We start from the raw sequence: 115343 nt of genomic DNA, 5'->3' as shown, positions 1-115343 counted from the left end.
ACGCGGCGCGCTGGGTGTCGCTTCGGCCCGTGGCGGCCCCGGCGAAACGGCCGAGGGCCGTCGCGGCGGGCGCCGCCGCGGTGCCGAAGGCGGTGTCCTCCAGCACGGAGGTGACGCCCAGGGCCACCTCCGGGTTCATGACGCGCCGTGACGCCGGTGGCGTGAACCCGGCGACGGGGTCGTCCCCGCGGAGCACCCTGGTGACGGAGTAGGGCTCGTGCCGCACGCCGTCGCTCGCGAAGGTCGCGTACGAGCCCGCCACCCGGATCGCACTGGGCGAGGAGGTGCCCAGCGGAAACTCCCCGGTGCGGGGCGCCATGCTGCTGCGGAGCATGCCGGCGCCCACGGCCATGTCCTCGACCCTGGACAGCCCGGTGGCCGAACCCAGGCGCTCGAAGGGGGCGTTGAAGCCGTCGGCCATCGCCCTGCGCAGGGTGAGGGAGCCGCGGGTGCCGGCGAGCGGGGACACGAAGACGCCGTCCTGCCGAACCGGCGGGAGGCCGGTGGTCAGCCGGCCGGACTCGTCGAAGGTGCTCTCGGTGGACACCGCCCGCACGGAGCCGTCGTCGGCCACGACGCCGTGCTGGAGGGCGGCGGCGAGGACGAACGGCTTGAAGACCGAGCCCGCGGGCACCCCGGAGGTGTCGGCGTTGTTGGTGAAGTGCGTGGTGGCGTCGGGCCCGCCGTAGACGGCGACGATCGCGCCGTCGTCGGGCCGCACGGAGGCGGCGCCCACCTGGACGTGGCGGTCCGCCGCCCGGGTCTTCGGGTCGATGTGCCGCGTGAGGACCTCACGGACCGAGCGGTCGAGTTGCTGGACGGCCGCACGGTCGAACGTGGTGTGGATCCGGTAGCCGCCCCGGTCGAGGTCGGCGTCGGTGAGGTCCGTCCGCTTCTTGACGTAACGCTTGGCGATGTCCACGAGATACCCGGTCTGGCCGCTCAGGTTGGTGGACTTGGACTGGGCGCGGGGTGCCGGGAAGACCGTGTACCGGGCCCGCTCCTCCGCGCTCATCAGGCCCAGTTCGACCTGGCGGTCCAGGATCCACGACCATCGCTCCTGCGCGCGCCGGCGATGGCCCGCACCGAGCGCCGGGTCGTAGTCGTTGCCTCCCTTCAGCAGCGCCGCCATGAAGGCTCCCTGACTGGGGTTCAGCTTCTCGGCGGCGATGCCGTAGTAGGCGTCGGCGGCGGCCTGGATCCCATAGGCGCCGCGGCCGAACCAGCTGGTGTTCAGGTACCCCTGGAGGATGTCGTCCTTGGTCGTGCGGCTGTCGAGCTTGAGCGCGATGCAGAACTCCTGCACCTTGCGGGACAGTGTCTGCTCCTGCGAGAGGTAGGTGTTCTTCACGTACTGCTGGGTGATGGTGGAGCCGCCCTGGGTCTCCCGGCCCCTGGCCATGTTCGCGGCGGCCCGCGCGAGACCGGAGACGGATACGCCGGAGTCCTCGTAGAATCCGGCGTTCTCGGCCGCGATGGCGGCGTTGCGCACGGAGACCGGGATGCGCGACAGCGGCACGTTCTGCCGGTTCACCGCGCCCACACTCACCATCTGGGTGCCGTCGGCCCAGTAGTACACGTTGGCCTCCTGGCGAGCCGCCGCGTTCTCGCTCGGAATGTCGACATAGGCGTAAACGGCGGCGAAGAGCGCCAGGAGTGCGGCGACGGCGGTCGAGAGGGCGCCCAGCAGCAGCTTCCAGGAGGGAAGCCAGCGGCGCAGACCCTGTCTCCCCCGGCGCGGGTAGTCGATCAGGCGGCCGCGCGGCGGCGCGCTCCACCGGAGGCGCGAGCGGGGCGGCTGGGTCTCTACGCTCATGGGCGGCTGCTCCTCGGTCGGGCCCCGCGCGCACGCACCCGCGGCACGCGGATCTCACCGATCAATACGGCCTCCGCCGCCCCAGCGTTGCCCGGCGGCGCTGTGAAGGACAGCACGCCATGGGGCGGGAACCCCGGCGCCGGTTTCGGCCTCGCCCCGTTACCGGCGGGTCGGGTCCGGGAGGGCACCACCCCCGGCGCACTCGCGTCCGCGCCCTTGGCGGCCGCGAGGACAGCCGAGGCCACAGAGGCCACAGAGGCGGAGGCGGCGGAGGCACGGGAGTGCGAGCGGCAGCGGCGAAGGTCACGGGGGCAGCGGAGGCCACGGGGGCAGCCGAGGTCACCGGGGGCCGGTGGGGGCGGGGTGTCCCGGGCGTCCCCGGGACCACGCACGACCGGAACCCTGACAAGACGGGATGAACCAGGCGTACGCTGGTCAGAACGTCGCAGTGCAGTGCTAGCGGACGACGGAGACGGCGCATGACCGACCCACGCGGCTTCCTCAGCATCCCCCGGCGGCCCGTCCCGCCGCGCCCGGTCGAGGAGCGCCTGGGCGACTGGCAGGAGGTCTACGCGGGGCAGGCGCTGCTCCCGCTCGTGTCCGAGCAGGCCAGACGCTGCATGGACTGCGGCATCCCGTTCTGCCACAGCGGCTGCCCACTGGGCAATCTCATCCCGGAGTGGAACGCGTACGCCTCGCGCGGCGACTGGCGCGCCGCGGCGGAACGGCTGCACGCGACCAACAACTTCCCCGAGTTCACCGGAAGGCTCTGCCCGGCGCCCTGCGAGGACGCGTGCGTCCTGGCGATCAACGCGGACCCGGTGACGATCAAGAACGTCGAGCAGACCATCGCCGACGAGGCGTGGGAGCGGGGGTACGCACCGCCGCAGCCGCCGCAGCGCCTGAGCGGCAAGACCGTCGCCGTCATCGGGTCCGGTCCCGCGGGACTGGCGGCGGCGCAGCAGCTGACCCGTACGGGCCACACCGTGGTCGTCTACGAGCGCGAGGACCGGCCGGGCGGGCTACTCCGCTACGGCATACCCGAGTTCAAGATGGAGAAGCGCCATCTCGACCGCCGCATCGAGCAGATGCGGGAGGAGGGCACCAAGTTCCGGACGGGTGTGGACGTCGGCGGCGAGCTGGACGCGGCCGAGCTCAGGCGGCGCCATGACGCGTTGATCGTCGCCGTGGGCGCGACCGAGCAGCGCGAGCTGCCGGTGCCGGGCCGCGAGCTGGACGGGATCCACCAGGCCATGGACTACCTGACGTACGCGAACCGGGTGCAGGAGGGCGACTACGCCGCTCCCCCGGTGAGCGCCGAGGGCAGGCACGCCGTGATCGTGGGAGGCGGGGACACCGCCTCCGACTGCCTCGGCACCGTCCTGCGTCAGGGCGCGCTCTCCGCGGTGCAGTTGGACATCAATCCGGAGCCCGCGGAGACCCGGCCGGATGCCCAGCCGTGGCCCGTGACACATCCGAAGGTGTACCGGATCTCCCATGCCCATGCGGAAGCACGGGGACGCGAGGGAATGGATCCCAGGCTGTTCTCGTCGGCGACCCTGCAGTTCGAAGGCGATGCCTCCGGGCGCGTACGGGCACTGTGCCTCACGGAGGTGGAACCGGCTGCGAGGAGCCCGCTGCCGGGAACGGAGCGGGTGCTGCCGGCGGACCTGGTACTGATCGCCCTGGGCTTCTCGGGCCCCGAGCAGGGCTCCGGCCTGATGGAGCAGCTGGGGCTGACCGTGGACGAGCGGGGGAACTTCGCCCGCGACGGCGCCTTCGCCGCCCTCCCGGCCCGGCCGCCCCGGAGGTCCCGGAAGTCCCGGCCGTCCGGCCGGGACGCGTCCGCAAAACGGGGCTCCCCGACGGGTGGGGAGTACGACCGGGCGGGAGGACTGGGGCGCGCGACCGGGCAGACGCCGGCGGACGGCGTGTTCATCGCCGGCGACGCGGGGCGCGGGCAGTCCCTGGTGGTCTGGGCCATCGCGGAGGGACGGGCGGCCGCCGCGGCGGCGGACCGCTACCTCACCGGTGCCACCGTGCTGCCGGCGCCCATCGCACCCCGGGACCGGCCCCTGGTCGCCTGAGGAGCGGCCGATCCGGAGTTCCGGACCGGCACGGAGTCCGACGCGGAGACGGCGGGGGGTCCACGGACCGACACGGAGACGGCGGGCATCCACGGACCGACGCGGAGACGACGAGGGCCCACGATCGACGCGGAGCCGGCGGGGGCCCGTGGACCGCTCGGCGAAGGAGGCGCGAGTCGGGCGGCACCCGCTCGCGCGACCGGCGGCCGCGATCGCCCGGCGGACCCGCACGAGGGCATCGGGTGAGCGGGGCGCGGACGACGAACCCCCGCCACGCCTTGCAGAACCCATAAGCCTGACTTATGAGGTCATAAATTAGGGCCCCCTTACCTGACCAGGTCATCCGGGTGAGAGAGTGTCCACGAAACCACCGTTGCCGTTCGAAGGGAATCGTCATGCCTCGCCCCCTGCGGGTAGCTGTCGTAGGAGCCGGACCCGCGGGGATCTACGCCGCCGACGCCCTGCTGAAGTCCGAGGCCGCCATCGACCCGGGCGTGTCCATCGACCTCTTCGAGCGGCTGCCCGCCCCCTTCGGGCTGATCCGGTACGGCGTGGCGCCGGACCACCCGAGGATCAAGGGCATCATCACCGCCCTGCACCAGGTCCTCGACAAGCCGCAGATCCGGGTGTTCGGCAACGTCGACTACCCCGGCGACATCGGTCTCGACGACCTGCGCGCCTTCTACGACGCCGTCGTCTTCTCCACGGGAGCCAACGCCGACCGGGCGCTCGGGATACCCGGCATCGACCTCGACGGCTCGTACGGCGCGGCCGACTTCGTGTCCTGGTACGACGGCAACCCGGACGTGGCCCGCACCTGGCCGCTGGAGGCGGAGAAGGTGGCGGTGCTCGGCGTCGGCAACGTCGCGCTCGATGTGGCGCGCATCCTCGCCAAGACCGCCGACGAGCTGCTGCCCACGGAGATCCCGGCGAACGTATACGACGGGCTGGCCGCGAACAGGGCGCGCGAGGTGCACGTGTTCGGGCGCCGCGGTCCCGCGCAGGCGAAGTTCAGCCCCATGGAGCTGCGCGAACTGGACCACTCGCCCAGCATCGAGGTCATCGTCAACCCCGAGGACATCGACTACGACGAAGGGTCCATCGCCACGCGCCGCGCCAACAAGCAGGCGGACATGGTCGCCAAGACGCTGGAGAACTGGGCGATCCGCGACGTCGGCGACCGGCCGCACAAGCTGTTCCTCCACTTCTTCGAGTCCCCGGTCGAGGTCGTGGGCGAGGACGGCAGGGTGACGGGGCTGCGCACCGAGCGGACGGCCCTCGACGGCAGCGGGAACGTCACCGGTACGGGCGAGTTCCGCGACTGGGACGTGCAGGCGGTGTACCGGGCGGTCGGCTATCTCTCCGAGGAGATCGCCAAGCTGCCCTTCGACCTCGGCAGCGGCACGGTGCCGCACGAGGCGGGCCGCGTCGTCGAGGCCGGGCGGCATCTGCAGTCGACCTACGTCACCGGCTGGATCAAGCGCGGCCCCGTCGGCCTCATCGGCCACACCAAGGGCGACGCCAACGAGACGGTCGCGAGCCTCCTCGACGACCACGCCAACGACCGCCTGCACACGCCGTCGGCGCCGGACCCCGAGGCGGTCGTCGCCTTCCTCGAGGACCGGAACGTGCGCTACACCACGTGGGACGGCTGGTACCGGCTCGACGCGGCCGAGCGCGCGCTGGGCGAGCCCGAGGGCCGCGAGCGGGTGAAGATCGTGGACCGCGAAGGCATGCTCCGCGCGAGCGGCGCCTGACGGACGGATTCCGCGCCTCAGGCCGGGCTTGTCGCGCACGGTCCGTAAGAGCGGCGCCTGACTGACGGCCCGGGCAGGCGGACCGGCGGCCCGGCGGCTTCCCGGCCACCGGTCCGCCTGCCGCTGCCGCCTGCCGTCGACCGAGCGCCCGGGCTCGGGTTCAGGCTCGGGCTCGGACGACCGGCCCACGGACCGGCCACGTGCTTCCTCTCGGCGCGGGACGGCAGGCGCTTCGACAGTCGCTTCGACAGCCCCTCGATGGGTGGCCGGCCGGGCGGCAGCGGCGGGGCCGAAGCCGGGGACCGGGCGCGGGGCGCTGCCGCCGGGACTCGCCCCGCACGGGCGGAGGCGGAATGCAGGCACCGGGATCCTGTGCCCGGGGCCCACGGGCGACCTACCGATGCACCCCGACGGGGGACGGGCTACACAGCCCCGCCGGGAAAGGGCCCGAAATCGGCAATTGCACCGCAACCATATGGTTTTCCGAAGTGTCTTCCCTGGTGACACCGCCGTCCCGTGCTCAGGAAAGTCAGGGGGACGCCCATGTACCGCCGTCCACGCCTTGCGGCTGTCGCCGCCGGTGTTCTGCTCACCGCCGGGGTCGGGTCCACCGTCCCGGCCTCCGCCGCCCCGCCGCGCACCACGGCCACGGAGGCGGCTCCCGCCACGACTCTGGTGACCAACGCGCGCTGGGGCGGGCACGGTTCCTTCGACCGCTTCGTCATCGACCTCCGGGGCGCCCAGCCGCACGCATCGGTGCGACCGGTGAAGGCCCTGCGGTACGACGGCACGGGACACAAGGTCCCGCTCGCCGGGAAGCACTTCCTGGAGGTCAGACTCTCCCCCGCCGCCGCGCACGACGACGCGGGCCGCTCCGTCTACCGCGGGCCGAAACTGCTCAAGATCCACCTGCCCACGCTCAAGGGGCTCGCCATGACAGGGGACTTCGAGGGCTACGTCACGTTCGGGGCGGCCTTCGACTCCAAGCCGGTCTACAAGACCACGCGCCTCCACGCGCCCGAGCGAATCGTGATCGACGTGAGGCGTGCCCCCGCAGGGTGCGGCGCCTGACCGGACGGACGGAGCCGGTGGCCGCGGACGCGTCCCGCACCGCGGCCATCAGGCCCCGGCCCTCCGCTGCCGGCTCTCGGCCGCACCGTGCGGCCGGATTCCATGACGTTTCCGGTCCCGGCCCCGGTCCCGGTGACGCGGCGCCGCTTGCACCGCGCACGGGACTGAGACAGCGGCCCGGTTCGATGTCGGCCGCGACGCCACGAGGCATCGAACAGGACATCCTGGAGTCACGCCTCACGAGGCATCAGGAGTAACAGGGAATGATGTTATGGCTGGTCGGACACACCGTGAGCCATTGACATATGCCAGGTGCACCACCGTATCGAGTGTTGCCAAATCCCTTACACACCCCCGTTACCTGTGCAACAGTCGTAACCGGTCTTTTACCGAGACCTGGCCATGCCGCGCCTGCATCGGAGTACGACATGCCGTCCCATCTGTTCGCGGACCGTCCCGCCCCGCAGCCTCCCCGGCGCGACTCGGTGGACGAGCTGATCTCGCAGACCCGGCGACTGCGCGGAGACGTGGACGCGGTGCGGCGGGACGCCGTGGTGGACGACGACGACCCCCAGGGACGCTGGGAGCGGGCCCTGTGCGACCTGGCAGTCCACCAACTCGACGATCTCCGTACGCACTTGGGTCAGCTCAAGGAGGGACTCCCCGCCCTGCCGGAGCCTGGCGGCCCGGCCGAAGAAGCGGATGAGCAGGCCCGGTACGAGAACCCGCCGCTGCATCCGGACTCGCTGCTCAGCCGGGTGGGCAGCGCCGAGTGGAACCTGCTGACGGACGAGGTCAGTTGGTCCGAGGAACTGCACCAGATCTTCGGACGTCCCACCGCCGCCGACCCGATGACGCTGGACGAGTTGCCCTCCGTGGTGTTCGCCGAGGACCAGGGGTTACTCACGGAGATGGTGACGGACTGCCTGGTCGACGGAAAGCCGATCGACGGGGAGTTCCGCATCGTCCGCAGCGACGGACGGGTCCGCACACTCCATATGATGGGCGAACCGGTCCTCGACGCCGACGGCTGCACCGCCGCGATGTGGGCGGTCCTCCGCGACGTCAGCGAACTGCGCAGATCCCAGCGCGCGGTGCGCGAATCCCAGGACACCCTCACCCGGCGGCAGCACATCGACCGCACCGAGCGCCGTGTGGCGACGGAGATGCACGAAGCGGTCCTTCCGCCGTGGCGCGGAGGGCGCAGCCTCCCCGGAAACGGCCCGGCGGCACTGGACCTGGCGGGCCACCACTTCCCGTCGCCCAGCGGGGCACTCATGGCCAGCCAGTGGTTCGACGCCCTGGAACTGCCCGGCGGACGAGCGCTGCTGAGCGTGGGCGACCTGACCGGTCACGGGGCCGCCACGACCTCCACCATGGCGATGCTGATGGGTGCACTTCGGGCTCTCGCCGTGGCCGGCATCCCTCCCGGCCCGCTGATGGGCCATCTCAACGTGCTGCTCGACTCCTCGGCACAGCCCACGCTCGGCAGCACCGTGTGCTGCCACTACGACCCCGCCACCCGGGTGCTCTCCTGGGCACAGGCGGGACACCCTGCCCCACTGCTGTTCCGCGGCGGGACGGGACACCCCCTGCCCCAGCCGGACGGCGTCCTGCTCGGCGCGACGGCCGGAGGGGCCTACGAGCAGGACGAGATCGGCCTGCTGCCCGGCGATGTGCTGGTTCTGCACACGGACGGACTGACGCGAGGAACGGGAGCCGCCCACGACGGCACCGGACACGACCGCCTGCTCGCCCTCGCCCCCGGCCTCACCGTCGCCCGGAGCGCACAGGACTGCGTGCGGCTGATCGTCGAGGAGTTCGACAGGGGCGAGCGTCAGCACGACGCCTCCCTGATGGTGGTCAGGGTCGCCCGATAGGTGTGGGACAGGTGCCCTGTGAGCCGGTTCGGCCGCCAGTGTGCGCGTGCTGTGTGCGTCTTCGCCGCTTACGTTCCTCCATCGTTCCTCCCACGGCACGGCCCGTCCCTCACGGCCCACACCGGCGGTCATGCAGGGATCGTGTAAACAATCGGGGGTATGACAGTTTTCGTCAGTTGTCAGTTGTCAGTTGTCAGCTGTCAGTTGCCATCTGTCATCTGCCGTCAGTCAGCGGCCCGTTGCCATCTACCAGCAGTCAGCAGTCAGCAGTCAGCAGAAGCCTGCCGGCTACCGGGCACGGCTCAGATCCTGACACTGCGCGCGCTCCTGGAGGGACTGCTGGGCAGTGCGTCCTGGATCTCCTCGCGCAGATCCTCGATCTTCGCATAGCCGGCGAACTGGCCGGTCAGACGGTACATCTCCCGTAGCCGGTCCCAGGTGCGGTGCGACGAGGTCTCCCCCATGGACACCAGCGCCAACCGGGCGTACCTGTCCGCCTGTTCCGGGTCGTCGGCGATGAAGCACGCCGACGCCATGGAGATGTAGTCGAAGATCTTGGACCGCTGACGGCCGCCCTCCCTGAGCTCCAGCGCCTGCTTGGCATGGCGTTGGGCGATACCGGCGGCGGCCGGATCGTGCTCGGCGAGGGTGCGGTAGGCGAGCGCCTGCATGCCGTGCATGTCCGCCTCGTCGAACATCTGCATCCAGCTCGGCGGCGGCACGTCCCCCTTGTCGGAGACGAACAGCTCCTCCGCCTCGCCGAGGGTCCGGCGCATCGCCTGCGCCCGCCCCATGGAGGCCTGCGCCCAGGCTTCGATCGTGTGCAGCATCGCCCGGGTGCGGGGCAGTGTCGCCTCGCCGGAACCGGACTTGGCGAGCTTCATCAGGTCGAGAGCGTCGTCCGGACGGCCCAGATGCACCATCTGGCGCGCGGCCCGGGAGAGGGCCTCGCCGGCGCGCGGCCGGTCGCCGCCCTCGCGTGCCGCGTGGGCGGCGATGACGAAGTACTTCTGGGCGGTGGGTTCGAGGCCGACGTCGTGGGACATCCAGCCGGCGAGTACGGCGAGGTTGGCGGCGACGCCCCACAGGCGGCGCTGGAGGTGGTCGGGGTGCCGGTAGGCGAGCATGCCGCCCACCTCGTTGAGCTGGCCCACCACGGCCTTGCGCTGGAGCCCGCCGCCGCGGGAGGCGTCCCAGGCGCGGAAGACCTCGACGGAGCGCTCGAGGGCGTCGATCTCCTGCGACCCGATGGGGGCGGCTTCGTAGCGGTCGAACCCGGCGGGGTCGGCGCCCAGGGGGTCGTGGACACGAGGGGCGTGGGTGGCGAGAGCGGGGTCGGTGTGCAGCCAGTCGTGCATGGCGCTGCTGAGTGCGGAGCCTGCGGCGAGCGCGGCGCCCGCGCCCACCAAGCCGCGTCGGTTGAGCATGAGGTCCATTCCCGTGAATTCGGTGAGGACCGCCGCCGTACGTCCGGGTGCCCAGGGCAGTCCGTCGGGGTGGCCGGCACTGCCGGCCTCCCTTCGCTTGCGCGTGCGCCCGTGCCGTACGAACCCGAGGTCCTCGATGGTCACGACACGGCCGAGTCGCTCGGTGAACAGAGCCGCCAGCACCTTCGGCACGGGATCGCGGGGGGACTCCCCCATGTCGATCCAGCGCCGCACCCGCGAGGTGTCGGTCGCCAGCTGCGGATGGCCCATGGCCGCCGCCTGCCGGTTCACGAGCCGCGCGAGCTCGCCCTTGGACCAGCCGGCGAGGCCGAACAGGTCCGCGAGACGGGTGTTGGGTTCTCCGGTCACGTCAAGCCCCCAGGTTCTCGGCTGAGTTGACAGTAACCCCCTGTCAGATGCGTCGCGACTATTCGCCAGGGTTCGCCAGGGTCCGCCACATGGTGTGCCACCCGCGGCCGGGTGTCAGGTAGGAAAGCGCCACCCCGCCCCGGGAGCGAGACCGCATTCCCCAGGGTGCCGAAGGCTTCCGGGGCAGGGCCGCGCACGCGAGTTGTCGGCACACGAAGGGATCTGTATCGCCCATGTACACAGCACAGTCCTCCGTGTCCGCCCCGCCCCGCCCGCGCACCCTTCAGGCAGCCGGCGGGCCGTTGCTCGAACCCTCCACGACCGGCAGGACCCGGCGGTGGCCGGGGGCGGTCGGTCAACCGCTCAGCGGGAGAATCGACTTGTCCGGCCCGCAGGGCGCGCAGCTGCGCATGGCGATCGCCTCGGTGCACCGCATCTGCCCGGAGTTCAACCCGGTGCAGGTGCTGCGCAGGAGCGGTCGCTCGGTGCTGCTCGTCGGCACGACGGGGAGGATGACGGCCGTCGCCAAGTGCTTACTGGACCAGTCGCCGGCGTGGTCGGAGCGGTTCCGGCACGAGATAGCGGCATACCGTGCGTTCGTCCGGCACCGGCCGCCGGTGCGCGTGCCCCGGCTCATCGCCGCGGACCCGGAGAACTGCACGCTGATCGTCGAGCGGATGCCGGGGCGCCCCGCCGCCCTCGCCCGGCACCCCTCAGAGGCTCCGCCGCGCGCCGACATCCGGGCCGCGCTCGGGGCCGTCGCCCGGCTGAACTCATGGCGGCCGCCGGCCGGGACGTTCGACGCGCCGCTCGACTACGCGTCACGGTTCGCCCGGTACCACGAGCTCGGGCTCTTCACGGACCGTGATCTGGGTGATCTGCAGAAGCTGCTGCACGGGCTGGCGCACCACGGCGGGCGCCACGGCGGACTGGGCCAGTTCTGCCACGGCGACGCGCTGCTGTCGAACATCCTCCTCGCGCCGACGGGCCCGGTGCTCGTCGACTGGGAGCACGCGGGCTGGTATCTGCCGGGGTACGACCTGGCGACGCTCTGGGCGGTGCTGGGGGACGCCCCGGTGGCACGGCGCCAGGTCAGCCAGCTGGCCCAGCAGTCGGGCCCGGCGGCGCGCGACGCCTTCCTGGTGAACCTGATGCTGGTGCTGACGCGGGAGATCAGGACCTACGAGACGGCGGTGCAGCGGACGATGCGGGAGGCACCGCCGGCCGGCTCCGTTCCGCCGCCGCACACCGGGCTCTCCTCGGGTGAGGAGCAGCGGCTGCTGCTGCGGCGGCTGCACGATGACTGCGCGCTGGCACGGCGGGCCGTGCGCGCGGCGGTCGGCACCCGCTGACCGCGACGAGGGGGAAGAGCGCTGTGCGCCCAGTGCCGACACACTGGACGCACAGCGCTCTGTCGTGTGCCGGGGTCGCGCCGCCCCGGGGTGTACGGCGGCTCCGGCAGCCGGTCGCGCCCGGCGTCCGTTGCCCCCGGCGTCCGCTGCGCCCGGCGTCCGTTGCGCGCGGCGTCTGTTGCCCCCGGCTTCCGTACCCCGCCGGACCGAGGCGGAGATCGCCCGTCACCCGCCCCGCTGACCGGCCGCGCCGCCCTGCCCGGGGGACGGACCGCGGTGGACGGGGGCGAGTCCGGCGCGGGGAACTGGTGACGGGCCGCGGCCGGTTCGGGCGGCAGGGGTGGCCGGGGCCGGCCGGTCCGCCCGTGTAGGGTCGTGATCGGCTGGACCGATTCGCACAGGGCGGCCCGCGCGGTCGAGCCCGGACCCCGGACGGAGGCACCACCCCCCATGGCCCGACCCATCACCGCAGGAGTGGACGGATCGCCGGAGAGCCGGGCGGCGGTGTACTGGGCGGCCCGCGAGGCGGCGCGCCGAGGGCTTCCGCTCCGCCTGGTGCACGCATGGCTGTGGCAGCCGCTCGATGTGCCGATCGTTCAGGACCGGGAGGCGCAGGCACGGGCGGCCGAGGGTCTGCTGCGTGAGGCGGAGTCGGAGATCGGCAGGCGGTTCCCGGACGTGCCGGTGTCCGCCGAGGTGGTTGCGGACACGGCGGTGGCGGCGCTTCTCGAAGAGGCCGAGCGCGCGACGATGCTGGTGCTGGGCTCCCGCGGGCACGGCGCGGTCGTCGGGTTCCTCGTCGGCTCCTACGGCCAGCAGGTGATCGCCGCCGCGGCCTGCCCCGTCGTCGCCGTACGGGCACCCGGGGAGGATCAGGCCGCGGTCCCCGAGCCCGGCGGGGGCGACGAGGTCGTGGTCGGGCAGCAGGGCTCGCCGGAGGACTGCGACGCCGTCCTCGGTTTCGCTTTCGGGACCGCTGCCGCACACGGGGTGGGAGTGCGCGCGGTGCGTGCGTGGAGCCTGCCGACCCTGTACACCTACAGCCCCTCCTCGATGAGGCTCGCGGACGAGGCCGGGGGCCTGGAGCCGTTCGAGAGGAAGGCGCTGGCGGAGGCGCTGAAGCCCTGGCGGGAGCGCTACCCCGGGGTGCCGGTGACGGAGCACGTCGAGATCGGCAGCGCGGGGCAGGTGCTGCTGTCCGCCACCGCCCGGGCGCGGCTGCTGGTGGTCGGACGGCGCGCGCACCGCTCCCCCGTCGGTTCGCGGATCGGATCCGTCGCCCATGCCGCGTTGCACCACGCGCCCTGCCCCGTGGCGGTCGTGCCGCCGAACTGAGCCCGGTGTCGTCGGTGGGGAGCCGGACGCCCCGGTCGCGGTGGCCGGCGCGACATCGCGGCCCCCGGCGGCAGCGCCGCCTCCCGCACGTGCCGTCGCCCCCGGCTCCCGGCAGTGCGGGGGTCACGACGCCCCCGGGGGCGGGAACCGGCGCCGGCGGGCCGGACACGACGGCCCGTCACCGATGATCATTGGTCCACTCCACTGACGCGCCGCAGGCCGCGGGCTCGCCGTCACCGGCGTGGACGGACGTGGACTTCCGTGTCGCTGAGCCTCATTGACGGATCGTCCGGGAGCCGCTACCCCTGTACGGGTCCCTCGCGCACCATCCGTCGCTGGAGGCTGCATTGCAGGCGCCCGTCCTCGTACGACCGAGACATGCTCGCAGGCGGGGGGCGGTGTTCGCGGCGCTGCTGCTGACCCTGGCGTCCGCCGCCCCGTCCGCCACCGCGGAGCAGGCCGCGCCGTCCGGCGGGCTCCAGCGCGCCTTCGCGGACGCCGCCGCGGAGTACCGGGTGCCGCAGAGTGTGCTGCTCGGTGTCTCCTATCTGCAGTCACGCTGGGACGGGCACGGCGGTGCCCCGAGCGTCACCGGCGGCTACGGGCCGATGCATCTGACGGACGCCGCGACGGCCCTGGCCGAGGCTCCCCACCACTCGCACGGTGCCGAGGACCCCCGCGGCGACACGGCCCGGGCTCCCCGGACGGGCCAGGGCGACCCGCCCGAGGAGCGTGCCGCGCTTCCGGCCCGGTTGCGGACCCTGGAGCGTGCGGCGGACCTCACCGGCATCCCCGCCGAGCGGTTGCGCACCGACCCGGCCGCGAACATCCGGGGCGGCGCGGCGCTGCTCGCCGACGCCCAGCGGCGGTTGGGCCGGGCCGCGGGCGGCGGCGCGGCGGACTGGTACGGGGCGGTCGCCCGGTTCTCGGGCGCCGATGACACGGCGACCGCGGCGGCGTACGCGGACGACGTGTTCGACGTCATCCGCACGGGTCAGAGCCGGACCACGGACGGCGGTCAGCGGGTGTCGCTGCGGGCCGACGCGGGTGTGCGGCCCGACAGGTCGGCCGTGGCCCGGCTGGGTCTGCGCACCGCCGACCGCACGCTCACGGAGTGTCCGGTGACCGTGGCCTGCGAGTGGATCCCCGCCCCGTACGAGCAGTTCGGTGCGGGCGACTACGGCAACCACGACAAGGCGGACAGGCCCGCGTCGCAGTCGGTCGAGTACATCGTCATCCATGACACCGAGGCGACCTGGGACACCACCCTCAGGCTGGTCCAGGACCCGGAGTATGTGTCCTGGCACTACTCGCTGCGGTCCTCGGACGGGCATGTCGCCCAGCATCTGAGGCTGAAGGACGTCGGCTGGCACGCCGGCAACTGGTTCGTCAACGCCAAGTCGATCGGGCTGGAGCACGAGGGCTTCCTCGTCAGTCCCGACGCCTGGTACACGGAGGCGATGTACCGCAGTTCCGCCCGGCTGGTGCGCCATCTCGCCGGGCGGTACGGCGTCCCGCTGGACCGGCAGCACATCATCGGCCACGACAACGTCCCGGGTACGCTGCCGTCGACCATCCCCGGCATGCACACCGACCCGGGTCCGTTCTGGGACTGGGCGCACTACTTCACGCTGCTGGGGCGGCCGTTCGTCGCCACCGCCGGACCCGGCGCGGCCGCGGTGACGATCCGTCCCGACTACGACCGGCACCGGCCGGTGTACACGGGCTGTGTCAAGCCCGGCGACAGCTGCCCGCCGCACGGTTCGGGCGCGGTCCGGCTGCACACCGCCCCGGACGCGTCGGCGCCGCTGGTCAAGGACATCGGGCTGCGCCCGGGCGGCGGCGACTCGACGACGGGCGTCAACGACACCGGCGCGCGGGCCTCCACGGGGCAGCGGTACGCCGTCGCGGAGCGCCGCGGAGACTGGACGGCCGTGTGGTACCTGGGCCAGAAGGCCTGGTTCCACAATCCGCGTACCCGGCCGACCGCGGTGGGCACGCGGGCCGTGCTCGTCACCCCGCGCGAGGGGCTGGCGGAGGTTCCGGTGTACGGACGCGCCTATCCGGAGGCGTCGGCGTACCCGCCGGGTGTTCCGGTGCAGGCCGTGACGCCGCTGCCGTACAGGCTGCCCGCGGGGCAGAGGTATGTGACCGCCGGCAGCACGCCCGGCGAGTACTACCGGGCGACGACGTTCGACACGTCGCAGCACACGGTGGTGCGCGGCGAGGAGCGGTACTACGAGATCCAGTTCGGCCACCGGGTCGCCTTCGTGAAGGCGTCCGACGTGCGGGTGGCGGAGCGGTAGGAGCCGTGACGGCCGGGGTGGCGGCGCGCCCCCGGTTCATCCGGACGGGTGATCACCGGGGCCGCGTGGCCCGCAGCGGCGACGGGTAGGGCTGGCCCGTACGCCGACCGGTCCGCGCGGCTCGCGCGCGGACGCTCACCGAAAGGCCGGGCACGTATGGCACAGCCCTTCGAACTGCCGGATTTCTACGTACCTCATCCGGCGCGCCTCAATCCCCATGTCGACACGGCTCGGGAGCACACCCGGGGATGGGCGCGCCGGATGGGGATGCTGGAGGGCTCGGGGGTCTGGGAGCTCGAGGATCTCGAGGCGCACGACTACGCCCTGCTGTGCGCCTACACCCATCCCGACTGCTCGGCGGAGACGCTCTCGCTGGTGACGGACTGGTACGTGTGGGTGTTCTTCTTCGACGACCATTTCCTGGAGGTCTACAAGCGCCCGCGTGACATCGCGGGAGGCAGTGCCTATCTCGACCGGTTGCCCGCGTTCATGCCGCCGGACCCGGGGCAGGGGGTGCCCGAACCGACCAACCAGGTGGAGGCGGGTCTCGCCGACCTGTGGGCGCGGACGGCACCCGGCATGTCCGCGGCCTGGCGTGCCCGTTTCGCCGAGGCCACGGAGCATCTGCTCAACGAGTCGCTGTGGGAGCTGCGCAACATCGACCGGGGCCGGATCGCCAACCCGGTCGAGTACATCGAGATGCGCCGCAAGGTCGGCGGGGCGCCGTGGTCGGCGGGGCTGGTGGAGTTCGCGGCGGGTGCGGAGGTCCCGGCGCGGGTCGCCGGTTCCCGGCCGATGCGGGTGCTGAGGGACGCGTTCTCCGACGCGGTGCATCTGCGCAACGACCTGTTCTCGTACGAGCGGGAGGTCGGCGACGAGGGCGAGAACAGCAACGGTGTGCTGGTGCTGGAGAAGTTCCTCGGCTGCTCCACCCAGGAGGCGGCGGATGCGGTCAACGACCTGCTGACGTCGCGGCTGCAGCAGTTCGAGAACACCGCGCTCACGGAGGTCCCGGCGCTCTGTGCGGAGCGCGGGCTGGATCCGGCGGAGTGCGCGGCGGTGGCCGCGTACGCCAAGGGCCTGCAGGACTGGCAGTCCGGCGGTCACGAGTGGCATCTGCGTTCCAGCCGCTATATGAACGAGGGCGCGCTGGCGGGGCCGTCGATGTTCGAGGGAGTGCTCGGGACGTCGGCCCTGGATGTGCGGACGCTGTTCGGCCGGCCGGCGGCGGCCCGCCTGCGGTCCCTGACGCATGTCCCGCACCGGGAGACGGGGCCGTCGCTGCTGCCCGAGTTCGACTGCCCGTTCCCGCTGACGCTCAGCCCGCACCACGAGGAGGTGCGGAGCCTGTCGATCGCCTGGGCGGAGCGGATGGGGTTGCTCGGGGACGTCTGGGACGAGGCGCTCCTCACCGGCTTCGACTTCGCGCTCTGCTCGGCGGGCATCGACCCGGACGCCACCGCCGAGGAGCTGGAGCTGAGCGCGGAGTGGCTGACGTGGGGCACCTACGGGGACGACTACTACCCGCTGGTGTTCGGCCGCCGCCGCGATCTCGTCGGCGCGAAGGCGTGTACGGAACGGCTGATGGCCTGTATGCCGCTCGACGACCCGGCGTCGGGTGCGGCGGTCGCGGTGAGTCCCATGGAGCGGTCGCTCGCGGACCTCTGGGCGCGGACGGCCGGGCCGATGGGACCCGGAGCGCGGGCGGGGCTGCGGCGTGCGATGGACGTGATGCTGGAGAGCTGGCTGTGGGAGCTGCACAACCAGGCCCAGCACCGGGTGCCCGACCCCGTGGACTATCTGGAGATGCGGCGCTGCACGTTCGGTTCGGACCTCACCATGATGCTGAGCCGGCTGCGGCACGAAGGGGAGCTGCCGCCGGAGATCCACGAGACGGGGGCGATGCGGAGCCTGGAGAACTCCGCTGCGGACTACGCGTGTCTGATGAACGACTTCTTCTCCTACCAGAAGGAGATCGAGGTCGAGGGGGAGGTGCACAACGGGCTGCTGGTGGTCCAGAGCTTCTTCGGTTGCGACTACCGTGCCGCCGTCGCGATCGTCGACGATCTGATGCGGTCGCGGTTGAGCCAGTTCCTCCATGTGAAGGAGCATGAACTGCCGCTGCTGCACGAGCAGTTCTCGCTGGACTCGCGGGGCAGGGCGGCACTGGACGCCTTTGTGCGGGAACTGGAGGACTGGCTCGCGGGCATCCTCAACTGGCACCTGAAGGCGCGCCGTTACGGCGCGGAGGACGTGTGGTCGGGCGCGGGATCGGCGCTGCGCGTCGACGGGCCCCTGGCGCTGGGGATGTCGGCGGCGAAGCTTGCCGGTCTGCTCCGGTCCCGTGGGGGAACGGGTGCCGGGGGACCACTCCCCGCCGTGGGCGCGGCGGCGGGCACCGTGCGGTTCTGAACCGCGCGCCGGGGTGTCCGGGCGGGGCCGGGCCGGGGCCGTAACGCGGTGTCCCGGCCCGGGCGGGCATGCGGTGCCCGGTGACCGGGCCTGGGTCCGGGTCCGGGTCTGGGTCTGTCCGGCCGGGACGGGACACGGGGTGCGGCGGGACTCCTCCCCCGCCCGGGCTCACCGGGCGGGGCGGGTCAGCCCTGCTGGAAGAGTTCCGCGGGCAGAGGCTTCAGCAGCGCGTACAGATCGTCGGTGATCGGCCGGTCCCAGCTCGCGATCGTGACGAGGACGTTGTCGCTGCGGTCGAACTGCACGCAGGAGATCCGGTCCTGGGAGAGTTTGACCCTGCGGACGATCAGCAGGTTGTCGCCCTGCATGACGGGGACGTCCTCGGTGCCGACGACCGTGACCTCCTCGTCGTCATCCAGAGCCGCGAGCAGCTGGGCGACCTCGAAGGGGGCCTCCCCCTCGGCGACGTCACGGGCGGGCGAGCCCTCCGGCAGATTGCCGATGATCATCGCGGGACCCCGGCCGCCGAACAGGTCGTAGCGAAGGAAGACGCCCTGGCAGCTGCCGTCGGGCGCGGGAAGCAGCCCGGCGCCCAGATTGCCGGGCCAGTCTCCCGGGTCCATGGCCAGGACGTCGAAGTCCGGGCCCGCGGGGGTGGAGGCGCTGCGGCGGCGGAGGAAGGACATGCCGACATGGTACGTGCCCGGGGGCCGGTGCCGCCGACCGGGCGCACGCCCGCGCGACCCGCCGGAGCACCGTGACCTCGGCCCATACGACACGCCGGAGCGGGCCGGCCGGGCGGGCGCGCCGGGCCGTGACCTCAGCCGGTGCGCTCCGCCAGCTCCCGCAGGAGGGTGACGGCCTCCTCCGCGCGTTCGTACGGAACGAACAGATGGTCGTGGTGGTGACCGGCGACGACGTTGCAGCTGATGCCCGCGCCGGCCAGGGCGGTGGCGACCGCGGCGGTGAGCCCGACGGCGGCGAGTGCGGAGTGCACGCGCAGGGTGATCCAGCCGGCGACGTAGTCGTAGGCCAGCCCGGCGCCGTCGGCCTCCTCCCTGCGTACGACGAGGGTCAGGCCCTCGTCCTCGGTGACGGTGACCACGGGGGCGAGGCCGGGTGGTACCGCTGCGGGGACGGTGGTGAAGACGTAGCGGCCGGGGTGGAGTTCGGGCCGCATGCCGCTCAGAAGACGGCCGAGATCGTGCTCTGGAGTCATGATCCGCAGCCTAGGGCTGTCCGGTCCCCCGGCGGGGTGACCCCTCGCCGGGGGGATGAGGACCTGGGAACCAGGGAGGCTCTCGCGGTCTGCGCCTTCTCTTCGAAGGCCGGCGTCCGGGCTGTGGGCCCATCCGGCGCCTCTCACGGGCCGCCGCCGGGGTGCGGATCAGGTGAGGTCGAACTCACCGTGCCGGGCGTTCATGACGAAGGCCCGCCATTCCGCCGGGCTGAAGATCAGTGACGGGCTTTCGGGGCGGCCGCCGTTCCTCATCGCGATGAAGCCCTCGACGAAGGCGATCTGCACGTCACCCGCTCCCTGGGACCCCGACTGCCAGTCCGCCTGGCTGAGGTCGAGGTCCGGCTTGTCCCAACCCGAAAGCGGCTGCTCTGTGGTGATGATGTCGGCCACGTCCCTGCTCCTCCCGGTTCTTCGTCCGGGGTCAGCGTAGCGATCGGGGCCGGGCGCGCACAGGCCGCCGCGGCGGGAGTCGCCGCCGGAAGGACCGGGCGGGCGCCTTGCCGGGTTGGGCACCTCGACGGACCGGACACCTCGGCGGACCGCTGCGCGCCGCTCCCGGGTCCCCGCGTTCAGGTCGCCGGCGGCTCGGCACCGACCAGCCACATGGAGAAGAACTGCGAGCCGCCGCCGTACGCGTGGCCGAGGGCCTTCCGGGCCCCTGCCACCTGGTGGGCGCCGGCCCGGCCGCGCACCTGGAGGGCCGCCTCGGCGAACCGGATCATCCCGGAGGCGCCGATGGGGTTGGTGGAGAGCACCCCGCCGGACGGGTTCACCGGCAGGTCTCCGTCGAGTTCGGTCACGCCGGACTCGGTGAGCTTCCACCCCTCGCCCTCGGCCGCGAAGCCCAGGTTCTCCAGCCACATCGGCTCGTACCAGGAGAAGGGCACGTACATCTCGACGGCGTCGATCTCGCGCCGCGGGTCGGTGATGCCCGCCTGCCGGTAGACGTCGGCCGCGCAGTCCTTGCCGGCCTGCGGCGACACGCAGTCCTTGCCCGCGAACAGCGTCGGTTCGCTGCGCATCGCGCCGCCGTGCACCCAGGCCGGGGGGTGCGGCGCGCGGGCGGCCCCGGCCCGGTCGGCGAGGACCATCGCGCAGGCGCCGTCGGAGGACGGGCAGGTCTCCGAGTACCGGATCGGGTCCCACAGCATCGGCGAGGACTGCACCTTCTCCAGGGTGATGCCGTGCTCGTGGAGATGTGCGTACGGGTTCCTCAGCGCGTTGCGGCGGTCCTTGTACGCGACCAGGGAGCCGACGGTACCCGGTGCGCCGCTGCGGCGGATGTAGGCGCGCACGTGTGGGGCGAAGAACCCGCCCGCACCCGCGAGGAGCGGCTGCTGGAAAGGGACGGGCAGCGACAGCCCCCACATCGCGTTCGATTCGGACTGCTTCTCGAAGGCGACGGTCAGCACCGTCCGGTGGACCCGGGCCGCCACGAGACCGGCGGCGACCAGTGCCGTGGAACCGCCGACCGACCCCGCCGTGTGCACCCGCAGCAGCGGCTTGCCGACCGCGCCGAGGGCGTCGGCGAGGTACAGCTCCGGCATCATCACGCCCTCGAAGAAGTCGGGTGCCTTGCCGATGACGACGGCGTCGACGTCGGCCCAGCCGAGTCCGGCGTCGTCCAGGGCGCGGCGCGCGGCCTCGCGGACGAGCCCGGCGATCGACACGTCCCGCCGGGCCGCGACGTGCTTGGTCTGGCCGACGCCGACGACGGCCACCGGCTCCTTAGCGGACATGCGGCTCTCCTTCGAGGACGGCGACCAGGTTCTGCTGCAGACAGGGGCCGGAGGTGGCGTGGGCGAGGGCACGGTCGGAGGCGCCGCGGTGGACGGCGGCGGCGGCCTCGCCGACGCGGATGAGGCCCGCCGCCATGACGGGGTTGGCGGCGAGTGGGCCTCCCGAGGGATTGACCGTCACGGAGCCGCCGAGGCGCAGCGCCTTGCGCAGCACCACCTCCTGGGAGGTGAACGGGGCGTGCAGTTCGGCGGTGTCCACGGGCCGTGCGAAGGCTCCGGCGCGTTCGGCGGCGAGGCGGGTCGACGGCGAGTCGGTGAGATCGCGTACGCCGAGGGCGTGCGGTTCGACGCGGTGGTCCATGCCGCGGATCCAGGCGGGCCGCGGGCACAGTTCCCGGGCCCGGTCCCCGGCGGCGAGGACCACCGCGGCCGCGCCGTCGCCGACGGGCGGGCAGTCGCCGGTGCGCAGCGGCCGTACGACGTACCCGCCCTGCGGGCGGGGCCCGCGGAGCTGGGCGTGCGGGTTGCCCTCGGCGGCGGTCCTGCTGCGTGCCGCGATCGCGGCCAGGGCCGGCTCGTCCGTCTCCCCCGCGTCGATGAGCGCCTGGGCCTGCAGGGCGGCGAGGGCGACGGAGTCGGGCCACAGCGGCGCGAGGTAGTACGGGTCCAGCTGGCGGGTCAGCACATCCCGCACGGAACCGGGCGAGGACTTGCCGTAGGCGTAGACGAGGGCCGTGTCCGCCTCGCCGGTGAGGAGTTTGACCCATGCCTCGTAGAGGGCCCAGGCGCCGTCCATCTCCACGTGCGACTCCGGGATGGGCGGCCAGGCGCCCACTCCGTCGAGGGCCATCGTGAAGGAGAACGCCCGGCCCGCCAGGTAGTCGCAGGAGCCGGAGCAGGTGAAGCCGATGTCCCCGGTGCGCAGCCCGGTCCGTTCGAGGACGTCGTGGAGTACGGGCATGAGCATCTCGACTTCGGAGACCTCCTCGCTGCGGCGTACGTGGTCGGTCTGGGAGAAGGCGACGATCGCGACGTCTCGCATGGCTACAGCAGCTCCCGGTAGGTGTCGTAGTCCGCGTCGGGCTCGCCGGTGGGGCGGTAGTGGTCGGGGTGCCGGCCGCCTTGCGTCCACACCGGTTCGACGCGCAGGCCCATGCGCACGCGGTCGTACGGGATGCCGGCGATGCGGCCGTGGAGCGGCAGGTCGGCGCCGTCGAGCGCGATGTGGGCGTACACGTACGGCACGTCGATGTCGAGGTTCTTCGCCTTGATGTTGACGATGCAGAACGTGGTGACGGTGCCCCGGGGCCCGACCTCGACCTGCTCCGAGGTGGCGATGCCGCAGGTCGGGCAGGCGCCGCGGGGCGGCACGTACACCTTGCGGCAGGAGGGGCAGCGCTCGCCGGTGGTCCGGCGTCCGGCGAGGGCGTTGATGAAGCGGGTCTGGGCGCGGCCGGGTGTGTAGGTGTAGTCGAGCCGGGCCGGCGCGACGACTCCGGTCACGGGGTCGTCGAACGCGCCGCTGTGGGGCCGTGGTCCGGCTGCCGTGCCCCTCTCGGCGGCGCCCGGCGTCACGGGCTCCGCTCGCCTCTCGGCGCGGCCCGCGTCACTCCTCGCGTCGGCCACCTCGTCGCGGCACGGGTCGGCCCCCTCGCCGCGGCACGGGTCGGCCCCCTCGCCGCGGCCCGCGTCGCCGTCTGCGTACGGCTCGAAGCAGGCGATGTCCGTGATGGATCCGCCGCGCTCCGCGGCCCAGCGGACGCGGACGCGCATTCCGGTGCGCACGGCCTCGGGGCCGGGGGCGTCGAGGGCGTGGAGGAGGCCCGTGTCGGCGCCGTCGAGTCTCACCAGCACCCAGGCGAAGGGCGTTTCCAGCGGCTGGCCCCGGCGCGGTTCCGGGTTCCAGGCCCAGGTGGTGACGGTTCCCGCGGTGCCGACCTCGACCAGCTCGCCGATCTCCTCGGAGGTGTCGGGGTCGTACTCGACGGGCGGTACGAGGACCCGGCCGCCGGTGGTCCTGACGCCGAGCACGGTGCGTTCGCGCAGGCCGGTGAGGAAGGCGGACTGCACGGGGCCGACGGAGCGGGTGAAGGGGAACTCGACGACGAGCGGGGCGCGCAGCACTTCCGGTGCCGAGGGCGCCCCGGAGGCGGGGGTGGCGGACATGGGACTCCTCCTGCCGCTTGTGGTGCCGCTGGTTGCGCCGTGGTGAGCCGCTTGTGGTGCCGCTCGTGGTGGCGTTGCCGTGCCGCCGGCTCGGCCGCTGGTTCCGTTGTGCGGCTCGGCCCGGCGGCCCGAACGGTCAGGCCCGGCGGTACTCCGGGTCGCGCTTCTCGGCGAAGGCGCGGGCGCCCTCCTTCGCGTCGGCGGTGTCGAAGATCGGCCAGCCGCGGCTCAGTTCGGCCGCCAGCCCCTCGCTCTCGGTCATCTCGGCCGTCTCGTACACGGACGCCTTCACCGCCTCCACGGCGAGCGGCCCGCAGGCGTTGATCCTCCCCGCGATGTCGAGGGCCCGCTCCAGAGCGGTGCCGTCGGGGACGACACTGCCGACGAGGCCGATGCGCTGCGCCTCGGACGCCGTGTAGGGGCGGCCGGTGAGCAGCATCTCGAGGGCGTGGGTACGCGGGATCTGGCGCTGGAGCCGCACGGTGGAACCGCCGATGGGGAACAGGCCCCGGCGGACCTCGAACAGCCCGAACACGGCGCTCTCCCCGGCGACCCGGATGTCCGTGCCCTGGAGGATCTCGGTGCCGCCTGCGACGCAGGGGCCCTCCACCGCGGCGACGACCGGCTTGCGGGGGCGGTGGTGGCGGAGCATGGCCTTCCAGTGCAGGTCCGGGTCGGCCTTGAGCCGGTCCCGGTACCCCCCTGCCTCCATTCCCGCCCCGGCGAGGGCCTTGAGGTCCATCCCGGCGCAGAACGAGCCGCCCGCGCCGGTCAGGACCACGGAGCGGACGCCGTCGTCCGCGTCGGCCTCCAGCCATGCGTCGTACAGCCCCACCAGCATGGGCAGGGACAGCGCGTTCCTGGACTCCGGTCTGTTCAGCGTGAGCACCAGAGTGGCGCCTTCTCGCCGTACGGTGAGGTGTTCCGTACCCGCCATGCCCGTCCTCCCGTCCTCGCGTCCTCGCGTCGCCGGACGTGGAACAGGTTGCAGGAGCCCGCGACCCAGTTCAATAGTTTTCTGACAGCCAGTCAGATTTCCTCGTCGGTACCCCTTCCCAGTTGCGGGCGGCGGCGCTCTAATGACCGCTCCGGGAACGACCGCCGCGAGGCGGACACTCCGTGCGGCCGGGGTCAGGAGGAACGGTGGAGTACAACCTTGCCGACCTTTTCGAGTCGGTCGTCGACGTGGTGCCCGACCGCGAGGCGCTCCTCTACGTCGACCATCCCGGAACCGGCGCGCGGCGCAGGCTCAGCTACGCGCAACTCGACGCGGCGGCGAACCGGATCGCGCACCATCTCACCGGCGCGGGGCTCAAGCCGGGGGACCATCTGGGGCTGCACCTCTACAACGGCGTCGAGTACCTGCAGACGCTCCTCGGCTGCCTCAAGGCACGCGTCGTCCCCGTCAACGTGAACTACCGCTATGTGGCGGAGGAACTGGTCTACCTCTTCCGCGACGCCGACCTCGCGGCCCTCGTCTTCGACGCCGAGTTCACCGGCCGGGTGGCGGCCGCACTGCCGCGGACGGAGAAGCTGCGGCACCTCCTGCGCGTCGGTGAGCCGGAGCGGGACGCGCCGGCGCTGGACTGCACGGCGTTCACCGCCGCAGAGGCGTCCGGCTCGCCGGAGCGCGGCTTCGGCGAGCGGTCGGCGGACGACCGGTTCATCATCTACACGGGCGGCACGACCGGGATGCCCAAGGGCGTGGTGTGGCGCCAGGAGGACCTCTTCTTCGCCGGGCTCGGCGGTGGCGCGCCCACCGGTGAGCCGGTGCGGCGGCCCGAGGAGCTGGCGGAGCGGGTCGCCGCGGGCGGCGACGGCATCACCTTCTTCCCCACTCCCCCGCTGATGCACGGTACCTCGACGCTCACCGCGTTCATCGCCTTCGGCTTCGGCCAGCGGGTGGTGCTGCACCGCAAGTACGTACCCGAGGAGGTGCTGCGCACCATCGAGCGGGAGCGGGTGACGTCCGTGTCGCTGGTGGGCGACGCGATGCTGCGCCCGCTGATCGACGCGCTCAACGGCCCGCTGAAGGGCACGGACCTGTCGTCGCTGTTCAGCGTGTCCTCCTCCGGTGCGATCATGTCCGAGTCCGTGCGGGAGCAGTTCAGGGCGCTGGCGCCGCAGGTGATGCTCCTGGACAACTTCGGCTCGTCGGAGTCCGGCTTCAACGGCACGGCCACGGAGGACTCCGGTCCGGGCAAGGGGTTCCGGCTGCGGGTCAACCACCGCACACAGGTGGTCGACCCGGTCACGCACGAGCCGGTCGTGCCCGGCGAGCCGGGCCGTATCGCCCAGCGCGGCCATGTGCCGCTCGGCTACTACAACGACCCGGTCAAGACCGGCGAGACCTTCTTCCGCAGGGGCGGCGAGCGCTGGGTGCTGCTCGGCGACATGGCCACGGTGGACGAGGAGGGGGTCGTCACGGTGCTCGGGCGGGGCTCCCAGTGCATCAACACCGGTGGGGAGAAGGTGTATCCGGAAGAGGTCGAGCAGGCCCTGAAGGCCCATCCGGACGTCTACGACGCACTGGTCGCCGGAGTGCCGGACGCGACCTGGGGCAACCGCGTGGCCGCGGTCGTGCAGTTGCGCCCGGGGGCGGCGGCGCTGGACCTCGAGTCCGTCCGGGCGCACTGCCGCGGCCGGCTGGCGGGGTACAAGCTCCCGCGGCAGCTCGTCCTCGCGCCGGTCATCCAGCGCTCCCCGAGCGGCAAGGCGGACTACCGCTGGGCACGGGAGGTCGCCTCGGCCGACGGCGGCCCCGGGGCCGGGGCCGGGTGAGCCGAGCGGGCACCGCGGGCGGCCTTCCGCTCCGAGGCCCGGCCGCCGCGGGCACCGCACGGCCCACTCCCGTTGAGCACGGTCGGGCAGCCGTACGTAATCCCCGGCAGGGAGCACCAAGCCACCTCCGGAGGACCCCCATGGCCGATGCCGGCAGCAACGTCACCGAGCTCTTCCGCGCGTCCACGGCACACAGCCCGTCGTACGCCGCGCTGAGCCGGGCCACCGGCGACCAGCAGCCGATCACCGACTTCTGCATCCCCTGCAACCCGTACTTCCCCCCACCGGAGATGTTCGACGAACTGGGCGACCGGCTGCGCGAGATCCTCACCTACTACCCCAGCAGCGCGGACACCATCACCGCGGAGCTGTGCTCCGTGCTCGGCCTCAACCCGCAGACCGTGGCCATGGGCAACGGCTCGACCGAGCTGATCACCTGGATCGACCATCTGCTGGTGCGCGAGTCGCTGGCCGTGCCGGTGCCGACCTTCGGCCGGTGGACCGACCAGCCGATGGAGACGGGCAAGCGCGTCGACATGTTCCCGCTCCCCGAGTCCGGCGGATTCGCGCTCGACCCGGCGTCGTTCGCCGACTTCGTCCGCGCGCGCGGCTCCCGTACCGCCGTCATCTGCAATCCGAACAACCCGGACGGCGGTCTGCTGCCGCGGCACGGCGTCCTCGCCCTGCTCGACCAGCTCCAGGACCTCGACCTGGTGGTCGTGGACGAGTCGTTCCTGGAGTTCGCCGACGCCGAGGCGGACTCCAGCGTCGTCGCCGACGCGGTGCTGCGGCCCAACACGATCGTGCTGAGGAGCCTGGGCAAGAACTTCGGGCTGCACGGGGTGCGCTTCGGCTACCTCGTCGCCAACCCGGGCCTCGCCGGCCGGGTGCGGGCGGCGCTGCCCAAGTGGAACCTCAACTCCTTCGCCGAGACGGTGGTGTTCATGCTGAAGGAGTACCGGCTGGAGTACGGGCACAGCCTGCGGCTGGTGCAGCGCGACCGCCAGGAGATGATCCGGCACCTGAGCCGGCTGCCCGGGCTCACCGTGTACCCGTCCCAGGGCAACTTCGTGTACGTCCGGCTCCCGGAGGGGGCCGACGGCGCGCTGCTGCGGAACCGGATGCTGGAGGAGCACGGGGTGCTGGTGCGGGAGTGCGGAAACAAGATCGGCAGCTCCAGCAGTTTCCTGCGGCTCGTGGTGCGGCCGAAGCCGGACGTCCAGCGGCTGGTCGCCGGACTGGAGCGGACGCTGTACGCGACGCCCGGGACATCCAGAATGTCCGACATATCCGGTCCGGCGCTGCCTCCCGGCCGGGACCTGGTGCCCGCCGTTCAGGCTCCCGGGCCGATGCCCATGCACGTGCAGGTGCCCGCCCGTCCCGCACCGGCGCACGCGCTGCCGTACGGCTCCGGCACGGCGGCGGTGGACCGGCTGGTGCAGGGCGCCTGAGTCCGCCGCGGCCGGCGGTCACCGCTCCTCCGCACCCCGGTGCGTCCCGGTCGCGGCGACGGCCCCTCCCGGCACGACCTCGTCTCGGCGACGGCCACCTCCGGCACAATCCCGCTGCCGCGGCGGCCCCCTGGTGCTGCACTGACCGGATGGAGCGGCACAAGGAGCAGCACGGCGAGGTACTCGCGCGGTACGACCGGCAGATGCGGCGGGGCGCGGCGGCGGACGGGCCGGGCGCGCGCATCGAGCGGGTGGGCGGGGTCGTCCGGCAGACCGCGGGGCACCGGGGCGGGTGGAACGGGGTCGTCTGGTCGGACCTGGACGCGGCGACGGCGGACCGGGCCGTCGCCGAGCAGGTGCGCCACTTCGGCTCCCTGGGCCGGGAGTTCGAGTGGGAGCTCTACGGGCACGACCGGCCGGGCGACCTGGCGGACCGGCTGCGCGCGGCCGGATTCGTGCCGGCGCCCCCGCGGGTCCGGCGACCGGCAGCCTGCGTCCCCGCGGATCCGACGCCCGGCAGCCGGCGTCCGCGCGTCGGTCAGCCGGTGGAGAGACCCGCCGCCGCCCCGGACAGGGCCTCCAGGACGGGGCTGAGCAGCGGATGGCCCTCGGCCCCGCGCCGGACCGCCGCGAAGACGCGCCGGGTCGCGGCGGGACCCGCGACCGGGAGGACCACCGTGTCCTTCAGTTCCATGCCGCGCAGCGCCGAGCGGGGTACCAGGGCCACTCCGGCGCCCGCCCCGGCCAGGGCCACCACGGCCCGGAAGTCGTCGGAGGAATGCGTGAGGCGCGGCTGGAATCCGGCGAGTTCGCAGGCCAGGAGCATGACCTCGTGGCAGGGGTTGCCGGGGTAGGGGCCGATCCAGTCGCTGTCGGCGAGGGCCGCGAGCTCCACCCCGCCGCCGTCCGCGAGGGGGTGGCCGCAGTGCAGCACCGCGTCGAACGGCTCCGCGTACAGCGGGACCCGGGCCAGGCGGAGGTCGTCCTCCCGCGGGGCGCCCCGGTACTCCACGGCCAGGGCCAGGTCGGCCTCCCCGTCGAGGACCATCGGCAGGCTCTCGTCGCCCTCCGCGTCCCGGACGCGCACCCGGATACCGGGGTGGTCGCGGGCGAGCCGGCCGAGGGCCGGGGCGAGGACCTCCGCGATCCCGGTGGCGAAGGAGGCCACCGTGACCTCGCCGGCCGCGCCGCCCGCGTAGGCGGCGAGCTCCGCCTCCGCCCGTTCCAGCTGGGAGAGGACCGCGTGGGCGTGACCGAGCAGGATCTCACCGGCCGCCGTCGGCGTCACGCCCCGGCCGCTGCGGATGAGCAGGGTGTGGCCCGTCTCCTGCTCCAGCGCGGCGAGCTGCTGGGAGACGGCCGAAGGGGTCAGATACAGCGCCGCGGCCGCGGCGGTCACCGTACGGTGGTCCGCCACGGCGCGCAGAATGCGGAGCCTGCGAGGGTCGATCACCCTGCCATTGTCGCCCGGGCGTCCACGAACGCCGCCACGGCCCGCTCCACGTCCTCGGTGGAGTGCGCGGCGGACAGCTGGACCCGGATGCGGGCCTGGCCCATGGGGACGACCGGGTACGAGAAGCCGATCACATAGACGCCGCGCTCCAGCAGCAGCTCGGCCATGCGGCCCGCCTCGGCGGCGTCGCCGATCATGACGGGGGCGATCGCGTGGTCGCCGGGGAGGATCTCGAAGCCCTCCTCGGTCATCCGGCGGCGGAAGAGCGCGGTGTTCGCGGAGAGCTTCTCGCGCAGGTCGCCGGCGGACTCCAGCAGGTCGAGGACCGTGAGGGAGGCGGCGGCGATCACCGGGGCGAGCGAGTTGGAGAACAGGTAGGGGCGGGAGCGCTGGCGCAGCAGCTCGACGATCTCGGCGCGGGCCGCGACATAGCCGCCGGAGGCACCGCCGAGCGCCTTGCCGAGGGTGCCGGTGATGATGTCGACGCGGTCCATGACGCCGTGCAGCTCGGGGGTGCCGCGGCCGCCGGGGCCGACGAAGCCGACGGCGTGCGAGTCGTCGACCATGACCATGGCGTCGTAGCGGTCGGCCAGGTCGCAGATCTCGGTCAGCGGCGCGACATAGCCGTCCATGGAGAACACGCCGTCGGTGACGATCAGCTTGCGGCGGGCGCCGCCCTCGGTGGCCTCCTTGAGGCGGGCCTCCAGCTCGGCCATGTCGCGGTTGGCGTAGCGGAAGCGGGCGGCCTTGGACAGGCGGATGCCGTCGATGATGCTGGCGTGGTTGAGGGCGTCGGAGATCACCGCGTCCTCGGGGCCGAGGAGGGTCTCGAAGACCCCGCCGTTGGCGTCGAAGCAGGAGGAGTAGAGGATCGTGTCCTCCTGGCCGAGGAACGCGGACAGGCGCCGCTCGAGCTCCTTGTGGACCTCCTGGGTGCCGCAGATGAAGCGGACGGAGGCCATGCCGTAGCCCCAGCGGTCGAGGGCCTCCTTGCCGGCGGCGACGACCTCGGGGTGGTCGGCGAGGCCGAGGTAGTTGTTGGCGCAGAAGTTCAGCACCTCGCCGGGGGCGCCACCGGTGGTGACGGCCACCGACGCCGACTGGGGGGTGCCGATGACCCGCTCGGGCTTGTGGAGGCCGGCGGCGCGGATCTCGTCGAGGGTGGCGCGGAGGTCGTCGCGCACGGAGGCGTACATGCGGGGTGCTCCCTTGGGTGTGGCTGCGGGCGAGTGGCGGAGGGTGCTGCGGGGGCCCGGCGTGCTGCCGGGTCGAGCAGGTCAGGCGGTCCAGTCGAGGATGATCTTGCCGCTGCGGGCGGTGGCGGCCTCGTCGAAGGCGGCGTCGAAGTCCCGGTAGCCGTAGCTGCCGGTGATCACGGGGCTGAGGTCGAGCCCGCCCTCCAGGAGTACCGTCATCGCGTACCAGGTCTCGAACATCTCGCGGCCGTAGATGCCCTTGATCGTGATCATCGAGGTGACGATCTTCGACCAGTCGACGGCGAACTCCTCCGCGGGCAGGCCCAGCATCGCGATCCGGCCGCCGTGCGTCATGTTGTCGATCATGTCGCGCACGGCCTCGGGGCGGCCGGACATCTCCAGACCGACGTCGAAGCCCTCCTTGAGACCGAGCGTGCGCTGCGCCTCGGCGATACCGGACTCGGCGACGTTGACGGCGAGGGTGGCGCCGACCTTGCGGGCCAGCTCCAGCCGCGGCTCGCTCACGTCGGTGACCACGACGTTGCGGGCACCCGCGTGGCGGGCGACGGCCGCCGCCATCACGCCGATCGGGCCCGCTCCGGTGATCAGGACGTCCTCGCCGACGAGCGGGAACGACAGCGCGGTGTGCACCGCGTTGCCGAAGGGATCGAAGATCGCGGCGACGTCCAGGTCGACCCGGGTGCGGTGCACCCAGACGTTCGACGCGGGCAGACACACGTACTCGGCGAACGCGCCGTCGCGGCCCACGCCCAGCCCGACCGTGCTGCGGCACAGATGGCGGCGGCCGGCGAGGCAGTTGCGGCACTTCCCGCACACGAGGTGGCCCTCGCCGCTCACCAGGTCGCCCACGGCGATGTCCGCGACGTCGCTACCGACGGCGGCGACCTCGCCGACGAACTCGTGGCCGGCCACGAGCGGTGTGGAGATCGTCTGCTGCGCCCAGCCGTCCCAGGAACGGATGTGGAGGTCGGTCCCGCAGATGCCGGTGCGCAGCACCTTGATCAGCACGTCGCCGGGGCCGTACTCGGGCTCGGGGACGTCCATGAGCCACAGCCCGGGCTCGGCGTGCTGCTTGACGAGTGCCTTCATGAGTGCGGCTCCAGGCGGGACGAGGGGGTGACCAGGCATGACGTCCCGGCCGGCGGTGATGCGCACCAATCTGCCGAGCGTCGGGCGTTCAGTCCATCGAGATCTTCTTAAGCGGGTCGACAGCGGAGCTTCACGGCGGGCGCCCGCCGGTCTCCAGGAAGCCGGCCACGGTGCGGCGGAAGGCGCCGGGGTCGTCCAGCCACGGGTAGTGGCCGGCGCCGGGCCGCACGGCCACCGTGCCGTGCGGGAACACGGCGGCGATCTCACCGGCGCGGGCGGGGGTGGGAGCGCCGTCGTACTCGCCCGCGATCACGAGGACGGGCGCCTCCAGTGCGGCGAGCGCCTCGCGCGTGGCACCCGGGTCGAACGCGCCCTCGGCGTAGTAGCCGGCGCGCGCGTGCGGGTCGCTCTGGTGTGCGTCGTCCGCGGCGTGCTTCCGGGCGGCGGCGTCCCAGCGTCCGTACATGAAGGGCACGATGTCCGGCCAGAGGTCGTCGAGCTCCGCCCCGCCGAGGAACGCCTCCCAGGCGGCACGGCCGGCCTCGTACCAGGGCTCGCCCCGGCGCAGTGCGACCGCGCCGCGCCAGTCCTCCTCGGTGGCCGTGATGCCGAGGGCGCGGGCGCCGGGGGTGACCAGGACCAGGGAGCTCACCCGTCCGGGGCACGCCGCCGCGTACAGCAGGGCGAGGTTGGCGCCCGCCGAATGGGCGAGGACGTCGGCGCGGTCGAGCCCGCAGTGCTCGCGCAGCGCCTCGACGTCGTCGGCGAGCCGGTCGCAGCGGTACGTCGCGTCGTCGTCGGGGACCGCGGAGTCGCCGGTGCCGCGCAGGTCCAGCCGTACCAGCCGGCGGTCCGCGGTCAGCCCGCCGAGATCGCCGAGGTACGCCGAGGCGCGCATGGGACCGCCGGGCAGGCAGACCAGCGGCTCGCCCTCGCCCTCGGCGTGGTAGGCGAGCACCGTGCCGTCGTACGCGCGGAAGGTCGGCATACGGTGATCCTCACCGGGCGGCGGCGATCCCGCCAACGGATCGGGCGCCCCGCCGGGGGCCTTGCGACCGAGGCCCCGCGCTTGTGGAGCCCACCGGTCGCGTGCCGGTGTCCTGGCACCCGGCCGGGTGACGGGACCGGTGAATCCCGGACCCCCGACCGCACGATCCGCCGCCCGGAGCGCCGCCCCCGGACCGGTGGCCGCCCCGGTCGCGCGGACGCGGGGCACGCGATGCGTGAGACGGACGAGCCCCGGCCGGCCCCCGCGTACTGGACGGGGAGGCCGGCCGGGGCGGAGCGTCACCTGCCTCGCCTGCCTGCACCGGCCGAACCGGCTGCGAGAACGCTGTGCAGCGGACCCAGGTTCGCGGCGTCGCCGCAGTTCTCGCACGAGACGAGGACCCTGCCGAAGGCGATCAGCGCGTCCGTCTCCCTGCTGCGGCAGGCCCGGCACGGTGTTCGCGCGAGGCGCTGCCGTACCGCCGCGAACGCGGTGCTCACCTGCTGGGCGTCCATCGTCAGGCGGTCACCGCGGCGGCCTGCCGCATCTCCTCGTCGGTGGCCATCAGGTCGTCGAACTCTCCGGCCTTGACGCCCTCGATGAACTTCCGGATCTCGGCTCGGGTGAAGTACAGCACCGGGCCTGCGGGGTCCTTGTCGTCGGAGAGCGCCACCATGCGGGTGCCGTCCGGGACATGGGGGTGCGGGTGGTCCTCGGCGTCCGGCGCCGCGGCGAGGATGACGCAGTCCTTCAGGATCGGGTCGAGGTCGGTGCGGCCGGCCTTCCGCCAGTCCAGACCGGGCGCGTTCGGGTTCTCGTAGGCCTTCGTGGTCCTGCCGTTGCTGATGGTTCCCACAGCTGTGCCTCTCTGGTATTGGTGCGGTTGTGGAACCCGCCCCCGCGCGCTCGACCTGTCACCGTTGGGGTTGCGGAGGCGGGCGTTCGGCACCCCGCCCCGCCGGCGTCTTCCGGACCACCGGCGGGGCAGGCGTTCACGGACTGCTGCGCTCGGCCTGACGCCGCCGCCCCGGGATGGGGGCCGCCGACGCCGCGGCCGTCGGCCGCAGGTTCTCGTAGTGGTCGCAGAGGGAGAGCACCGACAGGGCGAGCCTGCGCGCCCGGCGATGCGCCGCGCCGGGGCCGAGGCCCGGCGTGGTGTGCAGCCGGCGCCATGCCTCGTCAACGCCCACCCGCGCGACCATCGCGGGCCGGTCGCCGGAGGGCCGCGCGGCGATGAGCGTGCGGAGTGCCGGGACGAGGAGCCGGACGAAGCCGCGCATCGCGGCACTGAGGCCGTCGAGGTCGGAACCCGGCTCGTGCGCGACCATGACCTGACGGGCGGTCTCCCTCATCGCGGCGAGATCCATCGGTCCGGGACCGCTCTCCCCGGCATCGCTGTCGGTATCGCCGTCGGTATCGCCCTGCCCGGCAGCGGACTCGTCCGGGACGGTACGGTCAATCATGTCGATGCTCCTCGCGGCGTGGGCCGTGCCCCGTGGCCGGTAGCGCGGTTGCCGGGGTCTGGTGCTCAACTCTTGCGAAATGTCACGGCGGTTGCTTCCCTCCCGCCGGTATACCCATCATGGGTAGGCTCGTTGAGTCACCGTGATACACACTCGCCCGAGCAGGTACACACGGCCACGATGAACGACTTCACACCGCCCACCGCGCTCCCCGCTCACGTGCTTGAATGCACCGAGATGCGCACCGCTCTCGCGGCTCACGACTTCGGCACCGTCTTCCGGCTCGCGCACGACATGGCCGGGATCAGCTACTCGAAGATCGCCGCTGGGTGCGGCATCAAACCGGAGCGCGTGGGCACCCTCGCCCGCGGCCGCGGCCGCATCACCAGCTTCGACAAGGCCGTGGCCGTCTCCGACGCGTTGCGCGTCCCGGGGCACATGCTGGGACTCGCCCACCGCCCATGGGAGATGGGCGAGGGTGCGTCCCCCGGGCCGGCTGCCCGCACGACCACCGCACAGAGAGACCGAGCAGTGCGACGCAGAGAGTTCCTCCACGCGGCCACCGGTGCCGGCCTCACCGTCGGCATCACCGACCTGGCCAGACCCGCGGCAGGGAAGCGTATCGGCGCGGACTTCCCCGATCTGCTCCGCCTCCGTGCCGCGCGCCTGCGCCGCCTCGACACCGTGCTCGGTGGCGGCGACACCTACCGGGTGTACCTCGGCGAGTACCAGGCCACCAAGGCTCTGCTACGCGACGCGTCGTACACGGAGGCCACCGGCCGGGCCCTGCTGTCGGTGCTGGCCGAGCAGGCGCAGCAGGCCGGGTGGGCGGCGTTCGACGGCGGCCGCGAGGCCGACGCCACGGCGCTCTACAAGGAGAGCCACACCGCCGCCACCGGCGCCGGTGACACGAGCCTCGCCGGGAACGCGCTCGCCTTCCTCGCCTACCAGACGGTGAACGGTGACCGGACAGCAGGAGTCGAGATCGCGGCCCGCTCGTGCACCGCGCTCGGCCCCGACGCCCCGGCCGGTGTTCGCGCGCTCCTCCATGAACGTCGAGCGTGGGCATGCGCCATGGCCGGCCTCGCCACCGACACGGAGCACGCGCTCGCCGAGGCAGGGAGCGCGCTCGCCGACGCGCACGCCGCGCCCCAGCCGGACTGGGTCTCGTGGGTGGACCGCACCGAGTTGCAGATCATGACCGGCCGGTGCTGGGCCGAACTGGGCCGGCCGTTGCGCGCCGTGCCCGTGCTCGAGGAGGCGCTCGGCGGGTACGACGACTGCCAGGCGCGGGACAAGGCCTTGTACCTGTCGTGGCTCGCGGCCGCGTATCTGATGGCGGGCGAGGTCGAGCAGGCGGCGAGGACGACGAGCCGTGCGCTGGCGCTCGCCGACGGAGTCGCCTCGGTCCGGCCCCGCCGCCGACTGGACATCCTGCTCGGGCGTCTGGTGCGCCACCGCGGCGTCGCCGACGTCGACGAGGCCCTGGACAGGGCAGCGCTCTGATCTATGTCTCCGGCTGGGTGTTCTCGGACACCCAGCGCATGCACGCCTCCGCGCCCGCGATGATCGGCACGGCCGCGATCTCCGGGTTCTCCCAGGGGTGGTGACGGATGAGGTGCTGCTCAAGCTCCGGATACCGCTTGGTTCGGGTCTTCAGCAGGAGTTGCCATTCCTCTCCGGTGCCGAACTCTCCGAGATGCCAGAACACCGACGTCACCGGGCCGATGATCTGCGCGCCCGCAGCCAGGCGCTCCTTCACCACGGACTGCGCGAGCCGGACTGCCTGCTCCTTTGTCGGCGTCGCCGTGGACACCTGCACGTAGTCAGCCATGCGCCCGACCATAGCGACGGCGCCGGGGCACGGACACGGTCCGGCTCTCCCCGCTGCGCGGTGGGAGGGGCCGGGTCGTTCAGGCACTTGAGGCGGCGCCGTGGATGGAGGGCCGGGCGATGCCGGTGTCTTGACGTCCGGCCGGGTGCCTGGATTACTGATCCCGGACAGCTCGACCGAATGATCGGTCGCCCGGTTTGCGAGTGGCAGGGGAGTCTTCCGTATGGCGGATCGGACGGACCGGACGGACCTGAAGGACCTGACCGGCCCGGCGGACCTGCTGGACGCCGGCGAGCGCCTCGGCCGTGAAGAACTGCGGGCCCTGCAACTGGAGCGGCTGCGTACCACCCTGCGTCACGCCTACGACCACGTCGGCTTCTACCGGAAGTCGTTCGACGAGGCCGGGCTGCGGCCCGAGGACTGCCGCTCCCTGGAGGACCTGGCCCGCTTCCCCTTCACGGCCAAGGCGGATCTGCGCGACCACTACCCGTTCGGGATGTTCGCCGTGGAGCAGTCGCGGGTGCGCCGCATCCACGCCTCCAGCGGCACGACCGGGCGGCCCACGGTGGTCGGCTACACCGACCGGGACCTGGACACCTGGGCGGACGTGGTGGCCCGCTCGATCCGCGCGGCCGGGGGCCGGCCGGGGCACACGGTGCATGTGGCGTACGGCTACGGCCTGTTCACGGGCGGGCTCGGCGCGCACTACGGCGCGGAGCGGCTCGGCTGCACGGTCGTCCCGGCGTCCGGCGGGATGACGGCCCGGCAGGTGCAGCTGATCCAGGACTTCCGGCCCGAGATCGTCATGGTGACGCCGTCGTACATGCTGACCCTGCTGGACGAGTTCGAGCGGCAGGGCGTCGATCCGCGGTCCACCTCGCTGAAGGTGGGGATCTTCGGCGCGGAGCCGTGGACCGAGGAGATGCGGCGGGAGATCGAGGAGCGGTTCGCGATCGACGCGGTCGACATCTACGGCCTGTCCGAGGTGATGGGGCCGGGCGTGGCCCAGGAGTGCGTGGAGACCAAGGACGGTCTGCACATCTGGGAGGACCACTTCTATCCGGAGGTCGTGGACCCCGTCACGGGTGAGGTGCTGCCGGACGGCGAGGAGGGCGAGCTGGTCTTCACCTCGCTCACCAAGGAGGCGATGCCGGTGATCCGGTACCGGACACGGGACCTGACCCGGCTGCTGCCGGGGACCGCGCGGGTGTTCCGGCGGATGGAGAAGGTCACGGGGCGCAGCGACGACATGATCATCCTGCGTGGGGTGAACCTCTTCCCGACCCAGATCGAGGAGATCGTGCTGCGCACGCCCGGGCTCGCCCCGCACTTCCAGCTGCGTCTGACGCGGGAGGGCCGGATGGACGCGCTCACCGTCCGGGTCGAGGCACGTGAGGGCCTGTCGCCGGAGCAGCGGGAGGCCGCGGCTATGGAGGTCGCGGCGGCGGTCAAGGACGGGGTCGGGGTGTCCGTCGGTGTCGAGGTGGTCGACCCGGAGACGCTGGAGCGGTCGGTCGGCAAGATCAAGCGGATCGTCGACCTGCGCTGAGCACGGGGCCGCCCGCGGGAGGCGGGGGCGTGAGCGCCGGATGCCCCGGGCGGTGCACAGCCGGACGGTGGCGACCCGCGCCGGTGCGGGCCGGGCGCCGGGCCGCCACGGCGCCGCAATCGCCGGCCCCGTCGGGGCCGTGGTAACGCCCGTCGAGGCTGAGAGCCAGGTTTGCGGTCACCCTGCGGTCGCCGGCTGAGTGGGTCACTGCGCGCTCCTTGTGTCGGTGCTGTCGGTGCTGTCGGTGCTGTCGGTGCCATGCGGGTCTGCGGCGAGGGCCGCCACGAGTTTGTCGAGGCTCTGGCCGAAGCCGATCTCGATGCCCGCGATGAAGTCGGCGGAGTCGACCGTGCTGTCGGCGATCCGCCAGTGGACGGGCCCGGGTGCGCGCCGCGCCGCCGGGCCTGCGAACCGGGACGGGGCCGCGGCCGGCCGCCTCGATGAGCTCGGCGGCGGTGGCCGCCGTCTCCCGCATCAGCGCGTCGAGCTCCGCCAACGCGGGGAAACGGTCCGCCGGGTGTTCGGCACCGGGGCCGGTGGTCTGCGCCCGCCGCCCGCCGCCGCGGGCGAGCGGGGACCCCACGGCGCCCCCGGTGGGGGTGTGTTCCGCCGTACCGGCGGCGGGTCCAACCACGGCGGGTGCTACTGCGGCGGGTGCTACTGCGGCGGGTGCTGCTGCGGCCGGTCCCACTGCGGCGGCCGCCGGTACCGAAGGCGGGTTCGTGGCCGCCCCCGCCGCGACGTCCCCGCGCCCGGACCGCAGCGACAGCCGCAGCCCGGAGAGCACACCCGGATCCAGCGAGACCAGCCCGCCGCTCAGGTCGAGGCGTACCGGCAGCCGTGGCGGGACGGCGCCGCCCACCCCGTCCGGCGCGGGCCCGGTGGCCGCCCCGACGACGGCATCGGCGCGGGGGGCGGAGGGGCGGCGGTCCGGCGCCCCGTCAGGCGCGGGGCCACGGCGGTCGATCGCACCGGCGCCGATCACGTCGCGGTCGATCGCAACGGGGCCGATCGCACCGGAGTCCATCGCAACGGGGTCGATCACGTCGCGGTCGACGTCGCGGTCGACGTCGATGACGCCGGGGTCGACCGCCGCGCCCACCGTCCACAGCGCCACCGCGACACGTCTGAGCTGGGCCAGGCCCGGCCGATGCGGGGAGTTGGCGGCGACGGCGAGATGGTCCCGGCCCGCCAGCGTGTCCCCGATGAGCGACCCCAGGCCTCCCGTACCGACCTGGACGAAGGCCCGGAACCCCGCCGCGTACAGCGACTCCGTCAACTGGCGGAAGCGCACGGGCTCCAGCAGATGGCGGACGAACAGCTCCCGGACGGCCGCCTCGTCACCGGGGAAGGGGGCCGCCGTCGTGCCCGACCAGACCGGCACCGTGGGCGGGTGCAGCGCGAAGCGCTCGGCCGCGGCGCGGAACGGTCCCAGCGAGGGCTCCAGCATGGGCGTGTGGAATCCCGAGCGGAACGGCAGCACACGGCACAGCACGCCCCGCGCGCGGAAGGCGCGGACGAACTCCCCGACCGCGTCCGGCGGTCCGCAGACCATCGACTGGCTCGGCGCGTTGTCGTGGGACAGGGTCACCGGCAGCCGAAGGGCAGCCAGCCCCGCCATGACGCGGTCCGCCGACGCGCCCACCGCGGCGAAGGCGAGGTCGGGCACCGTCACCGCGTCGGGGTCGAGCGACGCCATGAAGTCGTCGACCGCGCGCTCGGAGTAGAGGCCCGCGACCGCCATCGCCGTCCACTCGCCGATGCTGTGCCCGGCCACCGCCTCCGGTACGACGCCCATCCGGCGCAGCGCCGCGTCCAGCAGCCTGCCCACCGCGACCACGCCCAGCCCGTGCCGGCCGACGTCCCCGACCCGCGCCGCCGCCACTCCGCTCCGCGGCCCCGGCCCGGCGGGACCGAAGCGCTCGGCGACGTCGTCGACGCGCGGCTCGAACTCGCCCTCCAGCCCGGGGAAGACGAACGCGATCCGGCCCGGCCGGTCGCCGCCGAGCAGCGGGTACGGGGCGAACCACACGTCGCTGCGGCCGTGCCACGCCCGGCCCTTGGCGGCCACCCGGCGGGCGAGCGCCAGCCGTTTCGGCGTGGGGCCGACGATCCCGAGACGGGTCCGCCCGGTGGGGCGGCCGGCGGGGGCGGGCCCCGGCGCCAGCACGGTGGAGTCGTCGGCGTCCAGCCGGGCGGCGAGGTCCTCCGGTGTGCCCGCCGCGAGCAGCAGTACGCGCTCCGGCTCGGTCACCGCGGTGACCGCCCGTGTCCGGCCCGGACGGCCCGGCGCCCCTTCGGCGGCCGCCGGGAACGCGGCCCGCCCTCCCGGCGTGGCCGTGAACGGCCGTGCCTGCGGCGCCTGTTCGAGGACGACATGGGCGTTGACCCCGCCGAACCCGAAGGCGTTCACCGCGGCCCGGCGCGGAGTGCCGCCGGGGCCCGGCTCCCAGGGCGCCGCCGCTGCGAGCGGACGGAAACGCGTGCCGGCGAGCGCGGGGTGCGGATCGTCGCAGTGCAGGGTCGGCAGCAGTGTCGCGTGGTGCACGGCGAGAGCCGCCTTGACCAGGCCCGCGACCCCCGCCGCCGGCATCGCATGGCCGATCATCGACTTCACCGAGCCGATCACGGCCGTTCGGCCGTCACCGCCGTGGCCGCCGTCACCGCCGTGGGCGTTCCGCCCGTCCGGCGGCCCGAACACCTCCCTCAGCGTGCGCAGTTCGGCCGCGTCACCGGCAGGGGTGGCAGTGCCGTGCGCCTCCAGCAGACCGACCGACCCCGGCTCGGCCGGGTCCAGCCCGGCCGCCTCCCACGCCTGCCGCACGGCGCGGACCTGGCCGCGCGGATCGGGGCTGGCCAGTCCCGCCGTACGCCCGTCGCTGCCGACCGCGGTGCCCCGGACGACCGCGTAGATCCGGTCCCCGTCCCGTTCGGCGTCCGCCAGCCGCTTCAGCACCACCACGCCCGTGCCCTCGCCGATGAGGATGCCGTCCGCGTCCCGGTGGAAGGGGCGGATGCGCTGACTCGGGGACAGGGCGCGCAGTTGCGAGAAGACGCTCCACAGCGTGATGTCGTGGCAGTGGTGCACCCCGCCGGCGAGCACCAGGTCGCACCGGCCGGACGCCAGCTCGCCGACCGCCTGGTCCACGGCGACGAGCGAGGAGGCGCACGCGGCGTCCACGGTGTAGGCGGGCCCGCGCAGGTCGAGCCGGTTGGCCAGCCGGGAGGCCGCCAGATTGGGGACCAGCCCGATGGCGTTCTCCGGCCGGTCGGGACCCAGACGTTCGGTGAACGCCTCCCGTACCCGGGCGAGCTGCTCGGCTCCGAGGCCCGGCAGCAACTCCCCGAGCGTGCGCACCAGCTGGGCCGCGGTGCGCACCCGCTGGTCGAGGCGGACCAGCCCCGGCGTCAGATAGCCGCCCCGGCCGAGCACGACGCCGATCCGCTCCCGAGCCGGCAGCCGGTCCTCGCCGCCCGCGTCGGCGATGGCGGACGCGGCCACCTGGAGCGCGATCAGCTGGTCGGGTTCGGTCCCGGACACCGAACTGGGCATGATGCCGAAGCGGGCCACGTCCACGTCAGCCAGCGCGTCCACGAAACCGCCGCGCCGGCAGTACACCCGGTCCGCCGCGGCCGGTTCGCCCGCCGCTCCGGGGCGGTAGTACGCGGCGTCCCAGCGGCCCTCGGGCACCTCGCCGATGGCGTCGGCCCCGGCGGCCAGATTGCGCCAGTACGCCGTCAGATCGCGGGCTCCCGGCAGCAGTACGGCCATTCCCGTGATGGCGACGGGCACCGCGCGACGGCCATGGCCGGGTCCTCCGCACCCGCCGCCCGCGGTCCGGGCCGTGCCGGCACGCGCACCTCCGGCGGCCATGTCACCACTCCGAGGCGGTGTGGACGACCGCCCCGGCCGTCAGGCCGCCCCAGGCGAGTTCCCGCAGCAGTGCCGGCGGCCCCTCCTCGGGGTCGATCAGGGTGATCCCCCGTCTGGCGTACGCCCGGGCGAGCTCCGGTCGGACCATGCCGGTGTGCAGGCCGCCGGGGGCCCAGGGGCCCCAGTGGACCGTCAGCGCCCGCCGTCCGGTACGGGCTCCCCACTGCTCGCCCAGGGTCTCCAGGGCGTCGTTGGCCGCCGCGTAGTCCGCCTGGCCCCGGTTGCCGAGCACCGCGGAGACGCTGCCGAACAGCACCACGAACGACGGTCCGGCGTCGGGGAGTTCGTCGAGGGCCGAGAGCAGGGCGGCGGCCCCGCCGACCTTGGTGCCGTACACCCGCTCGAAGGACTCGGCGGACTTCTCCGCGATGAGCCGGTCGTCGATGACCCCCGCCGCATGGACCACGCCGTCGAGGCGCCCGTGGTCCGCGTGGATCTCCTTCACCGCCTGGAGCACGGCCGCGGCGTCGCGGCAGTCGGCGCTGCGGTAGTGGACCCGGCTCCCGGCGGCCTCGACCGCCGCCAGGGTCGCGGATATCTCCCGCTGGGCGAGGAGCAGCCGGGCCGCCCGGTCGACGTCGGCGGGGGAGCCGTACCCGCCGCGTGCGGCGAGTATCCGGCGCAAGGCCGACCGGTCCCGGGCCGCCGCCGTCACCGGGTCCTCCGGACCGGCCGGAGCGGGTGTCCTGCCGAGCAGTTCGACGCGGCACCGGGAGGCGCGTGCGAGCGCGACGGCGCAGGCGGCCGTGATGCCCCGGGCCCCGCCGGTGAGCAGGACGACGGCGTCCTGGCCGAGTCCGAGCGCCGCCGCTTCGGCCGCCCCGTCCCCGGCCGGTCCCGCGCCGGTCAGCGCCGTCAGCCCGAAGGGCGCCTCGACCAGCTCCCACCCGTGGCGGCCGCCGGCGTCGCGCACGACGACCGGTGGGCCGCCGGCCGCCTTCAGTTCCTCGACGACCGCGGCGGCGACGCCGTCCGGGGTGCGCAGCCGGCCCGCCCCGCCGCCCGGGTCGAGGTCGAGCACGGTCGCCTCGGTGTCCGGGCACTCCCGGGCGATGGTGCGGAAGAGCCCGCGCAGCCCCGCCGAACGCCCGGCCGCCCGGCCCTCCTCGGCGAGCCGTACGGCGACGAGCCGTGCGGGGCGGCAGGCCAGTGCGGCCTTGACGGTCTGGAAGGCGGCGGGCAGCACCGGCGGTCCGGACGTCGCCAGCGGGTCCAGGAGGACGACGCCGCCGAGCGGCCCATGGTCCTCCCACGGCGGCGGTTCCTGCCCGGCGCCGAGGACGACGGGTACGGCACCGTGCCGCTCCAGCTCCGCAGCGAGCGCACCCGTGACCCCGGCGAGCGCACCGTCCCCGTCGCCGAGCAGCGCGAACCGCCGCCCCCGGAGGGCCGCGGGCGCCGCGGCACCGGCGCCGCCGGTCAGGGGCACCTTCCGCGACCGGAGGCGTCTCGGCGCCGCGACCGGAGGCGCTGCTGCCACCGGAGGAACCGCCGCGACCAGGGGCGCTTGCTCCGCTCCTGAAGCCCCGGCGTCCCCGGCGTCCCCGGCGTCCCCGAAAGCCCCGCCCTCGCCGGTACCGGCGGCGTCCCGGGCGTCCCCGGCGTCCCGGGTATCCGAGGCGTCCGAGGTGTCCGAGGTGTCCGCGGGGTGCGCGGGGTGCGACCGCTCGCCCGGCCTCGCCGGGGCCGGGGGTGCACCGGAGGCCGGGCCCGCTCCGTCGGCGTACGCGCCCGGGGCGGAGGCCGTTCACGCTCGTCGCCGCCCTCGACGGTGCGGACGACCGGCTGGGGCACCACCCCGAGCGTGCTCTCCGGCCGGATCGCCTACCAGCTCGGCCTGGTCGGCCCGGCCGTCACCGTCGACACCGCCTGCTCCTCCTCCCTGGTCGCCCTGCACCTGGCCGTCCGCTCGCTGCGCTCGGGCGAGACCACCCTGGCCATCGTGGGCGGCGCGACCGTGATGTCCTCGCCCGGCATGTTCGTGGAGTTCTCCCGCCAGCGCGGTCTGGCCCCCGACGGCCGGATCAAGTCCTTCGCCGCCGCCGCCGACGGCACCTCCTGGTCGGCCGGGGCCCGCCCGGTCCGGCCCCCCTCCGGGCCCGGTGCGGACGGCCCCCCGGCCGCACACCCGGCCGGCCCGGCCCCGCACGCTGACGTGCACCCGGACGTGCACCCGGACGTGTACCCGGACGGGACGGCCCCCGCGGTGCCAGGCGCCCGCTCGGAGTACCCGGTGCGGGTGGGCACCGCCGCGATGCCCTACCTGCTCGACCACTGCTTCTTCCGGCAGCGGGCGGACTGGCCGGAGGTGGCCGACCGCTGGCCGGTCGTCCCGGCCACGACGATCGTCCACCACCTGATGGAGGCGGCCGAGCGCAGTGCGCCGGGCAGGCGCGCGGTCGCCGTGCACGACGCCCGGTTCGACCGGTGGCTGACCGCCGCCGAGCCCGCGGACGTGACGGTCGGCGCCGCCCCCGCGGGCCATGGGCGGGTGGCCGTGTCCTTCGGGCCGCACGCCCGCGCCGTCGTGGAGGTCGCCGCGCGGTACCCCGCGCCCCCGCCGCCCTGGGATCCGGCGGGATGCGGCGACGAACGCGCGCCGGACCACTCGGCCGCCCAGCTGTACGACGAGCGCTGGATGTTCCACGGCCCCGCGTACCAGGGGGTCACCGCGCTGCGGGGCATCGGCCGGCGGCACGTCCGTGCGCTGCTGACCACGCCACCGGCGCCGGGCGCGCTGCTGGACAACGTCGGGCAGGTCCTCGGCTACTGGATCATGGCGACCGGCACCGAGCGGACGGTCGTGTTCCCGGTGCGGATGCGGCAGATGCGGTTCTTCGGTCCGGCGCCGCGGCCCGGCACCGAGCTGGAGTGCCTGGTCCGCGTCACCTCGCTCACCGGGGACCTGCTGGAGGCGGATGCCCAGCTGACCTCCGGCGGCCGTGTCTGGGCGGAGCTGATTGGCTGGCAGGACCGCCGGTTCGACAACGACCCGCACACGCGCCCGGTCGAGCGCTTCCCGGAGCGCCACACGCTGTCGGAGGCCCGTCCCGGCGGCTGGGCGTTGGTCCACGAGCGCTGGCCGGACCTGGCGTCCCGCGATCTGATCATGCGCAATATGCTCGGCAGCGCAGAACGCGCCGCGTACGAACGGCACTCGCCACGCGGCCGCCGGCAGTGGCTGCTCGGCCGGATCGCCGCCAAGGACGCCGTACGGCAGTGGCTGTGGCAGCGGGGTGAGGGCCCGGTCTTCCCCGCCGAGCTGAGCGTGCACAACGACGCGCGGGGACGCCCCCGGGTGACCGGGACGCACGGGCGGACCCTCCCGCCGCTGGCCGTCTCCCTCGCCCACCGGGCCGAGGCGGCCGTGGCGATCGTGCGCCCGGGCCGGCCGGACCCGGACGGAGGCGCGGTCACCGGTCCGGGCATCGACATCGAGGAGATCGCCGAGCCGTCCGGGGCCACGCTGGCCGCGGCCCTGACGCCCGGTGAGCGCGAGCTGCTGACGGTCTGCCGCGCCCGGACCGGCACGGGCACGGGCACAGGCCCGGACACAGGCACAGGCACAGGCCCGGACACAGGCACAGGCACGGGCACGGACACGGGCACGGGCACCACCGGCACCGGCGTGTCGGCGGGCGCTTCGGCGGCGCTGTGGTTCACCCGCTTCTGGGCGGCGAAGGAGGCGGCGGCCAAGGCTGAGGGAACCGGCTTCGACGGCCGTCCCAAGGACTTCGCCGTGGTGGCGGCGTCCGGGGACCGGCTGACGGTCGAGGTCCGCGGCGCCCCGGGCACACCGGTCCGGGCGTACCGGATCAGGTGCGAACAGGTGGCCAATCCCCCGGGACTTCCCCCGCGCTCGTACGTCGTGGCATGGACCGAGGGACCGGAACGGCACCGGAACGGACACGAGGAGGAGGACAGGACGTGACCACGACTCATCCGGCGGGTCCGCCGGGGGCGGACGAGGACGCGATACTCGCCGACATCACGGCCATGATCGCGCAGGTTCTCGAGGACGACGGCCTCGACGGCACCGAGGTCGGGACGCAGACCCGGTTCGGCAGGGACCTGGAGTTCGAGAGCATCGACCTGGTCACCCTGGCCGGGCACCTGGAGGCCCGGTACGGGCGCGACGTCAACTTCGCCGAGTTCGTGGCCTCGATGGAACTCGACGACATCATCGAGCTCACCGTCGGCCGGCTGGTCGAGCACGTGGCGGGCTGCCTCAAGAGCGCGGAAGCGGCCTGACCGGTGGCGATCATCGACACCACCGGTGTGCCCCTGCACGTCCAGCGGCTCCGCCCCGCCGGCGAACGGGCCGGCCGGGAGACCGTCGTCCTGCTGCACGGGCTGCTCACCGACAGCCTCGCCAGCTACTACTTCACCGTGGCCCCCGCGTTCGCCGCGGCCGGGCTGGACGTCGTCATGTACGACCACCGGGGGCACGGCCGCAGCGGGCGACCGGCCAGCGGCTACGGTCTCGGACGGTTCACGGACGACCTCGGCGCGCTGCTGGACCGGCTGGAGATCCCCGGCCCGGTCCATCTGGTCGGCAACTCGTTCGGCGGCACGGTGTCCTTCGGCTACGCCCTGCGCCGCCCGGACCGGGTCGCCAGCATCTCGGTCGTCGAGTCCGAGCCGGCCACGGCGTCCTGGGCGCGCAAGATCGCCGGGCTGCTGGACCGGGTACGGCACGAGATGACCGTCAACGAGAGCGAGGCGCTCGACTGGATCGCCGCGCACCGCGGCCGCCGCACGGCCCGGCTGGCGAGGTCCGCGGGCAGGCTGGTGCGGGACACCGCGATCGCCGCGGAGCTCACCGTCTGCGAGCCGGTCACCGAGGACGCGCTGCGCCTGCTGGACTGCCCGGTGCTCGCCGTGTACGGGGCCGACTCCGACCTGTGCGAACAGGCCCCGTGGCTGCGGTCGTTGCTGCCGCGCAGCCGGACGGTGCTGGTGCCGGGCCATGAGCACTCGGTGCTGGTGGAGGCGCCGGGCCGGGTACGCGACGAGGTCCTCGGGTGGATCGCGGAGCACGCCGCGCCCGGCGGCCCCGGCGGGGCGCGGCTCGGGGAGGGAGGCCGGGCGGCGGCCGCGCGGGCGGAGGTGAACGCCCCGTGAGCCGCTTCCTGTTCGTCGTTCCTCCGCTCGTGGGGCACGTCAATCCGCTGGTGGGCGTCGCCGCCGAGCTTGCCTCCCGCGGCCATCCGGTGGCCTGGGCGGGGGTGCCCGAGCTGGTGTGCCGTCTGGCCGGGCCGGACGCGCACGTCTTCCCTTCGCCGGTGTCCTGGGCCGAGGCGGACCGCCCCGTGCGGCCGGCGGACATCCGGGGGCCGGAGGCCCTGCGGTTCCTCTGGGAGCGGTTCCTGGTGCCGCTCGCGGACGCGATGGCCGACGGCGTACGGGAGGCCGTGCTGGCGTTTCGGCCCGATGTGGTCGTGGCGGACCAGCAGGCGCCGGCGGGGGCACTGGTGGCGGAGCGGCTCGGGGTGCCGTGGGCGACGTCGGCGACGACACCGGCCGAGTTCACGGACGCCCTGGCGGCCATGCCGAAGGCCGCCGCGTGGATCGACGCGCTGCTGCGGGACCTCCGGCAGCGCATCGGGGACCCGGAGGGCACGGCGGATCCGCGGTTCTCGCCCCGCCTGGTGCTGGCCTTCACCGCGCCGGAGCTGGCCGGGCCGCCCGCCCGGGGCGGCGACGCGATCCGCTGGGTGGGCCCTTCGCTGACCGCCCGTCCCTCCCCCGCGGACTTCCCCTGGGAATGGCTGGACCCCGGGCGGGCGACGGTCCTGGTCACCCTCGGCACCGCGAACACCGGTGCCGGCGAGCGCTTCCTCACCGCGTGCGCCGAGGCCCTGCGGGCGCGCGCGGACCGACTGCAGGCGGTCGTCGTCGACCCGCAGGGCGCCCTCGGCGCCCGGCCCGGCGCCGGGCCGAACGGTGCCTTCCCCGGGACTGGGACGGGGACGGAGAGGGGGACGGGGACGGGGACGGGTGGCGTCCGGGTGGACGGGGACCTGCTCGCCCTGCCCGAGGTGCCGCAACTCGCGTTGCTCCGGCGCGTCGACGCCGTCGTCTGCCATGCCGGTCACAACACGGTGGTCGAGGCGCTGTGGCACGGCGTCCCCCTCGTCGTGGCGCCGATCCGGGACGACCAGCCGGTGGTCGCCGCGCAGGTGTGCGACGCGGGGGCCGGGGTCCGTGTCCGGTTCGGCCGGGCCACCGCCGCCCGTATCGGGGACGCCGTGGACGCCGTGCTGTACGGCCCCGGCCACCGGGCGGCCGCCCGTGCCGTCGGATCGGCACTGCGCGCGGCGGGCGGAGCCGCGGCGGCGGCGGACCACCTGGAACGGATGCCGGAGGTCCCAGGGGACCACGAGGACGTTGAAGCCTCCGAGGACTCCGAGGCATGCGAGGTATACGAGGACGCCGAGGAACACGGGGGCCCCGGGAAACCCGGGAAGCCCGGGAAGCCCGAGCAGCACGAGGAGCCCGGGAAGCCCGGGAACCGCAGGAACCCCGGGAAGCCTGGGAAGCCCGGGAAGCCCGGGACCGCCGAGGACAGGGAGGCCGGATGACGCCCAGGGAGAAGCCCGCCCGAAGACGCCGGGCCAGGAGGGAGACCGTGGCCGTGCTGCGCGCGGAGTACGGCGCCGAACTCGCCGACGGACCGCGGGCGTTCTTCGAACCGCTGCGCCACGGCTGCCCTTGGTGCGGCTCGGTCCTGATCGGCGGGCATCTGCTGACCCGGGATCTGATCCAGCACAAGCCCGGACGGTTCCGGATCGACCGCTGCCGCTCCTGCGGTCATCTCTTCCAGAACCCGCGGCTGAACGCCCGGGGGCTCGACTTCTACTACCGCGACTTCTACGACCGGCTCGGCGAGCAGCAGCTGGACGCGATGTTCGGCGGGCGCACCCGGTCCTACCGGCGGCGCGCGGAGTCCGTGCGGCCCCATCTCGGCGGGGTGAAGCGGTGGCTCGACGTGGGGACCGGGCACGGGCACTTCTGCGAGGCGGCCCGTACGGTCCTGCCCGACGTGGTGTTCGACGGCCTCGACCGGTCCGAGGGGGTCGAGACGGCCGAGCGCCTGGGGCGGGTGGAGCGGGGCTTCCGGGGCGGCTTCACGGAGCTGGCGGGGGAGCTCGCCGGGGAGTACGACGCGGTGAGCCTGTTCCACTATCTGGAGCACTGCCCGGAACCCCTGCGGGAGCTGGAGGCGGCCCGTACGTCGCTGCGCCCGGGCGGGCATCTGGTCGTGGAGGTGCCGGACCCGGAGAGCCGGTACGCGCGCCTGCTCGGCCGCTGGTGGCTGCCCTGGCTCCAGCCCCAGCACCTCCATCTCATGCCGGTGGGCAACCTCCGCGGCGCGCTGTCGGACCTGGGGTTCACGGTGGTGGCGGAGCAGCACCGGTCGGCGCACGAGCGGGTGGATCTGGTGGCCGCCGTGTGGCTGGCGCTGGAGGGCGCCGCGCCGCGCGACGACCTTCCGTGGCTTCCGCCCGTCGGCCCGGTGCACCGTGCGCTGCGGGGCGCGGCGCTGCTGGCGGGCGTCCCGGCGCTGGCGGCGGCGGCCCTGCTGGATCAGGCGGTGGCGCCCTTCGCCGGCCGGCTCGGGCTGTGCAACGCGTACCGCCTGGTGGCCCGGAAGGACTGACGAGACGGCCGGCCAGGCCACACGGGCGGGTGGCCGTGAACGACGCGGGCGCATGCCGCAGCCGGTGGACCGTACCGCGCGGGCCCGTCCCCGGTTCGTGACCGGGTGCGACCGGGTGGAGCCGGACGGGACCGGGTGGAGCCTCGTGCGACCGGGTGGAGCCGGGTGCGGCCACGGCCGTCTGCTCGTCCGTTCACATCGACCAGACCTCAATGCACCTTTTGCCCGGATATGATGCATTTTGTGATCATGTCCGGTCGGCGACGGCGCCCTCGTCCTCTCTACGGAGCCCGGTGGAAGGCTGCCCTGCTGTCGCCGGCGGTCCTGACCGTCGTCATCACCTCCCTGGCGTTCTCCACGCCGCGGGAGATCGCCTTCAGCAGGCTGCTCCCCGCCGCACCCGCGCTCGCCGCCGCGATGTGGCCGGTGCTCCCCACGATCCTGCTGGGGACGTTCTGCCTGGCGGTCATGATCAGCCTCAGCTTCTTCTACACCGATCTGGGGACGCCGTACACCGGGGCCGCGATCATCCTGGTGACCCTGGCGGCCGCGTACGCGAGCCATGTCAGGATCCAGCGGGAGGAGGCGCTGTTCCATGTACGGCTCGTCGCCGACGCCGCCCAGAAGGTCCTGCTGCGCCCGCTGCCCAGCCGCATCAACGACGTCGAGATCGAGTCGCTGTACCTGGCGGCCCAGGAGCAGGCCCGGATCGGAGGCGACTTCTACGAGGTGGCCGACACCCCGTACGGCGTACGGCTGCTCATCGGCGACGTGCGGGGCAAGGGCCTGTCGGCGGTGGGCGCCGCATCGGCGGTGATCAACTGCTTCCGGGAGAACGCGTACGACCAGCCCGACCTCAGGGGCATCACCCGGCGGCTGGAGACCAGCATCACCCGCTACACCGCGGCGTTCCCCACCCAGGACCTGCCCGAGCGCTTCGCCACCGCCCTGCTCGTCGAGATCCCGCACTACGGCGGAGCCATCCGGATCCTCAACTGCGGCCATCCCCCGCCGATGCTCGTCCACCGTGGTGAGATCCGCGTCCTGGAGCCGTCCACCCCGTCGCCGCCGCTGAATCTGGCGACGCTCATCGGAGACCACTACTACGTCGACACCGTTCCCTTCGATCCGGGCGACCACCTGCTGCTCTACACGGACGGCGTGACGGAGACCCGGGACCGCACCGGCGAGTTCTTCCCGCTGCCGGACTGGATGCGGGACAACGGCCCGGCCGCGCCGCGGGATCTGCTCGACCGGCTCCACCACGACCTGCTCCGCTACAGCGGTGGACGGCTCGACGACGACATCGCCGCACTCGCCGTGCGGTGCCCCAACAGCCGGGGGCCGGGGGCGACGGCGTAGCCGCCCGCGGTCCGTGGCCGGCTTCCACCGCGCCGGGCTCCGGGGCGGCCGGCACCGGCGGGTGCACCGTCTTCGGTGCCGCGGGGGCCCGGCTGGGGCCATGAGGTCCGGACGGCGTCCGCGTTGGTGTTCCGCGGCGCCCAGGATCATGCTGGTGACGAGAGCCCTGGCCGTGAGGTCCCCGCCGGCAGCGGGAGCCACGCCACTAGCAAAGGGGCGAGATCAGCGGCGATGGAACGTCTTCCCACCTCACCGGGCGAGCATCCCGGCACCGCGCAGCCATCTCCCGTACCGGCCGACGGCCGGCCCGACCCCGCGCACCCGTCCGGCACGGCCCCCGGCGACCGGCCCGGCACCGCCGGGCCCGGCCCCGGGCGTCCGCTCCCGCCCGCCGCCACAGCGGTCATCAGCGAGCAGGGGGTCGTCACGGGATGGAGCGAGGGCGCCCGCCGACTGCTCGGCTACGCGCCCGCCGACGTCATGGGACGGCCCGCGACCGGCCTCCTGGCCCAGGGTGCGGCTCCCGTCGCGCCCGCTGCCGCCGCGTCGCCCCAGGACCTCAGCGGCACGCTGGCCCTGCGCCACCGGGACGGCCACGACCTCGCCCTCCCGCTGACCGCCACCCGGCGGACCACCACCAGCGGCATCACCGAATGGCTCGTGACCACCGCTTCCGGGGATGCGGCGGCGTCCGAAGATGCGGGAGCGACCGAAGCGGCGGAAGCGTCCGGGGAGGCAGAAGCGAACGAAGCGGCTGCAGCGTCCGGGGAGGCGGAAGCGGCGGCAGTGCCGGGGGATGCGGCGGCATACGAGGAGGCGGCGCCGGCCGCCGCCACTCCCCCGCAGGACGGGGCGCCCGGCGCCCCGGCTCCGGACGGCCCGGCCCCGGCCGTGGCCGCGGCGGCGGCGGGAGACGACGGAACGCCGGCCGCCGGACCATCGGACCGCGGCGCCCCGCCCGGGGGTCCAGCGGGCGGGGGTCCAGCGGGCGGGGATCCAGCGGACGGGGGTCCACCGGGCGTGGCCCCGGGTGCCGCCCAGCGGGCTCCGGAACACCCGGCGGGAGCAGAAGCGGCCGGTGGGCATCCAGCAGGTGGGGAAGCGGCCGGTGGGGACGCGGCCGGTGCGGCACCGTACGCCGGTCCGCCCACGGACGGACCACCGGCCGCGGGCACCGCTGCGGCCGCACCGTCGCACCCCGGCCCCCGGGCCGGTGGGGCGCCGCCCATCGGCTCCGCCACCGACGAGGCACTCGCCGCACGGGCGTTCGCCCAGTCCCCGTGCATGTTCGCGGTCTTCGACGCCGACCTCCGGCTGCTGCGGGCGAACGCCGCGATGGAGCACGTGCTGTCGCTGCCCGAGGCCCGGATGCGCGGACTGCGGCTCACGGAGTTCCTTCCCGACCCGGTGAGCGAGGAGACCGAGCGCACCATGAGCCTGGTGCTGCGGACCGGGCGGCCGCAGCAGGCGCCCACCGCCCTGCGGCCCACGGGCGGCAGTGCCGAGGCCGGCCGCCCCGCCACCGTCACTCCGCTCCGGGACGACGACGGCGGCATCCGGGCCGTGTGCCTGGCCGCCCACGCCCGCACCGAGGAGCCCGAGCACCACCTCACCCGGCAGCGGATGCTGCTGGAGGACCCGGGCGCCGGGATCGGCACCACCCTCGACCTGGAGCGCACCGCGCAGGAGCTCACCGACGCCGCCGTTCCCCGGCTCGCGGACTCCGCGGCCGTCGATCTGTGCGAGACGCCTCGTCACAGCCGCCCGACCGGCCCCCTCCCGCTGCGGCGCACCGCCTACCGCTCGCATCCGCCGGGTACCGGGCCGCCCGCCGGACCGGACCCGGTCACCCACCCCGCCCACTCCCCGCTGACCCTTTGCCTGACCACGGGCCGCAGTGCCGTGTACCGGATGGACGACCCGTCCCTCGCCCAGTGGAGGGCCGGCGATCCCGCGGCGGCGCGGCTGGACCGGGCCGGCACGCACACCCTCATGGCCGTCCCCCTGCTCATGGCGGGCTCCACTCTCGGAGTGGCGCTGTTCACCCGCGACCGCAACCCGCACCCGTTCACACCGGACGACCTGCAACTCGCCGAGCAGCTCACCCACCGCGCCGCCACCGGCATCCACAACGCGCGCCGCTTCACCCGCGAGCGGACGACCACGATGACCCTGCAGCGCAGCCTGCTCCCGCACACGCTGCCGGAGCAGCCCGCCCTCGACATCGCCACGCGCTATCTGCCCGCCGGCAGCGAAGCGGGCGTGGGAGGGGACTGGTTCGACGTCATCCCGCTGTCCGGCGCACGCGTCGCCCTCGTCGTCGGCGACGTCGTCGGTCACGGCATCAGGGCGTCCGCGACCATGGGCCGGCTGCGCACCGCGGTCCGCACCCTCGCCGATGTCGACCTCCCGCCGGACGAGTTGCTCACCCGGCTCGACGACCTCGTGCTCCATCTGTCCACCGACGAGTCCTCCACGTCCGCCGACGCCACGACCGGAATCGGCACCACCTGCCTCTACGCGATCTACGACCCGATCTCCCGCGAGCTGACGCACGCCCGCGCCGGGCACCCGCCACCGGCTGCCGCCACCCCGGACGGCGGCGTCTACTTCCTCGACACCCCCGCCGGCCCGCCGCTGGGCCTCGGCGGCCTCCCCTTCGAGACCAGCACCACCACACTCGCCGAGGGGACGCTGCTCGCCTTCTACACCAACGGCCTGCTCAACCCGCGCGAGACCGACATCGACCAGACCCTGGACACCCTCTTCACGGCGCTGGCCCACCCCTCGTCGGGCCTGGAGGCCACCTGCGACCGCATCCTCACGACCCTGCTCACCCACCCGCCCACCGACGACATCGCCCTGCTCATCGCCCGTACCAGGACGCTCCACCCCCATCACGTGGCGACGTGGGCGCTCCCGCACGACCCCGCGGTCGTCACCGAGGCCCGCCGCCGCACGACCGAGCAGCTCACCGGCTGGGGCCTGGCCGAAGCCGCGTTCATCACGGAGCTGATCGTCAGCGAGCTGGTCACCAACGCCATCCGCTACGGCAAGCCCCCCATCCGGCTTCGCCTCATCCACACCGACACCACCCTCACCACCGAAGTCACCGACCACAGCAGTACGAGTCCGCATCTGCGGCAGGCCCACACCTACGACGAGAACGGCCGCGGCCTCTATCTGATCGCCCAGCTCACGCAGCGCTGGGGCACCCGCCACACCCCGACCAGCAAGACCATCTGGACCGAGCAGACGCTGCTGTGAGCGCACCGGCACGTACGGGGAGCCGCGGAAACTCCGTTGCGGTCCGGGCGCGGGGCGACCGACAGTTGGCCCCATGACCACGCTCCCCACCCCGCCGCCCGGTATCACCGTGCGTCCGGCGACGCTCGACGACGCGGACGCGGTGTGCGCCCTCCTCAACGAGATCGACCTGCTGGAGATCGGCCGTGCCGACACCTCGCTGACGGAGGTCGAGGCCGATCTGAGGCATCCGGAGGTGGATCTGGAACGCGACTCGTGGCTGCTCCTCGACGGCGGCCGGCTGGTCGGTTACGGGCTGCTCTGGGACGACTCGGGCCACGAGCGGATCGACATGGACCAGTACACGCTCCCCGACCGGCAGCAGGTCTTCGGCCACCTGTTCGACCTGATGGAGGCCCGGGCCGTGCAGCGGGCGGCGCTGAACGGCGCACCGCGGGCGGTGGTGCACATGCACCTCACCACCAAGCCGACGACGGACGTGGACGCCCTGCGCGGACGCGGCTGGCGCCCGGTCCGCCGCTACAACGTGCTGACCCGCCCGCTGTCACCCGCCGCCGACCCGGTGCCCTCCCCACCCCCCGGCGTCACGCTGCGCCCGTGCGCGGCGGAGGAGGACCGCAGGAGCGCCCACGCGGTGCTGCAGGCGTCGTTCGCCGACCACTTCGACTTCCAGCCGCGCACCTACGAGCAGTGGCTGCACGACGTCGACGCCGACCGGGCCGACTGGTCGCTCGTCTGGATCGCGCACGTCGACGGCATCGGGGACGCGGCCGCGGTGCGCACGCACGACAACCGTGCCTCCTCGGGCTGGATCAGCAATCTCGGCGTCCTCCGGGAGGCGCGGGGCCGGGGCCTCGGGGGCCATCTGCTCCGCCACGCCTTCGGGCACTACGCGGCGATGGGCCGGGACCGGATGGGCCTCGGCGTCGACACCGACAACAGCAGCGGAGCCCTCGCCCTGTACGAGGGCCACGGCATGACGCTCGACTTCGCCGTCGACACCTGGGAGTTGACCCGGCCCGCCGGTTCCTGAGGAACGGCTCCACGACGGGCGCCCGGCCCGCCGGGGCGGGCACCATCGGGGCGGGCGCCCCCGGCTATCGCCGGTGCGGGAAGTCGGGGTCCTCCTCGGCGCTCGGCAGATCGCGGTGCCCGTCGTTCCAGGGGTTCGTCCACCCGCACACCCCGCACGCGTAGCGGCCGTTGATGCCGGACAGGCGGGTGCCGCAGCGTTCGCAGTCGGTCGCGGTGATCTGCAGCGCTCCGTCGTGGGCCGGATAGGCGGGGGGCGGAAGTTCCACGACCTGCGGGGGCCATGCACGACGACGGGGACGGCTGCTCATGCAGGGGAGGGTACCTGCTGAGCAACCGTCCGCCACGGGCCGCGTCGGCCAGGGGGCGCTCACCGGGGTGCGGCCCGCAGGCGCTCACCGGGGTGCGGCCGTGCCCGCCTCCCGGGGAGGCGGGCACGGCGGCGGGTGCTCGCGGAGCCGCCTCGGCCGAACGCCCGGACCGGGCCCGATACTCATCCCGCCAGGCTGTGTTCACCACCCGCCGCGATCAGGGTGATCTTCCCGCGGGCGGTGGTCACACCCACGGGCACACTGCTGTCGGCGGTGGATTCGTTGCCGAGTTGCCCGTCGCCGTTCTCGCCCCAGGCGTGGACGGCGCTCCCGGAGCCGGCCGGTGCGTCGCCGGGACCGGACGGCCCGATCCCGGGGAGCCCGTCCGGTCCGCCGCCGCAGCGGCAGGACGGCCGGACGGGCGGGCCTGCGCCGCGGCAGTCGCAGGATGACGTCACGGCGAGGTTGTGCTCCTCGGCGGTGGCGATGGCGGTCACGCCGCGCAGGCCCCGTACCCGCACCGGGACGGTGCTGTCGGTCGTGGTGCCGTCGCCGAGTCGCCCCGAGGCGTTGTCGCCCCAGGCCCACACGGTGCCGTCGCCCGCCAGGGCGAGGCTGTGGCCGAGCCCTGCCCCGACCGCCTCGACGCCGGTGAGTGCCTGTACCTCCACCGGGGTCGTGCTGTCGATGTTGGTGCCGTTGCCCAGCTGCCCCGAGAAGTTGTCGCCCCAGGCCCGCACCTGGCCGTCCCGCACGACCGCGAGGCTGTGGTTGCCGCCGGCGGCCACAGCCCCGGCCCGGGTGAGGCCCTGCACCCGGACCGGGATGGTGCTGTCGGTGAGTCTGCCGTTGCCCAGCTGGCCGTGGTCGTTGTCACCCCATGCCCGCACGGTGCCGTCCCGCAGCAGCGCGACGGCGTGGTTGTCGCCGCCGGCGACGGCCTTCACCCCGGAGAGGCCGTGCACCTGCACGGGCAGGGAACTGTCGGCGAGCGTGCCGTCGCCCAGCTGGCCGTTGTCGTTGTCACCCCACGCCCGCACCGTGCCGTCCCGCAGCAGCGCCAGGCTGAAGTCGTCGCCCGCGGCGACGGCCTTCACGCCGGTGAGGCCCAGGACCCGGACCGGGGTGCCGCTGTCGGTCTCGGTGCCGTCGCCCAGCTGGCCGTGGTCGTTGTCACCCCACGCCCACACGGTGCCGTCCCGCAACAGCGCCAGGCTGTGCTCGTAGCCTGCCGCGAGGCCCCTGATCCCGGTCAGGCCGGGAACGGTGACGGGCACGGCGCTGCCGGCGCCGCCGCCGGTGCCGAGCTGACCGTCATCGTTGTCTCCCCAGGCCTGTGTGAACGGCACGGCGCCGCCGTCGCCGCCCGGGCCGGCCGCGTGGGCGCCCGGCGTCCAGGCCAGCGCCGCCACCAGCACGGCGGCCAGCACCCCGCCGGTACGGCCGGCGGTGCTGCGGACCGGCCGGTTCGGCTCATCCATGGCGCATTCCCCTCTCGTCCGGTCCCGCCCCACCGCCTCCCGGCAGTACGGGATCCGCGGAAGCCGGTCACAGGCATACCAGTCGCCCCCGCACGGCCCCGCACGACACGTGCGGGACCCGCCCCACTGCGCCCGGGCGGGTCCTTCGCCGACGGCGCCGCGGCCGAACACCGCCGCCCGGCTCCCGTCGGGGCGCGGGGGCGGACGCGGTTGCGGGCGCTGGCGCGGGGTGTTCGGCCCGCGGCTCCCCGGGACGCGTACGGAAGCGGCGGGCGACGGCCGGGCGGGGGTGCGAGCGGGACCGCCACCGTGGTGGGGCCGGGCGGGTGGTGCGTGTAGACCCGTCGGCCGTGCGCTCGTCCGTGTCGCCGGGTCCGGGAGCCCTCTCTCGCTACCTTCCGGGCAACACCCCCGGAGCTCGAAGGGCACAACCATGGCCACGTGCGAAGTCTGCGGCAACGACTACGAGATGTCGTTCGAGGTGCACGCCGCGGGGGCGGTGCACACGTTCGACAGCATCGAGTGCGCGGCCCAGCGCATGGCACCGATGTGCGAGAACTGCGGGTGCCGGATCCTCGGTCACGGGCTGCAGGCCGACGGGCAGTTCTTCTGCTGCGCGCACTGTGCCCGCCGCAAGGGCGTCTCGGAACTCACCGACCACGCCTGACCTGCGCCGGGCGGCTCTGCCGGGAGCGTTCCGCCGGCCGCGAAAAGATCCTTTCCGCCGCGCCGGCTCGTCTACTGTGCTCCATGTCACCCCAGGGGGGCCGAGGGCACGCGATGACCTTTCGCGCTTCGCGCCGTCTCTCCTCCCGTAGTCCACCGGAGCAGAGTGAGGAGCCACTCCCATGCGCGTCGTCATCACCGAGTTCATCAGCCTGGACGGAGTCGTACAGGCCCCGGGTGGTCCCGATGAGGACACCGAGGGCGGCTTCGCCCATGGCGGCTGGTCACACCCGTTCTTCGACCCGGAGACGGTGGGCGCTTCGTTCGACGAGGTGCTGAGGAGCGCGGAGGGGCTGCTGTTCGGGCGCCGCACCTGGCAGACGATGGCGGGCGCGTGGCCGGAGCGGGCCGGGGACCCCTTCGCCGACCGGATGAACGCGCTCCCGAAGTACGTCGTGTCGCAGACGCTGGGCGAGGACAAGCTGACGTGGCACAACACCAGGCGCATCCCCGGGGACGAGGCCGTCACCCGGATCCGGGAGCTGCGGGGTACCGAGGGAGGCGACCTGGTCGTCATGGGCAGCCCGACCCTGGCGCGCACCCTCATCAGTGAGGGGCTGGTCGACGAACTCCGGTTGATGATCATGCCGGTGCTCCTCGGCGGCGGGAAGAGCGTCTTCCCCGACGACGGCGGCAAGCACACGCTGGAGCTGGTCTCCACGGTCACCAGCGGCACCGGTGTGCACGTGTGCGTCTACCGGCCCGCCGCGGAGTAGCAGCCGTGCCGGCGGGAACGCCTCGCGTCGCGGGACGCGGAACCGGCGGCACCGCGGGCCGGGGCCCGGCGGTGTGCGCCGGGCGTGGCCGTCGGGGCCTCCCGGGTGACGCCCCCACCCGTTCGGACGGGCCCGTTGGTCCGACTGCCCCGCCGGCGTGGTGGCGGCACCGCGGCGGGCCCAGCGTGGCAGGACGGGACGGAGACATCCGGAGATCCGTCCACGTTCTGCGACGGGGCCAGGCATGGAACCTTCGGACGTGCTGCCCGGCCACCGGGACGGTGTGCCGGGCGGAGGCGGACACACGAGCGGCGGGGCGTCCGGCCGGGCCGACCGGCTTCGGGCGCGTGCCCGACGCTGGCCCTGGCCCCCGCTGGCCGTCGCCGCGGTCTTCACCCTCGTGCAGCTGGTCCTCTCGGTACCGGGTGTGGGACTCGGCTGGGACGAGACGGTGTACGTCAGCCAGGTGAGCACCGAGGCGCCGGCGGCGTTCTTCAGCGCACCGCGCGCCCGGGGCATCACGTACCTCGTCGCGCCCTTCACCGCCGTCACGCCCTCCGTGGCGGCCCTGCGCGTGTGCCTGGCGGTGCTGTCCGGCTGCGCGCTGTTCGTGGCGCTGCGGGCATGGCGGGGACTGCTGCCCACCGTCGTGGCCGCCACCGGCGGAGCCCTGTTCGCGGGACTCTGGGTCACCGTCTTCTACGGGCCCCAGGTGATGCCGAACCTCTGGGTCGCCTTCGGTGCGCTCGCCGCCGTGGGCTGCTTCCTGCGGGCGGCCCGGGACTCCCGAAACGGCGGGGCGCTCACCGGCCTGGGTGCCGCGGTGGCCTTCACGGCGCTGATGCGGCCGGCCGACGCGGTATGGCTGGTCCTGCCGCTCGCCGCCGCGGCGCTGGTGCTGCGGGTACGCCACCGGATCCCCCTGATCGCCGCGCCGGCGGCCGGTGCCGCCCTGGGCTGGGCCGGGTGGATCGCCGAGGCGTATCTGCGGTACGGGGGACTCGGCGCACGGCTGCGGCGCGCGAGTGAGATCCAGGGCCATCTGGGCCTGCACTTCGCCGTCGACGACCATGTGCGCGCCCTGGGCGGCCGTACGCTGTGCCGCCCCTGCGACGTGGCCTGGCAGCATCCGGCGGCGTCCCTCTGGTTCCTCGCGCTGCCCGTGATCGTGGCCGCCGGAGTCCTCGCCGCCCGGCGGACGGCCTACCGCACGGAGATCGCGGTCGCGACGGCGGCGGGGGTGTCGATGGCCGTGCCGTACCTCTTCACCGTCGACTACGCGGCCCCGCGCTTCCTCCTGCCCGCCTACGCGCTGCTGGCACTCCCGGCGGCCGTGGCGCTGGTGGCGGCCTGCCGTGCGAGGCCACGCGGGCGGGCGGTCTTCGTCTGTGTGCTCGCCGCGGCCGTCGCGGGCCATCTCTGGATCCAGTACCGGCTGCTCGACGGGGTCACGAACCGGGTGCGCTCGGACACGGTCGCCTTCGGCCGGGTCGCCGCTGAGCTGCGTGCCCAGGGTGTATGGCCGCCGTGCGTCGTCGCCGGCGAGGAGGCAGTGCGCGTCGCGTTCCGCACCGGATGCGCCTCCCGCCAGCCTTCCGGCCACGACGAGAGCATCACGCCCGCCGCCCTGGCCCGCGCGGCGATGGAGCGGCCGGTCGTGGTGCTCGTCTCCGGCGGGAAGCCCCCTCCGGCGTTCGCCCGCGGCTGGCGCGAGCACCGCCTCCCCGACCTGCGCTCCCGGGCCGGCCACCGGGCGTACCTCTCCCCCGCCGCGGATCCCGGGCGGCCCTCGCGGTGACCGCGCGACGGGGGCCGCACGGGAGTCGCCGTTCGAGGGCGCGTGCCGCGGCGCCGGGCTCCGGTCGGTGCCCGTTCCGAAGCGACGTACGGGGCAAGGGATCCGAAACGGCGTACGGCGCAAGGGAATCGGACGGCGCCGAGGACGGGCCGCGGACATGACGGGATGACATAAACTCGGCGGTGGAGACCGAGCACGGGCGGTGCTGAGCCGAGAAGGCGGGGAAGGGCAACGGTGGCCTTGTCGACATCCTGGCCGCAATGGCGCCTGGACTCACCGGAGTTGTCCTCCGAGGGACATTCCTTCCTGCTCGTCACTCTGCGGATGACGGTCCCCAGCGGCAGGAAGTGGCAGCAGTACCGCTTCATCGAGAACCACGACCTGCGTTCCCGGCTCGTTCCCCTGCTCGGCACCCTGCCCCTGAGCCACTCGCTGCTGCAGGAGCCGCACGGCGGGCAGCCCTGCCGGTTCAGCGATCCGGCCGTACGGCTCTGGCAGGACGACGACTCCGACCGCTGGCCCAACACGCTGTACCGGTCCTTCGCCGAGGCGGACGGGCCACGCCGGGGCCTCGGCGAGGTGACGGTGACCCTGCGGTTGCACAGCCGGGGCGGCTCCGTTCGGGAGGTCTCCCGCACCGTCAACGAGTGCAACGTCCGGGCGGACGGGCAGCTGCTGCGCACCCAGGTGCCGGACGTGCTGCCGCTCGACGGCTGACGCGGCGGTGCGGCGGGGACGGGCCCCGGCGCGGGCGCTCGGATCACGCGTGCAGCACCGCGGGTGGTCGCGGGCCCGTCGCGGACGGTCTCACCGCGGCCGGTACCGCAGGAGTCCCGAGGGCCGGAACGCTCCCGGGCCGTGGCCCAGCCGCCGGGAGACCAGCAGCACGGCGGTCACCCACACGGCGACGGCGGCCAGCCCGATCTCCGACGACCGGGTGGCGGCCGCCCACAGGAACAGCACCCCGGCCAGCGTCGCCGTCGCCACCGCCGCCACGAGCAGCACCTCGCGCCCGGCGGGGCCCCGCCGAACGGGTGGCTCCGCGCGCAGACCGGCCTCGATCTGGTCCAGTATCGCGATCTCGCGCACCGACAGTTCCCGCTCCTTCGGCACTCCGCCCCCAGCCCCTGTCGTCCCCGTCCCGGCTTCCCGTGCGAACGCCCGGGCACGGGGGCGTCCAGCGCTCCGGGTGCCCGCTCTCGGCTCCCGTACTCGGAGAATCACTCACGTACTGGGGGCAGCGGGGCGATCCGCCGGTGCACGGGGTGCGGCATACCGTTTTCTCCCGCTCCGCGGGTCCGGGCGAGGGCCGTCACACTCCTCACCCGGACACTTTCGAGCGTACGGCGCACGGGGCAGTCGGTGGGGCCGTGCCGTGCCGCCCGTTTCGCCCGGCGGGCGGCGGGTGCGGGGCGCGGGGCGCCGGGCTGGCCCGGCAAGCCCGCGGCCCTCGGCCCTCGGCCCTCGGCCCATGGCCCATGGCGGTCCGGCAGGCGGGCCGCGGGCCGCTTGCCGGACCGCCGAGGGGACACAGCGGGGCGGCGAGAGGTCAGCGGCCCAGAGCCCGGCGCAGTTCGTCCTTGTTCATCGAGGAGCGGCCCTCGATGTTCTTCCTCTTGGCCTCTTCGTAGAGCTGGTCCCGGGTCGGTCCCTGCGCTCCCCGGTGGGACCGCTCGCCACCGCGCTGGGAGGCGGACTTGGGGTCCTCGGTGGAGGTCCTGCTCGCGGTCCTGGACTCGCCGGCGCGGGCCCGTTCCTTGTTGACCGTCCGGGCGGCGATCTCCTTCGCACGCGAGGGCGAGGCGCCCCGCTTCCGCGCACTGTCCTTGATGTGCTCGTACTGGCGTTCGCGCTTGGCGCTGGATCCGGCAGGCATGGCGTGCTCCTTCGGCGGTGACGGTCGTGCACGGAGGCGGATGGGTTGCCCCGCTCTGGACGGGTTCCCCCGATGCGGGCTTCGACCCACGCGCCCCGCCAGCCGGGGCGCTCGTACGGTGGCCGCGGCCGTCAGACGCCGCCCTCGGTCGGCGGGCACTGGCACGCGACTTCCCTCCAGAACGCGTCGACCCGGGCGTTGAACTTCTCGGGCGACTCCTGGAACGGCTGGTGGGCCTCCCCGAACAGCATCTCGAAGTCCGCACCCGGAATGGCGTCGGCCACGGCCCGCCCGAACCGGGGAGGCGCCGCGAGGTCGCACTCGCCCGACAGTACGAGGGCCGGCGCGGTGATCTCCGGCAGCCGGTCGAGGGTCTCGTGCTCCGCGAAGGCCTCGACCTGGCGCTGGAACGCGTCGGCGGACTGGGGGTGCGGGAAGGCCAGCGTCTCGTCGATGATCCGGTCCACCATGCCACTCTCATGGGCGCGGGGGGTGTAGACCCACAGCAGGAACGCCTCGAGCATGGCGCGTTCTCCGGGCGCCTTCGCGACGAGCCAGTGCCAGAACCGGGCCATCGACCGGAAGTAGGCGTCGGGACGGGCCCAGGCGGACACGAGGACGAGGCTGCGTACCCGCTCCGGGTGGCGGAGTGCCAGTTCCTGGGCGATCAGGCTGCCGCCGGAGAAGCCGGCTACATGGGCGCGTTCCACGCCGAGGGCCGAGAGCAGAGCCGCGGCGTCCTCGGCCATCATCGGGACCGTGAGAGGACCGTCGGGAAGCGGCGTCCGCCCGGCTCCCCGGTTGTCGAAAGCGGTGACCCGGTAGCGGTCGGAGAGTCCGTCGAGCTGCGCCTGCCAGGCCTCGGCGGGATCACTCAGACCCGCCAGCAGCAGGACGTCGGGACCCTCGCCCCGCCGCTCCACCCAGAACCGCGCCCCGTTGGCCTCGACGTGTTCACCCATGAGCGGCACCTCCTCCTCCATGGTCGGGGCAGCGGGTGCCCGGCGCCATGGCGGCGGCCGCTCCGGGCCGCGGCCGGTACCCGTCCGGGTGTGTCCGGATGCGTCCCGACCGGTCCGGATGGACCCTGGGATCATGGGCACCAATCCGCCTGTGATCGTTCATCCGATCGAGCCGAGCGGGGGCAGACCGGTGACGATCCGAGGAGAGCCGGTCGGCACCGCGCACGACCTGTTCGACGTGCTGGAGTTCCTCCGCCGCGCGAACCTCCCGGAGACCGACACCGCGGTCGACGACCCGGCGCTGATCGAGTGGCGGGGCGGCGGCCCGCAGTCGTGGGCCGAGTCCCCGCCGTGACGGCACGGGGTGCCTGTCCGGTGCCCGCGTACCTCGTCTCGCAAAGTCTCCCTGACGTCTCGCAAGTCTCCCTGGCGGCGCCTCGGGGCGCGCACGGCCCGAGCGAGCCGCCTCCGCGCCGCCCCATGCCCGGCGTCCGCGCCACCTCGCCTCCCTGCTCGCGCCTCGTCACCTGCCCGGCGCCGCGCCGTCCCGGCAGTCCCCCTCGATCGGGTAGTCGATCGGGGTAGCCACGCGACTGCCGCTCCGGGAACGCGCCTCGCGGCCGACGACGGCACCGCGCCAGGCCGCCACCCCGCACCGGTCGCCGGGCAGGCGGTGCGGGCGGTGCGGGGCGGGAGCGGCGCCGGGGACGGCCGCGGCCAGGGCCGGTTCAGCGGTTCCGGCACGGTCGGCGGATCTCCGCGGGTAGCCGGTCCGTGCCAGGGGCCGCGGCGCCGGACGGGGAGCGGGCGCCGGCCGGGCGGGACGGGCGCCAACGGCACGTCAGCCGCCCGGGGCGTCAGGCCCGGAGGGCGAGTTCGGCACGACCGAACAGCAGCCCGTATCCCGAGGGCAGATCCGCGAGAATGCGGTCGAGCAGTCGTGGACCGGCGAGACCGGCGACGACATGGAGCACGGAGCCGGTGTCCCAGCGGGCCGTGGCGGGGGTGCCTCCGGTACGGGCGGCGAGGTCCTTGACGAACTCCCACCCGCTGAGGGGTTCGGCGTCGGGGATCTGTGAGGTGAACACGAGAGCGCCCTCGACGGGGAGGCGGGCGGCGAGTTCGACGCGCCGCTCCCCCGTGAGCTGTCTGCCGAGCGCGGCCAGCACGGCCCGTACGGCCTCCTCCGCCCGTTCGCGGGTCGGATAGGCGCCCTCGTAACGGACTCTTTCCAGCATGTGATGGAACGTCATACCCGGTGCGGTCGGTACCGTTTCAGGCTGGGGAACCATCGGTGGCGTGACTGCCTTTCTCGTCATGGACCTGGGGAACACACGCTGATCGCCGCCATGGGGGCGGGCGCTGCCGCGTCGGCGCCACGACGCCGGCGGACACGGAGGACGGGCTGCCGCCGGAGCGGCGCACCCGTCCTCCGCGCCGGGCGCGGACCGGGGCCCAGGCGCCGGGGACCGGGGATCAGGTGCTGATCTGCTTGCGGCCGGACCCCTCGCCGATGGCGATCTTGCGGGGCTTGGCGCGCTCGGCGATCGGAATGCGCAGGGTCAGGACACCCGCGTCGTAGTCGGCGCTGATGCGCTCGGTGTCGAGGGTGTCGGCCAGCACGAGCTGGCGGGAGAAGACACCGAGGGGGCGTTCGGACAGCTCCATCTGCACGGTGTCGGTGTTCACCAGCGGCCGGCGTTCGGCCTTCACGGTGAGCATGTTCCGCTCGACGTCGATGTCGATCGCGTCCGGGGAGACACCCGGCAGATCGAGGGCGATCACATACTCGTCGCCGTCGCGGTACGCGTCCATCGGCACCGCGGAGGGACGGGACCAGGTACCCGTCGTGCCGAGGAGCTGCTGCGTCAGCCGGTCGAACTCCCGGAACGGGTCAGTGCGCATCAACATCGTGAAACACCTCCAGTTGGTCGGGCAGTGACTGCCAATGCGCTGCAACCTGCTTCCGTTGTACCATGTCATCCAAACGATGACAACAATCGATGTCGTCGAGAGGATGACGGACTGGCACCACGTCGAAAGGACCCTCATGAACGCCGAAAGACCCGGTGGCAACGGCCTGCCGCCGGCCTCCTTCCACGCCGCGGCGGCGGCCCTCGACACGATCCGGGAGGCCCTGCACACGGTCCGCAGCGCACCCTCCGGGCGGACCGCCGGACCCCCGGCGACGGGCGCCGAGGACGCACTGGCCGCGTTGCTCCTGCTGCGGCAGTTGCGCGACGAACTCGCGGGCTGGGAGCCGGGGCTGATCGAGGCGGCGCGTGAAGCGGGAGCCAGCTGGGCGGACCTGGCCCATCCGCTCGGCGTCGCGAGCCGCCAGGCGGCCGAACGCCGCTATCTGCGCGTGCGCCCGGGGGCGCCGGGCTCCACCGGCGAGCAGCGCGTCCAGGCCACCCGCGACCGGCGCGCGGCCAACCGCACCGTGACGGCCTGGGCCCGCGGCAACTCCGGGGACCTGCGCCGGCTGGCGGGGCAGATCACCGCGCTCACCGACCTTCCGGCCGAGGCCGCCGCCCCGGTGGCCCGCCTCGCCGGCGCCCTCGCCGACGACGACGCCTCCGCCCTGATCGCGCCCCTCGCCGGGACGCAGCCACACCTCCGGGCCGACCACCCCGACCTCGCGGCCCGCGTCGACACCATCACCCGCCACACGGAACGCCTGCGCGGCGAACCGGGCGAGCGGCACGGGGGCGGCTGAGCCGGCGGCCCGCGGCACGGCGGCGACGTGCGGCGGGCACGGGAGGCCCGGCGGGCGCGAGGGATACGGCGGGCACGGGACGTGCGGCGGTCCGGTCCCGGGAGGGGCGCGTCGCCCGTCCGCCCCGCCCGCCCGCGCTTCGGCGCCCCGCGCCCGGTGCCCTGAGCCCGGCCGCCGGGCGGTCGGCGCGCCCGTACCTGCCGCCCCTACTGCTCCGCCGCCCGGACGAACACGGGGCGCGCCCAATCGGGCGGGTCCGGTGGCGGACCCGCCCGATTGGGCGCGGGGCCCAGGTCCTCGGGCAGCCCGGCGAGGCCGGGGACCACCTGCGTCGGGGTCGGCACGGCCCGGGCCGCGCCGGGCGCGGGAGCCGGGGCCGTCGTGGCCTCGCGAAGGGCCGCGACGAACTCGAGGCAGGAGTCGTAGCGGTCGTCGGGCACCTTGGCCAGGGCCTTGGCCAGTACCTCGTCCGCGCCCGGCGGGAGGTCCGGCCGGTGCTCGGTGAGCGGAGGGGGCTGGTCGTACTGGTGCGCCCACAGCAGGGCCATGTCCTCGTCCCGCTGGAAGGGCGGGCCGCCGGCGAGGGACTCGTAGACGACGCAGGCGAGGCTGTAGAGATCGCACCTGCCGTCGACCGGCCGCCCGGAGATCTGCTCCGGTGCCACGTAGTCGAGAGTGCCGACGAACTCGCCCACGGTGGTGAACCCGGTGAGCGAGAGCGACTTCTTGGTCAGACCGAAGTCCGTCAGATAGACGTGCTCGGGGTGGTCGATGTCGGTGCCCTTGGCGACCAGGACGTTGCCGGGCTTGACGTCCCGGTGCACCAGATCGTGCTCGTGGGCCGCGTCGAGAGCCGAGGCCACCTGTGCGGCGATGCGCACGGCGGTCGCGGCGGGCAGCGGACCGTCCCGGTCCAGCAGGGCCCGCAGGTCCAGCCCCGCGACGAAGCGCATGGCGATGTACAGGACACCCTCGGTCTCGCCCGCCTCGAAGATCGGCACGATGTGCGGGTGGTCGATGGCCGCGGCGACCCGGGACTCGTGGGTGAAGCGGCGGCGGAAGGTGTCGTTGCGGGCGAGTTCCGGTGCGAGCAGTTTGAGCGCGACCGTGCGGTCCAGGCGCAGGTCCTTGGCGCAGTAGACGACGGCCATGCCGCCTCTGCCGATCTCCCGCTCCACCCGGTAGCCCGCGATCTGGGCGCCGATCAGACCGGACGGCCGGCCCGGGTACGGGTTCCTGTCGTCCGACGCCGGGGTCACGGCGGACCACCGCCGTACGGCGTCCCGCGCCGGGCCCCCCGGCCGGTCGGCCAGAGCACCATGCCCCGATTCTACCGAGCGGCCCTCCGCCCCGCCCTGCCCCTGTCCCCCCGGATCGCCCCGCTTCCCGGCTGGTCGCGGTCGGCCACGACGCGCCACGGACCCGCCGCGACGTGCCGCGACGCGCCATGAAGTGCCGCGCCGACGGCGTACCGGCCGGAGGGCCCGTCGCCCGGGCCGGTCGTGGTGGCCCGAACGGGGAGGCCGGCGGCCCGCTCAAGGCGGACCGCCGGCCGGTGTGACCGATGGGGCGAGGAGATCAGAAGACGCTCACGCCGTAGGCGCTCAGCGCCTCGGTGACCGGCTGGAAGAACGTGGTGCCGCCGGACGAGCAGTTGCCGCTGCCGCCCGAGGTCAGGCCGAGGGCCGTCGAGCCCGCGAACAGGGGGCCGCCGCTGTCACCGGGCTCGGCGCAGACATTGGTCTGGATCATGCCGTAGACGACGTCGCCGCCGCCGTAGTTGACGGTGGCGTTGAGTGCGGTGACCGTGCCGCTGCGCAGGCCGGTGGTGCTGCCGCTGCGCTGGACGGACTGGCCGACGTACGCGTTGCCGGCGGTCGTGATGTCGCGGTAGGAGCCGTTGTACAGGTACACACGGCCGTCCGCGGCAGAGGCGTTGGAGTGGCGGATGATGCCGTAGTCGTTGACGGGGAAGCTCGATCCGGTGCGGGTGCCGAGCAGGGTGGTCTGGGAGGAGTTGGTGTACCAGGTTCCGGCGATGTTGGTGCAGTGACCGGCCGTCAGGGCGGAGTAGGTGCTGCCGCTGCGGACGTTGAAGCCGAGGGAGCAGCGGCTGCCGCCGCCGTAGATGGCCTGCCCGCCCGCGATGAGCTTGCTGAAGGTGCCCGGGGTGCGCTTGATCTCCAGGGCCGAGGCGCGGCTGCCGGCGGCCTCCTTGATCTCCGCCAGTTCGGCGGCGGAGACGGTTGAGTCCGCGGTGAGGACCAGCTTCCCGGACTTGGCGTCCGTGTACCAGGCCGTGCCGGGGATGTCGGACTTCAGTACGGCGTCGCTGACCTGGGCGAGGGTGGCGGCGGTCGCCCGCGGCGCGGGGGCGGTGTCGGCTGCCGCGCTCGGAGCCGCAAGCGCGACTGCCGCCAGCAGGGCGGAGGCGACGGCGGTCAGCCGCGCACCTCTTGCGAAGCGGCCGTGGGGGGTGAAGCGCTTGATGTTCACTACATCCTCCAGTGGGGGTTGCCGAGGGCCCGTTGGGTGGACGGGCCCCGGCATCGACAGGTGGGACGGACCGGGAACTCCGTCATGCCCCTGTCAATGCCGTTGGCTACGGATCCTGGCTTCCGCTTGCACCCCTGGACAAGATCGCCTTTCGGTCGCTCTACGCGCGTCCAACGGGCCGGCCAACGAGCCGGTCGTTTGCCGGACTTGACCTCGATGCGGTTCCGCTCGCGGAAACGGCCGGTTCTCGCGCGCCGCCCGGACGGGAGCGGAACCACGGGTCCGTTTGCTCTCCGGGAACTGCCGGGAAGCGGGCACCCCAGGAGCACCGGCGTGTGCGCCGGTCCGCATCCGGCCCGGAGCCGGAGAACGGCCGGGGCTCGGGCCGCCATCAAGGCAGTTCAGAGTTCAACCGTGCCGGTGCCGGAAGGCGCCGGCGGGCGGGGGCGGGGCCGCGGAGGCCGCACACGTCCGTTCCGCCGCGAGGGGCAGGCCGCCATGGCTTCCGCAACGCCGGGCACCGGGCCCGGCGAGGGCGCCCACCGCCCACGAGTGGATCATGGCTGAATCCATGCCATGCAAAGAGGAGCCGCGCCCGGGCCGGTCCCCCGCACTCCCCGCCCCGTTATGTACGCCTCGGCCCCTTTCGGCGGGCGCCTGCCGCTGGCCGGAATCCATCGCGCTGAGGACTCGAGGAGGTATCACGGATCGCGGATCGCGGAACACGGGCCGCATCGCGGATCGCGCATCGCGGATGAGGCTCGCGGATCGCGGCCCGATCGCATCGCGCCCGTCACGGCACGCCGGTAACCGGACGTTCGGACGGCACCAACCGCGGGCCGCGGGCCGATTCACTCCTCGCACGGAAGAAGACGCCGCAGAAGGCGCCCAGGTTGCCCTCCCCACGGGAACTCCGCGCCCGGACCGCCGGGCCGGCCCCACGTGCCTCCGTGCAACGGCCGTACCCGACGGGCGCGGTACGGGCTCCGCCGCCGCCGGGGCCGCGCCCCGGGCGGTTCGGCGGCCGCGCGGAGGCGGCCCCCGTCGGCGCACTGACGAGGCCGGTGCACCGGCTGGAGCCGGCGCCCCGCGAATCGTTCGCACGGGGGGATGCGCGGACGCCGCCGCAACCCGGGTACGGGCGCATCGGGATGTGGTTCCGCTCCGCGGACGCCGCGCCGCACGGGGCCCGTTCAGTACGGGACCCGTTCAATGCGGGAGCCGTTCAGTGCGGGAGCCGTTCAGTGCGGGTGCGCGCTGTGGACGATCGCCACGGGGCAGGCGGCGGTGTGCAGGACTTCGGAACTCACCGAGCCCAGCAGCAGCCTGCGGAGCCCCGAGCGGCCGTGCGAGCCGACGACCAGCAGAGCGGCTCCCCGTGAGGACTCCGCCAGGAGGGTCGCCGCGCGGAGCCGCTCCGCGTGCAGCCTCACCGGCACGCCGGGATAGCGGTCACGGCGCTTGTCCGCCTCCTCGCGGAGGGCCGCCCGGACCGCCTCGTCGAGGATCTGGAAGTCGGGCGCGGTCATGCCCGGGCCGGTCGGCGTCTCGCCGAGATGGAAGCTGCCGTGGACGAGTTCGAGGCTCGCCCCGCGAAGCGCGGCCTCCACGAAGGCGGCGTCCAGGGCCCGCGACGAGATGGGGGAGGTGTCGGCGACGTCGACGCCGGCCACCACGCGCCGCTCCGGGTCCGGAGGGGTGTCACCGGGCCGGACCACGATGACGGGGCCCGCGGCGTGGGTGGCGACCTGCCAGCTCACCGAACCGAGCGGAAGGCGGGCGAAGCCTCCGCTGCCCCGGTGGCCGACGACCGTCCAGGACGCCCGCTCGGACCGCTCCACCAGTACGGCGGAGGCGCGGCCGGCGGCCGTCTCCGCCGTCACGGCCACACCGGGGAACTCGGTGCGCACCAGCCGCTCGAAAGGCGCCGTCACCTCCTCCGCGGCCGCCGCGGTTCCGCCGGGCTCGGCGACATGCAGGAGGTGCAGCGGCACCTGGTGCAGCGCGGCCTGCTCGGCGGCGCAGCGCACCACGTACTCCTGGCCGCCGCGGTCGACTCCGGCCAGCACCGGCCCCGTCGGCATCGTGGCATCGTCCACCCTGGGCCTCCCTGCTCCGGGCTGCGCGGTCCTCGCTCCAGGGTGCGGCCGCACGGCGGGCGGCGCAGCACGGGCAGGCCGCGCACGCGGTTCCGGCCGGGTTCCCGCCGACCGGTCCCCGGCACGCCCGGCCGCACCGCGCCACGCCGTACCGGGCCACCGCACGACCGCCCTCCCCCGCGCCGTAACGCGCCACCGCTCGACCCACCCTCCGCCCCAGCCCCGGGCCACCGCTCGACCCGCTCCCCACCCTCCACCCCGCCCCGGGCCACCGCTCGGCGGTCCCGCTCGGCCGCCCGCACCGCGGTGTGTCCGGCCGCCCCCGGTAGCGTGGTGGCATGGAGCGACCGCGCGGACGGGACGCCTCCCGCTCCGACGACCCGTTGTTCCCGGCCCGCCACGCACCCCGCTGTGCCGGCCTGGACGAGCTGGACGGCCTGGTCGCGCGGTGCCGTGCGTGCCCCCGGCTCGTCGCCTGGCGCGAGGAGGTGGCCCGGGTCAAACGCGCGGCGTTCCAGGACCAGGAGTACTGGGGGCGCCCCGTCCCCGGGTTCGGTCCCGCGGACGCGCCCCTCGCCGTGGTCGGTCTCGCCCCGGCGGCGCACGGGGCGAACCGGACCGGGCGGATGTTCACCGGCGACACGGCAGGCGACTTCCTCTTCGCCGCGCTGTACGAGGTGGGCCTCGCGTCGCAGCCCACCTCCCGGCACACCGGGGACGGGCTGACCCTGCGGGGCGTACGGCTGACCGCGCCCGTGCACTGCGCCCCTCCGGCGAACCGGCCCGCGGCGGACGAGCGCGACGCGTGCCGCCCCTGGCTGTCGGCCGAGCTGCGGCTGCTGGCGCCGAGCCTCCGCGCCGTGGTCGCGCTGGGCGGCTTCGGCTGGCAGGCCCTCCTTCCGGCGATCCGCGGCAGCGGGCGCCCCCTGCCGCGGCCGTGGCCCGCGTTCGGTCACGGGGCGCATGCCGTCCTGCCGGCCGCTGAGGGCTTTCCGTACCCGCTGCATCTTCTGGGCAGCTACCACCCAAGCCGGCGCAACACGTTCACCGGGCGGCTCACCCGTCCGATGCTCGTCGGCGTGCTCCGCCGGGCCGCCGAACTCGCGGATCTGCCGGGCGGGCGCTGAGACGCGGGCCGGGCACGCCCGGCGCAGGGGCCGTGACCGTCGGCGATCCCCGCCGGTCGGGCGGGCGGCGGCACCCGGCGCGGCGGGGGCGGCCCGTACGGACGGGTGCCCGACGTGGGCGGTTCGGCCGCCGCGTCCGCACAATGGGTGCCAGGGAGGCGCCCCGGTACGGGCCACCGGCGCACGGCGGACCGGCCTCAGGCGGCCCCCGGTGGCCTCAGACGGCCAGACGGCCACAGACGGCCACAGACGGCCACAGACGGAAAGGATCGTCCGGTGTCAGCCGGCCGGCCGCGCGCCGGCACCAACCCCGGTCCGCTCCGGTCGGAACCCGGAGCGTTGCTGGAGCACGTGTCGGTCGCGGTCTTCGGCGTCGACGCGGACGAGCGGATCTGCTTCTGGGGTCCCGGGGCCGAGGACCTCTTCGGGCACGACGCGGCAGAGGCCCTGGCACGACCCGCCGGCCTGCTGTTCCCCGACCCCCCGCCGGGCACCCCCGGTGCCGCCGAGGGTCTCACGCAGCGGGCCAGGGAGTTCGGCTACTGGCGCGGCAGGCTGTCGGCACGGCATCGCGACGGCACGGTCTTCGGGTGCGGCTTCCGGGTCTTCCCCGTCACCGGGCGCACGGGCTCCTCGGTCGTCCTCGGGCTGGCCGCCCCGGGGGCGGAGCTGGACCGGGTGAAGACCAACCTGGCCTTTCTGGACGCCCTCTTCGAGACCTGCCCGATCGGACTGCTGATGCTCGACGAGGACCTGCGGTACGTGCATCTCAACCAGGCGCTCGCCGACATGGACGGCCTGCCCATCGAGGAGCACCTCGGGCGCCCGCTGGACGAGATCATGATCACCTCCGACGGCGGGGAGTTCGGGCGGACGGTCCGCGCCGTTGCCGCGGACGGCCGGCCCCTGATCGGCGCGCTCGTGGGCCTGCGCACACCGGGCCGTCCCGACCGCGACCAGGTGCGGTCGGTGAGCCTCTTCCCGCTGAGCCGGGCCGTCGGGACCCGGCCCGGCATGGGGGGACTGATGGTGGACGTCACGGACCGGGAGCAGGCCATCCTCGCGGCGACCGCGGCGCGGCAGCGCCTGGCCCTGCTCGACCGGGCCACGGCCGGGATCGGCACATCGCTCGACGTCGCTGTCACCGCGCGGGAGCTCGTCGACGCGGTGGTACCGGACTTCGCCGACGCCTCGATGGTGGAGCTGGTGGACTGGATGGACGAGCCCGAGGTCTTCGACCCCGAACTGCCCCTGACCACCCGGCGGATCGCCTCCGGCACCGTGCTGCCGCCCCCCGCGCCCGAGCTGGTCCACGGTCTGGACAGGGTCACCTACCCCCCGGGCTCGGCGATCCACCAGGTCCTGCGGACGGGCCGGCCCATCTGCTTCGCGGTCGACGAGCGGTTCGCGACGAGGACCGTGCTGAACCGGGCCCGCGCACGCATCCTCCTCGAAAGCGGCCTGGCCCGCCTCGTCGTCACCCCGCTCATCGCCCGGGGGACGGTCCAGGGACTCACCATGTTCGGCCGCTCGCCCGCCCGTCCCGCCTTCGACGAGCAGGATCTGAGCCTCGCCTCCGAACTGTCCTCCCGTGCGGCGCTGTGCCTGGACAACGCCCGGCTCTACAGCCGGGTGCAGACCATCGCCCTCACGCTCCAGCGCGCGCTGCTCCCCACCCGCCTGGCGACCAGTCCCCATGTACGGGTGGCGCACCGCTATGTGCCGGGCAGTCATGCCACCGAGGTGGGGGGCGACTGGTACGACGTGATCGGTCTCTCCGGGGGCCGCGTCGCGCTCGTCGTCGGCGACGTGATGGGGCACGGGGTGCGCGCCGCCGCGGACATGGGCCGGCTGCGCATCACCGCGAACACGCTGGCCCGGCACATCGAGGAGCCGGAGGTGCTGCTGGCCGAGCTGGACGCCTGCGCGCAGGAGGCGGGCATCGAGCTGGCCACCTGCCTGTACCTGGTGTACGACCCCGGGCGCGGCCGCGCCCGGATCGGCAACGCGGGCCATCCGCCGCCGCTGGTGGTGCTGCCCGACGGCAGGGTGGAGGCGGTGGACGCGGCGCCGGGCCCACCGCTCGGGGTCGGCGGCCATCCCTTCGCGACGACCGAGGCCGAGCTGCCGTCCGGCGCCACCCTGGTCCTGTACACCGACGGTCTCGTCGAGGCGCGGGGCAGGGACATCGACCAGGGCACGGCGCGGCTCCGCGCCGAACTGGCCCGTGCCATGGGCCCGCTGGAGGAGACGGCCGACCGCGTTCTCGCCGGGCTGCTGCCCGGACCGCCGCACGACGACACGGTGCTGGTCCTCGCCCGGGTCGGACGGGTGGGCTGACCAGCGGCCCATCGGGGGCCCGCGCCGCGCGACTTACCGGCGGACACACCTTTTCCCGCCCGCCCCGCTGATCCACCATGGGCGTTTGTCACCGGCAAGTGAACCGGCGCCCCAAGGCGGGGCGGATCGGCCGTGCCTCGGGGGACGAGGAGACGCAAGGGTGCCAGAGCTCCACGACGCCGGTCCGCCGCAGAGGCACGGGCCGGGGGACGACTCAGCGCTGCCGGACGCGGAGCTGGGGGAACGGATCCGCTCCGGCGCCCCGCGCGCGCATCCGGCACTCCGGGAGCTGAAACGGCGCCATCTGCCCGCCGTCCTCGCCTACGCCAGGCTCTGCGGGCGCAATCAGACCGCCGGCGACCAGCTCGCCGTCCAGGCGCTCCGGCGGGCCTCGGAGGAGGCCTGCCGGGGCATCGAGCCGCGCGGGCACTGGCGCCACCATCTGCTGACGCTGGTACGGGGCGTGGGCGTCGACTGGGCCCGCGGCGGCCGCCGGGACCGGCTCTCGCCCGGCTTCGCCGCCTGGATCGACGCGGACTCCGGCGCGGTGTCCGCGGCGGGCGCGGTGACCGGGGCGGGCGCGGTGACCGGGGAACTCACGGCCGACGGGTCCCTTCCATCGGCCGGCGGGTCCGTTCCATCCACCGACGGGTCCGGTCCACCGGAAGACGGGTCCGGTCCACCGGAGGACGGGTCAATGTCGGAGGCCTCCGCAGCGGTGCTGGACGCCTTCTACCGGCTCCCCGCCCTGACCCGGGGCGTGCTCTGGTACGCCGTGGTGGACCAGGAGCCCGACACAACGGTCGCCGCCTATCTGGGGGTCCGCGGCGACCTCGTTCCCGACCTGCGGGACCGGGCGCGGGAATCGATGCGCCAGGCCTTCCTCCGTACGTACCTGGAACGGGGCGACGAGCGGTGCCTGGGCTTCCGCAGGATCATCGATGCGGCGACCCGGCCCGTGGACGGGCGGCGCAGCGAGGATCTGGACCTGCACCTCGCCGGGTGTGCGCGCTGCGCCCGGGCGGTCGCCGAGCTGACCCGGATGGCGGACGACCCCCGCACGGTCCTGGCCGGGCATCTGCTGGGCTGGGGCGGCGCTGAGTACACCACGCGCCTGCCGGTGTCCGGGACGCTCGGGGACCTGCCCGTCCCGGACTCCGTCCCCGGGCCCGCGCTCGTGACCTCCGGCGGCGGACCGCGGTCCGCGAACAGGACGGCGGCGGGCGCGGTACCCGGCCGTCCAGGGCTTGCGGCCGCCGGGGCGGCGTTGGAGCGGAGCACACGCCGTCCGCTCCGGTCCGTCCTGCTGATCGCCGGCGCGGTGGTCGTGCTGGCGGGCTCCGCCGCCGCCGGGGCCGCGCTGGTGGCGTTCTCCGGGGACCCCGGCGCGTCCCGCGAACCCGCGGCGGCGGCGCCCGCGCCCACGGCGGAGAGCGCGTTCCCCACCTTCGGGGCTCCACCGCCGGTGCCGACCCGGACGGCGAGCCCCGGCGGACGGCCCTCGGCCCGGCCCTCGCCCTCGCCGACGCGCACCCGGCCCCCGGCCGCGACCGAGCCGTCCGCACCGGCCCCGACGAAGGACGCGGTACCGGTCCCGGTGCCGATCGTCCCCGGAACGCGCTACCACCCGGTGGTCAACGCCGCCACGGGCCGGTGCCTCGACGTCGAGGACGGGGTGATGGCGGACCGCACCGACGTCATCACGACCACCTGCAACGGGGCCACCACCCAGCAGTGGCGCCTCGAGCCGAACGGCCTGCTGCGCAACGGCGCCGATCCCGACTTCTGCCTCGACTCCCGCGGGGACACCGACCGAGGCGCCGGCATCTGGTCGTGCTCCTCGGTCGACGGCCGCAACGGCCTCAATCTGCGGTTCGGCGTCGACGGCGCGGGAGTGGTCCACCCGCTGATCGCCCCGCACTTCGCCCTCGAACCCCGTGGCGGCTCACTGGGATTCGACCGGCTCGACAACGGCACCGACCAGCGGTGGAACGCCGGCACACGGCGGTAGAGCGGACCGCGGCCGGGCATCCCGCCCACACCGTGCGGGCTCCGGGGCGAGCCCGGCCCCGGGAGGTATCGACGCGGCCTGCGTGCCTGCGGGCCTGCGGGCCTGCGGGCCTGCGGGCCTGCGGGCCTGCGGGCTGCGGGCCTGCGGGGAGAGCCCCGGCGGCCGTACGCGCCCCGTGCCGGGGCCGCCGCCTGCGCCCCAGCGGGCCATGCCGGTACCCCGGGTCTCCCGATCCGGGTGAAGCTCCGGCGCCCGGGTGAGCGGCGGCCGCGGAGACGGCCTCCGTACCGTCGCGGTGGTGGGTGACCGGGGTCGTGTTCGGCGACGGCCTCACGGCGGCCGCGCCGGCCGCTGCGGCGCAGCGGAGGGCGGCACCGGTGCGCCCCGCGGGGTGGGCGGGGTCCGTTGCCGGGGCCCCACCGGGAGGGGCCGCCGTGGCCGGTGCGGCAGCCGATGGCGGGAGGGCGCCCCCGCCGGTGCGGCGGTGCCCGCTCCGCCCGACGGGTGACGGCCGTTCGGCCGCAGGCGGGTTGCGGGGCCGGCGGGGCCGAAGTCGGATCGGGACGAAGGCTCCTGACGGCAGACCACGCCCGGTGTCGCGGCGGCAAAGGACGAGCATGCACATACCCCGATCCCCCACCGGCCGCGGGCGCTTCGCCGCGGCCGCCGTCGCCACCACGATCTGCGCCTGCGTGATCGGCGGACCGGCCCACGCCCCGGTCCGCGCCCCGGCCCCCGCCCGCTCCCCGGCCTCGGGTCCGGCCGACGTCCCGGCCGACGGCCCGGCTCCGGCGGATGCCGCTCCGGCCCTCGACTGGAGCCCCTGCGAGGAGGCCCCCGGCTTCGACTGCGCGACCGCGAAGGCACCGCTGGACCACCGCCGGCCCGCCGGACCCACGGTGGACCTCGCGGTCATCAGGCGCCCGGCGACGGGGCCGGGGCCGCGGCTGGGAACTCTGTTCTTCAACCCCGGCGGCCCCGGAGGAGCGGGAACCGAGGCACTGCCGCAGTGGTACGAACTCTTCCCCGAGGAACTGCGGCAGCGTTTCGACATCGCCAGCTGGGACCCGCGGGGGGCCGGCCGGAGCACCTCGGTCCGCTGCTTCCCCACCGCCGAAGCGGCGTACCGGTGGCTGGAGCGGATACCCTTCGGCTTCCCCGTCGGCGAGCGACAGACCGAGGCCTGGGTCGACGCCTACGCCGAGCTCGGCCGGCTCTGCGAGCAGCGCGATGCGCGGCTGCTGCGGTACGTCTCCACCGCCGACACGGCGCACGACCTGGACCGGCTCCGGCAGGCCGTGGGCGACGAGCAGCTCAGCTTCCTCGGGGTGTCGTACGGGTCGTTCCTGGGCGCGACGTACGCCAATCTCTTCCCCGGCAAGGTCCGGGCGATGGTCCTGGACGGCAACATCGACCCGAAGGCCTGGGTGGACGGAGGCCCCACGGCCCAGCCGCGGCTGTCGACGTTCCTGCGGGAGGGCGTCGACCTGGGATCGGCCGCGACCCTGCGCCAGTTCCTCGACCACTGCGGGCGCGCGGCCGCCGACCGCTGTGCGTTCTCCGCCGGCAGCCCCGCGGCGACCCGCGCGAAGTTCGGCAGGCTGATGCTGCGCCTGCAGGAGCACCCCCAGGGGTCGTGGACCTACGCCAGGACGGTCACCACGGTGCTCAGCGGCCTGTACGCCGTCGACCCCGGCTGGTACGACCTGGCGTGGGCGCTGGAGGACCTGTGGGACCGCCGGCCCCCGCAGGAGCCTGCCGCGCCGGAAGGCCCCCTGCCCTACCCGGGGTTCGAGCAGATCGACGCGATCCGCTGCTCGGAGAGCCCCAATCCGCGTGATCCACGGCGGTTTCCCGATCTGGCGGAGTTCGGCTACGGCCGGGCCGGTGACCTCGGGCGGGCCGTCGCGTGGGCGAGCGAGCCGTGTGCCACCTGGCCGGCGACGGCCGCCGCCGCCTACACGGGTCCGTGGAACCGCCCGACGGCGAACCCCGTGCTCGTGGTCAACACCCGGTACGACCCGGCGACCCCGTACCAGGGTGCGGTGGCGATGACCCGGCAGCTCGCCCGCGCACGCCTGCTGACCGTGGACGGATACGGGCACTCGTCCGTCGTCAACCCGAGTCTCTGCGTGGACGACTACGAACGCCGCTACCTCGTCGACGGCGTCCTCCCACCGGAGGGAGCCGTCTGCGGCCAGGACGTGCGTCCGTTCAGCGAGGCACGGCCCCGGGGCGGCATCCGGACCGGCGGGGGCGGAACGGCGGGCGGCGCGGGGGGAGTTGCGGAGGGTGTCGCGGACGGGGTGGTGGGAGGTGTTGCGGAAGGAGCTCCGGCTGGAGTCTCGGCAAAGGTCGGAGCTCCCTCCGAGGGCGGAGGCCGATGAGCGGACGGGCCGTGGGCGGAGCGCTTCGGCCGGCAGGCGCGGCAGGCGCCGGCCGGCGGCCCACGGCCCGGCGGCGTCCGGGCGCCGACACCAGGCCCCGGTACGGGCCGGGGCCCGGCGCCGTCACCGCACGGGAGGCGTTTCGGCACCACCGGGGGGCGGAATCCCGGGACCGGCGGCCGTCGCCGGTCGCGTCATGGACGCAGACCCGCGGCGACCGGCGATCCCGGCCGGACGGCGGGGACGCTCCCCCACCCGACTACTGGCGGCGCTGACGGAGCTGACAGGCCCATCGCGGCCACCGAGGCCACCGAGGCAGCCGGGGCGGCGCTGACGGGGGGCCGTGCGGCGGCCGCGCCCGCGGCGCGGAAGAGCCGCGGGCCCGGGCCCGCGTCCGGCCGTCTCGCTGGTCCGGCAGGACGGGCGGTGGCACCCTGGGAGGGCCGGGCCCGAGGAGATCCGAGGAGATTCGGGAGGGCCGATGGGACGAGACGTCCCGGCGCTGGTGTTCACCCGTGACGACCGCCGTCGGTACCGCAACAAGATGCAGGACTGCCTCGACACCTTCGCGCTGATGCTGCGCGAGGCACGTTTCGAGTCGGAGAGGCCGCAGGTCGGCCTGGAGATCGAGCTGAACCTCGTCGACGGCGCCGCCGAACCGGCGATGCGCAGCACCGACGTGCTCGAGGCGATCGCCGATCCGGCCTGGTCCAGCGAGCTGGGCCGGTTCAACCTGGAGATCAACATTCCACCTCGGCGGCTGACGGCCGGGGGTCCGGACGCCTGGGAGCAGGAGATCAGGGACGCGCTCAACCACGCCGAGGAGCGGGCCGCACAGGTGGGCGCGCATCTCGCGATGGTGGGGATCCTGCCGACGCTGCGGCAGAAGGACGTGGGTGAGGCGGCCCTCTCGGAGAACCCGCGCTACCGGCTGCTCAACGAGCAGGTGTTCGCCGCCCGGGGCGAGGATCTGAGGATCGCCGTGGACGGCGTGGACCGGCTGCGGACCTACGCGGACACGATCACCCCGGAGGCCGCCTGCACCAGCACCCAGTTCCATCTGCAGGTCTCGCCCGATGAGTTCGCGGGATACTGGAACGCGGCGCAGGCCATCGCGGGCGTGCAGGTCGCCCTGGCGGCGAACTCGCCCTTCCTGTTCGGCAAGGAGCTGTGGCGCGAGACCCGCATCCCGCTCTTCGAGCAGGCGACCGACACCCGCCCCGAGGAGATCAAGGTGCAGGGCGTACGGCCCCGTGTGTGGTTCGGCGAGCGCTGGATCACCAGCGTCTTCGACCTCTTCGAGGAGAACCTGCGCTACTTCCCCGCGCTGCTGCCGCTCTGCGACGACCAGGACCCGAGGGAGACGCTGGAGGGCGGCGACATCCCGGAACTCGCCGAACTCACCCTGCACAACGGGACGATCTACCGCTGGAACCGCCCGGTGTACGCGGTGGCCCACGACCGGCCCCATCTGCGGGTCGAGAACCGGGTGCTGCCCGCCGGGCCGACGGTCGCGGACGTGCTGGCCAACGGGGCGTTCTACTACGGGCTCACCCGCGCGCTGGTCGAGGAGGAGCGTCCGGTGTGGTCGCGCATGTCCTTCGCGGCCGCCGAGGACAATCTGCACACCGCCGCACGGCACGGGATCGACGCCCTGCTGTACTGGCCGGGGATGGGCGAGGTGCCGGCCGCCGAGCTGGTGCTGCGGCGTCTGCTGCCGCTCGCCCACCGGGGACTGGAGTGGTCGGGCATGGACGCGCAGTGGCGGGAGCCGCTGCTGGGGATCATCGAGCAGCGGTGTGTCACGGGCCGCAACGGGGCGGTGTGGCAGTCGGAGATGTTCCACCGCATCGACGCCACCGCCCGTGTGACCCGCCACGAGGCACTGCGGCGGATGACCCGGCAGTACATCGACTACATGCATCTCAACGCGCCCGCGCACACCTGGCCCGTCGACTGAGCGGGCGCCGCGCCGCCCGCGGCGGGGCACGGGAGGGACGGCGGGCGAACGGACGATCGGTTACCGTCGTGGGGGACGGCCACGGCCCGCGGGGCCGCGGCCCGATGCGTCCCCGCCCCCGGATCCGGGAGCCGCCCATGCACGCCGCCCGTGCCGTACCCACCACTCTCGCCGGAGCTCTCGTCGCCGTGCTCGCCGCCGGCTGCTCCCCCGCCGCCGGTGACGCCCGGACGTCCGGCAAGCCCGCCGCGGTCCCGGGTACCTTCCCGGCCGCCGCCCCGGTGGCCTCGTCCGCGCTCCCGGGCGCCTCCTCCGGCACCGCGTCCGCGTCGGAGCCCCGCCCGGTCACCTCCCCGATCACCTCCCCGTCCACGTCCCCGTCCACCGCCCCCTCCACCTCCGTGCCGCCTCCGGCCGCCCTCCAGCCCGGAGCGGCCCCGCCCGCGAGCGCGGCGCCGGAACCGCCCGGCAGCACCCGCACCCGGCCGGCCGAGCTGAGCATCCCGTCGATCGGCGTGACCGGACTGCGCGTGGTCCCGTACGAGGGGACCACCGACGACTGGCCGGGGACGCGCATCCAGAACCGCGGGGTGGCCGCCAGCCCGTACGGCGAGCGGGGCGGGGTCGGACCGGGCGAGATCGGCAACTACCTCGTCACCGCGCACCGGCTGTCCGCCGGCGGGCCGCTGCGCGACCTGCCGTCGCTGGAGATCGGCGACGTCGTACTGGTGACCTCGGGCGGCAAGGTGTACGAGTACCGGATCACCGCTCACCGGACGACGTCCTTCCGCTCCGCCCGGTCGCTGGCCGAGCAGCGCGCCGCGGTGCCGGGCTTCCCGGGCCGGACCGCCACCCGGCCGATGATCACGATTTCCACCTGCGCCACGCCGGAGGACAACGCCGCCGGGAACTTCTGGCGCGACGACCGTGACAACCCGGAGCACCGGATCGACCGGGTGGGGGTGCTCACCGGCGTGCGCGAGACCACCGGCTGACCGGCCGGGGCGGTCCTCGCCTGCCGCCAAGCGGCACGGTCGCGGCGCCTGTTGCACCGACCTAGAGTTGGACGTAACAGACAAAACTGGCCGGTATTGCCTGCCCGGGCCCCTGGGAGGGCCGATGAACCGCATCTCGGTGACCGTGGACGGCGTCGCCTACCAGGACGATGTGGAGCCGCGGCTGCTGCTGGTCCACTATCTGCGGGACCGCCTCGGGCTGACCGGCACCCCGGTCGGCTGCGACACCGGAAGCTGCGGCGCGTGCACCGTCGAACTCGACGGCCGCAGCGCCAAAAGCTGCTCGGTGCTCGCCGTCCAGGCCGACGGAAGCGAGGTCACCACCGTGCAGGGGCTCGGCGCCCCGGGCGATGGACTCGACCCCCTCCAGAAGGCCTTCCACGAGAAGCACGCCCTCCAGTGCGGCTACTGCACACCCGGGATGATCATGGCGGCCCGGGACCTGCTCAGGGAGAATCCCGACCCCACTCCCGACGAGGTCCGCCACGGCCTGGAGGGCAACCTCTGCCGCTGCACCGGCTACCAGAACATCGTCCACGCCGTGCTCGCGGCCGCGCGCGCGGGGCAGGAGGCCCGGACATGACCGCCCGGCCCGCGGACCGGACGCGCGAGCGGGAGGTGGGACGCGCCCGGGCCCGCAAGGAGGACGCGCACCTGGTCACCGGCCAGACCCACTGGACCGACAACATCAGCGTGCCCGGCATGCTGCACATGGCCGTGCTGCGCAGCCCCATGGCGCACGCCCGGATCGACCGGGTGGACGTGGCTCCCGCGCTGGAGCGGCCGGGCGTCGTCGCCGCGTTCACCGGACGCGACTTCGCCGACGGACTCGCCTCGATGCCCTGCGTATGGCCGGTGACCGACGACATCGTGATGCCCGACCATCCGCCGGTCGCCGTCGACGAGGTGCGCTACGCCGGGGACCCGGTCGCCGTCGTGGTCGCCCGGGACCGCTACGCGGCGGCCGACGCGCTCGAGGCGGTGGACGTCGACTACACCTCGCTGGAGCCCGTGCTGGACCTTCAGGCGGCGCTCGCGGAGGGCGCACCGCTGGTGCACGCGGACAAGGGCACCAACCGGTGCTACGTCTGGCCGCTGACGACCGGTGAGGACTGGGAGTCGGTACGGGCCCGGGCCGATGTGGTGGTCTCCCGGCGGTTCCTCCAGCAGCGGCTCATCCCCAACGCGATGGAGCCGCGCGCCGTGGTCGTGACGCCGATCGCCGCGTCCGGCGAGTACACCCTGTACTCCGCCACCCAGATCCCCCACATCGTGCGGCTGCTGATGGCGATGGTCACCGGCATCCCGGAGCAGAAGCTGCGGGTGATCGCCCCGGACGTGGGCGGCGGTTTCGGCTCCAAGCTCCAGGTGTACGGGGAGGAGGCCGTCGCGCTCGCCGTGGCGCGCGCCCTCGGACGCCCGGTGAAGTGGACCGAGTCGCGCTCCGAGGGGTACCTCGCCACCCACCACGGACGCGGCCAGATCCAGGACGTCCGGATCGCGGCGACCCGCGAGGGGAAGCTGCTGGGGCTGAAGGTCGACCTGCTCGCCGACATGGGCGCGTACCTGATGCTGATCACGCCGGGCACCCCGCTGCTCGGCGCGTTCATGTACCCGGCGATCTACAAGATGGACTCCTACGCGTTCAGCTGCACCGGGGTCTTCACCACGCGGACGCCCACCGACGCCTACCGGGGCGCGGGCCGCCCCGAGGCGACGTTCGCCATCGAGCGCATCATGGACGAACTCGCCGCCGAACTGGGCATGGACCCGCTGGAGCTGCGCCGCCGCAACTGGATCGGGCGCGACGAGTTCCCGTACACCTCGATCGCCGGGCTCACCTACGACAGCGGCGACTACGAGGCGGCGACGGACAAGGCGCTGGCGCTGTTCGGCTACGAGGGGATGCGGGCCGAGCAGCAGGAGCGGGTGCGGCGCGGCGACCCGGTGCGCCTGGGCATCGGGATCTCGACGTACACGGAGATGTGCGGGGTCGCGCCGAGCCGGGTGCTGAGGGACCTGCGGTACGCGGCCGGCGGCTGGGAGACGGCAGCCGTCCGCCTGCTGCCGACGGGCAAGGTCGAGGTGGTCACGGGCACCAGTCCGCACGGCCAGGGCCATGTGACGTGCTGGAGCCAGATCGCGGCCGACGCGCTGGGCGTGCCGTTCGAGGACGTCGAGGTGGTGCACGGCGACACCCGGTCCGCGCCCCAGGGGATGGACACCTACGGTTCGCGTTCCCTGGTGGTCGGCGGTACGGCGGTCCACGAGGCGGCGCGGAAGGTCGTGGAGAAGGCCAGGCGGATCGCGGCGCATCTGCTGGAGGCCGGCGAGGACGACCTCGACTTCGCGGAGGGCGTGTTCTCGGTGAAGGGCTCCCCGGACGCGCGGCGCACCATCCAGGAGATCGCGTTCGCCGCGTTCTCCTCGCACGACCTGCCCGAGGGCATGGAGCCGACGCTCCACGCCGACCATGTCGTGGACCCGGACAACTTCTCCTATCCGCACGGCACCCATCTGTGCGCCGTGGACGTCGACACGGAGACGGGCCGCACCCGGATCCGCTCCTATGTGTGCGTCGACGACGTCGGACGGGTGGTCAACCCGGTGATCGTCGAGGGCCAGGTGCACGGCGGCCTCGCCCAGGGCATCGGGCAGGCGCTCTACGAGGAGGCGGTCTACGACGCCGACGGCAATCTGACGTCCGGGACGATGGCGGACTACCTGGTGCCCTCCGCGGTGGACCTGCCCGAGTTCACGACCGAGCGCACCGAGACGCCCGCGACCACCAACCCGCTGGGCGTCAAGGGCGTCGGGGAGGCGGGGACCATCGCCTCGACACCGGCGGTCGTGAACGCCGTCGTGGACGCGCTGCGGCCGCTCGGGGTGACGGACGTGCCGATGCCGTGCACCCCGGAGCGGGTGTGGCGGGCCATCCGGCAGGCCCGGGGCGTGGAAGGCGGCCCGCCGGAGGCAGAGCGGCCGGAGGGCACGGTGCCGACGACGGGTCAGGCAGCCGTCCCGGGCGAGGAGGAGCCGGCATGATCCCCGCGGCGTTCGACTACCGGCGGCCGGACTCGGTGGACGAGGCCGTGGCCGCGCTCGCCGAGTCCGGTGAGGACGCGAAGGTCCTCGCCGGCGGCCAGAGCCTGCTGCCCATGCTGCGGCTGCGCCTCGCCTTCCCCGAACTGCTGGTCGACGTGGGCAGGATCGACGGTCTGCGCGGGATCCGCGAGGAGGGCGACACGCTCGTCGTGGGCGCGATGACCACGCACCACGACGTGCTGGCCGACCCGCTCGTGCGGCGGCACGCGGGGCTGCTCGCGGCGGCGACGGCGACGGTCGCCGACCCCGCCGTACGCAACCGGGGGACGCTGGGCGGCTCGCTCGCCCACGCCGACCCGGCGGCGGACCTGCCCGCGGTCGTCCTGGCGCTCGACGGCGAACTGGTCGCCACCGGCCCGCGGGGCCGCCGGACCATCCCGGCGCGGGACTTCTTCACCGACTACCTGCAGTCCGCCCTGGACCCCGACGAACTGCTGGTCGAGGTGCGGATCCCGAAGGCCGGGGACTGGGGGTTCCGCTACGAGAAGTTCCACCGGGCGGCGCAGGCGTGGGCGACGGTCGGCGTCGCGGTCCTCGTCCGTACCGACGGCGGGCGGATCGCCGAGGCCAGGATCGGGCTCACCAACATGGGGCCGACCCCGCTGCGGGCCGCCGCCGCCGAGGCGGCGCTCGCGGGCGCGGAGGGCCCCGGGGAGGTGGAGCGCGCGGCGCAGGCCGCGGCCGAGGGCACCAGGCCGACATCGGACCTGTGGGGCTCGTCCGAGTACCGCGAGCACCTGGCACGGGTGCTCACCCGGCGGGCCGTGCTCGCCGCGGCCGGTTCCGGGTGACGGGTGCCGCGCCGATGGGCGGGACGACGGCCGGGCGGACGGGGGAAGCGGGCGACGGCGGGGCGCGCCGGGCGGCCGGACCGGCCGCCGGGCCCCCGGGGGACCCGCAGGACGCACGGGACCCGCAGGACCCGCAGGACCCGCAGGACGCACAGGAAGTACGGGACCCGCAGGAGGTGCGGCGGCGGCTGGAGGACGTCGGCTACCTCGTGGACGAGGGCCTGGCCACCGCCTGCTTCCTGGCGCTGCGGCTACACCGCCCGGTGTTCTGCGAGGGCGACGCCGGGGTGGGGAAGACCTCGCTCGCGGGCGCGCTGGCCGGGATGCTGGACGCACCGCTGATCCGGTTGCAGTGCTACGAGGGCATCGACGCCTCGCAGGCCCTGTACGACTGGGACTTCCCGCGGCAGCTGCTGCACCTGCGCGCGGCGGAGGCGGCCGGGGTGACCGACGTGGAGCGGCTGGAGGCGGAACTGTACGACCGGCGCTTCCTGGTGGAGCGGCCGCTGCTGCGGGCGCTGCGGACCCAGCCGTCGGTGCTGCTCGTCGACGAGGTGGACCGGGCGGACGACGAGTTCGAGGCGTTCCTGCTGGAGCTGCTGTCGGAGTACTCGGTCACCGTTCCCGAACTCGGCACCCTGCGGGCCGACGTCCCTCCCGTGGTGGTGCTGACGTCGAACCGGACGCGGGAGGTGCACGACGCCCTCAAGCGGCGCTGCCTGTACCACTGGTTCGACCACCCCTCCTTCGCCCGGGAGCTGGCGATCGTCCGCAGCAGGCTGCCCGCGGTGTCGGCCAGGCTGGCCGAACAGGTGACCGCACTCGTCCAGGCCCTGCGCTCCGAGGAGCTGGTGAAGCCGCCGGGAGTGGCCGAGACGATCGACTGGGCCGAGGCGCTGGACGCGCTCGGCGCCACGGAGCTGGACGCGGAGCTGGCCGTGGCGACGCTCGGGTCGGTGCTGAAGTACCGGGAGGACACGGAGCGGGCCCGCTCGCTGGACCTGTCGGCGATCCTCGCCCTGCGGGCGGCGGGGGCGTGAGGCCGATGGCTGCGGTCGACGGCGGTACCGCGGTGCTGGTGGGTTTCGGGCGCGCGCTGCGCGCGGCGGGCCTGGACGCCGGGCCGGACCGGGTGCAGACGTTCCTGCGGGCGCTCGACGTGCTCGGGCCACGGCGGCGGGCCGACGTGTACTGGGCGGGGCGGCTCACCCTGTGCGGCGGCCGGGACGATCTCGACCGCTACGACCGGGTGTTCGCGGGCTACTTCGGGCCGCGCGGCCGCACTCCGGGGCCGCGGGCCCGCCCGCTGCCGGCCGCTTCTTCGCCGCGGTCGGCCGTACGGGAGACGGACCGCGCGCCGGGGCCCGGCGAGGACGGCCGGCGGCCCGGCGCGGCGACGGCCCTCGCCAGCCCCGCGGAGGTGCTGCGCCATCGGGACGTCGCCGCGCTGACGGCCGCCGAACGCGAGCAGGTGCGGCGGCTGCTGGCCGCGTTCGCGCTGCGGGGCGAGCCGCGCCGCTCCGCGCGGCTGCGGCCGGCCCGGCGCGGCGCCGTCGATCCGCGGCGGACGGTGCGGGAGTGGCTGCGCCGCGGCGGGGAGCCGGCGCGGCTGCGCAGGCGGGCGCGTGCCGAACGGCCCCGCCGCGTGGTGCTGCTGGTGGACGTGAGCGGGTCGATGACGCCGTACGCGGACGCGCTGCTGCGGTTCGCGCACGCGGCGGCGCACCGCGGCCCCGCCGGGTCGAGGGCGGCCACGGAGGTGTTCACGATCGGCACCCGGCTGACCCGGGTGACCGCCGCGCTGGAGCACCGCGACCCGGAGGCGGCACTGGCCGCGGTGGCCGCCGCCGTCCCCGACTGGCGCGGAGGCACCCGGCTGGGCGAGATGCTGCGGGCCTTCCTGGACCGGTGGGGGCAGCGCGGGATGGCGCGGGGCGCCGTCGTCGTGGTGCTGTCCGACGGCTGGGAGCGCGGCGATCCGTCCCTCCTCGCGGCCCAGATGCGGCGGCTGCACCGGCTGGTCCACCGGGTCGTATGGGCCAATCCGCGCAAGGGCAGGCCCGGTTACGCACCGCTGGCGGCCGGTATGGCGGCGGCCCTGCCCAGTGTCGACGCCTTCGTCGAGGGACACAGCGTGGCGGCGCTGGAGCACCTCGCCGCGGTGGTGAGAGGAGCCGAGGATGCGTGAGATTCTGCCTGCCCTGAACCGCTGGTACGCCGAGGGCGAGCCGTTCGGGCTGGCCACGGTCGTGTCGGTGAGCCGCAGCGCGCCGCGCGGGCCGGGGGCGGCGATGGCCGTGGGTCCGGGCGAGGAGGTCGTGGGCAGCGTGTCCGGCGGCTGTGTGGAGGGCGCGGTCTTCGAGCTGGCCCGGGAGGTCCTGGCCGACGGGGCGGCGCGGCTGCACACCTTCGGCTACAGCGACGACGACGCGTTCGCGGTCGGGCTGACCTGCGGCGGCGAGATCACCCTGCTGGTCCGGGCCGTCTCCCGGGACACCGACGCCGTGTTCGGGGCGGTCGCCGAATCGGTCGCCGCGCACCGTCCGGTGACGGTGGCGACCGTGACCGACGGCCCGGCTCCGCGCGGGGCCACCCTGGCGGTGTGGGCGGACGAGGCGGCCGGATCGCTCGGCTCCGAGGGGCTGGACGCGGCGGTCGCGGCGGACGCCCGCGGCGTTCTCGCCCAGGGGTCGACCGGTATGCGGCACTACGGGCCGCGGGGCCAGCGCCGCGAGGACGACGTGTCGGTCTTCCTGCACTCGTTCGCACCGCCGCCGAGGATGCTGGTGTTCGGGGCCATCGACTACGCGGCGGCCGTCGCCCGGATCGGCGACTTCCTCGGCTACCGGGTGACCGTGTGCGACGCGCGCCCGGTGTTCGCCACGCCCAAGCGGTTCCCGGAGGGCGTCGAGGTCGTGGTGGACTGGCCGCACCGCTATCTGGACCGCACCGAGACCGACGCGCGCACGGTCGTGTGCGTACTGACGCACGACCCGAAGTTCGACGTGCCGCTGCTGGAGCAGGCGCTGCGCCGCCCGGCGGCGTACATCGGCGCGATGGGCAGCCGCCGCACCCACGAGGACCGGGCCAAGCGGCTGCGCGAGGCCGGGCTGGGCGAGGAGCAGCTGGCCCGGCTGCGCTCGCCGGTGGGCCTGGACCTCGGGGCCCGCACCCCCGAGGAGGTCGCCGTGTCGGTGGCGGCGGAGATCGTCGCACTCCGCTGGGGCGGTAGCGGGGCGCCGCTGACGGAGACGGCCGGGGCGATCCATCCGGGAGGCCCGGCCCCCGGAGGGCCGGTTCCCGGGGGCGCTGCTCCCGGAGGGGCGGTTCCCGGCGGACCGGTCCGCGGGGGCTCCGGGGCCCCGGCGGGGTCCGCCGGCGCGTGAGGAGGAACGGAGCGGAGCATGGAACTGCGACACGAGTTCACCGTCCCGGTGCCGGTCGAGGAGGCCTGGCGGGCGCTCCTCGACGTCGAGCGGGTGGCGCCCTGCCTGCCCGGTACGACGGTCCGGGAGTTCGACGGCGAGAAGATCACCGGCACGGTGAAGGTCAAGGTGGGGCCGGTCACGCTGACGTACCGGGGGACCGCCGTCTTCGAGGAGAGGGACGAGGCGGCGCACCGGATGGTGCTGAAGGCGAGCGGCAAGGAGGTGCGGGGGCAGGGCACTGCGCGGGCGACCGTCACGGCCGGGCTCGCGGCCTCCGGCGAGGGGACGGCCGTGTCCGTGCTCACCGACTTCGCGGTGACCGGGCGGCCGGCCCAGATCGGGCGGGGTGTACTGGCCGAGGTGGGCGGGAAGCTGGTGGACCGGTTCGCGGACTGCCTGTCCGGGCAGCTCGCCGGGGCGCCGGGCGGCGGGGGCGCGGCAGCGGGGAAGGAAGGGAGAGGAGAGCCGGGAGGGGCCGCCGAAGCTGCCGGGGCGGGGACGGGCACGGGGGCGGCCGCGGAGGAGTCCGCCGTATCGGGAACCGAGGTCCCGGCGGGCCCCGCGGTTCCCGGTACGGCGGACCTGGCGGAGCCCCGGGGCCCGGCCGCACCCGCCGTACCCGCCGCGCGTGCGGAGCCCGCTCCGGCCGGGGCCGCGGAGCCCATCGACCTGCTGCGGACCGCGGGCCTGCCGGTCACCAGGCGGATCGTCCCGTGGGTGCTCGCCGCCGCAGCCGCCGGCGCGGCGGTGGCCGTGGCCGTCCGGCGCCTGCGGCGCTGACCGTCGGTCGCGCCCGGCACGGTCGGGAGCGGGCAAAGGCGCGCCCGCTCCCGGCGGGTCGCGGCGCGTCCGCCCGGACAGCCGTGGCGCACCGGGAGTCGGATCCGGTCGCCCGGCGGGTTCACCCGTCGCCGCAGGTCGGGGTTGAGGGGCGCCTCGTGCCGGCCGAATCCGGTCCGGGACCGTCCCGCCCCGCGCGGGCGTGGGGCGGGCCCGTGCGGGCGGATCTCTCCGGCAGCCCCGGGCTTGACAAGGCTGTTTGCCATGACGGCAAATGGATCCATGACGGAGGACGATTTCGGCGAGGTGCTGACGGCCGTGGGGCCTCGGTTGCGGGCCCTGCGGCAGGCGCGCGGCAGCACGCTCGCCCAGATCGCCGAGACAACCGGGATCTCGCTGAGCACGCTGTCGCGGCTGGAGTCCGGCGGGCGCAAGCCCACGCTCGAACTGCTGCTGCCACTGGCCCGGGCGTACGGCGTGCCGCTGGACGAACTGGTCGGCGCCCCGGCCGTCGGGGACGCCCGCATCCGGCAGCGCCCCTTCACCCGGAACGGGCAGACGTACGTACCGCTGACGCGGTACCTCGGGGGCATGCACGCCTACAAGCACATCGTGCCGCCGCGGACGGAGAACAAGGGCGTGCGCCCGGAGCAGAAGGTGCACGAGGGCTACGAATGGCTGTACGTCCTCACCGGGCGGCTGTGGGTGGCGCTCGGCGAGCACGACCTGGTCCTCGGCGCGGGTGAGGCCGCGGAGTTCGACACCCGCACCCCGCACGGCTTCGCCAACGCCGGTGACCGGCCGGTGGAGTTCCTGTCCCTGTTCGGGCCCCAGGGCGAGCGGATGCACGTACGGGCACGCCCGTCCTCGGGTTGACCGGCCCGGCCGGGGAGCCGCCGGCCCGGGGCGCCGCGGAGGCATCGCGTCCGCCTCGTTCGCCGACGGCGCCGCCCCGACCGCCGGCAGAGAGGTGACGGCCGCCGGTGGAGGGGTGCCGGCCACCGATCCCGGCAGCACCGTCGCTTTCCACTGCATGGGGCCGCGCGCCGGTCGCCGTACCCGGCGACCGCGCTCCGGCCGCCACCCCCGGCATCGGCTCCGGGGCGGGGGCGGTGTTCGAGTTGCGCTCAAAGATGGTTTATCGTTCATCTAGGCGTGGCCGCAGACCGCACCCCCGGTGACGGTGCGCCCGCCCGTGTACGGCCCCGGCCGGTTTCCCCCGGCCGGCCGGGGCCCTTTCCCCTCCGCTCGCCGCTTGGCCGGCCACTCCGGGCGCTCACGGCGGTCGTCTCCGCGGCCCACGCCCCGCCGTTCGCCGCGCGTCCCGCCGCTCCCGGCGGTCCCCCGCCTCCCGGCCTCACTCCCCCGGCGGAGCCGCGACGGGCGTGGCGGCGAGGACGGTCTCGACCGTGTCGGCCTGCGTCGCCGGTTTGTCGGGACGGTGGCGCAGGACCCGGGCGAACCGCAGCGCGACGCCGGCCGGGTAGCGCGAAGAGCGCTGCAGACCGTCGTAGGCGATCTCCACGACGAGCTCGGGCCGCACCCGCACCCGGAAGCCGTCGTCCTCCACGGCGAGCTCCCGCAGCCGCTCCGTCTGCCAGCGGAGCATCTCGTCGGTGAGGCCCTTGAACGTCTTGCCGAGCATGACGAACCCCCCGTCGGCGGCCCGCGCACCGAGGTGGAGGTTGGACAGCGTTCCCGTACGGCGGCCGTGGCCCCACTCGGCGGCCAGGACGACCAGGTCGAGCGTGTGCACGGGCTTCACCTTGAGCCAGGAGCGTCCGCGGCGCCCCGCCGCGTACGGCGCGTCCAGTGCCTTGACCATCACGCCCTCGTGGCCGCGGCCGAGCGTGGCGGCGAGGAAGTCCTCGGCGCCCGCGACCTCGGCGGGGGACGCGGGGTCCTCGACGACGAACCTCCGCACCCGCATGGACCGCGGAACCAGCGCGGCCAGTTCCGCGTGCCGCTCACGCCCCGGCAGATCGAGCACGTCCCTGTCCTCGGCCGCGAGGACGTCGAAGAAGACGGGCGACAGCGGGACCGCCGCCGTGGCGGCGGCCACGTCCGTCCGGGAACCGACGCGTGCGGCGGTGTCCTGGAAGGGCAGGGGCCGCCCGGCCGGATCGAGGGCGATCACCTCGCCGTCGAGGATGAAGCAATCCCCCGGCAGTTCCCGCACCGCCTCCACCACGTCCGGCAGCCGGGCCGTGATGTCGTCGAGCGAGCGCGTGTGGATACGGACGTCCCCGCCCCGGCGATGGACCTGGATGCGGACCCCGTCCAGCTTCTCCTCCACGGAGCAGGCGCCGAGGGCAAGTACCGCGTCGGCCACCGAGGCCGAGGTGTGGGCCAGCATCGGCTGGACGGGGCGGCCCACCCGCAGCCGGAAGGACGAGAGCGCCGCCGGGCCGTCCGCCAGGACCACGGCGGCGACCCGCGGGAGGGAACCGTCGAGCATGACCGCCCGCCGGACCTCGGCGGCCGGGGCGCCCGCCGCCCTGGCGACGCCCTCGAGCGCCACGGCGTCCAGCGCGCCCTGGCGCACCTCGCCGGTCAGCAGCCGCACCAGGAACTCCTGTTCGGGGCCGGTGGCGGCGGCCATCAGCGCGCCCACCAGCCTCCGGCGTTCGGCCTGGGCACCCGCACCGGCGACTCGGGCGAGGGCCGTGAACGTCGCGTCGGTCTCCGCCACGGTCAGGACGGGCGCCCCGGCCGGCTCGGGCCGGTGCCCGAGGACGCTCCAGCCGATGCCGAGCCGACCCTGCGGGATCCGCCCTGCCAGATACGCGATGACCAGTGCGGCCTCCTGCGGCCGGGCGTCGCGGAACAGGGACGCCAGGGCTTCGATCTTCCGGGTACGGGACGGCTCGGCAGCGATCTGCCGGGACACATCGGCGAGGCGGGCCAGCAGCATGCGGCCATCGTGCCCGGCGCGGGACCGGTCCGCACGCCGGTGCGTCCCGGCGGGAGCGCGGGCCGGGCCTCATCGGCGGAGGGTACGGGGCTCTGAGCCGGGCCGGAACCTCCCGTCCCCTCCCGGCGGAGCTCGCCCCGCCCTCGTCCACGGGCACCTGATCGGTCCCGCGCGCTGACCGAGCACGGCTGCCCTCGTACCACCCGCACCTTCAGCACCATCCGCACCTCCAGCACCACCAGGACCACCAGGACCACCGGAAGCTCCCCACACCCCGGAAGTTCTTCACGTCGCTGCCTCGGCAACCTCCCCTTCTGCACCCAACTCCCCTACTCTGCCGTGGATTTGCACCGCTCCCGACACAGGCAGGGGACCATGGGGAAGCTCTCGCGCACGGCAGCGGCGTCAGTCTCATCCGCCGCACTGGGTTTGGCACTCGTCACGGCACAGGCGCCCGCGGCCGCCGCACCCGGCACCGGGGCGTCGGCACCGGCGTACTCGTCGACGACCTCCGTAGGCGTCCACAACGCCTATGAGAAGGCGAAGTACCGCTACTTCGCGGACGCCCTGGACTCGGGCGCCGGAATGCTGGAGATCGACGTGTGGACCAATGTGTTCGGCAGATCCTTCCGCGTCGCCCACGACAACCCGGTGGGCAACGACAACAACTGCGTGAACGCCTCGACGGCCGCCGAGCTGCGCGCCAAGTCCCGCGACCGGGATCTCAGCGGCTGCCTCTCCGACATCCGCGTCTGGCACGACGCGAATCCCGGGCACCGGCCCGTCATGCTCAAGGTGGAGATGAAGGACGGGTTCCAGAGCAAGTACGGCCGGGGCCCCGCCGCGCTCGACGCGCTGCTCACCGCCCGGCTCGGCGACGCGCTGTTCCGGCCCGCCGATCTGGCGGCGGGTCATCCGGACCTCGACACCGCCGTACGGGCCCGCGGGTGGCCTTCCCGCACCGACCTCGCGGGGAAGTTCATCGTCCAACTCATCCCCGGCACGGTCGAGCAGGGGAACCCGTTCGACACGCTGTGGACGGACCGGGAGTACGCCACCCACCTGCGGAACCTCGCCGCCGCCGGGCGGCTGCCGGAGGCGTCGGCCTTCCCCGCCGTACTCGGCGCGCAGTCCGGCGACCCGCGCGGCCGCTACGCGGACGCCTCACTCCGCCCGTGGTTCGTCGTCTTCGACGGTGCCGCCTCCCGGTACGCGGACGGCTCGATCGACACCGCCTGGTACGACCGCAACCACTACCTCGTCCTGATGACGAGCGCCCACAGCGTGCCGCCCGCGATCGACGGCACCAGCCCGACGGAGGCGCAGGCACGCGACCGCGTCGCCCTGCTGGCCGGCCGGCACGCGAGCGTGGTCTCGTCGGACTGGTCCACGCTGCCGTCGGTCCTGTCGAGTGTGGTGCCCCGGGGCGCCACCGGCGGCACGGCCGCGCGGTCGCCGCGGTAGACCGGAGCACGGGCGGTTGAGCGTGGCGCGCCGGGCGGTGCGCCACGCCGACGGCCCGGCCGGCCGGTGTGTGCCACGGGGAGGCCCTGTGTGCGCCACCGTCCGGGCCGGGCCCCCCGCCCCCGCCCCCGCCCCCGCCCGGGCGGTGGCGGCGAAGAAGGTACGGACGTCACAGCCGGTGAAGTCGGCATGGACGACGAAGACCCCGAGGACGGGGCCGCATGGCGGTGGACCGTCTCAGAAGTCGGAGACCGTGACCCGGCGCGGCTGCCGTGCGGCCACCGCCAGGTGCTCCCCCACCCGGTTCACCAGCAGTGTCATCTCGTAGGCGACCTGGCCGACGTCCGCCTCCGCGGCGCTGAGCACGCACAGGCAGCTGCCGTCCCCCGCGGCGGTGACGAAGAGCATCGCGTCGTCGAACTCCACCATGGTCTGCCTCGCCTTCCCCGCCCGGAAGTGCCTGCCCGACCCCCGGGCGAGACTGTGCAGTCCGGAGGAGACGGCCGCGAGGTGCTCCGCGTCCTCGCGCGCGAGGCCGGTGCTCGCCCCGGTCACCAGGCCGTCGTTGGACAGCACGAGGGCGTGCCGGATGTACGAGATCCTCTTGGTCAGGTCGTCCAGGAGCCAGTCGAGCCCCTTGTCCGCTGCCATGACGTTCCTCCCCGTTCGTGTGTTTGTTCGCGTTCCCCCGTGTCGCGGGTAAGCCTTGCGCACCGTCACCCGCCCGGCAAGGAGTCATCACGGGCGCACGGCAGCGGAGAGTTGACTTTCCCTCACCACGGGTCGCGTCCGAGGATGGGCCCATGGCGAGAAAGATGTCCCAGGACGAATGGCGGGCGTTCCTGTCGCAGGGCACGCGCACCGCGAAACTGTCGACGGTCCGGGCGGACGGGGGCCCGCACATCGCACCCGTCTGGTTCCTCCTCGACGGCGACCACGTGGTCTTCACCACGGGGAAGGAAACGGTGAAGGGGCGGAATCTGGCCCGTGACGGCAGGGTCGCCCTCTGCGTTGACGACGACCGCCCGCCGTTCTCGTTCGTGGTCGTCCAGGGACGCGCGGAACTCGGCGAGGACGCGGAGCAGTTGCGCCACTGGGCCACCCGGATCGCCGCACGCTACATGGGCGAGGATCGCGCCGAGGAGTACGGTGCGCGCAACGGGGTGCCCGGCGAGCTGCTGGTACGGATGCGCGTCGACAAGGTCCAGGCCCTGGCGGGCTTGGCCGACTGACGGCATCTCGGCGGGCGTGACCGGCCGGGGGCATACCGGCGGGTCGCGGTCGGCCGCGCCCGGCCGCTGACACGCCGCCGGCAGGCCGTCAACCGGCCGCTTCGCCCTCGCCCTGCGATCGCCCCGTGCTCGCCCTCGTCATCCCACCGAGTCGAGCAGCCGGGCGGTGTGCATCCGCCCGGCGTACTCGACCAGCCGGATCAGCACCTCCTTCCCGGAATCGCGGTCGCGCGCGTCGCAGAGCACGACCGGGGTCCCCCGGTCGAGGTCCAGCGCGCGGGACACCTCGTGCGCTCCGTAGGTCCGCGCCCCGGGGAAGCAGTTGACGGCGACGACGAACGGGATGCGCCGGTGCTCGAAGTAGTCGACGGCGGGGAAACTGTCCTCGAGGCGCCTGGTGTCCGCGAGGACCACCGCGCCGAGCGCCCCCTGCGACAGCTCGTCCCACAGGAACCAGAAGCGGTCCTGCCCCGGCGTGCCGAAGAGATAGAGGGACAGCCCCGAGCGGATCGTGATGCGCCCGAAGTCCATGGCGACGGTGGTCGTCGTCTTCTGGTCGACGCCGCCCGTGTCGTCGACGCTCTCGCCCGCCTCGCTGAGCTGCTCCTCGGTACGCAGTGGCCGGATTTCGCTGACCGCTCCGACGAGGGTCGTCTTGCCCACGCCGAATCCACCGGCGACCAGTATCTTCAGCGCGAGAGCGGCGGCGTCTCCGCCGATTCCGCCAGAGAGCTCGGGGGCCATCGATCACTTCTCTCCGTGGGTGTGCGCCGACACCTGGCAGGAAGCGCCCCAGGTCAGGGACGTCGCGGCCGTCTCGGGGAGGGCCGGTCGCGAGGTCGGACGCCAGCACATCTGTTCTGTGAACGTGAGCAGTATGGCAATCGGAGACACCGGCGGGGCGCCCGGATCGCTTTTTGCGCAATGTGACCGCTCGGGGCTGAGAAGGCGTCCGGATCCATTCGATTTTCCTGTGGTTTCCTGTGGCCGCGACAGTTCGACGGGGGGAGGCTGGATACACGGACGCGTGAGTGAAGACGATTCCCGATCGCGCCGGCACCGGCGTTTGGCACCGCGCCGGCGGGGCACTCGGAACGCTCCGTCCCTCGCATGCCCCGATTTCCCATGGGAGGCGATTCGCCGTGCAGGCCGACGACATCCGGGCCCCTCACTCACAGGCCCCCCGCACCCCCCGGGAGGAGCGGCCACGGCCGCACCGGTACGCCGTGACCAGGATCGTCGTCGTGGGAGCCGGGTTCGCCGGCCACCGCACGGCACGGGCCCTCTCCCGCACCCTGGCCAAGGAGCGGGTCGAGATCGTACTGCTGAACCCCACCGACTACTTTCTGTACCTGCCTCTGCTGCCCCAGGTCGCCGCCGGGATCCTGGAGCCGCGGCGGGTGACCGTCTCCCTCGCGCACACCCTGCCCGGGGTGCGGCTCGTGCTGGGCGAGGCGACGCGGGTCGACCTGGACGGGCACCGTGTGCACTACACGGACCCGGAGGGCGCAAGCCGTGAGCTCGCGTACGACCGGCTCGTGCTCGCCGTCGGCAGCGTCAACAAGCTGCTCCCCGTGCCGGGGGTGAACGAGCACGCGCACGGTTTCCGCGGGCTTCCCGAGGCGCTGTACCTGCGCGACCACATCGTCCGGCAGGTGGAGATGGCCGGGGCGGCACCGCACACCGACGAGTGCGGGACGCGCAGCACCTTCGTCGTGGTCGGCGCCGGTTACACCGGCACCGAGGTGGCGGCCCAGGGCAAGATCTTCACCGACGAGCTCCACGCCCAGATGTCCCGACCGAAGGGACCGTTCGGCCCGGCCTGGCGTTCTCCGGACACCCGGCCGCGCTGGCTGCTCCTCGACATCGCGCCCCGGGTGCTGCCCGAGCTCGACCGGCAGCTGTCCGAGACCGCCGACCGGGTCCTCCGCGCCCGGGGCGTGGAGGTGCGCACCGGTACCTCCATCAAGGAGGCGACTTCGGACGGAGTGCTGCTGGACGACGGCGAGTTCGTTCCGACCAGGACCCTGGTGTGGTGCGTGGGGGTACGGCCGGATCCGCTGGTGGCCGATGTCGGGCTGCCTCTCGACCGCGGACGGCTGCGGGTGACGGCCGAGCTCAACGTGCCGGGCCATCCCGACGTCTTCGCCTGTGGGGACGCCGCAGCCGTACCCGATCTGACCCGCCCGCTGACGGAGGACGATGCCGGTACGGGTGCGGGCGCCCGGAACGGAAACGGGAACGGGAACGGCGCCCGTTACGAGCTGACCCCGATGACCGCGCAGCACGCCACCCGTCAGGGCGATGTCGCGGCGAACAACGTCGCGGCGTCGCTCGGACACGGCACCGCACGCCCCTACCGCCACCACGATCTGGGCTTCGCCGTGGACCTGGGCGGCGTCCAGGCGGCGGCCAACCCACTCGGCGTACCGCTGTCCGGACTGCTCGCGGGTGCGGTGACCCGCGGCTACCACCTGGCGGCGATGCCCGGCAACCGGGTGCGGGTGGCGGCCGACTGGCTGCTGGACGCGGCGCTGCCGCGCCAGGCCGTGCAACTCGGTCTCGTCAGCTCCTGGTCGGTACCGCTCGACACCTCGTCGCCCGAGGTGGCCCGGCTACCGGGCCGGTCCCGGCCCTGACACGACCCGGACCGGGACCTCGACCGGGGTTTCGAACGGAATCCCGACCCGGGACCTCGACCGGGATCTCGAGCCGCCCCGGACGGACCTCGACGGCCACGGAAACGACACACGAACCGGTCACCGGACGACCGGGAACGGAGCGACATGCGTTACGAAGAACTGACCGAACTGGCCCGGCAGTTGCGAGTGGACTCGGTACGAGCGGCCGACGCCGCGGGTTCGGGACACCCGACGTCGTCGATGTCGGCGGCCGACCTCGCCGCCGTGCTCCTCGCCCACCATCTGCGCTACGACTTCTCCGACCCGGGCAACCCGGCCAACGACCGGCTGATCTTCTCCAAGGGCCATGCGTCTCCGCTGCTGTACTCGCTCTACAAGGCGGCGGGTGCCGTCGACGACGAGGAACTGCTGACGTTCCGCAAGCGGGACAGCCGCCTGGAGGGCCACCCGACGCCGCTGCTGCCCTGGGTGGACGTCGCCACGGGTTCGCTCGGCCAGGGGCTGCCGGTCGGGGTGGGGATGGCCCTCGCCGGCAAGTACCTCGACCGCGTCCCGAACCGGATCTGGGTCCTCTCCGGGGACAGCGAGATGGCGGAGGGATCCGTCTGGGAGGCCGTCGAGCACGCCTCGTTCGAGCAACTGGACAATCTGAAACTGATCATCGACGTCAACCGGCTCGGGCAGCGCGGGCCGACCCGCCATCAGCACGACCTCGGCGCCTATGCCCGGCGGCTCCGGGCGTTCGGCTGGCACACCGTGGAGGTCGACGGCCATGACGTCGAGGCCGTCGACAAGGCCCTCACCGAGGCGGCCGGGGTGGACGGCCGGCCGACGGCGGTCATCGCGGCCACCCGCAAGGGACGCGGCGTCGCGGCCGTGGAGGACCGGGAGGGCAAGCACGGCAAGCCACTGCCCGACGCGGAGGCGGCCATCGAGGAACTGGGCGGACCGCGGTTCATCCGGGTCGAGGTCGAGCCGCCCCCCGCCGCCCCCGCCAGGCACGTCGGGCACGTCGGGCACGTCGGGCACGTCGGGCACGTCGGGGACTCGACACCGCCGGCGCTCCCCCGCTTCGAGCCCGGCACGGAGGAGGCCACCCGTACCGCCTACGGGCGCGCCCTGGCGGCGCTGGGTTCCGCCCGCGGCGACGTGGTCGCACTCGACGCCGAGGTCGGCGACTCCACACGCACCGAGTACTTCAAGGAGGAACACCCGGACCGGTACCTGGAGTTCTACATCGCCGAGCAGCAGCTGGTGGCCGGGGCGGTCGGCCTGCAGGCACGCGGCTGGGTGCCGTACGCGTCGACCTTCGCCGCGTTCCTCACCCGGGCACACGACTTCATCCGCATGGCGGCGGTGAGCCGGGCGGGCATCAACCTCGTCGGATCGCACGCGGGCATCGCGATCGGCGAGGACGGCCCCTCGCAGATGGGCCTCGAGGATCTGGCGATGCTGCGGTCCGTCCACGGGTCGACGGTGCTCTACCCCTGCGACGCCAACCAGACGGCGCGGCTGGTGGCGGCGATGGCCGAGCTGGACGGCATCCGCTATCTGCGGACCAGCCGCGGCGAGACGCCCGTCATCTACGGTCCCGACGAGGAGTTCCCCATCGGCGGCAGCAAGGTGCTGCGCAGCGGCGACGGCGACAAGGCGACGATCGTCGCCGCGGGCGTGACGGTCCACGAGGCCCTGCGCGCCGCGGACGCCCTCGCCGCGGACGGCATCCCGGTCCGCGTCGTCGATCTGTACTCGGTGAAGCCCGTCGACGTGGGCACCCTCGACGACGCCGGCAGGGCGACGGGGTGTGTCCTCACGGTGGAGGACCACCGCCCGGAGGGCGGCATCGGCGACGCCGTGGCGGAGGCGTTCTCGGACGGGCGTCCGGCGCCCAGGCTGGCGCGGCTCGGCGTCCACGGCATGCCGGCCTCCGCCACGCCGGAGGAGCAGCTGCACGCCGCCGGGATCGACGCGGAGTCGATCGCCGCTGCCGTGAAGCTGCTCGTGGAGGAGGTCGTCGCCCCTTGAGACGGCCGGCCGCCGCCGCGGAACCGCACGGCCTTCCGGCAGCGCCGGTGTCCAGGCGCCCCCGGTGCGGGGCAGCCTTGGATGCGTACGGGCCCCGTCCGGCAGCGCCCGTGTCTACGGGACGCCGGTACGGGGTAGCCGCGGGCCATGAGCACCACGACCGTGCGTGCCGGTCGCCGTACCGTGGAGGTCCACCGGCCGGAGAAGGTCCTGTTCCCCGCCGACGGTTTCACCAAGGCGGATCTCGTCGACTACCACCGGGCGATCGCGCCGCACATGCTGCCTCATCTCCGCGGCAGGCCACTGATGCTGGAACGGCTCCCCGACGGCCTCGGCGGGCCCGGGTTCATGCAGAAGGACACGCCGGAGAGCTTTCCGGACTGGGTGCGCCGCGCCGAGGTCCCCAAGGAAGGCGGCACCGTCACCCATACCGTGTGCGGCGACACGGCGACCCTCGTGTACCTCGCCGACCAGGCGTGCGTCACCCTCCACCGCTGGCAGTCGAGAACGGACCGCCCGCATCACCCGGACCGCATGGTCTTCGACCTGGACCCGCCGGAGGACGACTTCGAGCCCGTCAGGCGGGCCGCACGGCTCCTCGGCGATCTGCTCGCCGAACTCCGTCTGCCGTCGACCCTGATGACGACGGGTTCACGGGGCCTGCACGTCATCGTGCCGCTCGGCCGGCGGCACGCGTTCGACGAGGTCAGGGCGTTCGCGAAGGACGCCGCGGATCTCCTCGCGGCATCCCACCCGGACCGGCTGACCACGGAGGCGCGCAAGGCGGCACGCGGCGACCGGCTGTACCTGGACGTCCTGCGCAACGGGTACGCCCAGACGGCGGTGGCGCCGTACTCGGTGCGAGCGCGCGAGGGCGCGCCGGTCGCCACGCCGGTCAGCTGGGACCAGCTGGACGATCCCGACGTCACGGCACGCCGGTGGAACATCACGAACGTGCTCGACCAGACGGCCGCGAACCCCTGGGAGGGAGTACCGCGGCGCGGCAGGGCGCTCGGCCCGGCACGGCGGCGGCTGGACGCGCTGCGCCGCGACGCGGCCGCAAGTCGAGCAGCCGGGTGACCCCGGCCACGGGCCCTGGCGGGCCTCGCCGCCACCGCGTTCGCCGGCTCCGCGACCGGTCCGGCGGTGCCCGCGGTGCGTGGCCGTGAACCGTGAGCGCGGCGAGCACGGGAAACGCTCGGACCGCAGGACCCGGATCACCGTCGTCGTCGCGCTCGCCGCGAACCTCGTCATCGCCGCGGCCAAGACGGCCGGCGGGCTCGCGGCGTCGTCGCCCGCGCTGTTGTCGGAGGCGGCGCACTCGGTGGCCGACAGCCTCAACGAGATCTTCCTGCTGGCAGCCCTTCGGCGGAGCCGCCGTCCCGCCGACCGCCGCCACCCCTTCGGCTACGGCAAGGAGCGCTGGTTCTGGTCCCTGCTGGCCGCCGTCGGCATCTTCGTCATGGGCGGCTGCTTCTCGTTCTTCCAAGCCGTCGAGGCACTGCGGGCGGGCGACCGGCCGGTGTCCTCCGGGCACTACGCGGCCGGACTCGCCGTGCTCGGCGCCGCGCTGGCCGCCGAGGGGACGTCGCTGGTCCGCGCGCTCTACCAGTACCGGAAGCAGGGTGACGAGGCTCGGGACCCCGCGCACCGCACCGTGATCGCGGAGGACGGTGCCGCGGTGGTCGGAGTCCTGATCGCCATAGCGGGCATGGGGCTGCACCTGGCCACCGGCAGGGTGGTGTGGGAGGCGGCGGCGTCCCTCGCGATCGGCCTCCTTCTGGTGTACGTCGCCTACCGGCTGGGGCGCGAGGCGCGGGACCTCCTCATCGGCGTCGCCGTCGACCCCGGCATGCACGGGGACATCCGCGCCACGCTGGACGGGCAACCCGAGATCGACAACGTGGCGGATCTGCTGACGATGCGTCTGGGGGTCGACTCGGTACTCGTCGCCGCGCGGATCGACCTGGTGCCGGGGCTGGACAGCGAGGAGGTCGAGCTCGTGAGCGAGCGGATCAAGGCGACGGTCCAGGACCGCTGGCCGGAGGCCGACCAGGTGTTCCTGGACATCACCGAGGCACCGCCGCGCCCCGGACGCTGAAACGGTGGACGGCGCACGACGCGCGCGGAAGCACGGTCGGAAGCCAAGGGCCGGACTGCGGGACATCCGGCGGGCGGCGATGCCGGCCGGGCGAACAGGCGGTCCGGCCGACCCGGATACGGATACGGCTGCGGCTGCGGCTGCGGCTGCGGCTGCGGCTGCGGCTGCGGCGGGGATTGTCGTACCCCTCCGCTACGGTGCGGAAATGGTGAACTTCGTATGCGACACGTGGTCTTCGTCGACTCGAACGTCCCGGCGAACGGGGAGTCGTTCGTGTCCGCGTGGCCCGTCGGCCGGGCGGCGGTCGAGGCCTCGATAGCCGCGAACGGTGGCTTCTGGGCGCCGCTGACCGGGGCCGACTGCGCCGGGCAGGGGCTCGGCGACGCGCAGACGGGGCGGATCGTCGCCAGGGCTACCCCGCATCCCGGCGCGACGCTCACCGAGCCCGCCGTGCTCGAAGGGGCGCTCGGCGATCTGCCGGCGACATACGTCAAGTGCCTGCTCGACGGGAAGGAGCCGAGCCCCGATGTGGCCGAGCTGCTGCGTGGTGAGCACTGGCGGCTGGTCGAGCTGGACACCGGGCACTGGCCGATGTTCTCCCGGCCGCGCGAGCTGGCCCGGGTGCTGCTCGACGCGGCGGCGGTGTAGCACCCGTCGGCCGGGCGTGCACGGACCGGCGGACCGCGACCGCGCCTCGGGCACGGCGCCCCGCGCTCCCGTGGCCGGCCACGGGGGCGCGGGGCGCGGCGGTGACTCCCGTATGCCCTTCGGGGCGGGCGGTCAGCCGCCGGCCGGGGCGCCCGCGGTCCGCGGGGCGAACTCCGTGAGCAGCGCCGAGCAGAAGGCCTTGAGGTCGTCGGGCCTGCGGCTGGTGATCAGTGCGTTCGGGCCGCTGCGGCAGATGTGCACCTGCTCGTCCACCCAGGTGCCGCCCGCGTTGCGGATGTCGGTGCGCAGGCTGGGCCACGACGTCAGCGTCCTGCCGCGTACGGCGTCGGCCTCGACGAGTGTCCACGGGGCGTGGCAGATGGCCGCCACCGGTTTGCCCGCGTCGAAGAACCCCCGGACGAAGGCGACGGCCTCGGCGTCCATGCGCAGGAAGTCGGGGTTGGCGACTCCCCCGGGGAGCACCAGGCCCGCGTAGTCCGTCACGGACGCGTCGGAGACGACCTGATCGACGGCGAAGGTGTCCGCCTTGTCGAGGTGGTCGAAGGCCTGGATGCGGCCGGGCTTGACGGAGATCAGCCGAGGGGTGTGCCCGGCGTCCGCCGCGGCCTGCCAGGGTTCGGTCAGTTCGATCTGTTCGACGCCTTCGTGCGCCGTGAGGAAGGCGATGTTCATGGGCCTGGGCTCTTCTCTCCCCCGTTTCCGTACCGCCGGTCGGGCTCGCTGCCCGGGTCCGGCGCTGTCCGGCGGTGCGGGTACCCGTACGTGTGCCCGGTATGCGGGACCGGTGCCGCGACCGCACTCTGCGGGGTCCGGGGTCCGTCCGGTTCCGCGTCGTCCGTCCGGTTCCGCATCGTCCGTCCGGCGGTCCATCGCGTCACCGGCGGCCGACCCGTGCCCGGACGTGCCGGGCCGGACGTCCCGCGTCCGGCCCGGAGGAGCCCGCTCAGGCACTCCAGTGCGTGGGGCGGCGCAGTCCGGACGGCAGCCGCGTCGCGGCGTCTCCCCTCGCCTGCTGGAGTTGCGGCTGGGTGAGGAAGATGCTGCCGGTGAGGTCGGCCCCCGAGAGGTCGGCGTCCCGGAGGTCGGCGCCGAGGAGATCGGTCAGACGCAGATCGGCTCCGCCGAGGTCGGCGGCGATCAGGCAGGCGCCGCGCAGATCCGCGCCGTGGAGGTCGGCGCGTGCGAGCCTGGCCCCGAGGAGATCGGCGCCCCTGCGGTTCTTCCCCCGGCCCGGAGCAGCCTCGGCCCTCGCCAGCGCGCTCGCCCTGAGCAGCAGTTCGCCGGCGCGGCCGCGCAGCGCGGCGACGTCGGTCCCGAGCAGTTCCCCGGCGTCCCGCAGTGTCACCGCCTCGATCTCGGCGCGGAGCGCATGTGCGGCCGGGTGCACCGGACGGGCCGACGGCAGTGCCAGGGCGGCGGTCAAGTACCACAGCAGTTCGTGCAGTTGCCGCATCACGGGGAAGACGTCGAACATCTGCCGGGCGCTGCCCGGGGCCGAGCGCCAGCTCCGTCCCTCGAACGTCACCTGGGAGACCTTCTGTCCCGCGCCGAAGCAGTCGTACACGGTGCAGCCCGGGAATCCGCTGTCCCGGAGCCGGGTGTGGATGCCGCAGCGGAAGTCGTCGCGGAGGTTGCCGCAGGGCCGGCCCGCCGGCTTGTCGACGGCGAAGTCGGCCGAGGCCGTGAAGGGCAGAGCCACGCAGCAGAGGGCGAAGCACTCGCCGCAGTCGGCCCGCAGCGCCGAGGTGCCGGGAGTCGGTGCCGCGTCCTGGTGCGCTTCGGTCATGAGGGCCCCTGCCTGTTCCGTTTCCGCGCCGCGAACGGGATGTCACCGTCCAGTCTTCCGCATCCGCGAGGGCGTCATCGCCCGGCCCACCCCTTCCGCGGCGTTTGCCGGGAGGGCCCCCGGGCAGGCGCACCCACGTGCTTCGGAGCCCTTGCGCGCCCTGTGCGCGCCCCAGACCGCCTTCGGCTCCGGGCTGTCGACACCGTCAGCACCGTACGAGGAGCTGAGAGTGAGCATGCGGACGAACGAGCGCGGCGGGCACCCCCATGACGACTCGCCGGACACCGCGGCGGCCTTCACACGGCTGGCCCGGCTGGCCGAAGGGCCGGAGCGGACCGCGCTGCGGGAGGAGCTGGTGAACGCGTGGCTGCCCATGGCCGACCGGCTGGCCGGGCGCTACCGGGACCGGGGCGAGGCGCTGGAGGATCTGCGTCAGGTCGCCGCGCTCGGGCTGGTGAAGGCCGTGGGACGGTACGACCCGGACCGCGGCGGTGCGTTCGAGTCTTTCGCCGTCCCGACGATCGACGGGGAGATCAAGCGGCACTTCCGCGACCACACATGGACCGTGCACGTGCCCCGCCGGGTGCAGGACCTGCGCAACCGGGTGCGCGCCGCCCGCCGCGAGCTCGTCCAGAGCGTCGGCGGCCGTGAGCCGGGTGCCGCCGAGATCGCGCGGCAAGCAGGCATGACCGAGGAGGAGGCCGCGGCGGGCCTGGAGGCGCTGGGCAGCTACCGCGCGCTCTCCCTCGACGCCGACGTACAGGGCGGCGACGCACAGGGCGGCAACGGCGGGTACACGCTGGCCGACGCGATGGGCGGGCCCGATCCGGCGCTCGACGTCGTCGTCGACCGCGAGGCGGTCAGGCCCCGGCTGGACCGGCTGCCGGACCGTGAGCGGCGGATTCTCTATCTGCGCTTCTTCCGGGACATGACACAGCGGGGCATAGCGGAGGACCTCGGCATCTCGCAGGTGCACGTCTCCCGCCTGATCGACCGCTGCTGCAGCAGGCTGCGGGACGAGATCCTGCACGACGCGGCGGCCACCGGCTGCGGCGCGCGGCCGCCGGAGCGGCGCCGCGCGGGCCGTGCGGCACGTGGCAGGGCCTGCTCCCCGGCGCGGCGGTGATCGCTGCGCGGGGTGTTGGCGTCAGGGCGGACACGACCGTGCGCCGGGAGGGGCGGGCACGACCCGTGCGCCGGGCGACGGCGGGGCGGGCACGACCCGTGCGCTGGCGGCCGGAGGAGACCCGGGCGGGAAGCCAAGAGATCCCTCGAGGAGGTCCTCGCAGGAGGGCCGGACACGCCCGTGGGGGCCGACGGTGGAGGCCGGCCGGCGCACCGCCCTTCCCGCCCCGGCGGAGTCGCGCACATCCGGCGGGTGACGGCGGGCGCCCGGCGGGTCATCCCGGGCCGTCCGACGTACTCGGGCCGTCCGACGTACTCGGGCCGTGCCCTGTGCCCGGGCCGTCCCCCGTACGCGAGTCGCCCTGTAGCGGGTCCCCCGGGCCGGCCGTCCGCCGTCCGAGCGCGTCGACGGCACCGATGACCCGGTCCCAGAACCTCTCCTGGTCGAGGCGCACCGCCACCCGCGCGTTGACCGGCCGGTCAAGGTACCGGTGCAGGTCCACGACGGTCGCCCCGCGCGTGAACTCCCCGCGCAGTTCGACGGCGACGCTCGCGTCGGCACAGTCCACCATCGTGGGGTCGATGACCCGGGCCACCGCCACCGGATCGTGCAGGGGTGGCGCCGGAAGTCCCCACAACCGCTGGTAGGTGGTGGCGAAGAACGTCATCAGCTCCGCGCAGACGCGCCCGAGGTCCGTGCCCAGCCCCTCCAGCCGGGCCAGCACCTCGGGGGTGACCAGCGCCTGGTGGGTGACGTTCAGGCCGCACATGGTCACGGGCAGCCCGCTGCGGAAGACGATGTCGGCGGCCTCCGGATCGACGTAGATGTTGAACTCGGCGGCGGGAGTGCGGTTGCCGCGTTCCGTCGAACCGCCCATGAGCACGATCTCGCGGATGTGCGCCGCCGCGTCTGGATGGCGGGTGAGCAGCAGGGCGATGTTGGTGAGCGGACCGGTCGGTACGAGGGTCACGGGCTCCGGGTGCCGGGCCAGGATCCGGTACATCAGGTCGACGGCGTGCCCGGGCACGGTACCGACGGTCGGTTCGCCGAAGTCCGGCCCGTCCAGGCCCGACTCGCCGTGGACGTCGTCCGCGATGTGGAGTCGCCCGACGAGCGGCCGGGCACATCCGGCGGCGATGGGCACGTCGGCGATGCCCGCCGCGGTGCAGACGCGACGGGCGTTGAGCGTCGTCTTCTCCAGTACCTGGTTGCCTGCGACGGTGGTGATCGCGAGCAGGTCGACGGCGGGATCTCCGGCGGCGAGCAGGATGGCGACGGCGTCGTCGTGCCCGGGGTCGCAATCGAGGATGATCGGTACGGACACGGTGCTCCTCGGCGCTCCTCGGCTTCGGCATCGGCGCGGGCGCGCCGGCGGTACGGGTGCCGCCGGCACCGGCGACCTGTACGGCGTACGCGCGGGGTGGCGGCTTTGCGGGGGTCGGGGTGTGGGGTGTTGGTTCAGGTGTGTGGGGGCGTGGATGTGTGGGGTCGTGGGGTGTCACAGCGGACACGGAAACGGCAGCGGGACACGCGTTGTCGGGCCGGGCAAGGAACGACGCCATCAGTGTGCCCCGGATCCCGCCGCCCGGTCGGCTGATGCGCGCGGACCGGGTACGCCGTACGGGGGTGTTCCCGGTCCCCGCCGGTCCGCACCGGACTCCCCGGCCCGCCACCGCAGAGTCCGGCCCGCCACCGCAGGGTCCGGCCGGCCCGGCGCAGGCCCCGGCTGCCCGCGGGGCCCGGGTGTGCGCACCGGACCCGTCCGCCCCGGCTCACTGCTTTCGCCGCACGCGGGGCCGGATGCCCACCCCGCTTCCCTGTCACGTCGGCCGCAGGGCCCCGGCTCACAGGGCTCTGAGGCCGTCGATCACCTCCCGGAGGATCCTTTCGTCCGGCAGTTGCGCGGGCGGAACCGGCATGGAGACCGTCACGTGCCCGCCTTCCAGCAGATCGCCGACGAGCACCCGGACGACTCCCACCGGCAGATCGGCGTCCGCGGCGAGCTCGGCGACCGACTGGGTCTCGGTACGGCAGAGCTCCAGCAGTGCCCGGTGCTCGGGACCGAGCAGGGACTCCGCCGCCCGGTCCGCCGCGCCGGCGGTCGCGTCGACGAGCGCGATGAGGTCGAGGCGGACGGAGTTCGGTCCCGGCTGGGTGCGGCCTCCGGTCATGGCGTACGGACGGACCAGCGGGCCCGCCTCCGCGTCGTACCAGCGACTGCCCTGGAGGTCCGGGCCGCCGTCGGCGGCGTCGTTCATATCGCAGGAGCCTTTCCCCGGTCAGCCGGCGGCGGGTGGCGGCGTGGACGTGCGCGGCGGGCTGCCCAGGTGCTCGCCGACGCGCTTGACGAGCCGCGCCATCTCGTAGGCGATCAGCCCCACATCGGCGGTGACGGAGCTGAGGACGGCGAGGCAGGAGCCCTCGCCGGCGGCGGCGACGAAGAGGAAACCGTCGTCCATCTCGACCATCGTCTGCCGGACCTGGCCGGTGCGGAAGTGGCGCCCGGCGCCCTTGGCAAGGCTGTGGAACCCGGAGGAGACGGCGGCGAGATGCTCGGCGTCCTCCCGGGTGAGACCGCCGGACGCGCCGACGGCGAGGCCGTCGTTGGAGAGCACGACGGCGTGGCGGACCTCGCCCACCCGCAGCACCAGGTCGTCGAGCAGCCAGTCGAGCTCACCGGAGCGGGGGTGGAGGCTCCTCTCGTGGTCGATCATCTGTGGTCTCCTTCGCTGCGGTGAGCGCTCGTGTGGGTGGGACTGCCCGGGGCGGCGCCGCCGCCGCGGGCCCAGCCGGCGCGATAGGCGGTCATCCGGTCCCTGACCTTTTCGGGGGTGCGTTCCGGTGCGTCGTGCCGGGCCGGGTCCGCCGGTTCGGGCTGCGAGGCCGCGCGCAGCTGGGGGACGAGGCTGGCCTGCCTGACGCGGCGCGGCAGGCCGCCCGTGTCCGCAGAGGAGGGTTTCCCGGGGGTGTCGCCCCGGGCCGGTGGGCCTGCGGGGGAACTCCCGGGACGGGGACTCCCGGGGCGGTGGCTCTCGGGACGGTCACTCCCGGGGCGGTGACTCTCGGGGCGGTGGTTCTCGGGGCGGTGGTTCTCGGGACGGGGACCGTCGGGGGGTGGTGACGCGGTACGGTCGCGCAGCCTCAGGGCGATGACTCCCGGCGGGGGATCCGCCCCCGGGGACCGGGCCTCGACGCCCTGCGGGCCGGGCCGCCCCGGCGGGGACTGCCCGCCCTGCCGCGCCGGAGCCCGGGCCGGGTCCGGCACGGCGTAGGGGGCGGAGTGTGTCGCGGGCTCCCGTGCCGGAGCGTGTTCGGCCCCGTGGCTCGCGGCCGCGGGCGGTGCGGCGCCTGCCGGCAGGGCGCTCTGCAGCAGCGCGGTGGGGATCAGGACGACGGCCGTGGTCCCCCCGTACGGCGAGGTCCGCAGTTCGACCCTGATGTCGTGGCGGGCGGACAGCCGGCTGACGACGAACAGGCCCAGCCGGTCGCTGTCGAAGAGGTCGAGCGCCTCCGACTCCTCGATGCGGCGGTTGGCGTCCGCGAGGGCCTCCTTGCCCATGCCGAGTCCCCGGTCCTCGATCTCCAGCGCGTAGCCGTTGCCGACGGGCTCGCCGCTGACCCTGACCTTGGTGTGCGGTGGCGAGAACTGTGCGGCGTTCTCGACGAGTTCGGCCAGCAGGTGGGTGAGGTCGGCGACCGCGGCCCCGACCACGGCGGCCTCCGGAAGCTGCCGCACCTCGACCCTCGCGTAGTCCTCGATCTCGGACACCGCGGCGCGGACGACGTTGGTGAGCGGCACGGGCATCCGCCACGCCCGGCCCGGTGCGGCGCCGGACAGGATGATGAGGCTCTCCGCGTGTCGCCGCATACGGGTCGTCAGATGGTCGAGGCGGAACAGGTCGCCCAGTTCACCGGGGTCCTCGGCCCGGCGTTCCATGCCGTCGAGCAGGGTGAGCTGCCGGTGGACCAGCACCTGGCTGCGGCGGGCGAGGTTGACGAACACTCCGGAGATGCCGCGGCTGAGTTCGGCGCGTTCGACGGCGGCGCTCAGCGCGGCGCGGTGCACGGTGGACAGAGCCTCGCCGACCTCGGCGATCTCGTCCAGCGGGGGCGGCCCGGGCGGCGCCTCGGACCGGACGTCGATGTCCTCGCCTGCGCGGAGCCGGCTCATGGCCTGCGGCAGTTTGTGCCGGGCGATCTCCAGGGCGGTGTTGCGGAGTCCGACGAGTTCGACGACGAGGGCACGGCCGATGCGTACGGAGATGGCGAGGGAGGCCGCCACCGCGGCGAGTCCGAGAAGGACCGCGGCTCCGGCGGCGGTGAACACGCCCTGCCCGACCGGGTCGGCACGGTCCGCCGCGCCGCGCCACGCGCTCGTCTCGATGTCCCGCATGCCGGCGCGGACGGCGCCGTGGGCGGAGTCCCAGGTGGCGGCGGGCACGGCCGCGGCCGCGCGGCGTCCGGCCGGGGCGGCGGCGGTGGCGTCCTCGGCGGACCTCAGGGCCCGGTAGGCGCCCTGGGCGGTGAGCTCGCGCCAGGCGGCCCGCTCGCCCGGGGGCAGGTCGGCCGCGGCGGACTCGGTGAGCGCGCGGCGGGTCTCCACGGCACCGGCGAACCGCCGCAGTCGGCCGGAGCCGAACGACTCGGCGGTCCGGGCGGCCGTGAGCAGCGCGTCCTCCCGTGCGAGCATCTCCCCGGCCCTGGCGAACTCGAGCAGCACGCGTGCGTCCGAACCCGTGCCGGAGTCCTGGACGCCGGCGAGGGCGCCGGTGACGCCGAAGCCCGCGCCGATGGCCGCCGTGTACTTCTCGTACGCGCTGTCCCAGCCAGTCCGGCGGTCGAGCACGGAGGCGCGGAGGGCAGCGAGTTGGCGGCCGTGTGCGACGAACGCGGACAGCCGCCGGCCGACGTCGCGGGGCAGCTCGCCCCCCTCGGCGACGGTGTGGGACGGGTCGAGCAGCAGTGCGGCGAGCGCGGCGTCGGTGGCTTTCGCCCGCGATCGCAGGTCGGCGGCGCGCTGGGAGCCGGGCGCGGTGATCTGGCGGAGGGCGGCCCGGCGCTCGTCCTGGAGTGCGTACACGGCGTCGGCGACGGGTCCGCGGACGCGGTTCTCGACGTCCTGGAGCTGGCGGAGCCGGGCGATGTCCTGCGCGGTGGTGACGGTGGCGAACCCCCAGAGGGCGAGCAGGGAGACGACGGGGACCATCAGCAGCGAGATGATCTTGGCGCGTACGGTCCTGGGACGCAGGTGCCGGCGCTCCCCGGGACGTCGTGCCGCCTCGCTGCGGGGTGGGCCGGCGGGCCCGTGGGCGGTGCCGGGCTCGGCCCGTTCGTCCGCGGGCGGCCCGGCGTGGGCGCGGCGTCCGCGGAGCGCCGGGACACCGGCCGCCGCGGGTGGTCGCGGGTGCGGGGGCGGCGCCTCGGCGCCGGATGTGCTGCGCGGTGTGCGCATGGCCTCCTCGTTCCGGGTACGGGTCGTCGGGTGCGGCGGGGGCGGCCGCGCGGTGGTCCGGGCCCCCGGGGGACCGGGGCGGACCGGACCGCGGGCGGGGGGACCGGGAGGTGACGGCGGGGCAGCAGGGAGACCGCTGCAGGGGGCGGTGGGAGCAGGGCGGCGGCAGCGGGGACGGCGGCCTACGACGTGGTCGGTGCCGGTGCGGGACCGGCGTGCTCGGCGTACTCGGCCTGCTCGGCAAGCTCGGACTCGCCGCTCCGCCCGGCCGAGGCGTAGGCGGCCCGTTCGCGTGCCGTGGGGGTGAGCGCGACGAAAGCGGACGTGAGGAAGAGGTACGCCCCCAGGCCGACGGCGAGCGGGAAGATGAACTGCATCGTCGTGGCGCCGGGCAGCGCCGCGTCCGAGGGCGCGACGCCCACCCTCACGGCGAACATGCCGGTGTAGTGCATGCTGCTGACCGCCGCACCCATGACGAGCGAGGCGACGGCGACCGCGCGGGGCGACCTGATGTTCAGCGCGGCCCACAGGGCGGCGGTCGCGGCGACCACCGCGATGACGACGGAAAGGACGACGAGCAGCGGATCGTAGCTGACGTCCCCGTGCAGCCGGAGCGCCGCCATTCCGAGGTAGTGCATGCTGGCGACGCCCAGTCCGGTGGTCAGCCCGCCCAGCAGCAGGGCGCGGACGCGTTCGCGGCTGTGGCCGACGGCGAAGACCCCCACGCCGACCACGGCCACGGCGACGACCAGGCTGAGGATCGTGAGCGGGACGTTGTAGCGGATGTCGGTGCCGGTGACGCCGAAGCCGAGCATCGCGACGAAGTGCATCGTCCAGATGCCGGTGCCGATGGCGGAGGCCGCGGTGAGGAGCCAGTTGCGCCGGGAGCGGCCGGTCGCGTCGAGCGCGCGCACGGTGCAGCGCAGCCCCAGGGCGGCGCCGATGCAGGCCATCGCGTACGACAGCACGGGGGTCAGCCAGCCGAACGTGGCGTGGTCCAGGTGTCCCATGGCTCAGGGACGGTAGTGCCGGTGGGGGCGCGGGTCGGGGGCGCATTTCGAAAGCGGCTGGAATATGACAGCCGATGTTTCAGAACGATCGTGCCGAGGTCGTACGAGTGCACCGCACGTCTGTTCCGGCGGTGGTCCTGGGATGATCCGGAGGCTGTTCCCTCGGTGATCCGGAGGTTGCTCCGGCCGTGATCCGGAGGTTGCTCCGGCGGTGATCAGGGGCGGGCCCGGGGTTGCGAAATCATGGGCGTATGACCGACGACCACAGGCATGTCCAGGAGTTCTTCGGCGTCCGCGCCGCCGGCTGGGACACACGGTTCCCCGACGACGGACCCGCCTTCGCCGCGGGTGTCGCGGCGCTTGCCCCGAGGCCCGGCGGTGTGGTCCTGGACGCCGGCTGCGGCACCGGACGCGCGCTCCCCGTCCTGCGCGAGGCCGTTGGACCGCACGGCACGGTCGTCGGCGTCGACCTGACTCCCGAGATGCTGGGAGCTGCGGTGCGCGCCGGGCGCGGCCGTGACGCCGCGCTGCTGCTCGCCGACGCGGCCCGGCTGCCGCTGCACACGGCGTCGGTGGACGCGGTGTTCGCCTCGGGGTTGATAGCGCACCTGCCGAATCCGGCCGACGATCTGCGTGAACTGGCCCGGGTGGTGCGCTCGGGCGGCCGACTCGCGCTGGTGCACCCCATCGGCCGGGCCGCTCTGGCCGACCGTCAGGGCCGCCGGCTCACGCCCGGCGATCTGCGCGCCGAGCCCAACCTCCGCCCCCTGCTGGCCGCTTCGGGATGGCGGCTGGTCTCGTACGTCGACGAGGAGGCGCTGTTCCTCGCCCTGGCGGTACGGGAGGGCTGACGCGTGCGGGGCCGGGCACGATGGCGGCCGCCTCCCGAGGACGGCCCCGTCGCGACGCGCGGGCGTGACGGCGGCCGCTGCGCCGGGCTCCTGGCCGGAGATCGCGGGCACGGCGTTCACGGCAACCACCGCCAGCACCGCAACCACCGCCAGCACGGCAAGCACGGCAAGCACCCGGAGGAAGAATTGTCATACCGGCGGGGTACACCGCAAGCGTGATGGTGCGGTGGAAGGGGGCCCTGGGTGTTCGGCAAGGTGATGAGCGGAATCCGCAGGCTCGTGGCACGGGATGCGGTCGACGGGCGGGGCGCGCCGCCCACGACGGCCGGCCCGCAGCGGCGGCCGAATCTCTTCGAGGCCGCGGCGGCGTACGTCTCCGCGTGCGCCGAGGACGATCAGCGGGGGATCGAGGAGGCGTCGGGCTGGGTGTCCCCCGAGGCGCTCTCCTTCGGGGTCAACGAGCTGGCGTGCCGGGCCGTGATCGCCCTGGCGCGCGAGCGTGACGAGTCGCCCCGCTCGGTGGCGCGCAGTCTGCTCGGACTGCCCGTCGCGTGACGGCGGGGCGCGCGGGCGGGGCCGGGGCGGCCCGCGCGGGCGCAGTGCGCGGGGCCGGCGCGGGCCGCGGGCCCCGGCGGTCGAACGCGGGCCACGGCGACGCGGGCACGCCCATGGGCGCGGCCCGGTGGGAAGGGCGCGGAGGCGGCGTGCCCCGCCGGGAAGGGCACGGAGGCGGCGCGCCCCGCCGGGACGGAGGCATGCCCACGGGCACGGCCCGCCCCTTGTGGGCCGGGCCCGTCGCGGCAGGGTGTGTCAGGGCGGCGGGTGAGGAGTCGGCACGGTTTCCTGCCGCCGGCTCTCGACGCCGGGGTTACCCACTGGTTAAGGTGCGCCGACGAACGATCGGACGGGGGAGGATGCCGTGGCCGGGACGGACGAAGCGGCCGACGACGACGCGCTCTTTGTGCTGACTGCGCAGTTGCTCACACCGGCACGGTTCCCCAGCGTGCTCGGCGACGACTATCCCGCGGCGTGCGCGGCGCTGGGGCTCCGGCCCTACGACGCCGGCTACGGGCTGGTCCTCGGGCAGGACGGTGCCGGGGCCCGCTGGACGGTCGTGATCGACGACGTGTCCTTGGTGGCGGTGGCCATCGCGTCGTGGGACTGCGGGATGGAGTACGACCTGTCGCCCAGTGACCGTTCGGTGGTCGCCGCGCTGCCGGGCTGGCCCCTGGCCGTGGCGACGGCCGCGCCGGGTGTGCCCGCGCCCCACGACCCGGACGAGGAGGAGGCGGGCGGGCCGCCGCTGGCGCCGCCCGACACCAGCCGGTGGGGTCCCGCACAGCGCCGGCTCGGTGCGGACGAGGTCGCGCTGCAGTGGGCCGTGTGGCGCGAGCAGGTGGACGAGCAGATCACGTTCGCGCAGCCGGACGCCCCGGAGGAGGAGCGCGCGACGCCGCACGAAGGGGTGCGCCGGGTGCTCAAGGAGCTGCACGGCTATGTGGACGACGCCCCGCCGCCCGGGCGGGTCCGGTCGAGCTTCGCGTCCGACGGTGCGCGGATGCTCCGGGCGGACGGACCGGGGTGGTCGCTGGTGGCCAGGACCGACGACATCGCGCTGGTGCTGCTGGACGAGGAGCCCGGCGAGGTCCTGCCGGTGGGACGCGGCCCGGAACTGCCGGGGCTGCTGGAGTCCCTGGACAGGATGGCGGTGCGGCCCTCCTGAGGTGGGCGTAGGCGGGACGGGCGCGGACGAGCCCGACCGCGGGAGTGCCTGCCCCACCGGAGGGTGCCGACCGGACCGGAGACATACCGGCCCGGCCAGGGGGAATGCCGGCCCGACCGGAGAAGTACCGGCCCCACCGAAGGAGTTGCGGGCACATGCTCGTCCCTCCTCCCACATGACCGAGGCCCCCGACGTGTGGGCCGGGCCCATGGTCGGGGAGTGTCGGCCACAGCACGCTGGGGCGGCGCACCCACCCGTTCGCCGTTCACTCGGAGGCCGCCGCCATGCGTCTGTCCCGTACGTCCCGGAGAGCACCGGTACTCGCCGCGCTGCTCCTGGCACTCACCTCCACGTCCTTCGCCGGTGCCGGCCCGGCGCAGGCAGGGGCGCCGACCGGGCATTGTGCCCGTCAGGACCGGCTCGACGTGCCCGGCGCCGCGCACCAGCGGTCGGCCTGCCTCGTGGATCTGACGACGGCCGGGCTTGCCGGCACGCCGTACACCGACATGGCGGACCAGGCGGGACTCGCGGCGGCCGGCACGCGCAACCCCTCCGGGGTGCCGGGCGTCCAGATCGACGGCTACTTCCCCGACGGCTCCCGACTCAACCGGACCCACGGCTGGGACCACGACGCCCAGTTCGTCATCAGGCTGCCCGACAGGTGGAACGGGGGGCTGGTGGTCACGGGCGCCCCGGGGACCCGCCGCCAGTACGCGACCGACGCTCTGATCTCCGACCACGTACTGGCCCAGGGGTACGCCTACGCCGCCACCGACAAGGGCAACACCGGACCGGACTTCTTCACCGACGGCCGCTCCCCCGGGGACGCCGTCGCCGAATGGAACCGGCGGGTGACCGAGCTGACCCTGGCGGCGAAGATCGCCGCCCGGCAGCGCTACGGCCGCGCACCGGCCCGTACGTACATGACGGGCATCTCCAACGGCGGATACCTGACGCGCTGGCAGCTGGAGAACCGTCCCGGTCTCTACGACGGGGGCGTGGACTGGGAGGGCGCCCTGTGGACCACACGCGGTCCGAACCTGCTGACCGACCTGCCGGTCACGGTGGCCCGCAGCCTCGGTCAGGCCGGTGACGAGGATCTGCTGGCGGCCGGTTTCGCACCCGGCTCGGAGTTCCTGTGGCCGTACCACGAGAAGGTGTACTGGGGTCTGACGCAGAAGGTCTTCCGTGCCGAGTTCGACCCCGCGTACGACCGGAACTGCCCCGGCGCCTCGGCCGGCTCCACCCCCGAGCAGATCTTCTCGGCCTGCCCCTCCGACGCCGCCTACGACCTCGCCTCACGTCCCGCCTCGGTACGGAAGGCGCTGGCGAAGGTGGCGCTCACGGGCCGGATCGGCAAGCCGATGATCACGCTGCACGGTGATCTCGACACCCTGCTGCCGATCCGGCAGGACTCCGACGTGTACGCGGGGATGGTCGGCGACCGGGGGCGCGCCGCGCTGCACCGCTACTACGCGGTCGAAGCGGGCACCCACACCGACGCCCTGTACGACACCTATCCGGACCGCCTGCGTCCGATCCTGCCGTGCTACCGGTCGGCGTTCGCCGCGCTGACCGCCTGGGTGGAGAAGGGCACGGCACCGCCCGCGGACCGGAGGATCCCGCGGCCCGCGGACGGCGATGTGGTGAACTCCTGTGCTCTGGGCTGACGGCTCGGGCAGCTGCCCCGGACCCGGGCGGCCCGCCGCGCGCCGGCGCGGCCCGCCCGGCATACCGACCGGCATACCGACCGGCGTGCCGGACGGCGGACCCCGGCGCCGGTCACGGCGCGGGGCGGGGCGGGACGGGCGGGGGCGCGGCAGCGGGCCGGAGGCCCGGCCGGTCAGCGCCCGATCTGCTTGCGGTTGTTGATCCGGCGAAGCCGGCGGCGCTGCGACGGGTCGAGCGCGAAGTAGGCCACGGCGGGCACTCCGACGATCACCAGCAGCGACATCCAGAATCCGATCAGCGGGATCAGGAGCAGGCCGACGGCCACTCCCCCGATGGCGATCTTCGCACCTGTCGACATTTCGCAGCCTCCTTCGCGGCCCGGAGCGCCGCTCCCTGCTGAGACAACGCGTCCGCGGGCCCGCCGGTTCCCTCACGCGCCCACGGCCCCCGCGGCGGCCTCGGCGGCCCCCGGCCGCACCGTGGCGGCGCCTGTGCGGGTGCGCACGGT

At 74.3% G+C, this 115343-nt stretch carries 90 protein-coding genes and 3 pseudogenes (1 of these 93 cut by a window edge); 53 read left to right on the top strand and 40 right to left on the bottom strand.

Translation table 11 applies throughout. The features are described from left to right. Positions 1-1816 carry the 5' portion of a transglycosylase domain-containing protein gene (locus tag DDW44_RS29750; RefSeq protein WP_108908422.1) on the bottom strand. Its footprint begins 230 nt before the window's first position, so the window shows 1816 of its 2046 coding nt (coding positions 1-1816); it begins with the start codon at positions 1814-1816; the stop codon falls past the left edge of the window. A gap of 479 nt (positions 1817-2295) precedes the next feature. Between DDW44_RS29750 and DDW44_RS29745 the strand changes: the two genes are divergently transcribed. The 4 genes from DDW44_RS29745 (at position 2296) to DDW44_RS29730 (ending at position 8611) form a co-directional block, all read left to right on the top strand. After that, entirely contained in the window at positions 2296-3903 is a 1608-nt protein-coding gene (locus DDW44_RS29745; protein WP_108908421.1) for a glutamate synthase subunit beta, read from the top strand. A 395-nt stretch (positions 3904-4298) separates the two neighbouring features. Next, complete coding sequence (locus DDW44_RS29740; protein ID WP_108908420.1) at positions 4299-5660, top strand: FAD-dependent oxidoreductase; 1362 nt, start codon at positions 4299-4301, stop codon at positions 5658-5660. 543 nt (positions 5661-6203) lie between these two features. Continuing rightward, positions 6204-6731, top strand: a complete 528-nt coding sequence (locus tag DDW44_RS29735) for an AMIN-like domain-containing (lipo)protein (RefSeq protein WP_017948355.1) — start codon at positions 6204-6206, stop codon at positions 6729-6731. A gap of 428 nt (positions 6732-7159) precedes the next feature. Next, complete coding sequence (locus tag DDW44_RS29730; protein ID WP_108908419.1) at positions 7160-8611, top strand: PP2C family protein-serine/threonine phosphatase; 1452 nt, start codon at positions 7160-7162, stop codon at positions 8609-8611. A gap of 302 nt (positions 8612-8913) precedes the next feature. On the opposite strand, the gene DDW44_RS29725 is transcribed toward DDW44_RS29730, so the two are convergent. Beyond that, entirely contained in the window at positions 8914-10407 is a 1494-nt protein-coding gene (locus DDW44_RS29725; protein WP_108908418.1) for a DNA-binding protein NsdB, read from the bottom strand. A gap of 233 nt (positions 10408-10640) precedes the next feature. Here DDW44_RS29725 and DDW44_RS29720 point away from each other — a divergent pair, with 233 nt between their 5' ends. From DDW44_RS29720 to DDW44_RS29705, 4 genes are all read left to right on the top strand, one after another. Further along, positions 10641-11759: an aminoglycoside phosphotransferase family protein gene (locus tag DDW44_RS29720; protein WP_026165362.1), complete on the top strand. Its 1119-nt coding sequence runs from the start codon at positions 10641-10643 to the stop codon at positions 11757-11759. A gap of 450 nt (positions 11760-12209) precedes the next feature. Next, complete coding sequence (locus DDW44_RS29715; RefSeq protein WP_108908417.1) at positions 12210-13094, top strand: universal stress protein; 885 nt, start codon at positions 12210-12212, stop codon at positions 13092-13094. A gap of 398 nt (positions 13095-13492) precedes the next feature. Further along, complete coding sequence (locus tag DDW44_RS29710; protein ID WP_108908416.1) at positions 13493-15400, top strand: N-acetylmuramoyl-L-alanine amidase; 1908 nt, start codon at positions 13493-13495, stop codon at positions 15398-15400. A 156-nt stretch (positions 15401-15556) separates the two neighbouring features. Next, entirely contained in the window at positions 15557-17812 is a 2256-nt protein-coding gene (locus DDW44_RS29705; protein ID WP_108908415.1) for a terpene synthase family protein, read from the top strand. A gap of 185 nt (positions 17813-17997) precedes the next feature. Here the strand turns inward: DDW44_RS29705 and DDW44_RS29700 are convergent, their stop codons facing one another. From DDW44_RS29700 to DDW44_RS29670, 7 genes are all read right to left on the bottom strand, one after another. Next, complete coding sequence (locus tag DDW44_RS29700) at positions 17998-18498, bottom strand: hypothetical protein (protein ID WP_018890857.1); 501 nt, start codon at positions 18496-18498, stop codon at positions 17998-18000. 134 nt (positions 18499-18632) lie between these two features. Continuing rightward, complete coding sequence (locus tag DDW44_RS29695) at positions 18633-19031, bottom strand: ACT domain-containing protein (RefSeq protein WP_108908414.1); 399 nt, start codon at positions 19029-19031, stop codon at positions 18633-18635. Positions 19032-19199: 168 nt separating this feature from the next. Beyond that, positions 19200-19442 carry a DUF397 domain-containing protein gene (locus tag DDW44_RS29690; RefSeq protein ID WP_018890859.1) on the bottom strand — a complete coding sequence of 81 codons (243 nt, stop codon included), beginning with the start codon at positions 19440-19442 and terminating at the stop codon, positions 19200-19202. Between the two features lie 179 nt (positions 19443-19621). Next, positions 19622-20791 (bottom strand): thiolase domain-containing protein, encoded by a 1170-nt coding sequence (locus DDW44_RS29685; RefSeq protein WP_037734874.1) that lies wholly within the window; start codon positions 20789-20791, stop codon positions 19622-19624. Next, a complete protein-coding gene (locus DDW44_RS29680; RefSeq protein ID WP_108908413.1) occupies positions 20781-21833 on the bottom strand; it encodes a thiolase domain-containing protein in 1053 nt (350 codons plus the stop codon). The genes DDW44_RS29685 and DDW44_RS29680 overlap by 11 nt, the downstream gene beginning before the upstream one ends. A gap of 2 nt (positions 21834-21835) precedes the next feature. Beyond that, complete coding sequence (locus tag DDW44_RS29675; protein WP_108908412.1) at positions 21836-22957, bottom strand: Zn-ribbon domain-containing OB-fold protein; 1122 nt, start codon at positions 22955-22957, stop codon at positions 21836-21838. Positions 22958-23093: 136 nt separating this feature from the next. Further along, complete coding sequence (locus DDW44_RS29670; protein ID WP_108908411.1) at positions 23094-23894, bottom strand: crotonase/enoyl-CoA hydratase family protein; 801 nt, start codon at positions 23892-23894, stop codon at positions 23094-23096. A 206-nt stretch (positions 23895-24100) separates the two neighbouring features. On the opposite strand from DDW44_RS29670, the gene DDW44_RS29665 reads away from it, so the two are divergent. The 3 genes and pseudogenes from DDW44_RS29665 to DDW44_RS33105 all read left to right on the top strand — a co-directional run. Continuing rightward, positions 24101-25738 (top strand): acyl-CoA synthetase, encoded by a 1638-nt coding sequence (locus tag DDW44_RS29665; protein WP_108908410.1) that lies wholly within the window; start codon positions 24101-24103, stop codon positions 25736-25738. Between the two features lie 140 nt (positions 25739-25878). Continuing rightward, the gene (locus DDW44_RS29660) at positions 25879-27189 is read left to right on the top strand and encodes a pyridoxal phosphate-dependent aminotransferase (protein ID WP_108908409.1); all 1311 of its coding nucleotides are present in this window, start codon (positions 25879-25881) and stop codon (positions 27187-27189) included. Positions 27190-27338: 149 nt separating this feature from the next. Next, positions 27339-27656 (top strand): annotated as a pseudogene (locus tag DDW44_RS33105) (GNAT family N-acetyltransferase); the annotation flags it as partial. A 71-nt stretch (positions 27657-27727) separates the two neighbouring features. Here DDW44_RS33105 and DDW44_RS29650 read toward each other — a convergent pair. The 7 genes from DDW44_RS29650 to DDW44_RS29620 form a co-directional block, all read right to left on the bottom strand. Continuing rightward, entirely contained in the window at positions 27728-28642 is a 915-nt protein-coding gene (locus tag DDW44_RS29650) for a LysR family transcriptional regulator (RefSeq protein ID WP_018890867.1), read from the bottom strand. Further along, positions 28639-29838 (bottom strand): glycine C-acetyltransferase, encoded by a 1200-nt coding sequence (locus DDW44_RS29645; RefSeq protein ID WP_108908408.1) that lies wholly within the window; start codon positions 29836-29838, stop codon positions 28639-28641. Before DDW44_RS29645 ends, DDW44_RS29650 begins: the two co-directional genes overlap by 4 nt. An 81-nt stretch (positions 29839-29919) precedes the next feature. After that, on the bottom strand, positions 29920-30948 hold the full coding sequence (gene tdh / locus DDW44_RS29640) for an L-threonine 3-dehydrogenase (protein ID WP_108908407.1): 1029 nt from the start codon (positions 30946-30948) through the stop codon (positions 29920-29922). A gap of 130 nt (positions 30949-31078) precedes the next feature. Beyond that, entirely contained in the window at positions 31079-31936 is an 858-nt protein-coding gene (locus DDW44_RS29635) for an alpha/beta fold hydrolase (RefSeq protein WP_108908406.1), read from the bottom strand. A gap of 299 nt (positions 31937-32235) precedes the next feature. After that, positions 32236-32451 carry a hypothetical protein gene (locus DDW44_RS29630; RefSeq protein WP_108908405.1) on the bottom strand — a complete coding sequence of 72 codons (216 nt, stop codon included), beginning with the start codon at positions 32449-32451 and terminating at the stop codon, positions 32236-32238. Between the two features lie 2 nt (positions 32452-32453). Further along, complete coding sequence (locus tag DDW44_RS29625) at positions 32454-32792, bottom strand: DUF397 domain-containing protein (protein WP_017948334.1); 339 nt, start codon at positions 32790-32792, stop codon at positions 32454-32456. 136 nt (positions 32793-32928) lie between these two features. Beyond that, positions 32929-33399, bottom strand: a complete 471-nt coding sequence (locus DDW44_RS29620; RefSeq protein ID WP_108908404.1) for a DUF6415 family natural product biosynthesis protein — start codon at positions 33397-33399, stop codon at positions 32929-32931. Between the two features lie 180 nt (positions 33400-33579). Between DDW44_RS29620 and DDW44_RS29615 the strand changes: the two genes are divergently transcribed. Continuing rightward, positions 33580-34905 carry an NsdA family TPR-like regulatory protein gene (locus DDW44_RS29615; protein WP_108908403.1) on the top strand — a complete coding sequence of 442 codons (1326 nt, stop codon included), beginning with the start codon at positions 33580-33582 and terminating at the stop codon, positions 34903-34905. A 1-nt stretch (position 34906) separates the two neighbouring features. Here DDW44_RS29615 and cutA read toward each other — a convergent pair whose 3' ends face one another. Beyond that, on the bottom strand, positions 34907-35233 hold the full coding sequence (cutA, locus tag DDW44_RS29610; RefSeq protein ID WP_208648024.1) for a divalent-cation tolerance protein CutA: 327 nt from the start codon (positions 35231-35233) through the stop codon (positions 34907-34909). A gap of 223 nt (positions 35234-35456) precedes the next feature. On the opposite strand from cutA, the gene paaK reads away from it, so the two are divergent. After that, complete coding sequence (gene paaK, locus DDW44_RS29605) at positions 35457-36782, top strand: phenylacetate--CoA ligase PaaK (RefSeq protein ID WP_108908402.1); 1326 nt, start codon at positions 35457-35459, stop codon at positions 36780-36782. Here the strand turns inward: paaK and DDW44_RS29595 are convergent. Then, entirely contained in the window at positions 36757-40554 is a 3798-nt protein-coding gene (locus tag DDW44_RS29595) for a beta-ketoacyl synthase N-terminal-like domain-containing protein (protein WP_425275709.1), read from the bottom strand. The genes paaK and DDW44_RS29595 overlap by 26 nt on opposite strands. 103 nt (positions 40555-40657) lie before the next feature. Further along, a complete protein-coding gene (locus DDW44_RS29590) occupies positions 40658-42145 on the bottom strand; it encodes an SDR family NAD(P)-dependent oxidoreductase (RefSeq protein ID WP_244224147.1) in 1488 nt (495 codons plus the stop codon). Between the two features lie 360 nt (positions 42146-42505). Between DDW44_RS29590 and DDW44_RS29585 the strand changes: the two are divergent. The 8 genes and pseudogenes from DDW44_RS29585 to DDW44_RS29550 form a co-directional block, all read left to right on the top strand. Then, positions 42506-44647 (top strand): annotated as a pseudogene (locus DDW44_RS29585) (beta-ketoacyl synthase N-terminal-like domain-containing protein); the annotation flags it as partial. Further along, entirely contained in the window at positions 44644-44967 is a 324-nt protein-coding gene (locus DDW44_RS29580) for an acyl carrier protein (RefSeq protein ID WP_017947010.1), read from the top strand. The pseudogene DDW44_RS29585 and the gene DDW44_RS29580, both read left to right, overlap by 4 nt. A 3-nt stretch (positions 44968-44970) precedes the next feature. Next, a complete protein-coding gene (locus DDW44_RS29575; protein WP_108908401.1) occupies positions 44971-45840 on the top strand; it encodes an alpha/beta fold hydrolase in 870 nt (289 codons plus the stop codon). Beyond that, positions 45837-47300 carry a glycosyltransferase gene (locus DDW44_RS29570; protein ID WP_108908400.1) on the top strand — a complete coding sequence of 488 codons (1464 nt, stop codon included), beginning with the start codon at positions 45837-45839 and terminating at the stop codon, positions 47298-47300. Before DDW44_RS29575 ends, DDW44_RS29570 begins: the two co-directional genes overlap by 4 nt. Further along, complete coding sequence (locus tag DDW44_RS29565) at positions 47297-48379, top strand: class I SAM-dependent methyltransferase (protein ID WP_026165149.1); 1083 nt, start codon at positions 47297-47299, stop codon at positions 48377-48379. Before DDW44_RS29570 ends, DDW44_RS29565 begins: the two co-directional genes overlap by 4 nt. A gap of 243 nt (positions 48380-48622) precedes the next feature. Beyond that, on the top strand, positions 48623-49741 hold the full coding sequence (locus tag DDW44_RS29560) for a PP2C family protein-serine/threonine phosphatase (protein ID WP_108908399.1): 1119 nt from the start codon (positions 48623-48625) through the stop codon (positions 49739-49741). A 231-nt stretch (positions 49742-49972) separates the two neighbouring features. Beyond that, entirely contained in the window at positions 49973-53008 is a 3036-nt protein-coding gene (locus DDW44_RS29555; protein ID WP_108908398.1) for a SpoIIE family protein phosphatase, read from the top strand. Positions 53009-53081: 73 nt separating this feature from the next. Then, complete coding sequence (locus tag DDW44_RS29550; protein ID WP_108908397.1) at positions 53082-54041, top strand: GNAT family N-acetyltransferase; 960 nt, start codon at positions 53082-53084, stop codon at positions 54039-54041. 64 nt (positions 54042-54105) lie between these two features. On the opposite strand, the gene DDW44_RS29545 is transcribed toward DDW44_RS29550, so the two are convergent. Together DDW44_RS29545 and DDW44_RS29540 are read right to left on the bottom strand one after the other, a co-directional pair. Beyond that, the gene (locus tag DDW44_RS29545) at positions 54106-54351 is read right to left on the bottom strand and encodes a hypothetical protein (protein ID WP_108908396.1); all 246 of its coding nucleotides are present in this window, start codon (positions 54349-54351) and stop codon (positions 54106-54108) included. A 182-nt stretch (positions 54352-54533) separates the two neighbouring features. Continuing rightward, positions 54534-55832 (bottom strand): RCC1 domain-containing protein, encoded by a 1299-nt coding sequence (locus DDW44_RS29540; protein WP_108908395.1) that lies wholly within the window; start codon positions 55830-55832, stop codon positions 54534-54536. 433 nt (positions 55833-56265) lie between these two features. On the opposite strand from DDW44_RS29540, the gene DDW44_RS29535 reads away from it, so the two are divergent. The 4 genes from DDW44_RS29535 to DDW44_RS29520 all read left to right on the top strand — a co-directional run bounded on the left by DDW44_RS29535 (position 56266) and on the right by DDW44_RS29520 (position 59789). After that, on the top strand, positions 56266-56499 hold the full coding sequence (locus tag DDW44_RS29535; RefSeq protein WP_017947019.1) for a hypothetical protein: 234 nt from the start codon (positions 56266-56268) through the stop codon (positions 56497-56499). Positions 56500-56680: 181 nt separating this feature from the next. Continuing rightward, positions 56681-57274 carry a dihydrofolate reductase family protein gene (locus DDW44_RS29530; RefSeq protein ID WP_108908394.1) on the top strand — a complete coding sequence of 198 codons (594 nt, stop codon included), beginning with the start codon at positions 56681-56683 and terminating at the stop codon, positions 57272-57274. 244 nt (positions 57275-57518) lie between these two features. Beyond that, positions 57519-59072 (top strand): hypothetical protein, encoded by a 1554-nt coding sequence (locus DDW44_RS29525; RefSeq protein WP_108908393.1) that lies wholly within the window; start codon positions 57519-57521, stop codon positions 59070-59072. Positions 59073-59306: 234 nt separating this feature from the next. After that, complete coding sequence (locus DDW44_RS29520) at positions 59307-59789, top strand: hypothetical protein (protein ID WP_240800659.1); 483 nt, start codon at positions 59307-59309, stop codon at positions 59787-59789. A 90-nt stretch (positions 59790-59879) separates the two neighbouring features. Here the strand turns inward: DDW44_RS29520 and DDW44_RS29515 are convergent, their stop codons facing one another. The 3 genes from DDW44_RS29515 to DDW44_RS29505 form a co-directional block, all read right to left on the bottom strand. After that, the gene (locus DDW44_RS29515) at positions 59880-60161 is read right to left on the bottom strand and encodes a hypothetical protein (protein ID WP_240800660.1); all 282 of its coding nucleotides are present in this window, start codon (positions 60159-60161) and stop codon (positions 59880-59882) included. A gap of 460 nt (positions 60162-60621) precedes the next feature. Beyond that, positions 60622-60948, bottom strand: a complete 327-nt coding sequence (locus DDW44_RS29510) for a hypothetical protein (RefSeq protein WP_018890575.1) — start codon at positions 60946-60948, stop codon at positions 60622-60624. A gap of 131 nt (positions 60949-61079) precedes the next feature. Further along, complete coding sequence (locus tag DDW44_RS29505) at positions 61080-61910, bottom strand: alpha/beta fold hydrolase (protein WP_108908392.1); 831 nt, start codon at positions 61908-61910, stop codon at positions 61080-61082. 133 nt (positions 61911-62043) lie between these two features. On the opposite strand from DDW44_RS29505, the gene DDW44_RS29500 reads away from it, so the two are divergent. Next, a complete protein-coding gene (locus tag DDW44_RS29500) occupies positions 62044-62265 on the top strand; it encodes a hypothetical protein (protein WP_017947027.1) in 222 nt (73 codons plus the stop codon). A gap of 502 nt (positions 62266-62767) precedes the next feature. Here the strand turns inward: DDW44_RS29500 and DDW44_RS29495 are convergent. Then, positions 62768-63202: a DUF2267 domain-containing protein gene (locus DDW44_RS29495; protein ID WP_026281769.1), complete on the bottom strand. Its 435-nt coding sequence runs from the start codon at positions 63200-63202 to the stop codon at positions 62768-62770. A gap of 184 nt (positions 63203-63386) precedes the next feature. Continuing rightward, positions 63387-63821 carry an Hsp20/alpha crystallin family protein gene (locus tag DDW44_RS29490; RefSeq protein ID WP_026165151.1) on the bottom strand — a complete coding sequence of 145 codons (435 nt, stop codon included), beginning with the start codon at positions 63819-63821 and terminating at the stop codon, positions 63387-63389. Positions 63822-63960: 139 nt separating this feature from the next. Here DDW44_RS29490 and DDW44_RS29485 point away from each other — a divergent pair, with 139 nt between their 5' ends. Beyond that, a complete protein-coding gene (locus DDW44_RS29485) occupies positions 63961-64629 on the top strand; it encodes a hypothetical protein (RefSeq protein WP_026281768.1) in 669 nt (222 codons plus the stop codon). Between the two features lie 206 nt (positions 64630-64835). On the opposite strand, the gene DDW44_RS29480 is transcribed toward DDW44_RS29485, so the two are convergent. The 3 genes from DDW44_RS29480 to DDW44_RS29470 all read right to left on the bottom strand — a co-directional run bounded on the left by DDW44_RS29480 (position 64836) and on the right by DDW44_RS29470 (position 69224). Continuing rightward, positions 64836-65888 (bottom strand): serine/threonine-protein kinase, encoded by a 1053-nt coding sequence (locus DDW44_RS29480; RefSeq protein ID WP_108908391.1) that lies wholly within the window; start codon positions 65886-65888, stop codon positions 64836-64838. Positions 65889-66207: 319 nt separating this feature from the next. Further along, positions 66208-67125: a S1 family peptidase gene (locus DDW44_RS29475; protein ID WP_018890569.1), complete on the bottom strand. Its 918-nt coding sequence runs from the start codon at positions 67123-67125 to the stop codon at positions 66208-66210. Between the two features lie 1241 nt (positions 67126-68366). Then, on the bottom strand, positions 68367-69224 hold the full coding sequence (locus tag DDW44_RS29470) for a universal stress protein (RefSeq protein ID WP_018890568.1): 858 nt from the start codon (positions 69222-69224) through the stop codon (positions 68367-68369). 338 nt (positions 69225-69562) lie between these two features. On the opposite strand from DDW44_RS29470, the gene DDW44_RS29465 reads away from it, so the two are divergent. The 14 genes from DDW44_RS29465 to DDW44_RS29400 all read left to right on the top strand — a co-directional run bounded on the left by DDW44_RS29465 (position 69563) and on the right by DDW44_RS29400 (position 89045). Beyond that, a complete protein-coding gene (locus DDW44_RS29465) occupies positions 69563-70351 on the top strand; it encodes a uracil-DNA glycosylase (protein WP_108908390.1) in 789 nt (262 codons plus the stop codon). A gap of 276 nt (positions 70352-70627) precedes the next feature. Next, entirely contained in the window at positions 70628-72691 is a 2064-nt protein-coding gene (locus DDW44_RS29460; RefSeq protein WP_108908389.1) for a SpoIIE family protein phosphatase, read from the top strand. Between the two features lie 160 nt (positions 72692-72851). Beyond that, positions 72852-74702, top strand: coding sequence for an RICIN domain-containing protein (locus DDW44_RS29455; RefSeq protein ID WP_108908388.1), 1851 nt, complete (start codon positions 72852-72854; stop codon positions 74700-74702). 617 nt (positions 74703-75319) lie between these two features. Then, entirely contained in the window at positions 75320-77089 is a 1770-nt protein-coding gene (locus DDW44_RS29450; RefSeq protein WP_108908387.1) for an alpha/beta hydrolase, read from the top strand. A 481-nt stretch (positions 77090-77570) separates the two neighbouring features. Further along, positions 77571-79049 (top strand): glutamate-cysteine ligase family protein, encoded by a 1479-nt coding sequence (locus DDW44_RS29445; protein WP_108908386.1) that lies wholly within the window; start codon positions 77571-77573, stop codon positions 79047-79049. Positions 79050-79186: 137 nt separating this feature from the next. Continuing rightward, positions 79187-80044 (top strand): class E sortase, encoded by an 858-nt coding sequence (locus DDW44_RS29440; RefSeq protein ID WP_108908385.1) that lies wholly within the window; start codon positions 79187-79189, stop codon positions 80042-80044. 124 nt (positions 80045-80168) lie between these two features. After that, positions 80169-80648 carry a (2Fe-2S)-binding protein gene (locus DDW44_RS29435; protein WP_017947040.1) on the top strand — a complete coding sequence of 160 codons (480 nt, stop codon included), beginning with the start codon at positions 80169-80171 and terminating at the stop codon, positions 80646-80648. Further along, a complete protein-coding gene (locus DDW44_RS29430) occupies positions 80645-83110 on the top strand; it encodes a xanthine dehydrogenase family protein molybdopterin-binding subunit (protein WP_108908384.1) in 2466 nt (821 codons plus the stop codon). The genes DDW44_RS29435 and DDW44_RS29430 overlap by 4 nt, the downstream gene beginning before the upstream one ends. Next, a complete protein-coding gene (locus DDW44_RS29425; protein WP_108908383.1) occupies positions 83107-83961 on the top strand; it encodes an FAD binding domain-containing protein in 855 nt (284 codons plus the stop codon). Before DDW44_RS29430 ends, DDW44_RS29425 begins: the two co-directional genes overlap by 4 nt. A 14-nt stretch (positions 83962-83975) precedes the next feature. Beyond that, positions 83976-85001, top strand: coding sequence for an AAA family ATPase (locus DDW44_RS29420; RefSeq protein ID WP_108908382.1), 1026 nt, complete (start codon positions 83976-83978; stop codon positions 84999-85001). 5 nt (positions 85002-85006) lie between these two features. After that, a complete protein-coding gene (locus DDW44_RS29415; protein WP_108908381.1) occupies positions 85007-86149 on the top strand; it encodes a vWA domain-containing protein in 1143 nt (380 codons plus the stop codon). After that, entirely contained in the window at positions 86142-87347 is a 1206-nt protein-coding gene (locus DDW44_RS29410; protein ID WP_108908380.1) for an XdhC family protein, read from the top strand. The genes DDW44_RS29415 and DDW44_RS29410 overlap by 8 nt, the downstream gene beginning before the upstream one ends. A gap of 18 nt (positions 87348-87365) precedes the next feature. Continuing rightward, positions 87366-88169 (top strand): SRPBCC family protein, encoded by an 804-nt coding sequence (locus tag DDW44_RS29405; protein WP_108908379.1) that lies wholly within the window; start codon positions 87366-87368, stop codon positions 88167-88169. Positions 88170-88451: 282 nt separating this feature from the next. Next, positions 88452-89045 carry a helix-turn-helix domain-containing protein gene (locus DDW44_RS29400; RefSeq protein ID WP_018890555.1) on the top strand — a complete coding sequence of 198 codons (594 nt, stop codon included), beginning with the start codon at positions 88452-88454 and terminating at the stop codon, positions 89043-89045. A 481-nt stretch (positions 89046-89526) separates the two neighbouring features. Here the strand turns inward: DDW44_RS29400 and DDW44_RS29395 are convergent, their stop codons facing one another. Beyond that, positions 89527-91083: an ATP-dependent DNA ligase gene (locus DDW44_RS29395; protein WP_108908378.1), complete on the bottom strand. Its 1557-nt coding sequence runs from the start codon at positions 91081-91083 to the stop codon at positions 89527-89529. A gap of 375 nt (positions 91084-91458) precedes the next feature. On the opposite strand from DDW44_RS29395, the gene DDW44_RS29390 reads away from it, so the two are divergent. Then, positions 91459-92547, top strand: a complete 1089-nt coding sequence (locus DDW44_RS29390; protein WP_108908377.1) for a phosphatidylinositol-specific phospholipase C domain-containing protein — start codon at positions 91459-91461, stop codon at positions 92545-92547. 237 nt (positions 92548-92784) lie between these two features. Here DDW44_RS29390 and DDW44_RS29385 read toward each other — a convergent pair whose 3' ends face one another. Next, positions 92785-93198, bottom strand: a complete 414-nt coding sequence (locus DDW44_RS29385; protein WP_017950036.1) for a roadblock/LC7 domain-containing protein — start codon at positions 93196-93198, stop codon at positions 92785-92787. Between the two features lie 152 nt (positions 93199-93350). Here DDW44_RS29385 and DDW44_RS29380 point away from each other — a divergent pair, with 152 nt between their 5' ends. After that, the gene (locus tag DDW44_RS29380) at positions 93351-93779 is read left to right on the top strand and encodes a PPOX class F420-dependent oxidoreductase (RefSeq protein WP_018890553.1); all 429 of its coding nucleotides are present in this window, start codon (positions 93351-93353) and stop codon (positions 93777-93779) included. Between the two features lie 138 nt (positions 93780-93917). Here the strand turns inward: DDW44_RS29380 and DDW44_RS29375 are convergent, their stop codons facing one another. Continuing rightward, positions 93918-94523: a GTP-binding protein gene (locus DDW44_RS29375; protein WP_017950034.1), complete on the bottom strand. Its 606-nt coding sequence runs from the start codon at positions 94521-94523 to the stop codon at positions 93918-93920. A 482-nt stretch (positions 94524-95005) separates the two neighbouring features. On the opposite strand from DDW44_RS29375, the gene DDW44_RS29370 reads away from it, so the two are divergent. From DDW44_RS29370 to DDW44_RS29350, 5 genes and pseudogenes are all read left to right on the top strand, one after another. Next, positions 95006-96418 carry an NAD(P)/FAD-dependent oxidoreductase gene (locus DDW44_RS29370; RefSeq protein WP_108908979.1) on the top strand — a complete coding sequence of 471 codons (1413 nt, stop codon included), beginning with the start codon at positions 95006-95008 and terminating at the stop codon, positions 96416-96418. Positions 96419-96565: 147 nt separating this feature from the next. Next, positions 96566-98446 (top strand): transketolase, encoded by a 1881-nt coding sequence (locus tag DDW44_RS29365; protein ID WP_108908376.1) that lies wholly within the window; start codon positions 96566-96568, stop codon positions 98444-98446. Between the two features lie 147 nt (positions 98447-98593). Then, positions 98594-99526: a non-homologous end-joining DNA ligase gene (gene ligD, locus DDW44_RS29360; protein ID WP_108908375.1), complete on the top strand. Its 933-nt coding sequence runs from the start codon at positions 98594-98596 to the stop codon at positions 99524-99526. Positions 99527-99605: 79 nt separating this feature from the next. Beyond that, entirely contained in the window at positions 99606-100547 is a 942-nt protein-coding gene (locus DDW44_RS29355; RefSeq protein ID WP_018890549.1) for a cation diffusion facilitator family transporter, read from the top strand. 216 nt (positions 100548-100763) lie between these two features. Further along, positions 100764-101195 (top strand): annotated as a pseudogene (locus DDW44_RS29350) (alpha/beta fold hydrolase); the annotation flags it as partial. Between the two features lie 132 nt (positions 101196-101327). On the opposite strand, the gene DDW44_RS29345 reads toward DDW44_RS29350, so the two are convergent. Both DDW44_RS29345 and DDW44_RS29340 read right to left on the bottom strand, forming a co-directional pair. After that, the gene (locus tag DDW44_RS29345) at positions 101328-101888 is read right to left on the bottom strand and encodes a type 1 glutamine amidotransferase domain-containing protein (protein ID WP_108908374.1); all 561 of its coding nucleotides are present in this window, start codon (positions 101886-101888) and stop codon (positions 101328-101330) included. Between the two features lie 271 nt (positions 101889-102159). Then, complete coding sequence (locus DDW44_RS29340; RefSeq protein WP_108908373.1) at positions 102160-103002, bottom strand: pentapeptide repeat-containing protein; 843 nt, start codon at positions 103000-103002, stop codon at positions 102160-102162. A 235-nt stretch (positions 103003-103237) separates the two neighbouring features. On the opposite strand from DDW44_RS29340, the gene DDW44_RS29335 reads away from it, so the two are divergent. Continuing rightward, positions 103238-104128 carry a SigB/SigF/SigG family RNA polymerase sigma factor gene (locus DDW44_RS29335; RefSeq protein ID WP_108908372.1) on the top strand — a complete coding sequence of 297 codons (891 nt, stop codon included), beginning with the start codon at positions 103238-103240 and terminating at the stop codon, positions 104126-104128. 274 nt (positions 104129-104402) lie between these two features. Here the strand turns inward: DDW44_RS29335 and DDW44_RS29330 are convergent, their stop codons facing one another. From DDW44_RS29330 to DDW44_RS29310, 5 genes are all read right to left on the bottom strand, one after another. Beyond that, entirely contained in the window at positions 104403-105452 is a 1050-nt protein-coding gene (locus DDW44_RS29330) for a nucleoside hydrolase (protein WP_108908371.1), read from the bottom strand. 520 nt (positions 105453-105972) lie between these two features. Further along, a complete protein-coding gene (locus DDW44_RS29325) occupies positions 105973-106386 on the bottom strand; it encodes a DUF742 domain-containing protein (RefSeq protein WP_108908370.1) in 414 nt (137 codons plus the stop codon). A 21-nt stretch (positions 106387-106407) separates the two neighbouring features. Further along, entirely contained in the window at positions 106408-106842 is a 435-nt protein-coding gene (locus DDW44_RS29320) for a roadblock/LC7 domain-containing protein (protein WP_018890542.1), read from the bottom strand. After that, on the bottom strand, positions 106839-109580 hold the full coding sequence (locus DDW44_RS29315; RefSeq protein ID WP_108908369.1) for a sensor histidine kinase: 2742 nt from the start codon (positions 109578-109580) through the stop codon (positions 106839-106841). The genes DDW44_RS29320 and DDW44_RS29315 overlap by 4 nt, the downstream gene beginning before the upstream one ends. 182 nt (positions 109581-109762) lie before the next feature. Continuing rightward, positions 109763-110590: an MHYT domain-containing protein gene (locus DDW44_RS29310; protein ID WP_108908368.1), complete on the bottom strand. Its 828-nt coding sequence runs from the start codon at positions 110588-110590 to the stop codon at positions 109763-109765. 251 nt (positions 110591-110841) lie between these two features. Here DDW44_RS29310 and DDW44_RS29305 point away from each other — a divergent pair, with 251 nt between their 5' ends. From DDW44_RS29305 to DDW44_RS29285, 4 genes are all read left to right on the top strand, one after another. After that, positions 110842-111441: a class I SAM-dependent methyltransferase gene (locus DDW44_RS29305; protein WP_018890539.1), complete on the top strand. Its 600-nt coding sequence runs from the start codon at positions 110842-110844 to the stop codon at positions 111439-111441. A 243-nt stretch (positions 111442-111684) separates the two neighbouring features. Continuing rightward, positions 111685-111996, top strand: a complete 312-nt coding sequence (locus tag DDW44_RS29295) for a hypothetical protein (RefSeq protein ID WP_017950020.1) — start codon at positions 111685-111687, stop codon at positions 111994-111996. 364 nt (positions 111997-112360) lie between these two features. Continuing rightward, a complete protein-coding gene (locus DDW44_RS29290; RefSeq protein ID WP_108908367.1) occupies positions 112361-113164 on the top strand; it encodes a hypothetical protein in 804 nt (267 codons plus the stop codon). Between the two features lie 284 nt (positions 113165-113448). Then, positions 113449-114834 carry a tannase/feruloyl esterase family alpha/beta hydrolase gene (locus DDW44_RS29285; protein ID WP_108908366.1) on the top strand — a complete coding sequence of 462 codons (1386 nt, stop codon included), beginning with the start codon at positions 113449-113451 and terminating at the stop codon, positions 114832-114834. A gap of 173 nt (positions 114835-115007) precedes the next feature. On the opposite strand, the gene DDW44_RS29280 is transcribed toward DDW44_RS29285, so the two are convergent. After that, positions 115008-115193 (bottom strand): hypothetical protein, encoded by a 186-nt coding sequence (locus DDW44_RS29280; protein ID WP_017950017.1) that lies wholly within the window; start codon positions 115191-115193, stop codon positions 115008-115010. Positions 115194-115343 lie beyond the last annotated feature (150 nt).

It is taken from the genome of Streptomyces tirandamycinicus (assembly GCF_003097515.1).
In the GTDB taxonomy this organism is placed as follows: domain Bacteria; phylum Actinomycetota; class Actinomycetes; order Streptomycetales; family Streptomycetaceae; genus Streptomyces; species Streptomyces tirandamycinicus.
Note: the sequence above shows the minus strand (reverse complement) of the source record. Positions and strands in the feature narration are given on the sequence as shown.

Coding starts and splice junctions, on each gene's coding strand:
- DDW44_RS29540 (WP_108908395.1), bottom strand. CDS start 55,832: ATGGATGAGCCGAACCGGCCGGTCCGCAGCACCGCCGGCCGTACCGGC.
- DDW44_RS29620 (WP_108908404.1), bottom strand. CDS start 33,399: ATGATTGACCGTACCGTCCCGGACGAGTCCGCTGCCGGGCAGGGCGAT.
- DDW44_RS29320 (WP_018890542.1), bottom strand. CDS start 106,842: ATGATCGACCACGAGAGGAGCCTCCACCCCCGCTCCGGTGAGCTCGAC.
- DDW44_RS29730 (WP_108908419.1), top strand. CDS start 7,160: ATGCCGTCCCATCTGTTCGCGGACCGTCCCGCCCCGCAGCCTCCCCGG.
- DDW44_RS29490 (WP_026165151.1), bottom strand. CDS start 63,821: ATGTTGATGCGCACTGACCCGTTCCGGGAGTTCGACCGGCTGACGCAG.
- DDW44_RS29305 (WP_018890539.1), top strand. CDS start 110,842: ATGACCGACGACCACAGGCATGTCCAGGAGTTCTTCGGCGTCCGCGCC.
- DDW44_RS29510 (WP_018890575.1), bottom strand. CDS start 60,948: ATGCCTGCCGGATCCAGCGCCAAGCGCGAACGCCAGTACGAGCACATC.
- DDW44_RS29670 (WP_108908411.1), bottom strand. CDS start 23,894: ATGGCGGGTACGGAACACCTCACCGTACGGCGAGAAGGCGCCACTCTG.
- DDW44_RS29435 (WP_017947040.1), top strand. CDS start 80,169: ATGAACCGCATCTCGGTGACCGTGGACGGCGTCGCCTACCAGGACGAT.
- DDW44_RS29375 (WP_017950034.1), bottom strand. CDS start 94,523: ATGGCCCCCGAGCTCTCTGGCGGAATCGGCGGAGACGCCGCCGCTCTC.
- DDW44_RS29325 (WP_108908370.1), bottom strand. CDS start 106,386: ATGAACGACGCCGCCGACGGCGGCCCGGACCTCCAGGGCAGTCGCTGG.
- cutA (WP_208648024.1), bottom strand. CDS start 35,233: ATGGCTGACTACGTGCAGGTGTCCACGGCGACGCCGACAAAGGAGCAG.
- DDW44_RS29485 (WP_026281768.1), top strand. CDS start 63,961: ATGAACGCCGAAAGACCCGGTGGCAACGGCCTGCCGCCGGCCTCCTTC.
- DDW44_RS29310 (WP_108908368.1), bottom strand. CDS start 110,590: ATGGGACACCTGGACCACGCCACGTTCGGCTGGCTGACCCCCGTGCTG.
- DDW44_RS29500 (WP_017947027.1), top strand. CDS start 62,044: ATGGGCACCAATCCGCCTGTGATCGTTCATCCGATCGAGCCGAGCGGG.
- DDW44_RS29415 (WP_108908381.1), top strand. CDS start 85,007: ATGGCTGCGGTCGACGGCGGTACCGCGGTGCTGGTGGGTTTCGGGCGC.
- DDW44_RS29695 (WP_108908414.1), bottom strand. CDS start 19,031: ATGACTCCAGAGCACGATCTCGGCCGTCTTCTGAGCGGCATGCGGCCC.
- DDW44_RS29400 (WP_018890555.1), top strand. CDS start 88,452: ATGACGGAGGACGATTTCGGCGAGGTGCTGACGGCCGTGGGGCCTCGG.
- DDW44_RS29615 (WP_108908403.1), top strand. CDS start 33,580: ATGAACGACTTCACACCGCCCACCGCGCTCCCCGCTCACGTGCTTGAA.
- DDW44_RS29720 (WP_026165362.1), top strand. CDS start 10,641: ATGTACACAGCACAGTCCTCCGTGTCCGCCCCGCCCCGCCCGCGCACC.
- DDW44_RS29405 (WP_108908379.1), top strand. CDS start 87,366: ATGGAACTGCGACACGAGTTCACCGTCCCGGTGCCGGTCGAGGAGGCC.
- DDW44_RS29550 (WP_108908397.1), top strand. CDS start 53,082: ATGACCACGCTCCCCACCCCGCCGCCCGGTATCACCGTGCGTCCGGCG.
- DDW44_RS29390 (WP_108908377.1), top strand. CDS start 91,459: ATGGGGAAGCTCTCGCGCACGGCAGCGGCGTCAGTCTCATCCGCCGCA.
- DDW44_RS29285 (WP_108908366.1), top strand. CDS start 113,449: ATGCGTCTGTCCCGTACGTCCCGGAGAGCACCGGTACTCGCCGCGCTG.
- DDW44_RS29530 (WP_108908394.1), top strand. CDS start 56,681: ATGCGCGTCGTCATCACCGAGTTCATCAGCCTGGACGGAGTCGTACAG.
- ligD (WP_108908375.1), top strand. CDS start 98,594: ATGAGCACCACGACCGTGCGTGCCGGTCGCCGTACCGTGGAGGTCCAC.
- tdh (WP_108908407.1), bottom strand. CDS start 30,948: ATGAAGGCACTCGTCAAGCAGCACGCCGAGCCCGGGCTGTGGCTCATG.
- DDW44_RS29365 (WP_108908376.1), top strand. CDS start 96,566: ATGCGTTACGAAGAACTGACCGAACTGGCCCGGCAGTTGCGAGTGGAC.
- DDW44_RS29495 (WP_026281769.1), bottom strand. CDS start 63,202: ATGGTTCCCCAGCCTGAAACGGTACCGACCGCACCGGGTATGACGTTC.
- DDW44_RS29395 (WP_108908378.1), bottom strand. CDS start 91,083: ATGCTGCTGGCCCGCCTCGCCGATGTGTCCCGGCAGATCGCTGCCGAG.
- DDW44_RS29340 (WP_108908373.1), bottom strand. CDS start 103,002: ATGACCGAAGCGCACCAGGACGCGGCACCGACTCCCGGCACCTCGGCG.
- DDW44_RS29660 (WP_108908409.1), top strand. CDS start 25,879: ATGGCCGATGCCGGCAGCAACGTCACCGAGCTCTTCCGCGCGTCCACG.
- DDW44_RS29280 (WP_017950017.1), bottom strand. CDS start 115,193: ATGTCGACAGGTGCGAAGATCGCCATCGGGGGAGTGGCCGTCGGCCTG.
- DDW44_RS29680 (WP_108908413.1), bottom strand. CDS start 21,833: ATGCGAGACGTCGCGATCGTCGCCTTCTCCCAGACCGACCACGTACGC.
- DDW44_RS29635 (WP_108908406.1), bottom strand. CDS start 31,936: ATGCCGACCTTCCGCGCGTACGACGGCACGGTGCTCGCCTACCACGCC.
- DDW44_RS29565 (WP_026165149.1), top strand. CDS start 47,297: ATGACGCCCAGGGAGAAGCCCGCCCGAAGACGCCGGGCCAGGAGGGAG.
- DDW44_RS29505 (WP_108908392.1), bottom strand. CDS start 61,910: ATGGGTGAACACGTCGAGGCCAACGGGGCGCGGTTCTGGGTGGAGCGG.
- DDW44_RS29675 (WP_108908412.1), bottom strand. CDS start 22,957: ATGTCCGCCACCCCCGCCTCCGGGGCGCCCTCGGCACCGGAAGTGCTG.
- DDW44_RS29535 (WP_017947019.1), top strand. CDS start 56,266: ATGGCCACGTGCGAAGTCTGCGGCAACGACTACGAGATGTCGTTCGAG.
- DDW44_RS29745 (WP_108908421.1), top strand. CDS start 2,296: ATGACCGACCCACGCGGCTTCCTCAGCATCCCCCGGCGGCCCGTCCCG.
- DDW44_RS29715 (WP_108908417.1), top strand. CDS start 12,210: ATGGCCCGACCCATCACCGCAGGAGTGGACGGATCGCCGGAGAGCCGG.
- DDW44_RS29440 (WP_108908385.1), top strand. CDS start 79,187: ATGCACGCCGCCCGTGCCGTACCCACCACTCTCGCCGGAGCTCTCGTC.
- DDW44_RS29420 (WP_108908382.1), top strand. CDS start 83,976: ATGGGCGGGACGACGGCCGGGCGGACGGGGGAAGCGGGCGACGGCGGG.
- DDW44_RS29705 (WP_108908415.1), top strand. CDS start 15,557: ATGGCACAGCCCTTCGAACTGCCGGATTTCTACGTACCTCATCCGGCG.
- DDW44_RS29465 (WP_108908390.1), top strand. CDS start 69,563: ATGGAGCGACCGCGCGGACGGGACGCCTCCCGCTCCGACGACCCGTTG.
- DDW44_RS29430 (WP_108908384.1), top strand. CDS start 80,645: ATGACCGCCCGGCCCGCGGACCGGACGCGCGAGCGGGAGGTGGGACGC.
- DDW44_RS29345 (WP_108908374.1), bottom strand. CDS start 101,888: ATGAACATCGCCTTCCTCACGGCGCACGAAGGCGTCGAACAGATCGAA.
- DDW44_RS29740 (WP_108908420.1), top strand. CDS start 4,299: ATGCCTCGCCCCCTGCGGGTAGCTGTCGTAGGAGCCGGACCCGCGGGG.
- DDW44_RS29630 (WP_108908405.1), bottom strand. CDS start 32,451: ATGGACGCCCAGCAGGTGAGCACCGCGTTCGCGGCGGTACGGCAGCGC.
- DDW44_RS29685 (WP_037734874.1), bottom strand. CDS start 20,791: ATGTCCGCTAAGGAGCCGGTGGCCGTCGTCGGCGTCGGCCAGACCAAG.
- DDW44_RS29525 (WP_108908393.1), top strand. CDS start 57,519: ATGGAACCTTCGGACGTGCTGCCCGGCCACCGGGACGGTGTGCCGGGC.
- DDW44_RS29645 (WP_108908408.1), bottom strand. CDS start 29,838: ATGTACGCCTCCGTGCGCGACGACCTCCGCGCCACCCTCGACGAGATC.
- DDW44_RS29445 (WP_108908386.1), top strand. CDS start 77,571: ATGGGACGAGACGTCCCGGCGCTGGTGTTCACCCGTGACGACCGCCGT.
- DDW44_RS29410 (WP_108908380.1), top strand. CDS start 86,142: ATGCGTGAGATTCTGCCTGCCCTGAACCGCTGGTACGCCGAGGGCGAG.
- DDW44_RS29425 (WP_108908383.1), top strand. CDS start 83,107: ATGATCCCCGCGGCGTTCGACTACCGGCGGCCGGACTCGGTGGACGAG.
- DDW44_RS29545 (WP_108908396.1), bottom strand. CDS start 54,351: ATGAGCAGCCGTCCCCGTCGTCGTGCATGGCCCCCGCAGGTCGTGGAA.
- DDW44_RS29315 (WP_108908369.1), bottom strand. CDS start 109,580: ATGCGCACACCGCGCAGCACATCCGGCGCCGAGGCGCCGCCCCCGCAC.
- DDW44_RS29555 (WP_108908398.1), top strand. CDS start 49,973: ATGGAACGTCTTCCCACCTCACCGGGCGAGCATCCCGGCACCGCGCAG.
- DDW44_RS29595 (WP_425275709.1), bottom strand. CDS start 40,554: ATGGCCGTACTGCTGCCGGGAGCCCGCGATCTGACGGCGTACTGGCGC.
- DDW44_RS29385 (WP_017950036.1), bottom strand. CDS start 93,198: ATGGCAGCGGACAAGGGGCTCGACTGGCTCCTGGACGACCTGACCAAG.
- DDW44_RS29450 (WP_108908387.1), top strand. CDS start 75,320: ATGCACATACCCCGATCCCCCACCGGCCGCGGGCGCTTCGCCGCGGCC.
- DDW44_RS29700 (WP_018890857.1), bottom strand. CDS start 18,498: ATGTCCTTCCTCCGCCGCCGCAGCGCCTCCACCCCCGCGGGCCCGGAC.
- DDW44_RS29335 (WP_108908372.1), top strand. CDS start 103,238: ATGCGGACGAACGAGCGCGGCGGGCACCCCCATGACGACTCGCCGGAC.
- DDW44_RS29735 (WP_017948355.1), top strand. CDS start 6,204: ATGTACCGCCGTCCACGCCTTGCGGCTGTCGCCGCCGGTGTTCTGCTC.
- DDW44_RS29380 (WP_018890553.1), top strand. CDS start 93,351: ATGGCGAGAAAGATGTCCCAGGACGAATGGCGGGCGTTCCTGTCGCAG.
- paaK (WP_108908402.1), top strand. CDS start 35,457: ATGGCGGATCGGACGGACCGGACGGACCTGAAGGACCTGACCGGCCCG.